The sequence below is a fragment of the Pseudomonas karstica genome (assembly GCF_009707515.1).
GTDB classification, from domain to species: Bacteria; Pseudomonadota; Gammaproteobacteria; order Pseudomonadales; family Pseudomonadaceae; genus Aquipseudomonas; species Aquipseudomonas karstica.
The window spans coordinates 57,672-157,887 of the sequence record NZ_WLYI01000007.1; the positions used below are offsets into that span (position 1 = coordinate 57,672).

94 protein-coding genes and 1 pseudogene (1 of these 95 running past the window's edge) are annotated in these 100,216 nt (G+C 58.9%); 64 read left to right on the plus strand and 31 right to left on the minus strand.

Annotated elements, in window-relative coordinates; genetic code table 11:
* Nucleotides 1–532: the 3' end of an NAD(P)/FAD-dependent oxidoreductase gene (locus GIR22_RS07140; protein ID WP_154742647.1), read on the plus strand. The gene continues 764 nt to the left of window position 1, outside the view; only the last 532 of its 1,296 coding nucleotides appear in the window; its start codon lies off the left edge, out of view; it ends in the stop codon at nucleotides 530–532.
* 84 nt (nucleotides 533–616) lie between these two features.
* Here the strand turns inward: GIR22_RS07140 and GIR22_RS07145 are convergent, their stop codons facing one another.
* The 7 genes from GIR22_RS07145 to GIR22_RS07175 are packed head-to-tail and all read right to left on the minus strand — an operon-like array spanning nucleotide 617 to nucleotide 7,077.
* On the minus strand, nucleotides 617–1,648 hold the full coding sequence (locus tag GIR22_RS07145) for an ABC transporter substrate-binding protein (protein ID WP_154742648.1): 1,032 nt from the start codon (nucleotides 1,646–1,648) through the stop codon (nucleotides 617–619).
* Nucleotides 1,649–1,656: 8 nt separating this feature from the next.
* Nucleotides 1,657–2,781, minus strand: a complete 1,125-nt coding sequence (locus GIR22_RS07150; RefSeq protein ID WP_154742649.1) for an NAD(P)/FAD-dependent oxidoreductase — start codon at nucleotides 2,779–2,781, stop codon at nucleotides 1,657–1,659.
* Nucleotides 2,778–4,121, minus strand: coding sequence for an FAD/NAD(P)-dependent oxidoreductase (locus tag GIR22_RS07155; RefSeq protein ID WP_154742650.1), 1,344 nt, complete (start codon nucleotides 4,119–4,121; stop codon nucleotides 2,778–2,780). The genes GIR22_RS07150 and GIR22_RS07155 overlap by 4 nt, the downstream gene beginning before the upstream one ends.
* The gene (locus GIR22_RS07160; protein WP_154742651.1) at nucleotides 4,118–4,408 is read right to left on the minus strand and encodes a (2Fe-2S)-binding protein; all 291 of its coding nucleotides are present in this window, start codon (nucleotides 4,406–4,408) and stop codon (nucleotides 4,118–4,120) included. The genes GIR22_RS07155 and GIR22_RS07160 overlap by 4 nt, the downstream gene beginning before the upstream one ends.
* Nucleotides 4,408–5,202 carry an ABC transporter permease gene (locus GIR22_RS07165; protein ID WP_154742652.1) on the minus strand — a complete coding sequence of 265 codons (795 nt, stop codon included), beginning with the start codon at nucleotides 5,200–5,202 and terminating at the stop codon, nucleotides 4,408–4,410. Before GIR22_RS07165 ends, GIR22_RS07160 begins: the two co-directional genes overlap by 1 nt.
* 4 nt (nucleotides 5,203–5,206) lie before the next feature.
* Nucleotides 5,207–6,052 (minus strand): ABC transporter permease, encoded by an 846-nt coding sequence (locus GIR22_RS07170; RefSeq protein ID WP_154742653.1) that lies wholly within the window; start codon nucleotides 6,050–6,052, stop codon nucleotides 5,207–5,209.
* Complete coding sequence (locus GIR22_RS07175; RefSeq protein WP_154742654.1) at nucleotides 6,049–7,077, minus strand: ABC transporter ATP-binding protein; 1,029 nt, start codon at nucleotides 7,075–7,077, stop codon at nucleotides 6,049–6,051. Before GIR22_RS07175 ends, GIR22_RS07170 begins: the two co-directional genes overlap by 4 nt.
* A 240-nt stretch (nucleotides 7,078–7,317) precedes the next feature.
* Here GIR22_RS07175 and GIR22_RS07180 point away from each other — a divergent pair, with 240 nt between their 5' ends.
* From GIR22_RS07180 to GIR22_RS07215, 8 genes are all read left to right on the plus strand, one after another.
* Nucleotides 7,318–8,154: an IclR family transcriptional regulator gene (locus tag GIR22_RS07180; protein WP_154742655.1), complete on the plus strand. Its 837-nt coding sequence runs from the start codon at nucleotides 7,318–7,320 to the stop codon at nucleotides 8,152–8,154.
* A 108-nt stretch (nucleotides 8,155–8,262) separates the two neighbouring features.
* Nucleotides 8,263–9,618: an MATE family efflux transporter gene (locus GIR22_RS07185; protein ID WP_154742656.1), complete on the plus strand. Its 1,356-nt coding sequence runs from the start codon at nucleotides 8,263–8,265 to the stop codon at nucleotides 9,616–9,618.
* A 110-nt stretch (nucleotides 9,619–9,728) separates the two neighbouring features.
* Nucleotides 9,729–10,229, plus strand: a complete 501-nt coding sequence (locus GIR22_RS07190; protein ID WP_154742657.1) for a sigma-70 family RNA polymerase sigma factor — start codon at nucleotides 9,729–9,731, stop codon at nucleotides 10,227–10,229.
* A gap of 29 nt (nucleotides 10,230–10,258) precedes the next feature.
* A complete protein-coding gene (locus tag GIR22_RS07195) occupies nucleotides 10,259–11,236 on the plus strand; it encodes a FecR family protein (RefSeq protein ID WP_154742658.1) in 978 nt (325 codons plus the stop codon).
* A 96-nt stretch (nucleotides 11,237–11,332) separates the two neighbouring features.
* Nucleotides 11,333–13,747: a TonB-dependent siderophore receptor gene (locus GIR22_RS07200; RefSeq protein ID WP_178122141.1), complete on the plus strand. Its 2,415-nt coding sequence runs from the start codon at nucleotides 11,333–11,335 to the stop codon at nucleotides 13,745–13,747.
* 151 nt (nucleotides 13,748–13,898) lie between these two features.
* The gene (locus GIR22_RS26305; protein ID WP_246208054.1) at nucleotides 13,899–15,089 is read left to right on the plus strand and encodes a type III secretion effector protein; all 1,191 of its coding nucleotides are present in this window, start codon (nucleotides 13,899–13,901) and stop codon (nucleotides 15,087–15,089) included.
* Between the two features lie 181 nt (nucleotides 15,090–15,270).
* Nucleotides 15,271–15,657 carry a hypothetical protein gene (locus GIR22_RS07210; protein ID WP_154742660.1) on the plus strand — a complete coding sequence of 129 codons (387 nt, stop codon included), beginning with the start codon at nucleotides 15,271–15,273 and terminating at the stop codon, nucleotides 15,655–15,657.
* Between the two features lie 201 nt (nucleotides 15,658–15,858).
* On the plus strand, nucleotides 15,859–16,566 hold the full coding sequence (locus GIR22_RS07215) for a hypothetical protein (RefSeq protein ID WP_154742661.1): 708 nt from the start codon (nucleotides 15,859–15,861) through the stop codon (nucleotides 16,564–16,566).
* 36 nt (nucleotides 16,567–16,602) lie between these two features.
* Here GIR22_RS07215 and GIR22_RS07220 read toward each other — a convergent pair whose 3' ends face one another.
* Nucleotides 16,603–17,754, minus strand: coding sequence for an MFS transporter (locus GIR22_RS07220; protein WP_154742662.1), 1,152 nt, complete (start codon nucleotides 17,752–17,754; stop codon nucleotides 16,603–16,605).
* A gap of 386 nt (nucleotides 17,755–18,140) precedes the next feature.
* Between GIR22_RS07220 and GIR22_RS07225 the strand changes: the two genes are divergently transcribed.
* From GIR22_RS07225 to GIR22_RS07245, 5 genes are all read left to right on the plus strand, one after another.
* On the plus strand, nucleotides 18,141–19,130 hold the full coding sequence (locus GIR22_RS07225) for a diaminopimelate epimerase (RefSeq protein ID WP_154742663.1): 990 nt from the start codon (nucleotides 18,141–18,143) through the stop codon (nucleotides 19,128–19,130).
* A gap of 308 nt (nucleotides 19,131–19,438) precedes the next feature.
* A complete protein-coding gene (gene tssI, locus GIR22_RS07230; protein WP_154742664.1) occupies nucleotides 19,439–21,481 on the plus strand; it encodes a type VI secretion system tip protein TssI/VgrG in 2,043 nt (680 codons plus the stop codon).
* Entirely contained in the window at nucleotides 21,481–22,323 is an 843-nt protein-coding gene (locus GIR22_RS07235) for a DUF4123 domain-containing protein (RefSeq protein ID WP_154742665.1), read from the plus strand. Before tssI ends, GIR22_RS07235 begins: the two co-directional genes overlap by 1 nt.
* Nucleotides 22,316–23,107: a hypothetical protein gene (locus GIR22_RS07240; protein ID WP_154742666.1), complete on the plus strand. Its 792-nt coding sequence runs from the start codon at nucleotides 22,316–22,318 to the stop codon at nucleotides 23,105–23,107. The genes GIR22_RS07235 and GIR22_RS07240 overlap by 8 nt, the downstream gene beginning before the upstream one ends.
* Nucleotides 23,108–23,118: 11 nt before the next feature.
* On the plus strand, nucleotides 23,119–25,275 hold the full coding sequence (locus GIR22_RS07245; protein WP_154742667.1) for a lipase family protein: 2,157 nt from the start codon (nucleotides 23,119–23,121) through the stop codon (nucleotides 25,273–25,275).
* A gap of 2 nt (nucleotides 25,276–25,277) precedes the next feature.
* On the opposite strand, the gene codA is transcribed toward GIR22_RS07245, so the two are convergent.
* The 5 genes from codA to GIR22_RS07270 form a co-directional block, all read right to left on the minus strand.
* Nucleotides 25,278–26,513, minus strand: a complete 1,236-nt coding sequence (gene codA, locus GIR22_RS07250) for a cytosine deaminase (RefSeq protein WP_154742668.1) — start codon at nucleotides 26,511–26,513, stop codon at nucleotides 25,278–25,280.
* Between the two features lie 40 nt (nucleotides 26,514–26,553).
* Nucleotides 26,554–27,822, minus strand: coding sequence for a cytosine permease (codB, locus tag GIR22_RS07255; RefSeq protein ID WP_154742669.1), 1,269 nt, complete (start codon nucleotides 27,820–27,822; stop codon nucleotides 26,554–26,556).
* Nucleotides 27,823–27,889: 67 nt separating this feature from the next.
* Complete coding sequence (locus GIR22_RS07260; protein WP_154742670.1) at nucleotides 27,890–28,513, minus strand: NUDIX hydrolase; 624 nt, start codon at nucleotides 28,511–28,513, stop codon at nucleotides 27,890–27,892.
* Nucleotides 28,514–28,589: 76 nt separating this feature from the next.
* A complete protein-coding gene (gene queD / locus GIR22_RS07265) occupies nucleotides 28,590–28,946 on the minus strand; it encodes a 6-carboxytetrahydropterin synthase QueD (protein ID WP_003190259.1) in 357 nt (118 codons plus the stop codon).
* Between the two features lie 44 nt (nucleotides 28,947–28,990).
* Nucleotides 28,991–29,221 (minus strand): AlpA family phage regulatory protein, encoded by a 231-nt coding sequence (locus tag GIR22_RS07270; protein WP_154742738.1) that lies wholly within the window; start codon nucleotides 29,219–29,221, stop codon nucleotides 28,991–28,993.
* A gap of 190 nt (nucleotides 29,222–29,411) precedes the next feature.
* Here GIR22_RS07270 and GIR22_RS07275 point away from each other — a divergent pair, with 190 nt between their 5' ends.
* Nucleotides 29,412–29,594, plus strand: coding sequence for a hypothetical protein (locus GIR22_RS07275; protein WP_154742672.1), 183 nt, complete (start codon nucleotides 29,412–29,414; stop codon nucleotides 29,592–29,594).
* Nucleotides 29,595–29,644: 50 nt separating this feature from the next.
* On the opposite strand, the gene GIR22_RS07280 is transcribed toward GIR22_RS07275, so the two are convergent.
* The gene (locus GIR22_RS07280; protein WP_154742673.1) at nucleotides 29,645–30,724 is read right to left on the minus strand and encodes a patatin-like phospholipase family protein; all 1,080 of its coding nucleotides are present in this window, start codon (nucleotides 30,722–30,724) and stop codon (nucleotides 29,645–29,647) included.
* 159 nt (nucleotides 30,725–30,883) lie between these two features.
* Here GIR22_RS07280 and GIR22_RS07285 point away from each other — a divergent pair, with 159 nt between their 5' ends.
* The 8 genes and pseudogenes from GIR22_RS07285 to GIR22_RS07315 all read left to right on the plus strand — a co-directional run bounded on the left by GIR22_RS07285 (nucleotide 30,884) and on the right by GIR22_RS07315 (nucleotide 38,107).
* Nucleotides 30,884–31,192 (plus strand): PepSY domain-containing protein, encoded by a 309-nt coding sequence (locus tag GIR22_RS07285; protein WP_154742674.1) that lies wholly within the window; start codon nucleotides 30,884–30,886, stop codon nucleotides 31,190–31,192.
* Nucleotides 31,192–31,506: a PepSY domain-containing protein gene (locus GIR22_RS07290; protein WP_154742675.1), complete on the plus strand. Its 315-nt coding sequence runs from the start codon at nucleotides 31,192–31,194 to the stop codon at nucleotides 31,504–31,506. Before GIR22_RS07285 ends, GIR22_RS07290 begins: the two co-directional genes overlap by 1 nt.
* Nucleotides 31,506–32,174, plus strand: coding sequence for a response regulator transcription factor (locus GIR22_RS07295; protein WP_154742676.1), 669 nt, complete (start codon nucleotides 31,506–31,508; stop codon nucleotides 32,172–32,174). The genes GIR22_RS07290 and GIR22_RS07295 overlap by 1 nt, the downstream gene beginning before the upstream one ends.
* Nucleotides 32,171–33,490 (plus strand): ATP-binding protein, encoded by a 1,320-nt coding sequence (locus GIR22_RS07300; protein WP_178122142.1) that lies wholly within the window; start codon nucleotides 32,171–32,173, stop codon nucleotides 33,488–33,490. Before GIR22_RS07295 ends, GIR22_RS07300 begins: the two co-directional genes overlap by 4 nt.
* A 277-nt stretch (nucleotides 33,491–33,767) precedes the next feature.
* Entirely contained in the window at nucleotides 33,768–35,087 is a 1,320-nt protein-coding gene (locus tag GIR22_RS07305) for a Na+/H+ antiporter NhaC family protein (protein WP_178122149.1), read from the plus strand.
* A 155-nt stretch (nucleotides 35,088–35,242) separates the two neighbouring features.
* Nucleotides 35,243–35,983, plus strand: a pseudogene (locus GIR22_RS26720) (cache domain-containing protein); the annotation flags it as partial.
* 102 nt (nucleotides 35,984–36,085) lie between these two features.
* Entirely contained in the window at nucleotides 36,086–36,841 is a 756-nt protein-coding gene (locus tag GIR22_RS26725) for a methyl-accepting chemotaxis protein (RefSeq protein ID WP_377665372.1), read from the plus strand.
* A 204-nt stretch (nucleotides 36,842–37,045) separates the two neighbouring features.
* Nucleotides 37,046–38,107 carry an AI-2E family transporter gene (locus tag GIR22_RS07315; protein WP_154742679.1) on the plus strand — a complete coding sequence of 354 codons (1,062 nt, stop codon included), beginning with the start codon at nucleotides 37,046–37,048 and terminating at the stop codon, nucleotides 38,105–38,107.
* A 15-nt stretch (nucleotides 38,108–38,122) separates the two neighbouring features.
* Here GIR22_RS07315 and GIR22_RS25930 read toward each other — a convergent pair whose 3' ends face one another.
* The 3 genes from GIR22_RS25930 to GIR22_RS07325 all read right to left on the minus strand — a co-directional run bounded on the left by GIR22_RS25930 (nucleotide 38,123) and on the right by GIR22_RS07325 (nucleotide 39,181).
* Complete coding sequence (locus GIR22_RS25930; protein ID WP_178122143.1) at nucleotides 38,123–38,290, minus strand: hypothetical protein; 168 nt, start codon at nucleotides 38,288–38,290, stop codon at nucleotides 38,123–38,125.
* A gap of 113 nt (nucleotides 38,291–38,403) precedes the next feature.
* Nucleotides 38,404–38,598, minus strand: a complete 195-nt coding sequence (locus GIR22_RS07320; protein ID WP_154742680.1) for a hypothetical protein — start codon at nucleotides 38,596–38,598, stop codon at nucleotides 38,404–38,406.
* 229 nt (nucleotides 38,599–38,827) lie between these two features.
* Entirely contained in the window at nucleotides 38,828–39,181 is a 354-nt protein-coding gene (locus GIR22_RS07325; RefSeq protein WP_154742681.1) for a hypothetical protein, read from the minus strand.
* A gap of 223 nt (nucleotides 39,182–39,404) precedes the next feature.
* On the opposite strand from GIR22_RS07325, the gene GIR22_RS07330 reads away from it, so the two are divergent.
* Entirely contained in the window at nucleotides 39,405–40,226 is an 822-nt protein-coding gene (locus tag GIR22_RS07330; protein ID WP_154742682.1) for a shikimate 5-dehydrogenase, read from the plus strand.
* Nucleotides 40,227–40,242: 16 nt separating this feature from the next.
* On the opposite strand, the gene GIR22_RS07335 is transcribed toward GIR22_RS07330, so the two are convergent.
* Nucleotides 40,243–40,890 (minus strand): YceH family protein, encoded by a 648-nt coding sequence (locus GIR22_RS07335; RefSeq protein WP_154742683.1) that lies wholly within the window; start codon nucleotides 40,888–40,890, stop codon nucleotides 40,243–40,245.
* A gap of 124 nt (nucleotides 40,891–41,014) precedes the next feature.
* Here GIR22_RS07335 and GIR22_RS07340 point away from each other — a divergent pair, with 124 nt between their 5' ends.
* Nucleotides 41,015–41,524, plus strand: a complete 510-nt coding sequence (locus GIR22_RS07340; RefSeq protein ID WP_154742684.1) for a DUF1993 domain-containing protein — start codon at nucleotides 41,015–41,017, stop codon at nucleotides 41,522–41,524.
* A gap of 152 nt (nucleotides 41,525–41,676) precedes the next feature.
* On the opposite strand, the gene GIR22_RS07345 is transcribed toward GIR22_RS07340, so the two are convergent.
* Entirely contained in the window at nucleotides 41,677–42,519 is an 843-nt protein-coding gene (locus tag GIR22_RS07345) for an alpha/beta fold hydrolase (RefSeq protein WP_154742685.1), read from the minus strand.
* Between the two features lie 103 nt (nucleotides 42,520–42,622).
* Between GIR22_RS07345 and GIR22_RS07350 the strand changes: the two genes are divergently transcribed.
* Nucleotides 42,623–43,486, plus strand: a complete 864-nt coding sequence (locus GIR22_RS07350; protein WP_154742686.1) for a LysR family transcriptional regulator — start codon at nucleotides 42,623–42,625, stop codon at nucleotides 43,484–43,486.
* On the opposite strand, the gene GIR22_RS07355 is transcribed toward GIR22_RS07350, so the two are convergent.
* Nucleotides 43,487–44,566 (minus strand): FUSC family protein, encoded by a 1,080-nt coding sequence (locus tag GIR22_RS07355; RefSeq protein ID WP_154742687.1) that lies wholly within the window; start codon nucleotides 44,564–44,566, stop codon nucleotides 43,487–43,489.
* 69 nt (nucleotides 44,567–44,635) lie between these two features.
* Nucleotides 44,636–46,261, minus strand: coding sequence for an NADP-dependent glyceraldehyde-3-phosphate dehydrogenase (locus GIR22_RS07360; protein WP_154742688.1), 1,626 nt, complete (start codon nucleotides 46,259–46,261; stop codon nucleotides 44,636–44,638).
* 139 nt (nucleotides 46,262–46,400) lie between these two features.
* Between GIR22_RS07360 and GIR22_RS07365 the strand changes: the two genes are divergently transcribed.
* The 3 genes from GIR22_RS07365 to GIR22_RS07375 all read left to right on the plus strand — a co-directional run bounded on the left by GIR22_RS07365 (nucleotide 46,401) and on the right by GIR22_RS07375 (nucleotide 48,993).
* The gene (locus tag GIR22_RS07365) at nucleotides 46,401–47,264 is read left to right on the plus strand and encodes a Dyp-type peroxidase (RefSeq protein WP_154742689.1); all 864 of its coding nucleotides are present in this window, start codon (nucleotides 46,401–46,403) and stop codon (nucleotides 47,262–47,264) included.
* Nucleotides 47,265–47,379: 115 nt separating this feature from the next.
* A complete protein-coding gene (locus GIR22_RS07370) occupies nucleotides 47,380–48,510 on the plus strand; it encodes an MFS transporter (RefSeq protein WP_154742690.1) in 1,131 nt (376 codons plus the stop codon).
* Nucleotides 48,511–48,552: 42 nt separating this feature from the next.
* On the plus strand, nucleotides 48,553–48,993 hold the full coding sequence (locus GIR22_RS07375) for an MEKHLA domain-containing protein (RefSeq protein ID WP_154742740.1): 441 nt from the start codon (nucleotides 48,553–48,555) through the stop codon (nucleotides 48,991–48,993).
* Here GIR22_RS07375 and GIR22_RS07380 read toward each other — a convergent pair.
* Complete coding sequence (locus GIR22_RS07380) at nucleotides 48,990–49,511, minus strand: DUF3087 domain-containing protein (protein ID WP_154742691.1); 522 nt, start codon at nucleotides 49,509–49,511, stop codon at nucleotides 48,990–48,992. The genes GIR22_RS07375 and GIR22_RS07380 overlap by 4 nt on opposite strands.
* A 153-nt stretch (nucleotides 49,512–49,664) precedes the next feature.
* Here GIR22_RS07380 and GIR22_RS25935 point away from each other — a divergent pair, with 153 nt between their 5' ends.
* Nucleotides 49,665–49,835 (plus strand): hypothetical protein, encoded by a 171-nt coding sequence (locus GIR22_RS25935; RefSeq protein ID WP_178122144.1) that lies wholly within the window; start codon nucleotides 49,665–49,667, stop codon nucleotides 49,833–49,835.
* Nucleotides 49,836–49,858: 23 nt separating this feature from the next.
* Nucleotides 49,859–50,053 carry a DUF6021 family protein gene (locus GIR22_RS07385; RefSeq protein ID WP_154742692.1) on the plus strand — a complete coding sequence of 65 codons (195 nt, stop codon included), beginning with the start codon at nucleotides 49,859–49,861 and terminating at the stop codon, nucleotides 50,051–50,053.
* Between the two features lie 73 nt (nucleotides 50,054–50,126).
* Here the strand turns inward: GIR22_RS07385 and GIR22_RS07390 are convergent, their stop codons facing one another.
* Nucleotides 50,127–50,375 (minus strand): DUF6555 family protein, encoded by a 249-nt coding sequence (locus GIR22_RS07390; RefSeq protein WP_154742693.1) that lies wholly within the window; start codon nucleotides 50,373–50,375, stop codon nucleotides 50,127–50,129.
* A 171-nt stretch (nucleotides 50,376–50,546) separates the two neighbouring features.
* On the opposite strand from GIR22_RS07390, the gene GIR22_RS07395 reads away from it, so the two are divergent.
* Both GIR22_RS07395 and GIR22_RS07400 read left to right on the plus strand, forming a co-directional pair.
* Nucleotides 50,547–51,365 carry an arylamine N-acetyltransferase family protein gene (locus tag GIR22_RS07395; protein ID WP_154742741.1) on the plus strand — a complete coding sequence of 273 codons (819 nt, stop codon included), beginning with the start codon at nucleotides 50,547–50,549 and terminating at the stop codon, nucleotides 51,363–51,365.
* A 144-nt stretch (nucleotides 51,366–51,509) separates the two neighbouring features.
* Entirely contained in the window at nucleotides 51,510–52,328 is an 819-nt protein-coding gene (locus GIR22_RS07400; protein ID WP_154742694.1) for an aldo/keto reductase, read from the plus strand.
* Between the two features lie 66 nt (nucleotides 52,329–52,394).
* Here the strand turns inward: GIR22_RS07400 and GIR22_RS07405 are convergent, their stop codons facing one another.
* Nucleotides 52,395–52,910, minus strand: coding sequence for an Hcp family type VI secretion system effector (locus GIR22_RS07405; protein WP_154742695.1), 516 nt, complete (start codon nucleotides 52,908–52,910; stop codon nucleotides 52,395–52,397).
* Between the two features lie 534 nt (nucleotides 52,911–53,444).
* Between GIR22_RS07405 and tssA the strand changes: the two genes are divergently transcribed.
* The 16 genes from tssA to GIR22_RS07480 all read left to right on the plus strand — a co-directional run bounded on the left by tssA (nucleotide 53,445) and on the right by GIR22_RS07480 (nucleotide 73,607).
* Nucleotides 53,445–54,995 (plus strand): type VI secretion system protein TssA, encoded by a 1,551-nt coding sequence (gene tssA / locus GIR22_RS07410; protein ID WP_154742696.1) that lies wholly within the window; start codon nucleotides 53,445–53,447, stop codon nucleotides 54,993–54,995.
* A gap of 31 nt (nucleotides 54,996–55,026) precedes the next feature.
* Entirely contained in the window at nucleotides 55,027–55,524 is a 498-nt protein-coding gene (tssB, locus tag GIR22_RS07415; protein ID WP_154742697.1) for a type VI secretion system contractile sheath small subunit, read from the plus strand.
* Nucleotides 55,525–55,551: 27 nt separating this feature from the next.
* Nucleotides 55,552–57,027: a type VI secretion system contractile sheath large subunit gene (gene tssC / locus GIR22_RS07420; RefSeq protein WP_154742698.1), complete on the plus strand. Its 1,476-nt coding sequence runs from the start codon at nucleotides 55,552–55,554 to the stop codon at nucleotides 57,025–57,027.
* Nucleotides 57,028–57,041: 14 nt separating this feature from the next.
* Nucleotides 57,042–57,458, plus strand: coding sequence for a type VI secretion system baseplate subunit TssE (gene tssE, locus GIR22_RS26310; protein WP_178122145.1), 417 nt, complete (start codon nucleotides 57,042–57,044; stop codon nucleotides 57,456–57,458).
* The gene (gene tssF / locus GIR22_RS07430) at nucleotides 57,448–59,235 is read left to right on the plus strand and encodes a type VI secretion system baseplate subunit TssF (protein WP_178122146.1); all 1,788 of its coding nucleotides are present in this window, start codon (nucleotides 57,448–57,450) and stop codon (nucleotides 59,233–59,235) included. The genes tssE and tssF overlap by 11 nt, the downstream gene beginning before the upstream one ends.
* Nucleotides 59,199–60,206 (plus strand): type VI secretion system baseplate subunit TssG, encoded by a 1,008-nt coding sequence (tssG, locus tag GIR22_RS07435; protein ID WP_154742701.1) that lies wholly within the window; start codon nucleotides 59,199–59,201, stop codon nucleotides 60,204–60,206. Before tssF ends, tssG begins: the two co-directional genes overlap by 37 nt.
* 12 nt (nucleotides 60,207–60,218) lie before the next feature.
* The gene (tssH, locus tag GIR22_RS07440) at nucleotides 60,219–62,801 is read left to right on the plus strand and encodes a type VI secretion system ATPase TssH (protein ID WP_154742702.1); all 2,583 of its coding nucleotides are present in this window, start codon (nucleotides 60,219–60,221) and stop codon (nucleotides 62,799–62,801) included.
* The gene (locus tag GIR22_RS07445) at nucleotides 62,801–64,333 is read left to right on the plus strand and encodes a sigma-54 interaction domain-containing protein (protein WP_154742703.1); all 1,533 of its coding nucleotides are present in this window, start codon (nucleotides 62,801–62,803) and stop codon (nucleotides 64,331–64,333) included. The genes tssH and GIR22_RS07445 overlap by 1 nt, the downstream gene beginning before the upstream one ends.
* A 77-nt stretch (nucleotides 64,334–64,410) precedes the next feature.
* Nucleotides 64,411–64,542, plus strand: coding sequence for a type VI secretion protein (locus GIR22_RS26315; protein WP_246208094.1), 132 nt, complete (start codon nucleotides 64,411–64,413; stop codon nucleotides 64,540–64,542).
* A 16-nt stretch (nucleotides 64,543–64,558) separates the two neighbouring features.
* Entirely contained in the window at nucleotides 64,559–65,755 is a 1,197-nt protein-coding gene (tagH, locus tag GIR22_RS07450; RefSeq protein ID WP_154742704.1) for a type VI secretion system-associated FHA domain protein TagH, read from the plus strand.
* A gap of 5 nt (nucleotides 65,756–65,760) precedes the next feature.
* Complete coding sequence (gene tssJ, locus GIR22_RS07455) at nucleotides 65,761–66,246, plus strand: type VI secretion system lipoprotein TssJ (RefSeq protein ID WP_154742705.1); 486 nt, start codon at nucleotides 65,761–65,763, stop codon at nucleotides 66,244–66,246.
* 1 nt (nucleotide 66,247) lies between these two features.
* Nucleotides 66,248–67,579 carry a type VI secretion system baseplate subunit TssK gene (tssK, locus tag GIR22_RS07460; protein ID WP_154742706.1) on the plus strand — a complete coding sequence of 444 codons (1,332 nt, stop codon included), beginning with the start codon at nucleotides 66,248–66,250 and terminating at the stop codon, nucleotides 67,577–67,579.
* Nucleotides 67,580–67,583: 4 nt separating this feature from the next.
* Nucleotides 67,584–68,450, plus strand: coding sequence for a type IVB secretion system protein IcmH/DotU (gene icmH / locus GIR22_RS07465; RefSeq protein WP_154742707.1), 867 nt, complete (start codon nucleotides 67,584–67,586; stop codon nucleotides 68,448–68,450).
* Between the two features lie 14 nt (nucleotides 68,451–68,464).
* Nucleotides 68,465–71,920, plus strand: coding sequence for a type VI secretion system membrane subunit TssM (gene tssM / locus GIR22_RS07470; protein WP_154742708.1), 3,456 nt, complete (start codon nucleotides 68,465–68,467; stop codon nucleotides 71,918–71,920).
* Complete coding sequence (locus tag GIR22_RS07475) at nucleotides 71,887–72,648, plus strand: PP2C family protein-serine/threonine phosphatase (RefSeq protein ID WP_154742709.1); 762 nt, start codon at nucleotides 71,887–71,889, stop codon at nucleotides 72,646–72,648. The genes tssM and GIR22_RS07475 overlap by 34 nt, the downstream gene beginning before the upstream one ends.
* Nucleotides 72,649–72,725: 77 nt before the next feature.
* Nucleotides 72,726–73,607, plus strand: coding sequence for a serine/threonine-protein kinase (locus GIR22_RS07480; RefSeq protein ID WP_154742710.1), 882 nt, complete (start codon nucleotides 72,726–72,728; stop codon nucleotides 73,605–73,607).
* On the opposite strand, the gene GIR22_RS07485 is transcribed toward GIR22_RS07480, so the two are convergent.
* The 5 genes from GIR22_RS07485 to GIR22_RS07505 all read right to left on the minus strand — a co-directional run bounded on the left by GIR22_RS07485 (nucleotide 73,583) and on the right by GIR22_RS07505 (nucleotide 77,983).
* Nucleotides 73,583–73,912: a DUF6388 family protein gene (locus GIR22_RS07485; RefSeq protein ID WP_154742711.1), complete on the minus strand. Its 330-nt coding sequence runs from the start codon at nucleotides 73,910–73,912 to the stop codon at nucleotides 73,583–73,585. The two genes, GIR22_RS07480 and GIR22_RS07485, sit on opposite strands and share 25 nt — an antisense overlap.
* 35 nt (nucleotides 73,913–73,947) lie before the next feature.
* Nucleotides 73,948–74,205, minus strand: coding sequence for a hypothetical protein (locus tag GIR22_RS07490; protein WP_154742712.1), 258 nt, complete (start codon nucleotides 74,203–74,205; stop codon nucleotides 73,948–73,950).
* A gap of 461 nt (nucleotides 74,206–74,666) precedes the next feature.
* The gene (locus GIR22_RS07495) at nucleotides 74,667–75,509 is read right to left on the minus strand and encodes a metal-dependent hydrolase (RefSeq protein WP_154742713.1); all 843 of its coding nucleotides are present in this window, start codon (nucleotides 75,507–75,509) and stop codon (nucleotides 74,667–74,669) included.
* Nucleotides 75,510–75,536: 27 nt separating this feature from the next.
* Nucleotides 75,537–76,430 carry an SDR family NAD(P)-dependent oxidoreductase gene (locus tag GIR22_RS07500; RefSeq protein WP_154742714.1) on the minus strand — a complete coding sequence of 298 codons (894 nt, stop codon included), beginning with the start codon at nucleotides 76,428–76,430 and terminating at the stop codon, nucleotides 75,537–75,539.
* Nucleotides 76,427–77,983, minus strand: coding sequence for a flavin-containing monooxygenase (locus tag GIR22_RS07505; protein ID WP_154742715.1), 1,557 nt, complete (start codon nucleotides 77,981–77,983; stop codon nucleotides 76,427–76,429). Before GIR22_RS07505 ends, GIR22_RS07500 begins: the two co-directional genes overlap by 4 nt.
* Nucleotides 77,984–78,305: 322 nt before the next feature.
* Here GIR22_RS07505 and GIR22_RS07510 point away from each other — a divergent pair, with 322 nt between their 5' ends.
* The 10 genes from GIR22_RS07510 (at nucleotide 78,306) to GIR22_RS07555 (ending at nucleotide 91,909) form a co-directional block, all read left to right on the plus strand.
* The gene (locus GIR22_RS07510; protein WP_154742716.1) at nucleotides 78,306–79,304 is read left to right on the plus strand and encodes an alpha/beta fold hydrolase; all 999 of its coding nucleotides are present in this window, start codon (nucleotides 78,306–78,308) and stop codon (nucleotides 79,302–79,304) included.
* Nucleotides 79,305–79,605: 301 nt separating this feature from the next.
* Nucleotides 79,606–80,883, plus strand: a complete 1,278-nt coding sequence (locus tag GIR22_RS07515) for an alkane 1-monooxygenase (RefSeq protein WP_154742717.1) — start codon at nucleotides 79,606–79,608, stop codon at nucleotides 80,881–80,883.
* 144 nt (nucleotides 80,884–81,027) lie between these two features.
* A complete protein-coding gene (praA, locus tag GIR22_RS07520; protein ID WP_154742718.1) occupies nucleotides 81,028–81,522 on the plus strand; it encodes an alkane oxidation protein activator PraA in 495 nt (164 codons plus the stop codon).
* A gap of 132 nt (nucleotides 81,523–81,654) precedes the next feature.
* Complete coding sequence (gene praB, locus GIR22_RS07525; RefSeq protein WP_154742719.1) at nucleotides 81,655–82,155, plus strand: alkane oxidation protein activator PraB; 501 nt, start codon at nucleotides 81,655–81,657, stop codon at nucleotides 82,153–82,155.
* 96 nt (nucleotides 82,156–82,251) lie between these two features.
* Nucleotides 82,252–83,703, plus strand: a complete 1,452-nt coding sequence (locus tag GIR22_RS07530; protein WP_154742720.1) for an outer membrane protein transport protein — start codon at nucleotides 82,252–82,254, stop codon at nucleotides 83,701–83,703.
* A gap of 258 nt (nucleotides 83,704–83,961) precedes the next feature.
* Nucleotides 83,962–86,499, plus strand: coding sequence for an acyl-CoA dehydrogenase (locus tag GIR22_RS07535; RefSeq protein WP_154742721.1), 2,538 nt, complete (start codon nucleotides 83,962–83,964; stop codon nucleotides 86,497–86,499).
* Between the two features lie 90 nt (nucleotides 86,500–86,589).
* The gene (locus GIR22_RS07540) at nucleotides 86,590–87,933 is read left to right on the plus strand and encodes a 3-oxoacyl-ACP reductase (RefSeq protein WP_154742722.1); all 1,344 of its coding nucleotides are present in this window, start codon (nucleotides 86,590–86,592) and stop codon (nucleotides 87,931–87,933) included.
* A gap of 2 nt (nucleotides 87,934–87,935) precedes the next feature.
* Nucleotides 87,936–88,820, plus strand: a complete 885-nt coding sequence (locus GIR22_RS07545; protein ID WP_154742723.1) for a MaoC/PaaZ C-terminal domain-containing protein — start codon at nucleotides 87,936–87,938, stop codon at nucleotides 88,818–88,820.
* A 55-nt stretch (nucleotides 88,821–88,875) separates the two neighbouring features.
* Complete coding sequence (locus GIR22_RS07550; protein ID WP_154742724.1) at nucleotides 88,876–90,174, plus strand: acetyl-CoA C-acetyltransferase; 1,299 nt, start codon at nucleotides 88,876–88,878, stop codon at nucleotides 90,172–90,174.
* A gap of 31 nt (nucleotides 90,175–90,205) precedes the next feature.
* Nucleotides 90,206–91,909: an AMP-binding protein gene (locus GIR22_RS07555; RefSeq protein WP_154742725.1), complete on the plus strand. Its 1,704-nt coding sequence runs from the start codon at nucleotides 90,206–90,208 to the stop codon at nucleotides 91,907–91,909.
* 208 nt (nucleotides 91,910–92,117) lie between these two features.
* On the opposite strand, the gene GIR22_RS07560 is transcribed toward GIR22_RS07555, so the two are convergent.
* The gene (locus GIR22_RS07560; protein ID WP_154742726.1) at nucleotides 92,118–93,224 is read right to left on the minus strand and encodes a Gfo/Idh/MocA family protein; all 1,107 of its coding nucleotides are present in this window, start codon (nucleotides 93,222–93,224) and stop codon (nucleotides 92,118–92,120) included.
* Between the two features lie 314 nt (nucleotides 93,225–93,538).
* On the opposite strand from GIR22_RS07560, the gene GIR22_RS07565 reads away from it, so the two are divergent.
* Nucleotides 93,539–94,576, plus strand: coding sequence for a WD40/YVTN/BNR-like repeat-containing protein (locus tag GIR22_RS07565; RefSeq protein ID WP_154742727.1), 1,038 nt, complete (start codon nucleotides 93,539–93,541; stop codon nucleotides 94,574–94,576).
* Nucleotides 94,577–94,591: 15 nt separating this feature from the next.
* A complete protein-coding gene (locus tag GIR22_RS07570) occupies nucleotides 94,592–96,967 on the plus strand; it encodes an efflux RND transporter permease subunit (protein WP_154742728.1) in 2,376 nt (791 codons plus the stop codon).
* Nucleotides 96,968–97,015: 48 nt separating this feature from the next.
* Here the strand turns inward: GIR22_RS07570 and GIR22_RS07575 are convergent, their stop codons facing one another.
* Nucleotides 97,016–97,726, minus strand: coding sequence for a hypothetical protein (locus GIR22_RS07575; RefSeq protein WP_154742729.1), 711 nt, complete (start codon nucleotides 97,724–97,726; stop codon nucleotides 97,016–97,018).
* 223 nt (nucleotides 97,727–97,949) lie between these two features.
* Between GIR22_RS07575 and GIR22_RS07580 the strand changes: the two genes are divergently transcribed.
* The 3 genes from GIR22_RS07580 to GIR22_RS07590 all read left to right on the plus strand — a co-directional run bounded on the left by GIR22_RS07580 (nucleotide 97,950) and on the right by GIR22_RS07590 (nucleotide 99,744).
* Nucleotides 97,950–98,246: a DUF5629 family protein gene (locus GIR22_RS07580; RefSeq protein ID WP_154742730.1), complete on the plus strand. Its 297-nt coding sequence runs from the start codon at nucleotides 97,950–97,952 to the stop codon at nucleotides 98,244–98,246.
* Complete coding sequence (locus GIR22_RS07585; RefSeq protein WP_154742731.1) at nucleotides 98,233–99,408, plus strand: lactonase family protein; 1,176 nt, start codon at nucleotides 98,233–98,235, stop codon at nucleotides 99,406–99,408. The genes GIR22_RS07580 and GIR22_RS07585 overlap by 14 nt, the downstream gene beginning before the upstream one ends.
* A gap of 156 nt (nucleotides 99,409–99,564) precedes the next feature.
* Nucleotides 99,565–99,744 carry a hypothetical protein gene (locus tag GIR22_RS07590; RefSeq protein ID WP_154742732.1) on the plus strand — a complete coding sequence of 60 codons (180 nt, stop codon included), beginning with the start codon at nucleotides 99,565–99,567 and terminating at the stop codon, nucleotides 99,742–99,744.
* Nucleotides 99,745–100,216: the final 472 nt, after the last annotated feature.

The following is a 100,216-nucleotide window of genomic DNA, read 5'->3' on the forward strand; positions in this document are numbered from 1 at the left end:
CGCCGGCAGTTACATCATTGCCACTGAACCGCTGTCGGTAGCGCTGGCCAACCAATTGATCCCACAGAACCTGGCGCTGTGTGACCAGAAAGTGGGGCTCGACTATTACCGGTTATCCAGGGATCGGCGCTTGCTGTTTGGCGGTGCCTGTCATTACTCGGGCCGTGATCCGCAGGATATTGCAGCGTACATGCGACCAAAGATGCTCAAGGTATTCCCGCAACTGGCCGACACCGCCATTGAGTTTCAATGGGGTGGCAAGATCGGCATTACCGCCAACCGCTTCCCACAGGTTGGACGGTTGAACCAGTACCCGAACGTGTTCTATGCCCAAGGCTATTGCGGCCATGGCCTTAACGTGACCCATTGGTGTGCCCGCCTGTTAGCCGAAGGTATTCACGCCGGGCATAGCCAGGGACTGGATACTTTCAGCCAGGTGCCGCACATGACCTTTCCCGGTGGCAAGGCGTTGCGCTCACCGCTGCTGGCGTTGGGAATGTTGTGGTATCGGCTGCGGGAGATGCTGGGCTAGCTCTGGTAGCCGTGCACGGGAAAACGCGGGAGCAGGCAAGCCAGTTGCTCCCGCGCTGATCTGCTTCGATGTATAGACGCAGACCTACCGTTCGATCGAGCGATTCCACCGTGCATTCCACTCCGGGCGTGCCTGGTTCACCTGGTCCCAATCAATGGAAATGGCGGTCTTCAGGTAGCTGTTCATCGCGTCCACCCGGGCACGGGTTTTGTCGGTGGTCGGGGTGGTGGGGTTCGACGGGATCTGATCGCCCAACTCCAACGCCGGCCCTTGTGCCTCGGCTGTCAACAAGTAAGCTGCCAGCTTTTGCGCCAGTTCCGGCTGGTCATTGCGGGCGATCACGCATTCGGCGACGTTCAGCACCACCGCGCCTTCCTTGGGTTGCGCATACTCCATCGGTACGCCCAACAGTTTCTGGGTCGCCACCTGGGTTGGCGTCAGGGGGAAGATCGCCGCTTCATCCGTCTGCACCATCTCGGAGATTTTCGCCGAGCTGGCAATGTATTCCAGTACATTGGGCCCGACGGTTTTTGGCCAGGCCTTGAAGCCGGGCTCGACGTTGGTTTCATCACCGCCCTGAATGCGGTTGAACATCAGGAAGCCATGCAAACCGAAGGTGGAGGAGGCCAGGGACTGGAACACCACCTTGTCCTTGAAGCGCGGGTCGGCCAGGTCCATCCACGAGGTGGGCGCGCTCCAGCCGTTTTCCTTGAACATCTTGGCGTTGTAGCCCAGGCCGGTGACGCCGAGGGTGACGGCGACCGCTTCATCCTTGATTTTGGCTTTGGCCGGGATCTGGTCGAGTGTCGGGCTGGGGTTAAGTTTTTCACACAGGCCCATGGCGATGGCGCGGTACATGATGCCGTCATCAAGGAACATTACGTGTATCTGTGGGTTGTCTTTATTGGCCTGGACCTTGGCGAGGATGTCCGACGAGGTGCCCGGGACGATCACCACCTTGACGTTGTTGGCCTTCTCGAATGGGGGCAGCACCTTGTCGGCGTAGACCCGTTCCATGGTGCCGCCGTTCATGCCCAGGTACAGCGTGGGGGCAGCATGAGCGACGCCAGTGACCAGGGTGAGGGACAGGCAAGACAGCGCAGTACATTTACTCATAGTTTGAATCAGGGGCATGGGTCTTCCTCCAAGGGTTGGAAACGACGGATGGAAAAGGCTTCGATGGGGTGTCGGCTGGCACCCGTGCAGACGATGTCTGCCAGGGTTTCGCCGACTGCGGGGCCGAGCTGGAACCCGGTGCCGGCAAAGCCGAAACCGTGCAGCAGGCCGGGTTGGGTGCCGCTGGCGCCGATCACCGGTTCGTGGTCGGGCAAGTAGCCTTCGGTGCCGCTCCAGGTGCGGATCGCTTGGGCACCTTTGAGGAACGGGTACAGCTCGGTGGCGTTGCGCAAGATTTCCAGCACCGCTGCCTGGCCCACACGGGCCTGCTGCGGGCCGAGGGCAAAGCCGCGACCGCCGCCAAGGATACAATTGCCGCGAGCGACTTGCCGTGCATAAATCCCGCCGCCCTCGACGCCGGTGCTGACGTCCATCACCACGGGCAACGGCTCGGTCACCAACATCGCCGGGTGTGCCGATTGCATCGGTACTGGCTCACCAAACTGCGCCGCAACGTTGCCGGCCCAGGCGCCTGCGCAGTTCAACAACCAAGGAGCTTGCAGTTGCAGGCCGTTGACGCAGCGCACCTGGAACAGGCGACCGTTGTGTTCGATATGGGTGACTTCAGCCTGTTCATGGACCTGGGCACCCAGGCGTTGTGCCGCGCGGGCGAAAGCGGGCGAGACCAGGCGTGGATTGGCGTGGCCATCATCGGGGCACAAGGATGCACCCACCGCCACATCGCCTACCCACGGAAAACGTGCCCGCAGTTGGGTATGGTCGAGCAATTGCAAGTCCAGGCCAAATTCACCGCTGGCCTCGGCATAGGCATGCAGGGCGGCCAGGTCGGCGTGGGTGCGTGCTAATTTCAGGTGCCCGGAACGCACGTACTCGCCATCGATGCCAATCAACCCCGGCAGATCGGCCCACAATTGATGCGAGCGTTGCGACAGCGGCAACTGATGCAGTGGCCGGCCCTGGCGTCGCACACCACCATAGTTGACACCGCTGGAGTGAGAGCCACAAAAATCCCGCTCCAGCAGCGCCACACGCTTGCCTCTTTGCGCGAGCATCAGGGCCGCCGATGCGCCGACGATACCGCCGCCGAGGATGATCACTTCACTGTCGATCATGGCTGCACCTGCACACCAAACGACAGCGGCTTGATCGGTGCCTGGCCGCGTAGCCGGCCGATGCTTTCCAGCGCTCGACCGCTGCGCTGGGCAACGATCTCTGCTGCCGCCAAGCCACACATCCGGCCTTGGCAGCGGCCCATGCCGACCCGGCAATGGGCCTTGACCCGATTCAGTTCCCAGTGGCCTTCGTCCACCACGGCGCGTACATCACCGACGCTGACTTCTTCACAGCGGCAGAGGATCAATTCATCCGGTGCATTCGCGGCCCAGGCCTGGGGAAAAGGAAAAGCGGTTTCCAGGCCATGACGAAAGCGCTGGATGCTTGCCAATTGCTGTTCCAGCACGGGCCCGCGGCGGTGATCCAGGGCCATGCCCAGGTCTTCCAGCAACGCCAGCGCCGCACGCTCTCCGGCCATGTGTGCGGCATCGGCGCCCATGATGCCGGCACCATCGCCGGCAAGGTAAACGCCTTCGACACTGCTGCGTCCCGCCGCGTCGTGTATTGGCAGCCAGGCACGGTTCAGTTCGCTCCAGGCAAACTCACAACCGAGCAAGTCCGCCAGTTGCGTCTCGCTGCGCAGGGCATGGGCGAAAGCCACCGCGTCACACGCCAATGCCCGCTGGTTCCAGCGAATGCCACTGACCCGTTGCTCACCGTCAATCTGTTCCAGGGTTGCGTCTTGATGTACCGGGATGCCATGGGCGGTCAGCCAGGCGCGGTAATACATGCCTTTGGCCAGGGTCATCGGCTGGCCGAGCAGGGCGGGCAAGGCCCGGCACTGGGCGCTGAAGGGTGCGCTGTCGAGCACTGCTACCACCTTGGCCCCGGCCTTGGCGTATTGGTACGCCACCAGGTAGAGCAATGGCCCGCTGCCGCAAAACACCACGCGCTCGCCGATGGCGCAGCCCTGGTATTTCAAGGCGATTTGCGCGGCCCCCAGGCTGTAGGCTCCGGGCAAGGTCCAGCCCGGTACGGGCAGGATCCGGTCGGTGGCGCCGGTGGCGACGATGACGTGCGTGTATTCGATGCTGTTAGCATGACCGTCAGTCAGCGTGTCCAGGCGACCGTTTTCGGCATTCCACACCAGGGTTTGCGGCCGGTAATCAATCAGCGGCGCCAGTTCATCCAGGGTGCGATGCACGGCCTGTGCCTTGCCGGCTTCGAAGCCATACAACTGTTTGGCCGAGCGCTGGAAGTTTGCCGGCTGGCGACGATAAACCTGCCCGCCACCGCGCAGGTTTTCGTCCACCAGGCAGGGTGTCACGCCATGATCGAGCAGGGTGCGCGCAGCGCTGATGCCGGCAGGACCGGCACCGATAATCACCACTGTCTTCATGCCTCGCGCCCCGGATCACGGCGAATCGCCTGGCCTTCTTCCAAGAGTGTCGAGCAGGCGCGTACCCGACGACCGTCTTCCAGGCGTACCCAGCAATCCTGGCAGGCGCCCATCAGGCAGAAACCGGCACGCCGTTCTGCGCTGAAGTCGCTGCCTCGCAGGTGCTCGGCGCAGGTCAGCACGGCCGTCAGCAAGGTGTCTCCCCGCAAGCCGCGGGCAGGTTGCCCGTCAAGGGTAAAGGTCAGGGCCTGCCGCTCGGTCTCGGCCAGTCGCTTGAACAATGCCATCAGTGTTTCCCCACCAATACCCGGTCCAGGCCGTAGACCCGGTCGAGCAGAATCATCGTGGCTGCGGTCAAGGCAATCACCAGTGCCGACACCGCCGCCATCATCGGGTCGATGGATTCAGTGGCATACACGTACATGCGCACCGGCAGGGTTTGGGTGGCCGGTGAGCTGACAAAAATCGACAGCGTGACCTCATCGAAACTGTTGATGAATGCCAACAACCAGCCGCCGGCCACGCCGGGCAAAATCATCGGCAGGGTGATCTGGCGAAACAGGGTAAAACGGCTGGCACCGAGGGATTCGGCAGCCTGCTCGGCGCTGCGGTCGATACCGATGGCTGCGGCCAGTACCAGGCGCAGCACATACGGCGTGATGATCACCACGTGGGCCAGCATCAACCAGGTGAAACTGCCGTTGACCCCCATCAGTGCAAACAAGCGCAGCATCGCCACCCCCAGCACCAGGTGCGGGATGATGATTGGCGACAGGAATAACGCACTGAAAAAGTTGCGGCCGATAAATTGATAACGGCTGATGGCCAAGGCGGCAGGCACGGCAATCAGCGTCGCCAGGGTGGCGGCGACAAACGCCAGGACCAGGCTGTTATAGAAGGCCTGGATAAAGTCGGCACGCTCGAACACTGCACGGAACCAGCGCAGGGAGAAGCCCGAGGTGGGCAGGCTCAAGGTGTTTTCCGGGGTGAAGGCCACCAGGCACACCACCACCAGCGGCGCCATCATGAACAGCACCACCAGGCTGTGAAAACCGAGGGCCAAAGGGCCGTTTCTGGACATTTCTTTATACTCCCAGGGACTTTTTGTAGCGGCCTTCAACCATGCGGTTCCAGCTCAGCATGATCAGCAGATTGATCAACAGCAGCACCACCGCGATGGTCGCGCCCATGGGCCAATTCAGTTCCGAGAGGTATTGGTCGTAGACCACCGTGGCGACCATCTTCAGCCGGCGTCCGCCCAGCAGGCCGGGGATGGCGAAGGAACTGGCCGCCAGGCCAAACACGATCAGCGTCCCGGACAGCACGCCGGGCATGACTTGTGGTAACACGATTTTGCGCATCACCGTGGCCTGGCTGGCACCCAGTGACAGGGCTGCCTGTTCCGCCGACGGATCGAGCTTTTGCAGCGAGGTCCACACCGGAATGATCATGAATGGCAACATCACGTGAACCAGGGCGATGATCACCGCGAATGAGGTGTACAGCAGCTTTACCGGGCGCCCGCCGAGGGCCTGGATCACCTGATTGATCAGGCCGTCGGCCCCCAGTAGCAGGCTCCAGCCGAAGGCCCGGACCACCACCGAAATCAGCAGCGGGGTGAGGATCAGGATCAGGAAGATCGACCGCCATGGTGTACCCATGCGGCTGAGAATATAGGCCTCGGGCACGCCGATCACTACGCACAACAGGGTCACCAGGGCGCTGATCCAGAAGGTGCGCCAGAAGATCTCGTAGAAGTACGAGTCACTGAACAGCGACAGGTAATGGGCGAAGGTCCACTCATCCGACTTCACGCCAACTTGATAATCAAAGACGTTGAACGACAGCACCAGCGTCAGGCCCAGAGGCAGGAGCAACAGCCCGACAAACAGCACCAGCGCCGGCAGTGACAGCAGGTACCCCCGGCTCATGCCCGTACCTCATCTGCCGCCAGCACCCGCAATAGGCTCGCCTGCCAATCCAGGCCCACCGCCATGTTGCAACCCAGGGGAGGACTGCCGTCGTTGCTGCGTACCACGGTCAGTTCGCCGAGGCTGGTGTGGATGCGATACAGCCATTGGCTGCCGAAGAAGTAGCGGTCCAGGACCTTGCCTTGCAGGCGGCCGGCACCGGCGTTCACCAGGTCGATTTTTTCCGGGCGCAGGCTTAGGGTCAGCGTGCCAGCGCCGGGCGCATGTCGTACTTGCGGGATGCCTTGCTCGTCGAAATCCCCAGTCAGCAGATTGGCCTTGCCGACGAAGTCGGAGATGAAACGGGTGCGCGGGTGTTCATAGAGCTTGTAGGGCTCGTCGATCTGGGTCACCCGACCGTCCTGCATCACCACCACCCGGTCGCTGATGGACAGCGCTTCGGCCTGGTCATGGGTGACCATCAAGGTGGTGATGCCGACTTCGCACTGAATGCGGCGAATCTCGAACTGCATCTCTTCGCGCAGGTTGGCGTCGAGATTGGACAGCGGTTCATCCAGCAGTAACACCGGCGGCTCGATTACCAGCGCGCGGGCCAGGGCCACCCGTTGGCGTTGGCCGCCGGATAGCTCCCGTGGGTAGCGCTCGGCATGCGGGGCCAGGCGCACCAGCTCCAGCACGGTCTTGACCCGGCTGGCAATCTCGGTGGTGGGCACTTTGCGCATCTTCAGGCCGAAGGCGACGTTGTCGCGCACGCTCATGTGGGGAAACAGCGCGTAGCTCTGGAACACCACGCCCAGGCCTCGGCTGGCGGGTTTGGCGTGGGTGATGTCGCGGCCATCGAGGAGAATCCGGCCGGCCGTGACGTCAACGAAGCCGGCGATCATTTGCAGGGTGGTGGTCTTGCCGCAACCGGATGGACCGAGCAGGGAAACGAATTCGCCTTTTTCCACCGAGAGGTCAGTGGCGACCACCGCATCGACGGTGCCGTAGCGTTTGCTCAGGGCGTTGAGTTGGAGAAATGCCATGTCTGCGTTCCACCTTTTTTAGTCGCGTCGAGACGCGCTTTTTTGTTTTGGGCAGATGCGAAAAGGGTGTTGCGGGTGCGTTGGCGCTCGATCTTGAGTCGGCTGCCATTAGTTGTTCATTTCGCCCCTGTGGACGCAGATTAGGACGAAGACTAGGATGGGCGGAAGATAGAATTTCACTGAAAGAACTATTTTTTCAATTTAATTCATTCATTGGAATTTAAAGTGAGATTGAGGTTTATGAATTCCACTGATCGGAATAGTGATGCCAAAGAAGTCGGAGCAGGCGGCGTCTCCCGACTGTTTGCGGTGCTGCGCGTCCTGGGTGCGGTACCGCAAGGCGGTGAGCGGGTGACACAGTTGGCGCAACAGGTTGGCCTGTCTCAACCCACCACTCACCGCCTGCTGCGCAGCCTGATGGACGAGGGCATGGTCGAGCAGGATGCTCGCAGCAAGCGCTACCGCTTGAGCCTGGAGTTTTTTGCCCTGGCGGCCAACGCGGGTAACACCGGCAACCTGCGCGACCTGGTGCGTCCGAGCATGCTGCGGCTCAGTGCCTCACTTGGAGATTCATTGTTCCTGTTGGCCCGCAGCGGCTTTGATGCGATTTGCCTGGACCGCAGCGAAGGTCCGTACCCGATTCGCACCTTTACCGGCGACATCGGTGGCCGCGTGGCCCTGGGCGTGGGGCAGGGCAGCTTGGCGATCCTGGCGTTTTTACCGGAGGAGGAGCGTGAAACGGTGATCCGCTATAACTTGCCCAGGCTCAAGGACTTCCACCTGTACGACGAAGTGTTCCTGCGCTCGGAAGTGCAGAACGTCCGTCGCCTGGGCTATGCCGCGCGCAACACCGGGGTGTTGGAGGGCATGGCGGGCCTTGCGGTACCGATCCTCAATCGCGAGGGGTATGCGGTGGCGGCGTTGAGTGTGGCGACCATCAGCGACCGCCTGGGGCCGAGCCGTTTGCCGACGGTAGTGGAGTTGCTCAAGCGGGAAGCGGCGGCCATCGGCCCGCGAATCAATCCGTTTGATCCGACATTACGTCGACCTTCGCAGATTTTTGAAGGCAAGGATTGAGTTATACGGTGAGTCTCGTTGGCTGCCAACTAATGAGACTGGCAGCAATAGTGGATCCATCTACGGTATAAACGCGGGTCGCTTTGTTTTCCTTCAGGTTCATTGTTCATGCCAACTCTTTCGCAACGACCGCTGTGGCAGGTCTACCTGATTTTTCTGGCGCCGATGGTGCTGTCGAACTTTCTCCAGAGCTTTTCCGGGACCCTCAATGGCATCTACGTCGGGCAGATGCTTGGCACCCAGGCGCTGGCGGCGGTGTCGGGGATGTTTCCCATCGTGTTCTTTTTCATTGCCCTGGTGATTGGCTTGGGAGCGGGCGCTTCGGTGCTGATCGGCCAGGCCTGGGGGGCGCAGGAGACAGGGATGGTCAAGGCCATCACCGGAGCGACACTGACCCTCGGCGCGTTGATCGGGGTGATCGCGGCGGTATTGGGCAGCCTGTTCGCCCGCCCGGCAATGCAGGCGTTGGGCACGCCGGTGGATGTGCTGGACGACGCCGTCGGCTATGCCCAGGCGATGATGCTGATCATGCCGCTGCTGCTGGTGTTTATCCTGTTTACCCAATTGCTGCGGGGAGTGAGTGATACCGTGTCGCCGTTGCTGGCGTTGATGGTGTCGACCGCGACAGGCCTGCTGTTGACCCCGGCGCTGATTCTCGGTTGGCTGGGCTTGCCACCCATGGGTATCCAGAGTGCTGTATGGGCCGGCTTGATGGGCAACACCCTGGCAATGTTGTTTTTGATTTTGCGCCTGCGTCATAAACGTCATGTGATGGCACCTGATCGGCAACTGTTGGCGGCGCTGCGGCTGGACCGCGCGATCCTCGGCAAGGTCTTGCGCATCGGCTTACCCACGGGCTTGCAGATGGTGGTGCTGTCGCTGTCGGAACTGGTGATCCTGGCCCTCGTCAACAGCCACGGTTCTCAAGCCACCGCGGCGTATGGCGCGGTGACGCAAATCGTCAACTACGTGCAATTCCCGGCATTATCGATTGCCATCACCGCCTCGATCCTGGGGGCACAGGCCATTGGTGCCGGACGCTTGGAGCGCATCGGGCCTATCCTGCGTACCGGGCTGTTGATCAATACCTGCCTGACCGGTGGCTTGATTGTGCTGGGATACGTGCTATCCCACTGGCTGTTGGGGTTGTTCATTACCGACACCCAGGCGCGGGTCAACGCCGAACACCTGCTGCATATCATGCTCTGGAGCATCCTGGTGTTTGGCTTCCAGGCCGTGGTAGGCGGGATCATGCGCGCCAGTGGCGTGGTGCTGGTGCCGGTGGCGATTTCGATCTTTTGTGTGCTGGCGGTGGAACTGCCGGTAGCGTATCTGCTCAATGCGCGGTTTGGGTTGGAAGGGGTGTGGATGGCGTTTCCGGTGACTTACCTGGCGATGCTGGGGTTGCAGGTGGCGTATTACCGGTTGGTTTGGCGGCATAAGCAGATCAAGCGCCTGGTGTGACGGCCGGGAGTGTAGGCGAGGGTGATAGTGAAGAGGCTGAAAGGGTCAAGCAATTGCTCCGTTTAATAGGAAGCATTACTATTCACGTCCCGCCTTCCCAGTGCTCCTTCATGATGCCTCAGCCGCCCACCAAACCAGGCTTTTTCGAGCACTACGAGGAGTTGATCGGGACCTGGACGCGCCGTCTGAGAAACCGTCAACAGGCCGAGGACTTGGCCCACGACACTTTTGTGCGGGTGCTTGAGTCCAGCTCCACTGAAGTCTCGCAACCTCGCGCCTACTTGCATCAAACCGCGCGCAATATCGCGGTGGATGCTTATCGTCGCGAGGACCGCCGGGGGGCGATGGCGTTGGAGACCTTTGATCAGCGTTCACCCCACAGTGGCGACCCTGAGCATTTCATGCACGCGATTCAACTGGCGGACTCCATCGAGCGGGCGTTGGCCGAATTACCCCTCAACTGCCGCAAGATTTTTATCTGGCAAAAGATCGAAGGCCTGACCCAGCAGGAAATCGCCGAGCACCTGGGGCTGTCAAAAAACATGGTGGAAAAGTATATGATCCGCACCCTGCGGCATCTGCGTGACCGCCTGGACGCGATGGCCCCATGACTAACGCCCGCTTTGAAACAGGACCCTCCATGATCGATAGCCGTGAGTGTGCCGGCGGTAGCGAGACAGCCCGTGACGAGGCTGCGCAATGGTTTGTGCGCCTGCAGGACAGCCCATTGAGTGGCGAGGAGCGCAGCCGTTTCGATGCCTGGCGCGAAGCGCATCCTGACCATCAGTATGAATTCGATGTGTTGCAAGGGGTGTGGAGTGCTACCGAGCTGGTACCCAAGGTTCGTTTGCAAGCATTGTGCGACGCGCCCGTGGTACGTACGCAGCGTCGGCCCTTGCTGCGTTATGCGGTAGCGGCCAGCGTCTTGGCCGTGGCGCTCGGGCTTGGATTGTTCAGCGGCCTGGACCACCCCGGGGTTTACACGGGCGAATTCAGCACCCTGCCGGGTGAGCGTCGTCAGGTGGCATTGCCTGATGGTTCGCTGATGGACCTGAACACTCGCAGCGTGGTCACGGTGCGCTATGAAAAAGGCCGGCGCGGCATCAAGCTTGAGCAGGGCGAGGCGATGTTCAGCGTGGAGCATGACGCCAGCCGACCCTTTGTGGTCGAAGCCGGGGCGGGACAAGTAACGGTGACCGGGACGCGCTTTGACGTGCGCCGCGATGACGACCAGACTCGCGTGGTGGTCGAGGCCGGGACGGTCAAGGTGCAGGGCCGGTCTCCAGAGGCGTCCGTCACACTTACGGCGGGGCGTGGTACGCAGGTCGATGGGCAGGGCCAGGTGGCGGCAGCTTATGCGGTTAATCCGCAGGAGCTGACTGCCTGGCGCACCGGCAAGTTGGTATTCAACAACACGTCCCTCGGTGAAGTGGCCCGGGAAGTGTCCCGCTACCGCGAGCATCCCTTGCGAGTCAGTACTGCAGCGGTCAGTAACCTGCGATTGACCAGCGTGTTCAAGTCCACCGACACCGACGCCTTGCTCAAGGCCTTGCCGCACATTCTGCCGGTGGCTTTGCGCACCTTGCCCGATGGCAGCCAGGAAATAATTTCACGCTAGATTCAGGTTTTTCCCTAGTTCTTCGTCTTCTTGTCCAAATGCAACTGGTTTGCATTAACAGACGCACTCTCTTGCGATCACAGGACTAGGTTCGACGTGAAAAAACTCGCCGTGAAAAACAATAAATCCTCTCGTTGGGCACCTCTTGCGCTGGCCTTGGCGGTGAGCGCCGCGATCCCGTCGGTCTATGCCGACCAGGCGTCACCTTCCATCCATATACAGGCGCAACCCTTGGGCTCGGCCTTGAGTCAGCTGGGCCAGCAAACCTCCCTGCAAGTGTTCTTCAATCCTGGCCTGGTGGTTGGCAAGCAAGCCCCGGCGGTAAACGGCAACCTGTCGCCGGAGCAAGCCCTGCGTCAACTGTTGCAAGGCAGCGGCCTGGACTACCAGATGGAGGCTGGTTCGGTGACCTTGCATGCGCTGTCCAGCGGCAGCGGTGAGGCTGGCTCGCCCTTGGAACTGGGGGCAACCGACATCCGGGTGGTCGGTGACTGGCTCGGCGATGCCAATGCCGAAGTGGTGCAGAACCATCCGGGCGCGCGGACCGTAGTACGCCGTGAAACCATGGTGGAGCAGGGTGCGATGAACGTGGGTGATGTGTTGCGGCGCATTCCTGGTGTACAGGTGCAGGACGCCAACGGTACTGGCGGCAGCGATATTTCCCTCAACGTCGGTGTTCGTGGCCTGACGTCACGCCTGTCACCGCGTTCCACGGTGCTGATCGACGGCGTACCGGCGGCCTTCGCGCCTTATGGTCAGCCACAACTGTCCATGGCGCCGATTTCCTCCGGCAACCTGGACAGCATCGACGTGGTACGCGGTGCCGGTTCCGTGCGTTATGGGCCGCAGAACGTGGGTGGCGTGATCAACTTCGTGACTCGGGCGATCCCCGAGAAATTCTCCGGCGAGGTCGGCACCACCCTGGAAACCTCCGCTCACGGCGGTTGGAAACACATCGAAAACGCTTTTATCGGCGGTACCGCCGACAATGGCATTGGCGTTGCATTGCTCTACTCCGGGGTCAATGGCAACGGCTACCGCAACAGTAACCACTCCAACGATATCGACGATGTGCTTCTCAAGACTCACTGGGCGCCGACGGATCAAGACGATTTCTCGCTGAATTTCCACTACTACGACGCCAGTGCCGACATGCCTGGCGGCCTGACCCAGAAACAGTTTGATGCCAACCCATATCAATCGATGCGTGACTGGGACAATTTCAGCGGCCGGCGCAAGGATGTGTCTTTCAAGTACATCCGGCAGATCGACGATCGCACCCAGGCTGAAGTGCTGACCTACTACTCCGACAGCTTCCGTGGCAGCACTATCGCCAACCGTAACCTGGGCGCCCTCAACGCCTACCCGCGTACGTACTACACCTTCGGAATTGAGCCACGGGTGTCCCATGTGTTCGACCTGGGGCCGACCACCCAGGAAGCCAGCATTGGCTACCGCTATCTGAAAGAAGGCATGCACGAGCAGGCCACCAGTTTGGCCCTGGTCAACAACCAACCGACGCCGGTCGGCGAGAATGACGGCCACGTTTATCAGGACCGCACCGGTGGCACCGAGGCCAACTCGTTTTATATCGATGACAAGATTGATGTCGGTAAATGGACCATTACGCCGGGCATTCGCTTCGAAAGCATTCGCACCGAATGGCATGACCGCCCAGTGGTGGGCCTGAACGGCAAGCCGGTCCAGGAGAAGCGCCGGGAGATCAGCAGCAACGAGCCGTTACCGGCCTTGAGCGTGATGTATCACATGTCGGATGCCTGGAAATTGTTCGCCAACTACGAAACCTCGTTCGGCAGCTTGCAATACTTCCAGCTCGGCCAAGGCGGCAACGGTGACCAGACGGCCAACGGCCTGAACCCGGAAAAGGCCAAGACCTACGAGATTGGTACCCGTTATAACGACAGCGTTTGGGGCGGCGAAGTGACGCTGTTCTACATCGACTTCTCCGATGAGCTGCAATATGTCAGTAACGATGTGGGCTGGACCAACCTCGGCGCCACCAAACATCAGGGCATTGAAGCGTCGGGCCATTATGACCTGTCGAACCTGGACCCGCGCCTGGACGGTCTGACCGCCAACGCCGGCTTCACCTACACCAAGGCCACCTCCGAAGGGGATGTCGCGTTCAAAGGCCGTGACTTGCCGCTGTATTCCCGTCAAGTGGCGACCCTGGGCCTGCGTTATGCCGTCAATCACTGGACCCACAACCTTGATGTCTACGCCCAGTCCGGCCAGCGCGCTCCGGGTACCGGCAGCACCTACATCACCCAGCCGACCGCAGACGGTCAGTACGGGGATATCCCTGGCTATGTCTCGGTCAACGTGCGCAGTGGCTATGACTTCGGTGCGTCGCTATCGAACCTTAAACTGGGGGTCGGGGTGAAAAACCTGTTCGACCAACAGCATTACACCCGTTCGAGCGACAACAACGCCGGGCTTTATCTGGGAGAGCCACGGACTTACTTCGTGCAGGCCAGCGTCGGGTTCTGATCCACGGTGTACGCGAAGGATCGCCGTATCAGGCTGCGATCCTTTGCTGCCCTTATCGAAGCTTTATCCTGACACTTGCCGACGCCTTGCTTCTACGCTATCCACGCAGAATCCCTACATAAACCACCTTTCTTGTCGAAGTGCCGCGACGGTGCTTTCTTACGGTTTTTTGCTGATATTTGATGTGTTGCAGGAACTGATCCTGACAGGTTTGCCACACATACATGGCCTGCCTGCCGTTGAAAACCGGACGAACAATCCTTCGTCGAAAGGTTTCGTACTGGCGGCTGAACTGTGTATTCAAGCCGGACTGGAGATTTACATGTCGGTATCTGTTCTCGATAAACCCATACCCCATTCATCCCTGAACGAACCGCCCGAGGCTGACGTCAAGGCGAAGACTTCTGCATTTGCAGGCAAGGGGCAAGCAAACGGTGGTATCCGCTTCGACCCGCGAGAAAACAATCCTGGCCGGGTCCTTGAACACAAGCAACCCGGTACTCACGCTCATGCTGAGGACACCAGGAAGTCATTGCTCTCACAGGAAGGAGCGAACAAATACTTCGCCGGCCAGAATGCGGCGCCACAGGGGGCCCTGAATCAGCTTAGACATTGGTTTGGCGGTCATCGCCCACCCAAACCTATTCCGTGCAGGCCGGATCCTTGCTATTCGAAGCCGCCGACGCCGTGCAAGCCAGACCCTTGTTCTTCCAAGCCGCCGGAGCCTTGCAAGCCGGACCCTTGTTATTCGAAGCCGCCGACGTCGGGCAAGCCTGATCCTTGGTATTCAAAACGCAGTAATGAACAGTTGGGCCAGCAGCTCCTGGGCAACTTCAATGCGTTCAAGGACCCGAATGCCCCGCAATACATCACTACAAAAAGCCTGAAGGCGATGGCCGGCAGGCCGCTGACCGGCAATGCCGCAAGTGATCAGAACATACGCCTGGCCCGAGAGCTGGCGCGCCGTCCAGAGCTCGTCAAGGCCATGGACCGAAACAGCATAACCGGTGGTTTGGATGGCCTGATTGACCGGCAGAAAATTGGCATGATTATCCAGTCTGACAACCCATACAAGTATCTGGACGACCAACAATTGGCTGGGGAAATGTTGAAAAAGTTTGATGGATTGCAGGACGCTCACGCTCCCGGCCATATCAAAATCGAGAGACTCAAGACACTGGCCGGATGGCCTCTGACCGGCAACCCGGCCTGGGATGGACTCATCCATGTCGCGAGGGAAGTCAGCAAGCGGTCTGACCTGCTAAGGAAAATGGACAACCTGGCCAGTCAGGACAGTGACGGTTGGATCCGTAAACAGGCGCTAAGGCTGTTGTCCCACTAATCGCAGGTATCGGTGGCCTGATCAAGACGCAGGAGAAGCGCCGCGAATCTTCGTGGTGCTGCCACGCTTGTCGTTGATCCTTGAGTGAGACAGGAACTACTTTTACCGGTTCGCCACACAAGGTGTATCAGATGGCTTCGACCAAGCCAGTGAACTTTCCATTCTCCGCCAGGGCTTAGATATGACTTCAACTTCGTTTGGATCTCGTAATCCCGGACCCCAGCAAACCATCCGTACACCGCCTGGCCAAGCCAGTTCTAAGCAGATCAGTGATGGGGTGCTCCTGCAGGGCGCTCAACAAGATGCTGCCTTTACGGCGGCGTCCCACAGCACTCAATTGTCTCGCCTGCAGAGTGAGCTCGCCGGCAAAGGTTTCGAGGCCCAACGCGTAAAAGATTTTACCGACCAACGCAAGTTTCAGGTGCCTGCCGCAGATGACTTCGCCAAGGGCCTGCTGCCCCATGGATACACGGTTGATACTGTCCCTGACCCGCCGAGACTGATAGACGGGGCACTGGCCCGAATGGCCGGCACGATGAAAAACTTATTGAGGCTAGACAAATCTTGAACACCTGTTTTGCCAGAACTTCGCAAGCCTGATGGATGTGAGATTTTTACATGTTGTCTTCGGATTTCATTTGCTGATTCGGAACCAGTACGGCGATGACGCCACATACCCTTTGCTTATTTTACTGGCGTCATTGGGTGATCCCGGACGTTACGGTGGTGGCGACTAAACAAGCACGGATTAAAAAGTCAGGGGTTGAGTATGGTAATTGATAGTAGTGCAACTCGTGGTCGGCACGGCGCTATGGGCGAGGTTGATACCCAGCCGGTCCAAGGGCCACCTGTAACGAGTACGGGCAACAGTGATGCCAGCAAGGTTCCCCCGCAGGATTATGGGAGAGCTCGGGCTGTAATGTCCGGGCGGTCACTGCTATTGGCCAGGGCCGATGAAACCGTCCTGCATCACCGTGAGCTTCAGAACCTCCCGGCGGGTTCGTCCAGTAACGTGCGCCACAGCGCAAACGTGCCGGACAGTCCATCGACGACAGCAGCGAAGGGCCGCTTCTCAGTTGATCCTTTTCACGCAAAAAGCGATGCCGAGATTGTTCAGGTATTGGTCGAGACAATGGAGGATTTTGGAAGCGCTCTCCAAGGCCGGTCATTTTTTTTCGATAAAAAGAGCAGCGTCAAAATTGAGCAATTGGAGGAGATGAGCAAGGATCCGGACGAAATCGGCGGCTATGGCGAAACGATTCGTGATCCGGTCACGGGGCTGCCCCGCAAGCGGTACACCGAACACCAGGTGTATTTGGCGAAGAATATCGTGGAGCGTCCAAAGTTGTTGGACACGTTGGACAGCGCTATAAACCGTGGCAGCGGTATTTTCGGCAACTCTGATCAGAAAGGTTGGTTAAGCCAAAAAAGCCTTGAGCGATGGCTTGAGAATGACAGGGTCCAGAAAACCGGATAACGCCTCAAGGTACGAACTGTTACCCGATTTGCCCCGTTACACCTTCAGTATTTTCCCGCTGATCGCTACGCCCGCCAGCAGCAGGGCAATCAGCACAAAAGCCATGCTCAGGCTGCTGCCATGGGCGATAAAGCCGATCATCGCCGGGCCGGCCAGGATGCCGGCATACCCCAAGGTGGTGATGGCAGGCACGGCAATATGCTCCGGCATGACTTTTTGCTTGCCGACGGCGGTGTACAGCACCGGCACGATATTTGAGCAGCCGGCACCTACCAGGGCGTACCCCAGCAGGGCCGTTTCCCACCCAGAGAGCAAGGTGGTCAGCAGTATGCCTGCCGCCGCCAATGTACCGCCGATCACGATGACCCGGGTGGCGCCCAAGCGGCGAACGATGGCATCGCCGGTCAGGCGCCCGACTGTCATGGTCAAGGCAAATGCGGCATAGCCAAGGCCCGCGTAGGCTTCATCCAGGCCGCGCTCGGCACTGAGGAACACCGCACTCCAATCCAGCACGGCGCCTTCGGCAAGAAACACGACAAAGCACAGGCAGCCAATAAACAGCACGACGCCATGGGGAATGGCAAAGGCCGGTCCCGAGCTTTCACTGCCGTAGGGCAACAGGTGTGGCGCGGCCTTGAGCAGCGCCAGGACCACGATGACAACCGCCACCAGAGTGGCCGCAAGCGGTGACAGGCCCAATCCCAGCAATGCACTGACACCCGCCGCACCGACGATGCCTCCCAGGCTGAACAGCCCGTGGAAGCCCGACATCATGGTCTTGCCGCTGGCCCGTTCGACGATCACCGCTTGCAGGTTGATCGTGGAGTCCACTGCGCCCAGGCCGGCGCCAAACAGAAACAGGGCGACCATCAACAACGGGATTGAGCTGACGGTGGCCAGCAGCGGCAGGGCCAGGCAGATCAGAACGGTGCCTGCGGTCGCTACGCGGCGGATACCGTAGCGCGAAGCCAGGGCTCCCGCTGCCGGCATAGCGATGATCGAGCCTGCACCAAGGCACAGCAGCAATAGGCCAAGGGTGCCCTCGTCAAGCAGGGCGCGCGCCTTGGCATACGGCACCAGTGGCGCCCAGGCAGCAATGCCAAAACCTGCGATGAAAAACGCGATACGGGTCGACATTTGTTCCAGTCGGCCAGGAACCACGGGTGCTTGGGGACTGATGGCAGTCATGAAAAATCCTTGGTTTTGCATTCAACGATGGTGCACAGCGCAACATCCTTGCACATCGGGCCGTGTCGAGCGAGCAGGGTTTCCTTGGGGAGCCCTCGGAGCGGCCTTGCGCGTTGCCAACCGGAGCAACCGATATGTATTTTTACAATCATGGAACGCTATTCACCTTCTTCGCCACATAACCAGTGCTGACCTGCAGGGTGTTGGCCGGCTTCCTGTACGAGGTGATCTGGAAGGTGTGTAATCCGCTGCGAGAACTGGTGAACCCCGGGACTTTTGCAGCGGATTACCACCTTCCAGGCTCATCCTTTCATGCATGCCGATATGCCTCATCGCGAAACCGAGGGTTTGCTATGCTCACTCCACTTTTTTATGCGGACTGCGCAATGACCCGTTTCTATGACGCGCGGGGCAATATCTACGGTGTTGTCAGCCCAGGCGTATTGCGCGGCCAGGGCATTGACGTGCCGAACAGCGCCGTTCTGGCCGCGAGAACCCGGGATGCCTGGACGCTGGCGGCGGTGGCGTCCGAGTGTAGCTGGGGGGCGTTGCCGCATCCGCCAGAGAGCAAGGCTCACCGCTGTGACGGATTGTTGGTCGGACCGTTCCAGAGCGAGCCGCCATTCGACCTGCTGATCGTCAACACCGATGGTAGCCTGGCCGAGCGCAGCGGCAATGGCCTGACGATCTTTGCCCAGGCATTGACCGATCAAGGGTTGATGGCAGCAACGTGTGAGCTGCGGGTTCATCACGACAAAACAGATGCGCTGTCGCCGGTGGCGACTCGGGTAGAACCTGCGGTGCATGAACAGGTCCCGGGGTTCTGGCTGGCGTTAGGGCGCCCTGAATTCGGGCCGACAGCAGTAGGGGCAGCGAGTGTTGCTCGGGTATCGTTCAACGGTCGTGAGCTGAGCCATGTTTTGGGTTTGTCTTCGATCAATGCCCGATGGGGTCACAGTCAGTTTGTGCGTGTAGGCAACCCTCATTGCGTGACGCTGGTGCCTTATGCTTCGTGGCTGCCAAGCAACCGGCAAATGCAGCAGTTGGAACTGTTTGAGGCCTTGAAGGCGATCGCTTTTGCCCCCCCTGTCGGTGTTGGCCAGCCTTGCGTTGCCGGGGTCAACCTGCAATGGGTGGCTCGGGAATCCGATAATTGCCTCGTTGCGCGGGTGTTCGAGCGTGGAGAGGGCCCTACGGCGTCCTCTGGAACCAGCGCCAGTGCGGTGGCCTGCGCGGCCTGGTATGTGGGATGGGTTGGCGCGGGTGAAGTCGCGGTGGTGATGCCAGGGGGAACGGCACCCGTACGGCTGGAAGAACAAGATGGAGTGTTGAGCAGTGTCAGTCTGTTCGGCGCGGCGCGACGGCAAGAGACTTGAACAAGACAGTGGCTGGCCTATTAATCGAATCAGCATGTTCTCTATAAGTAAGTTATTGGTATGGGAATAACGTAGGGTTTTTCCTGTTGTTAGATACTGGCTCTTTGGTTGTAAGTCTCAACTTCATAAAAGACTATTCTTTCACAGTTGTACGAAACTTCTTTTTTATTTTCAAATGGCCGAATTCCGCCTGGAGTCGCTAACCTTAGGGCTGCTCAGGGATTCTTGTCGGCTCCGACTCAAACAACTACAGCCTCGGTGCGCAGGGAAGTCATTTCAGTACGGCAATTAATGGCGGACAACAACGGATGTTTAATGCACATGTTTCTTCCGGTTTTAAATTGATCATTCCGGGAGTTGTCCACGACTTCCAGGTACTTTGTTTTAAAGGCAATGAAACTATCAGCCAACCTTTTTTCATTCATGTGCAGTTGGTCAGTGAGAATCCCTCCCTGGATCTGGAGGTGTTTCTCCATCAGCCCGCCTATCTGGATTTCGGCGAGCCGGGTCAAGGGCTTCACGGGCAGATCTACGCCGTCGGCAGGGATGATCCGGGCCGCCGGCTGACCCATTATCACCTGACCCTGGCGCCGCGCCTGGCCTACCTTGCCTATCGTCGTGACCAGCGGATTTTCCAGCAGCGCAGCGTGCCGCAAATCATCGTGGCGGTGCTGGAGCACCACGGCATTCTTGCGGATGCCTATGCCTTCGAACTCGGTCCCGTTGTTTACCCGCCACGAACAATCTGCGTGCAGTACGCGGAAACCGACCTGCATTTTATCCAGCGATTGTGCGAGGAAGAGGGTATTCATTATCACCTGCGCCACAGCCCGGACGGTCATCTCCTGGTATTTGGCGATGATCAGACGGTATTCCGGCGGCTGCCGGCGCAGCGCTATTGTGCTATCCCGTCAGCCACGGATCAGTGTGTGATCCAGCGTTTTGATGTACGGCTGTCGACCCGTAGCGGGCGCGTGGTACGGGGTGATTATGACTTCGAACATCCCTCGCTGCACTTGCAGGATCAGGCTGGGATTTCCTCTGCCGAAGTCCTTGAAGACTACCAATACCCTGCAGGCTTCACCGGCCATCGGCGTGGCGCACAATTGGCTCGGCGTGGCCTGGAGCGTCATCAGCGCCATCGTTATCGGGCGTTGGGCAAAAGTGATCAGCCGGCTCTTCGCAGTGGGCATTTCCTGGCGCTGCGGGATCATCCGGACCACTCATGCAATGATTTGTGGCTGATCACACGCGTACGACACGAAGGTTATCAACCCCAGGTGCTGGAGGAGGCGACCTCGCAGATTGAGGCTTTCCATGGTTATCGCAACCGGTTCACCGCGACGCCTTGGCGCGCGCATTACCGCCCACCGCTCAAACACCCTAAGCCGCGAATCAGCGCAAGCCAGACCGCTACCGTCACCGGGCCTGTGGGTGAAGAGGTGCATTGTGATCAATATGGTCGGGTCAAGGTCCGGTTTCACTGGGATCGATTAGGCCCCAAGGATGACAAGAGCAGTTGCTGGGTGCGAGTCGCCTCCGGTTGGGCTGGCGATGGTTTTGGTGCTGTGTTGATCCCGCGAGTGGGCATGGAGGTGTTGGTGATCTTCCTGGAAGGTGATCCTGACCAGCCACTGATCAATGGCTGCCTGCCCAACACCCTGCAGATGCCGCCCTATCCCTTGCCGCAACACAAGACCCGCAGTGTCTTGCGCAGCCGCAGCTCTGCGGGTGGTACGGGAGCCAATGAACTGCACCTGGAAGACCGCCGTGGTGAGGAACTCATCTATTTGCGGGCCCAGCGCGACCTGGAACAACACGTGGGCCATGACAGTCGGCTGGAAATTGCAGGCGAGCGCCAGGAAACCATCCGTGGCTTGAGCACCGCCAACCTGGAAGATGAGGAGCACCGGCGTATCGCCGGTGATCGCAAGGTCAGGCTTGAAGCGGATGATCACCTCCGGGTGGCGGGCAGCAGCCAGATGCATGTGGGCCAGGCGTTGGTGATCGAGGCAGGCCAACAGATTCATCTCAAGGCCGGTGCCAGTTTGGTAATCGAGGCCGGAGCGCAGTTGAGCTTCAAGGCAGGTGGCGAGCATCTGCTGATACAGGCGGGCGGAATTTTCAGCAGTCGGACGATTACCTTGGGAGGCGTACCTGCTGCAATTCGTCCAGCGCACCCCGTGGGTCCGGGTGAGAGCGTGCTGCCATCATCTGTTACGACTGGTCTCAAGGTGTCTACCGTACAGGGCATGGTCATGGACCTGGCGAGGCAACTGGGTGCGGACTTTTGTCCGGTGTGTGAGCGCTGTCGCGAAGGCACGTGCGATGTCATGGGGAGGGCGGCCTGATGACGATCACTCCCGGCCACTGGCTGGCGCAACAGCAGCAGGCGGGGCGCTGGTTGTGCCTGATGCTTGATCGTGACAACGAAGCCTGCCAGTCACTGCAGGCAGCACGTGCAGTGTCGCAGTATTACAGCCTCTACAGTGCAACTGCCGTGGCGGAGTTGGCGGCGAATGGTCCGTTGGTCCTGTTGCTGGATCACCTCGACGAGCCCGCGCTTGCCAAGCTGTTGCAGCAGCCTGAGTTGAACTGGGGCTGGTTGGGTAGTCTGCCCGATGACGACCTGTCAGGGATCACTCGGCATTGGCGCGAGCGGCTGCTGGTGGGGCCAGAGGGAAACCGGGCGCTGTACCGTTTCCACGACAACCGTACCTTGGCACGCACCTTGGCCCATCTGCCGGCTCAGGAGTGGCCCGCCTTCCTGGGGCCGCTGATCAGCGTGTGCTACTGGCAAGGCGAGCACTGGAGTTGTGGCAACAACCCGGCGCCCGGTGAGTATCCGGTTCCCGATCCTGTTCCATGGCTTGAAGTCCCCAACCCTCAAGCCGAGGCGATTCTACAAGCCAATATCCTGCGATACCTGCTGGCTGAGCATAGTGAAGACCTTTGCCGATTGGTCGAACACCAGGATCCGAGGCTATGGCTGGCACAGGTGCTGGAGCAAGCTCGCGCCTGGCAATGGGAGGGGCCGGAGCAGTTGGAGTTTTTAGTGGTTCAGCGGTTGGTAGAGGCGAGCGGGGCGGCGGTTATTCATTGGCAGCCGATGCCTGGGGAGGATGCGATGGAGCATTTTCAGAGGGTGGTTGAGCAGCGGAAGCGGTTGGAGGGGGATGGCAGTCATGGCTAAGTGGAAGGTGTTGATGGGTAGTGCGTTGTTCGTGGGTGGCACGTTGGCCAGTAGTGGGTGCGCGGTGAAGGCGGTTGACAGTTTCACACTGGAGGTGGATTTGCCGGCGAATTTTCGCTTTAGGGGCGATGCGATTTACGAACCTGCAAGGGGGGAGGTTTGTACGTTACCCGAGCGACGAGGCAAACGGCCGGATTTTAAGGTTCTCGATACTCCGGGGAAACCCGAGGCCAACCGAGTCAGTTTCACAGTGCCATTGACGGAGCGGGTGAATAACTGCCCGCTGGTATTGCGCAGTATCACGTTTGATATGTATGCGAAATGGGGGGAGCGCTGGTCAGATGTTGGAGGAGATTATGCCTTTATTGGGATGCGCGATCGGTTGGAGTCGGGGATGTCGGGTATGCCTGAGTCTGGTGTTCAGGTGTTGCCGGGAGGGTGTCAGTGGTTTTTTCGCACCATGGGGCCGCTGCATGCAATTAGGAAACTTTTGAAATGCAATTCATTGGATGCTGAAGGGCAGCCGCGTACAGCGCGTGCAGGAGGCGTAGTGCAGAGGGGGGCTTTACAAGGGAAAACGTTGAGAATGGTATTGGGTTTGACCGATGAGGAACTGCCTGCTTTTGATGATCGTTGGGTAGCAGTTTCAGGTGGGTGGAAGCGTTGCATGGGTGACAGCCTGGATGATGTGTACGCGTTTTGCCGTGGAAATACGACTGATTTCAAGCCTTTCAAAATGCCAGATGGACGCATCTGCAATATCTACCCCACATGTAAGGAATAGGGTACGAACTCATGAAACAGAATGCATGGAAGCAACCGTTTTTCAGCGGCAAGATGCCTGCCTGCCATTTACGAGGGCATTGGGCGAGTTTCTGTTTAGTTGATGAGTTGGGGGATGGGAAGGCATACGGTGGTCTGCCTTATACACTTCATGACAGCGCAGGGCACCAGTATTACGGCCGGCTGAATGGTGAGGGTTTTGCCAAACTCGATGATTTTTACTGTGGCCCGCTGGTCCTCATGCTGGACGAGCGCTATTGCGGGATAGAAAAGCCCTATACCGATCTGATGACGCGTATGACTTACACGCTGCCCATCACCGAGCTCCAGGTTCGCGCCGAAAAAACTCGATTTTCCCGGGATGACGGCCGGCCGGTCGAGCGCAATCCGGCGCAGCAACAGGCGGACAAGTTTTATCAGGTTGAAGTGCGGGACTTGGTCCGGCATGTCGCTCACTTGCCGCCTGAGGTGCCAGGGGCTCATCGCCCCAAGCGACATGCGCTGAAAATGATGGCTGACCTTGGGTTTGGACCACCTCAGCTTACCTTGGCAGGGCTGGTTTTATTTCCCAACCAGCACACCGTGCTGGAGGTCCGGCCATTGCGGGCGCTACGGCCAATATTGTCCACCGAAGACCAGTTCTGCGCCTTGAACCTCTATCAATTGGCATTGATAGCTACCTTGAGTTACTGCAAGTTTGGTCAGGAACCGCCGATAAAACCTGTTGATAAAGTCAGCTTTCCGCTGGATCCAAGCGTAGGTAATCTGTTTGCCGAAAAGCTCTCGGGTTATCAGGAAGCGTGGAAAGTCGATCCGGGCCAAATAGAACGCTTTTATCCAATATATGAAGATGTACCTTACTCTCAACGGTTTGAGATTCTGCCCTTCGATCCTGAGTTGTATCAGCAGAACCGCCCGGAGTTGGGTCCGGAGCAGGAACATCCCGCCCGACTGCATTTTTTTGACGATAAGGAGCGAGGCACGGACACCCAGGCATTTATCAGTCATCACGATGAGGTAATTCTGATCGCTGTGCGTGGCACAGCCAGCCTCTGCGATGGACTGCGAGATGCAAACGCCCACCAGGTCGCTTTTGTCGGAGGTGTTGGCAAGGTTCATGAGGGCTTTTATCAGGCTTACCAAGCCATGCGCGATTTTGTACTGCGTTACTTCGACCGATTTTATACAGGGCAACGCATAGTGATTTGCGGTCACAGCCTGGGCGGTGCGATCGCCCTGTTGCTAGCCGAAGGGTTGCGTCGAACCGAAGAAGTCCGCTTCAACATCCTCCTCTACACCTACGGCGCTCCGCGGGCCGCCGACTCCGAGTTCACTGAAGGCGCCTCTGCCCTGGTACACCACCGCATCGTCAACCACAACGACCCGGTTCCCAGCCTTCCGGCACCCTGGATGAACACCACCGCCAAAATCTGGATCCCGGGGGCCGTGGTGCTGTTCAGCAATCCGGCACCCGGTGGCCTGCTATTCGTCCTGGGCTTGGTGCGCCTGAGCGGCAACCCTTATCAGCATCACGGCGCACAACAGCATTTCATGCCTATCGTCTTGCCCGACGGCACCCAGTCCTCGGTGTTGTGGGCTCCCGGCTGTGAATCGATTGAGGAGGTGGGGGGTAATCGTGCCTTGCAAATTAACGGCGACATGCCTGAGCGGGCCAACCTGATCAAACAACTGGCCCAGTTCAAACAGCACATGATGGTTGTCAGCTACATACCGGCTGCGTGGGCCACTTTGCGGCGTTGGCAACAAACCCTGGACACGAATAGCACTCTGGTGACTGCGCGGGAGTTTGAGCTGATCGATCACGCCTTGACCACCATGCAGGAACAATTGCGGCACAAGAAGTGTGAGTTGAATTGCCAGCGTCCCGCCAACCAGCGAGGCTACGAAGGCAATGATGGCTTGAGCGCTGAAGTCGACCGCCTGGACACCAGTCGCCAGCGCTTGGCGAGCCTGCGCTGGCGTCGATTGCAAGCCTGGGAGGTCTACGGCAGCCACGCCCAATCCCCAACCTTGCAACCGTGCCTGAACCGCTGGTTTTCCCATCAGGAAAACCGCGAGCTATCCCAAGTGGCAAGTATTCCCCCGCAACGGGACGACGACTGGGGGGCGGGAAGGGCGCAAACCCTGGATATCGATTCGATCGTGTAAACCTACAAGAACTCCACCTGGGCTGGCTGCCGCTTCATCAGCACCTGGCCCCCGCGAATCGAATACAACGCCAGGCCTTGGCTGCGAATCACTTCATAGTCGCTGTCGGCGGAAAGGATCAGCATGTTCGCCGGGCGTCCAGGCTCCAGGCCATAACGATCACCCAGGGCCATGGCTTTGGCGCTGTTGTCGGTGACCAGGTCCAGGGCATTTTGCAGGTTGCGGTAGCCGAGCATATGACAGATATGCAAACCGGCCTCCAACACCCGCAGGATGTTGCCGTTACCCAGGGGGTACCACGGATCGACGATGGAGTCCTGGCCAAAACAGACGTTCATACCGGCCTCCAGCAGTTCGTTGACCCGTGTCACGCCACGGCGTTTCGGGAAGCTGTCGAAGCGGCCCTGCAGGTGGATGCTTTCGGTGGGGCAGGAGACGAAACTGATACCCGAGTGCCCCAACAGGCGGAACAGCTTGGCGCAGTAGGCATTGTCGTAAGAGCCCATGGCCGTGGTGTGGCTGGCGGTGACCCGCGCGCCCATGTCACGGCTGCGGGCTTCTTCGGCCAGTACTTCCAGAAAGCGCGAGTGAGGGTCGTCGGTTTCATCACAATGCACGTCCACCAGGCAACCGGTGCGCTCGGCCAGGTCCATCAGGTACTTCACCGAACTGACGCCCTGGTCACGGGTGTATTCAAAATGCGGGATGCCGCCAATCACATCTGCCCCCAGGCGAATGGCTTCTTCCATCAGTTCGCGGCCATTGCGGTAGGACTCGATGCCTTCCTGGGGAAACGCGACGATTTGCAGGTCGATCAGATGGGTACTTTCCTCGCGTACTTCCAGCATCGCCTTGAGGGCAGTGAGGTTTGGGTCGGTGACGTCGACGTGGGTGCGTACGTGCTGGATGCCGTGGGCGGCCAGGGCCTGGATGGTTTTCTTGGCGCGGCTCTTGGTGTCTTCAAGGGTAATGGTGGTCTTGCGTTCGCCCCAGCACTCTATGCCCTCGAACAGCGTCCCGCTCATGTTCCAGCGAGGCTCGCCGGCGGTGAGGGTGGCGTCGAGGTGGATGTGTGGCTCGACGAAGGGCGGGACGACCAGATTACCGGCGGCGTCCAGGTCACCCGGACCCGCTGCCGGCGTAGCGCCTTGTGGGGTGATGCTGGCGATCCGGCCGTGTTCCAGGTGCAGATCATGCAGGCCTTCACGGTTGCGCAGGCGTGCGTTGATGATATGCATGGGCAAGTTCCTCTTGGGCAAAAAGCAATCAGGTGTTTCATTATGCCTGGACATCAGCCAGTGGCGTCCGCACCCGTAGTACAGCGGTGAGTACGATGTAGGTCAACGACGCGGCGACAATTCCCACCAACGGTGCCACCCACGGCGAGTTGAACGCCAGGACCGTGCCGACGGCATAGGCCAGCAACCCAGGCCAGTTGAATGCCGGCAAGCGTGTATCGGCCAATCGTGGATAGTGGCCTCGATACCGATAGAAGAAGTCCGCCATGATGACCCCGCCAATCGGCGGAATCACCGTGCCCAGCAGGATCAGGTAGGGCACCAGCATGTCGTACATGCCCAGCAGCGCCAACAGCGTACCGATCACTGCGCCGACGAGCGTCACGGTTTTACGGCGACGGGTGCGCAGCAGGTTGCAGCCGGCGACAGCGAAGTTGTAGATGGTGTTGTCCTGGGTGCTCCAGATGTTGAGCAGCAGCATGGCCATCGCTGCCATGGCAAAGCCTTGCAGCAGCAATACTTCCACCACATCCGGCTGTTGATAGACGATGGCGCCATAGGCACCGATCAGTACCATCAAGCCATTGCCGATGAAGAAGCCAATCAGGCTGGCCAGCACGGCCACCCGGGCCGAACGGGAAAACCGCGTCCAGTTGGTGGCCTGGGTGGCGCCGCTGACAAAGGTGCCGAACACGAGGGTAATGGCAGTCGATATATCCAGTTCGCCGCTCGGTACCACCGCCAGCAAGCCATCCAGCCCACCGACTTTCACAGTGGCAACCCATATCGACAGCAATAGCAGAAGACCCATGGCTGGCACGGCGATATAAGACAGAATCTCCAGCCCGCGATAGCCCACGTAGGCCGTGGCGCAGAACAGCAAGCCGAACAGCACCATCAGTGCCAGCACGCTACCCTGGCTCAATTCGAAATATTTGCCCAGAACCACGGCGGCGGTGGCGGTGCCCCAGGCGTACCAACCAATCTGGGTAAAACCAAGGATCAGGTCGCTCAGTTTGCTGCCGACTTCGCCGAAGCAGAAGCGCCCCATCAGCACCGAGTTCAAACCACTTTTGAAGGCGATGTAACCCAGGCCTGCGGCATAGATACCCAACAACAGGTTACCCAGGGCCACGACACCGAGCATTTGAGTAAAACTGAAGGCCACCCCCAGCTTGCCGCCGGCAAACATGGTGGCGGTAAAAAAGGTGAAACCCAGCAGCACCATGGCCGTGGACGCAAGGCCTTTGCGCGCATGCATGGGGACCTCGCTGAGGGGGTAATCGTTGCCCGCTTCGTGCTGCGTCATGTGTCTTCTCCCTGAGTGACTGGCGCAGCTGCGTTGCACCGCTCGTGCCAACTTCAGGGGGAAGGGGTCAATCAAACAAGGTGTGGGTTGTCTCACCGCGATGAAAAGCAAACGCTGCCTCAAGATCACTCTCGATGGTCCGGCCTCGGGACAGCGGTGGCAGGTCGTCCAGACTGAAGAAACCGACATCCGTGGTCTCGAAGCCCGCCACGGGTTGGGCTTGATCAATACGCTCACACAGGAAGTACAGCTTGTAGAAGTCCCGGGTATCCGGTTTGTACAAACCCTTGGCTTTGTGGGTGACACTGTACAGCGCCCGCGCCGTCACGGTTAATCCGGCCTCTTCGCGGATTTCCTTGACGATGTTTTCAGCTGCTGACAAGCCGATATCGGCATAACCGCCAGGCAGCGCCCAGCAGCCGTCGGTCAATTCCCGCACCAACAGGATGCGGTCGCCCTCAATCACTGCACCACGCACATCGAGCATGGGTGTCGAATAACGCTTGGCGAAATCCGAAACCAGCCCGGTGATGCGTTCCACAGGCACGTTGCCCAGCTGTGCCAGCATGCTATTGGCAATGTGCGCGATCTCTTCGAGGCGTTCGCGGTCGAAATCGTCCTTGCAGAAATGCAGACCGGTGGAGGCGATGGCCTGCAAGCGTTTGGCGTGGGCCAGCCAGGTGTTTTCCATGATGGGTTCCTTGAGTGCCTGAAGGCGATGGCGAGCGCTTCAAGCTGAACCTTGCGCCCCGTTCCACAGCGCCGACTTACTCGCCGCGATAAATGCAGCCACTGGTGCACGTCTCATGGATGCGAATCGCGCTGAGCTCGGGCAGCAGTGGTTTCAATTCATTCCAGATCCACTTGGCCAGTACTTCGCTGGTAGGGTTTTCCAGGCCAGGAATGTCATTGAGGTAGTTGTGGTCGAGGCGCTCGTAGAGCGGCTTGAAAATCGCCTTGATCTCCGAGAAGTCACGGATCCAGCCGGTGTGCGGGTCGAGGTCGCCGCTCAGGTGGATGGCCACCTTGAACGAGTGGCCGTGCAGGCGCCCGCATTTGTGACCTTCGGGCACGTGGGGCAGGCGGTGGGCGGACTCGAAGGTAAACTCTTTGAAAATTTCCACGGTGTGACCTGTATGGCTTGAGTTGCTTGGGTTGTAGGCGATTGTCAGTGTTTGGTGTACTGATCAATGTACTGATTGGTCGTTGCCAGGGGTGCAGTGGCTATCCATTGTGAGATTGCCGACTGGCGCCAGGCGACCGAATTGGGACCTATTCTAACCTGTTTCGGGAATCTTCCTTCCCTGATCCTGCGATAAACAGTGATCTTCCCAAGGCCGTTGGTATGAAGCCCCTCATAGAGGTGCAGGAAACGATTCGCCCGCTGTAGGCCCCGCAGTCTTGATGATGTGAAGGGAGAGCGCTGTCATTCAGCGCTTTGGATCCGGATTTTTTGCCTGCTGTATTTCGCAAATGAATTATTGAGCCAATTCATACTCTTACCTTTGTATGAGCTCTGACCCTACTTTAAGGATGACAAATGAAGCGCGCAGTAATGATTTTCTTAGCTGTATCAGGTTCTATCCTGCTTGTCGGCTGCGGGCATCACCGTGACGGTGGAGAAAGGCACGATCGGGACCACCAGGGTCGTGGATACGACCGAGGGCATGATGATCGCGGGAATGACCATGGATACGATCGTGGTGACAATGATCGGCGGCATGATCGCGGTCGTGATCGTAGAGACGACTGAGCCCCTGAAGGCTCACTGAAGGATTACCGAACGGTGCCGGCACTCGACAGCTTGCGCCTTGTGCCGGGGTCAGAGAGCCAGCAGTCGTTCGCCCAGGCCGCCGTTATCCGCCAAGCGCAGAAACTCATCCCCCAGCCGCCGGCTTTCGCTCATTGCCGTTTGCCAATAGGTGTGGCGGCTCGGGTCATCCCCCATGAAACGCTTGAAGTCACTGCGATCCGGTAGTTTGCCGTAGGGTAGGCGGGCCAGGTATTCCCGAGAAGGGGCCACTAGCAGCACGTCCTGCAAACCTTGCTGATTGGCGCGCCGCCAGGGCAGGCCTTTGTCGAACCAGCCGGGGATCACGCGGTCGGTGAAGTGCGGGTAGAGCACGATGTCATCGCCGTGGTAGGGCAAGTCGAGGTGATAGTCCAGCAAACCGCCGTCGCGGTAGGTGCCTGTGCCTGCGCCCGGCAGGTCGCGCACCCCTTGCATCACCATCGGAATCGAACCGGACGCCAGCAACGCCTGGCGCAGATTGGTCAATTCCAGGTGAAGCAAGCGTGACGGGAAATCCTTGAGCGGATGCAGCGGTGGGGCCTGGCGTGGATCGTGGATGATCAGCCGTTCGAAATGTCGGGCCAACCGCGCGCGGCCTCGCAAGTTGTCGAGGATCACCGATGACAATCCAAGACCCAGGCGGCCCCGATGGTCGTCGGCGAGCAGGCCGTGGCTTTTGACCACGACGATATTCAGTCGATAGTCGGGGTTATCCAGTAGCGTGGCGTCGCGCCCGGCCAGCAAGTCGTCGAGCATGCGCTTGCAGCTCTGGCTGACCTCGGCCATGGTCACGCCCTTGGCAAAGCTTTGCTCGTTATATAAGCGACCCAGATCAAGCAGGCCTTGTACCGGGTTGGGCAGGCAGGCGCTGGCAAAGCGCCAAGAGCCGATGGACGCGCCGATCAGCGAGCGCTGACGAGGTGCCCGAGGCAGCCAGTCGCCAAACAGTGCGAGGTCCATGCCTTGGATTCCCAAGGCTTTTGGCCCTCCGGCAGCGCCAGGCAGAATACCGACGTCCGCCGGCTTCAAGCCATGTTCGCGAATACGCGAAAAGGCGCGTTTGCCGGCTTTGAGCGTCAGGGCTGGGTACTTGATGTGAATAGCCGTCATACCGGTCTCTGTGGGAGCGAGCAGGGCAGTATAGAAAGACTTGGCCAGTGGAAGGCAAGGGGGTTTTCGGGAATTGCCATGGTGGCAATTCAGTTTCAGTTAAGTTGCGATGGTTACCGTGCTCTGCGTAGGAACAACATCCTGAAACGGAGACTTATCATGAAATTCCTCACAGCACTGGCCGCCGCCAGTATCATTGCTTCGGCCGCCGGTCTGGCACAGGCCCGGGATGTGGGGCCCGACGAAGCGCTGAAACTGCCCGGCGCTGTTACTATTGTTGCGTTCGATCAGCTTGAGGCCACGGCGTTGGCCCTGCATCCCGGCTCCATGTTGCAGGAAACCGATCTGGACGAGGAGTACGGCAGGTACCTTTATCAGGTCGAATTGCGCGACGCCAATGGTGTCGAGTGGGACGTGGAGTTAGATGTGCTCACCGGGCAAGTTCTCAAGAACCATCAGGATACGTAATGAAGGTAAATCTACGCGCCGGCAGTCGGGCGGCGTTGGTGCTCCTGGTTTTTTGCTCAAGCCTGGCAGCCAGGGACCTCAATCAGGACGAAGCCTTGGCGCTGCGCCAGCAAGGTGTGATTCTGCCGCTGGAGCAACTGCTGCAGCAGGCCATGGCACGTCATCCCGGGTCCAGGCTATTGGAGGCCGAGCTTGAGAAAAAACACGGGCAGTACGCCTATGAAGTGGAGCTTGTCACCACCGAGGGCGTGGTTCGGGAAATCAAGTTGGACGCGACCTCTGGCGCCCTGCTCAAAGATAAGGAAGATGATTGATGCGCCTGCTTCTGGTGGAAGACAACGTACCCTTGGCCGATGAAGTGTTGGCCGGTCTCCAGCGCCAGGGGTATGCCGTCGACTGGCTGGCGGATGGGCGCGATGCGGCTTATCAGGGGCGCAGCGAGCCTTATGACTTGATCATTCTCGACCTTGGCCTGCCCGGGTTACCTGGGTTGGAAGTCCTGGCCCAATGGCGCGCAGCCGGGTTGGCCACGCCGGTCTTGATCCTGACCGCGCGCGACTCCTGGGCCGAACGCATCGAAGGGCTCAAGGCCGGTGCCGACGATTACCTGAGCAAACCCTTTCATCCCGAAGAGCTGCACCTGCGTATCCAGGCCTTGCTGCGTCGCTCCCACGGCCAAGCTAACCAGCCGACCCTGCAGGCCGCCGGCTTGCATCTCGACGAGGGGCGCCAGTGCGTCATTCGCGAGGGTACGGAAATCCAGCTGACCGCCGCCGAGTTTCGCTTGTTGCGTTATTTCATGCTGCACCCCGAGCAGATTCTGTCTAAAAGCCACTTGGCCGAACATTTATACGACGGTGAAACCGAACGCGACTCCAACGTGCTGGAGGTCCACGTCAACCACCTGCGACGCAAGCTGGGCCGTAGCGTGATCGAAACCCGCCGCGGCCAGGGCTACCTGTTTGGCGCCAGTAAGGCGTGAAGTCCATTCAGCGGCGGTTGAGCCTGGGGTTGGTCAGCGTCATGGTGATCATTGGCCTGGTGCTGGCACAAACCAGCCTGTGGCTGTTTGAAATGGGCTTGCAGCGCTACCTGGAAGCGGGTTTGCGCAACGACAGCGAAAACCTGCTGGTCGCGCTGGTGCGGGGGCCTACGGGTGTGCAACTGGATGAGCAGCGACTGTCACCGGCTTATCAGCGCCCGTTTTCCGGGCACTATTTCCGGATTGACTTTCCCGACGCCCATTGGCGATCTCGCTCGTTGTGGGACCAGGAACTGCCGCAATTGCCTCAGGCCGGGCTCAAGGGCAACCTGCAACTAGGACCGGAAGGCCAGCAACTGCTGGTGTTGCGCTCGGATTACAAGCGCTTCGGACGAGCGATTTCCATCAGCGTGGCCCAGGATTACACGCCGGTCAGGGAGAGCTTTCGCCTGATGCGTCAGATTGGCCTGGTCCTCGGGTTGGCGGCGCTGTTGCTGATCCTGATCCTGCAACGTGTCACTGTGCGCCGGGCTCTGCGCCCCCTGGAAACCGCCCGCGAACAGATTGCCCAACTACAGCAAGGACAGCGTTCGCAACTGGGCACCCAGGTGCCTTTGGAGCTTGAGCCCCTGGTGGCTCAGATCAACCATTTGCTGGCCCATACCGAAGACAGTCTGAAGCGTTCGCGCAATGCCCTGGGCAATCTCGGTCATGCCTTGAAAACCCCATTGGCGGTGTTGCTGAGCGTGGCATCCAGTGAGCAGCTCAAGGATCATCCACACGTGAGCAAACTCTTGCGCGAGCAGCTTGAGCAAATCAAACAACGACTCAACCGTGAACTCAATCGCGCACGCCTGGCTGGCGAGACCTTGCCCGGCGCCTTGTTTGACTGCGATGGGGAATTGCCGGGTTTGCTGGCGACCTTGAACATGATCCACGGCGAGCATCTGGAGTTGAGTTATCGCGCACGGCCTGGCCTGTGCTTACCCTGGGACCGCGAAGACTTGCTGGAACTGCTGGGCAATTTGTTGGATAACGCCTGCAAATGGGCGGATGCCGAGGTGGTACTTCGCATCGATGAAGTTGAGGATGGTTTTCGCCTGAGTGTCGAGGACGATGGTCCGGGCATTCCCGAGTCCCAGCGCGACCAGGTGTTCAGTCGTGGCACACGCCTGGATGAACAGACCGCTGGCCATGGCCTGGGGCTGGGTATCGTGCGGGATATCGTCGAGGTGTGGGGCGGGCGGTTGCACTTGCAGGAAAGCGAGTGGGGTGGATTGAAGGTGGTGATTGAGTTGCCGAGGCGCCAGGGCTGAGTTTCCCTGGTTGTATTGTGGGTCCCGGCTCCCCTATAGGGTTTTCGCCATAAAGACGTTTTATGTCGGCCAATCAAACCTTGAACTGATCCATCAACCCCAACTGCTGGTTGGACAGGTCTTCGTCTTTGACATGACGCCCCGCCTGCTGCAAAGTGCGCGCCCTCTAATAAAACGCTTTTTAAGCCTGCATTCCGGCAGTCGCTCGCGACGCTGCCCTGGCGCAGGCATGCCCGTGTTTTGCTGTTTCATAGCTTTCTGTCTTGAGGTAACCATGATTAATGCAGTAATCGCCGCGGTCGGCACCATGCTGGTGCTCAGCCTGTCCCGCGTGCATGTGGTCATCGCTATTATTGTCGGTGCCCTCGTGGGTGGCCTGACCGGTGGCCTGGGCATCGATGCGACGCTCAAGGCGTTCAACAGTGGCCTTGGAGGCGGCGCTACCGTGGCGTTGTCCTACGCGTTGCTCGGTGCTTTCGCGGTTGCGATTGCCAAGTCAGGCCTGGCCCATGCCCTGGCGGACAAGGCCTTGCTGCTGGTGGGCCGCCAGGAGACCAACGGTGGTAGCCACGTAAAGTGGCTGTTGATCGGCCTGCTCGGGGTAGTTGCCATTGCCTCGCAGAACATTCTGCCGATCCACATCGCCTTTATCCCACTGTTGGTGCCACCGCTGTTATATGTGCTGACCAAGCTGCAGCTGGACCGCCGCTTGATCGCCTGCGTCATGACCTTCGGCTTGATCACTCCCTACATGTTCCTGCCCGTGGGCTTCGGTAATATCTTTCTCAATCAGATCCTACTGGCTAACGTCGCCAAGAGCGGCGTGGATATCAGTCAGGTCAACGTCACCCATGCCATGGGCCTCCCGGCGCTGGGCATGGTGTTCGGCCTGCTGGTGGCAGTCTTTATCAGCTACCGCAAGAAACGCGTGTACGACCTGGAAAAAATCGAACGGGTCGAACAGGTCGTGGTGCAATACAACCCCTTGACCCTTCTGGTGGCTGGCCTGGCGATTGCCTCGGCGTTCATTATTCAGTTGTGGCTGGACTCGATGATCATCGGCGCCCTGGCCGGGTTCCTGATTTTCTCGGTGTCGGGCATTGTGCGTTGGCGCGAAACCGATGACCTGTTTACCGAAGGCATGAAGATGATGGCGATGATCGGTTTTATCATGATCGCCGCCTCGGGTTTTGCCGAAGTACTCAAGGCCACCGGTGAGGTACAGGCCCTGGTAGAAGCGTCCGCCGCGCTTATCGGTCATAGCCGCCCAATGGGCGCCTTGTTGATGTTGCTGGTGGGGTTGTTGGTGACCATGGGCATTGGCTCGTCGTTCTCCACCGTACCGATTCTGGCGGCGATCTTCGTGCCGTTGTGTGTGCAACTGGGGTTCAGCCCGCTGGCCATCGTGTGTATCGTCGGGACTGCCGGGGCCTTGGGTGATGCAGGCTCGCCGGCATCCGATTCCACACTGGGGCCGACCTCGGGTTTGAACGTCGATGGTCAGCATCACCATATCTGGGACACCGTGGTGCCAACGTTCCTGCACTACAACCTGCCATTGCTGGCCTTTGGCTGGTTTGCCGCATTGACCCTGTGATGCTCCTTCGGTCCTACAGTTTTTGTGCGCCTGGCCGTTAACCTCTCAAGTTGCCCCTATAAGAGAGAAAAGCCATGCGCCTTAGCCTGAAGGCCAAAGTGTTGTCCCTTGCGGTATTGCCTGTCTTGCTGTTCGCCGTGGTCATCAGCTTGACCATGGTATGGATTCTCCAGGAGCAAGCCCATAAAGAGGTCGAAGAGACCCGTCAAGACTTGCTCAATGACGCCAAGGCCACCTTGCAAAGTTATGTGCAGGTAGCCCTGACCACCATCAAGCCAATCTATGATGCCGCGGCGCCGGGTGATACGGCGGCGCGGACGCAGGTGGTCAAGTTGCTGTCCAACACCGGTTACGGAAAGGATGGCTATTTCTTCGGCTACGACTCCGAAACCATTCGCTTGTTCAAGGGCAATAGCCCCGACGGCGTGGGCAAGAGCTTCAAGGGTAACCAGGATCCCAACGGTGTTTATGTCAACCGGGACTTGGTGAAAGTGGGCAAGGACGGCACCCATTATTTGCAATACAGCTCGACCCTGCCGGGTCAAACCGAGCTGGTACCCAAGCTGGGTTATACCGAGTACCTGCCCAAGTGGGACATGGTCATTGGTTCCTCGGTGAACCTGGACGGTATTGACGCCCAGGTCGCCGAAGTCGAGGCCAAGGTGAACGATCGCCTGGACGGTGTGCTACTGAGCATTATCGGGATCGCCGTGGTGGTGGTGCTGGTGATTGCCTCCGTGGGCATGCTGGTGGCCAATACCATCTTGCGGCCGCTGCACCTGATGAAGGTCAACCTCGATGACATTGCCGCGGGTGAGGGCGACTTGACCCGGCGCCTGGCAATTACCAGTCAGGATGAGCTGGGAGAGCTGGCGGGCTCGTTCAACCGGTTTGTCGACAAGATCCACGGCCTGGTGCGCCAGATTACCGAGATGACCTCGCAGCTCACGGGCCTGGTCAGCCAGGTGGCCGACCAGGCCCATCGCTCGGAACAGGCAATGGAACGCCAGCGCCAGGAGACTGATCAAGTGGCTACCGCCATCAATGAGATGTCTTCGGCCGCCCATGAAGTGGCCCGCAGTGCCCAGGGCGCGGCCGTTGCGGCGCAGCAGACCGACGCCGAAGGCCAGGCCGCCAAGCGTGTGGTGGATGGCAGCATTGCGCAGATTCATGCGCTGGTCAGCGACATTCGCAGCAGCGGCGTATCCCTGGACAGTTTGCAGCAGGATGTATCCTCGATTGTCAGCGTCCTCGGAGTGATCCGTTCGATTGCCGAGCAGACCAACCTGCTGGCCCTCAACGCAGCGATTGAAGCGGCGCGGGCAGGCGAGGCCGGGCGTGGTTTTGCGGTAGTAGCCGATGAAGTGCGGGCCCTTGCCAGTCGGACCCAGCAAAGCACCCAGGAAATCCAGGGCATGATCGACCGCCTGCAAAAAGGCACCGAGGCCGCCGTGGAATCCATGCGCCGCTCCAGCGACGCCGGCGATGGCACCTCGGCCCAGGCCAATGAAGCCGGGGCGTCCCTGGACACCATGGCTCAGTTGATTGGCACCATCAACTCGATGAACGCACAGATTGCCAGCGCTGCCGAAGAGCAGACTGCCGTAGCTGAAGAGATCAACCGCAGCGTGCATCAGATTGCCGTGGCGGTAGACAGCGTGGCCGATGAAACCCAGTTGGGCGCACAGACCTCTCGCAGCCTGGCGGACCTGGGCCAGCGGCTGGGCAAGTTGGTGGGGCAGTTCAGGATCTGACCCCTCGGTTCTCGGTCTTTGAGAAAACTCATCGGTCTGGCGTTGTGAGGCGCGACATTGACCACCCCGTAGAAACGCTTGTCCTGGGCGCAGGGCAGGCGTTATTGATCTGGGTATCTAAAGAAAAGGGCACTCGCGGGATTTGCAGTGGACTAAATACCAAGGGGCGCTGGGCTTCCTGTGTTTTTCTGCCACGGATCGAACATGAACCAAACCAACCTGCAATTCAAAACCCTGGTGCTACTACTGGTCCTGGTGACTATCGCTTTCTTCTGGATTCTGCTGCCGTTCTATGGCGCGGTGTTCTGGGCAATCATTCTGGGGATTATCTTCGCGCCGATGCAGCGGCGCTTGCAGGTGCGGTTCGGCTGGAACCGCAATCTGACGTCGCTGTGCACCTTGAGTGCTTGCCTGGTGGTCGCCATTTTACCGGTGATCATCACCAGCACCTTGCTGGTGCAGGAAGGGGCGATACTTTACAAGAACATCGAGAGCGGCAAGCTGGACATCGCTGGCTACCTTGAGCAATTCAAGAACGTGTTGCCGTCATACTTCCAGCACCTGCTGGACCGCTTTGGCATGGGAAACCTGGAGGGGTTGCGGGAAAAGATCGTCAAGGGAGCCATGCAAGGCAGCCAATTTTTCGCTACCCAGGCGTTCAGCTTCGGGCAGGGGACTTTTGACTTCCTGGTGAGCTTTTTTGTCATGTTGTATTTGCTGTTCTTCCTGCTGCGCGATGGCCCCCAACTGGTGCGTAAGGTGCGCACGGCGGTGCCGTTGGCCGAGCCGCAAAAGCGACGGTTGCAGCTCAAGTTCAACCGGGTGGTGCGTGCCACGGTCAAGGGCAACGTTTTAGTGGCCGTCACTCAAGGGGTCTTGGGCGGCTTGATCTTCTGGTTCCTGGACATTCCCAGCGCGTTGCTCTGGGCGGTGCTAATGGCGTTTCTATCACTATTGCCGGCGGTGGGTGCCGGTATTGTCTGGGTACCGGTGGCAGTCTACTTTTTGCTCAGTGGTTCGATCTGGCAAGGCGTAGTGCTGGTGCTGTTCGGGGTGTTTGTCATCGGCCTGGTGGACAACCTGCTAAGACCGATCCTGGTGGGTAAGGACACCAAAATGCCTGACTACCTGATCCTGATCTCGACCCTGGGCGGGCTCGCGATCTTTGGCCTCAACGGATTTGTCATCGGGCCGCTGATTGCCGCACTGTTCATATCCAGTTGGGCGCTGTTTGTCGAAGCCAAGCCGAGGGTGATATTGCCTTGAGCTTCAAGCTTTGAGCTAGTGGCTTGTAGCTTGCAGCTGCTTCTGGGCATCTGGCAGTGAGGTGAGCGGGCCGCTGATGGGCTCGCCATTGCGTACCAGGTACCAGCAGGCGAGCAGGCCCTGTTCTCTGAGGGGCGCGGGAACCGCGCTGCCGATGACGGACATGATTTGGACAGTGGGCATATTGGCCTCCATTACTCTATGGAGGTCACCTTACGGTTCACCGGCCTTAAGGAAAAATCACCCTGCTCGATAGTCGACATCACCGTTACCGGGGCATTGGTGCGTGGTTGCGATCACTCGACCACTTGATCGAGCATGTGCACCACTTCCTGTTCGTTGAGCAGCCCCTTGTGCACCAGGTTTTGCGCCAGCAACGACAGGAACTTGGCACAGCGGTGGCCTTCCAGGTGCTTGAGTTCGGTCAAGGCACTGTAGACCTTGCTGGATGTGCAGAGGCCGGCAGTACGGTGCGGGTTTTGTGTAGGCATGGGCGGCCGTCCTTGTTGTTATTGGGTGGACACTTTTGATAGTGGGAGCCTGTCATGACACAAACATGACAGCGCCTGCCTGGATAGGGCAAGTGGATATTACGCTCTATGATGTTGGATTCAGTCACAACCGCTGTCCTGATAACGACCTTGGCAAGATTTATTCAGACCAGGCGGCCAAAAAAGCCCCGCATGTGCTGCGAGGCTTGTTCAGGTGTTTCAGCTTTTGTTACCAGCCACGACGGTAGTAGCCTTGGTGAGGGCCATAGTAACCACGCGGTGGGCCGTAATAGACCGGCGCCGGGCGGTAATAAACCTGCTGCTGCACATACACCGGTGGCGGAGGAGCGTAGTAGACCGGTGGTGGCGCGGCATATACCGGCTGCGGTTGGACATACACCGGTTGCTGCACGTAAACCGGTCGCGACTGGCTGGCAATTACCGTACCCACGACAGCGGCACCGACAACCGCACCAATGACGGCCGGGCCACCCCAACCACCACCGTGGGCGCTGGCTTGACCTGCTACAGCGAGTGCACCGATAAGCAAGGCGATCCTGGGGATTTTACGAATCATGGTCATTCCTCGGTTAGTCCCCTGCGCTTGTGGTCTGCAATCAATAGATTCAAGGATTGTCGCGGGGATACTTTTAAGACAGTGTCTTTCTGAAAAACAGCACGGCCTTTAGGTAAATGTTGTGTAAGGTCTGTACTGATTGGCTTACATGGTCTGTGCGACACCATGCCAATGTGCGCGTGTTCCCGTCTATCCAAAACGTCCTGAAAATGGCTTCAAGGAGTTACACATGCTGATGAACCCCAACAAGGACACCCAACTGTGCATGTCACTGTCGGCGCGCCCCGGGAATTTTGGCCTGCGTTTTCACAATCACCTGTATGAACAATTAGGTCTGAACTTCTATTACAAGGCGTTTAGCAGTCAGGACCTGCCCGGTGCGGTGGGTGGCATTCGTGCCCTGGGTATTCGCGGTTGTGGCGTTTCCATGCCATTCAAGGAGGCATGCATTGCCCTGGTGGATGAATTGGATGATTCGGCCCGGGCCATCGCCTCGATCAATACCATCGTCAACACTGCCGGGCACCTCAAGGCCTACAACACCGACTACATTGCCATCGAGCAATTGCTCAACACCCATGCCGTGCCCAAGGAATCGTCTTTTGCCCTGCGCGGCAGCGGCGGGATGGCCAAGGCGGTGGCCAGCGCCTTGCGCGACGGCGGATATGCCAAGGGGGTGATCGTTGCGCGCAATGAGGGCGCGGGCAGGGCATTGGCGCAAAACCTGGGCTATGAATGGCAAGCGGAACTGGGCGACCTGCGTCCGCAAATGCTGATCAACGTGACACCCATCGGCATGACCGGTGGCCCGCAAGCTGATCACCTGGCCTTCGACGCCGAGGCCATTGATGCTGCCGAGACGGTGTTCGATGTGGTGGCGATTCCCGCCGAAACGCCACTGATTGTACGCGGTCGGGCCCAAGGCAAGCAGGTGATCACCGGGTTGGAAGTGATCGCGATCCAGGCCTTGGAGCAGTTTGTGCTGTACACCGGTGTAAGGCCCACGAATGAACAGTTTCAGGCGGCGGTAGCGTTCGCGCGGGATAAGTGATGGGCTGCATTCGGCGTTACTCCAGCCGCGCCAGTCGCTCTTCCAGCGCCGCGATCCGTGCTTCCAGTTCTTCGATGCGCTCCAGCGAGACGCCGCTGCTGGCGCCGCGCTCAACCGGATTGCCGCGCGCCGCGAGGATCGCCTCGATATCCGCCGGATCGCCCAGGGCATGCATATAGCGATCTTCCCGCTGGCCCGACTGGCGCGGCAACAACAACGCCAGCCCGCGGGCGATCAGGCGCTCCAGTTGATGCACTACCTGCTCGGCATCTTCAAAGTCATGCATGCGGCCGCTACGGGTCAGCAACTCATTGACGGTTTGCGGGCCGCGCAGGCATAACAAGCCGATGAGGATCACTTGGGCCGGCACCAACTCCAGCGCCTTGTCCACCCGATGTTCCCAGCGGTCAGCACGACTGCCCATCACCAGTCGGGTAAAGCCGCGCCCCTCGAGGGCTCGCAGGCTTTGGCCGACCTGGCCTTGGCTGAGGTTCATCACCGGTTCCCGGCTGGTTTTCTGGTTGCAGGCGATCACCAGCGCATTGAGGGTCAGCGGGTAGGTTTCCGGGCTGGTGGCCTGCTTTTCGATCAGGCTGCCCAGGATGCGGATTTCCGCGCTGTTCAGGCGTGGCTCGTCGGACGTGGTGTCGTGCTCGGTGGTCATCGCGCTTTCCCTATGCAGTGAACCCACTAGCCTAATCCTGAAAAAATAAAAGACAAGCGGTGCCGGCGGCGAGCGGGTCTATAATCGCCGCTGTTCAAACCCTGTAACCACTGTCGAGACTGTCATGACTATTTCCCTGTACGCCGCTTCCCTCCCGGTCTTCAAGCAAATGCTCAACGCCCTGAGCGATGTGCTGAACAAGGCCGAGGCCCATGCCACCGCCAAAAACATTGACCCGAACGCCTTCCTGCAAGCGCGCCTGTCCCCGGACATGTTCCCGTTGGTGCGCCAGGTGCAGATCGCCGTCGACTTTGCCAAGGGCGTTTCTGCCCGCCTGGCTGAAATCGAAGTACCGAAATATGATGATGCCGAAGTCACCTTCGCCGACCTGCAAGCGCTGATCGCCAAGGTCCTGGCATTCATTGACAGCATCACCCCGGCGCAGATCGACGGCAAGGAAGGCATCGAGATCGTCACCCGTCCAGGCACCCCGAAAGAGAAGCGCTTCAGCGGCCAGTCCTACCTGTTGACCTACGGCCTGCCGCAGTTCTTCTTCCATGTCACCACTGCGTATGCCTTGTTGCGTCACAACGGTGTGGAAGTGGGCAAGCGTGACTACATGGGCGCGTTCTAACGGGCATAAAAAAAGCCCGCTGGGGCGGCGGGCTTGATGTGCAACGTTTGTAACGGATGAGGCTTCACACTACGGTGATGGATGTGAATAAAGCGTGAAAAATATGTCAGAGAAAGTGTGAGGTTTTTGGCTTGCGCCATTCTGGTGACAGTTCAGGTTGGGCGCGCCTGCCGAATAAAGCCCAGCAGGTAATCGCTCACTTGTTCTGGCGCGTCCTCCATGAGGAAATGCCCGGCTTTTTCTACCACATGCAGCACCGCTCCCGGTATGTCTCGATGCAGACGGTGTGCGTAGTCCAGCGGCTGCCATTCATCTTCGGCGCCCCAGAGGATTTGCACCGGTAGGTTGAGGGTCACCAGGCGTTGTTCAAAATCACGGGTATAGCGCGAATCGTAATGTGCCACCTGATGCTGATAGAACGCCGGCTGGCCGATCACACCGCTGATCGGTGCCAGGTAAGCCTCCAGCAACGCACCTTGCATCAGGTTTTTATCGAATACAGCCATCGCCATCTGTCGGGCCATCAATGCTCGATGCTCGTCAGCGGCCATGCGCGCATGGTCTGCAAACTGTTCGTGGATACCGCGCCAGGCAGGAGACGGCCAGGAGTCATAGCTGGGGGCGTCGGCAATGGTCAACGAGTGCAGCCGTTGTGGGTGCTCCAGGGCAAACAGCAATGCACTGACGCCGCCAATGTCATGCCCCACCAGGTGAATCTGCGGCAGGCCCCAATGGTCCAGCAACTCAGCGATCAACTGGCTTTGCGCCACCACTGAAGTATCGGCCTCACGGGGAAATTCCGAAGCACCGAAACCCAGCAGGTCGAACACGTGGACATGCAGCCCGGCGGCTGTCAGGCGCGGCACCACGTTGCGCCAGATGATGGAATGAGCAGGGGTGCCATGCAGCAACAACACGGGCACCCCTTCGCCGTGCCGGCCCGTGGCGATACGGCGGCCGTTAATCAGAGCAACTTCGTTGAGCAGAGTGGTCATTGACCTATCCTCGATGAATGAGGCTTTAGCCTATGATGAGGCTAGTCATGACACCAGTGACAACTTACTCTCCTGTAATCCTATTTTTGTCATGGGTTTGATCATGAACCAGCGTTTGCCCATTGATGTATTACGCGCCCTGCAAAGCGTGGTCGAGACCGGCAGCGTCACCCGGGCGTCCGAGCGCTTACACCTTAGCCAGTCAGCGGTGAGCTGGAAAATCAAACGCCTGGAGAAACAGTTGGGTCGCTCGTTGATTCAGCGTGATGGCCAGCGGCTGGTGGCCAGTGATGACGGAGTGCAACTACTGATTCATGCCCGGCGCATCCTGGAGGCTCACGATGCGGCACTGGCCCATTTCAACCCCGTGCAACTGCAAGGTTGTATTCGCCTCGGCGTCACGGAACAGGTGCCCATGGCCAAGCTATCGAGCCTGTTGGCGCAATTTTCCCGACAACACCGCCAGCTCGATGTACGGATAGTGGTTGAGCAGAGCCATGTGCTGCGTCAGGCGTTGTCGGACGGTGAACTGGACATGGCACTGCACCAGGATTTCACCCACCGTATCGAGGCCCGGGACCAGTTGCTATGGACCGAGCATGTGCACTGGTGCGCCCGTCCGGGCTGGCAGCATGAGCCTGGTGATTGCCTGCGGCTGATTACCTTTGGTCCTGAATGTTTCTATCGACAACGGGCCCAGGAATGCCTGAGTGCGCAGGGCATTCGTTGGCAGGTGGCCGTGGACTGCGCTTCGGTGGACGGCGTGGTGTCGGCGATTACCGTCGGGCTGGGGATCGGTGTGCTCAGCAGCGCTCACCTGGACAAAAGAGTGGAAGTCTATCGACCTTTCGAACAGCGTTTGCCGCTGCCCGAGGTGGCGAATGTACTGCGCTTTGGCAGCGATAACCCCGAGCCCAGGCTGCTGGCCTTGCACGACCTGCTGGTGCAGGCACTGCAAAAGGCTTGATCAAATCTTCCAGTGGCTGGCGCTCTTGGCCAGACACTGGCGCATGGCATCAATATTTGCCGCCAATTGCAGGGTCAACAGGCGATAACCGTCCAAGGCGTTGTGGACCGGAGCGTCCAGTGACGCTTCCTGGGTAGGCATGCCACCAGGTCGTTCCAGTCGCTCCGTGGCTCCCGACTTCAGGGCGCGCGCCATACCCATCAACTGCACCCGAATCTGCCGATGTTCGGTCTTGAGCACTACCTGCATGCGCGCCATAGCTTGCCCATCCCGAGGGTCGGGGCGGGAATTGCCGAGAATCTCCAGGGTGCTGATGGCCATGCGCAAATGCCGCTGGATCGCGTCCAGTTCGGTCATCGATATCCGCACTTCCTTGGACACCGACGGCATCAGCGAACGCAATTGCACCATCGCCGTATTCAAGCGGTTGAGCAGCTTGAGGTGTTCGTCGTCGGTGACCGACTGGCCGTTGATGATCCGGCTGTAAATCGCCGCGCAATCGCGCAGGGCACTGGCCAGGTTATAGCGCCAGGAGTACACGGCATATAGCGGCAGGGCGAAGGAAAACGCCAGGGCCAGGGCAATACCAATCAGGATATCGACGGTGCGCCATAGGCCATCAGAGAAATGGTTTTCGCCATGCCCGGCGACGATAAACACCGTGATGCCTGACAACAGCGCCGTATATCCACCCTTGCCGATGGCGTGGTAGGAAAAGAAACCGCAGACCACCGACATCAGCAGGTACGTCAGCAACTGCTGGCCCAGGTACGCCTGCTGCGCCACCAATAGCAACCCGACGCTGGCGCCTATCAGGGTGCCGTAGGCACGTTCCACGGCTTTTTTGCCGATGTTGCCGTGGTGCTGTAAACCGCCGATTACCACCAGCATGGTCACCGAGGCCCATTCACCGTGGGGCAGGTTGAGGCCGGTGGTCAGCAGGATCGTCGCCAGCAGGCCGATGGACACGCGTATGGCGTGGATCAGCTTGGCGTGGCGGTAACGACGATAAGGATCCAGCAGGGGGCGCAGCAGGCGGCGGGCGAAGGAGGGCAGGCGGACGGAGGAAAAAAGCTTCATTGGTTTTATAGGCACCTCGAATTCACGAGTAGGAGCGAGCAAGCCCGCTCCTACCGTGGGGGTATGGTTTTAGAAAATATAGTCCGTGGTCAAAAAGCTCGACGCCCGATCATGAATGATGTCGCTGATCAGCGCCTTGTTGCTGTCCTGGAACTTGGTGGCCACCAACGTGCGGATAGAAAACACCCGCAACGCATCATGCACCGACAGCGTACCCTCGGCCGAGTTCTTGCGGCCATTGAACGGGAAGGTGTCCGGCCCACGCTGGCACTGGGCATTGATATTGATCCGGCCGACCTGATTGGCGAAGGTGTCCACCAGGCGTCCCACTTGCACCGGGTCGGTGCCGAAAATACTCAGTTGTTGGCCGAAGTCCGATTCCAGGACATAGTCGATCACCGTACCCAGGTCGCGGTAAGGCACGATGGGTACTACCGGGCCGAACTGTTCTTCGTGATAGACCCGCATTGCCGTGTTCACCGGGTACAGCACCGCCGGGTAGAAAAACGAACCACGGCTGGCACCGCCATGGGCATTGACCACCTTGGCCCCTTTCTCTTCAGCGTCGGCCACCAGCCCATGCAGGTAGTCGACCTTGCCCGGCTCTGGCAACGGCGTCAGGGACACGCCATCTTCCCACGGCATGCCGGGTTTGAGGGTCAGCAGTTTCTGGTTGAATTTTTCGATGAAACTGTCCACCACGTCTTCATGCACAAACAGGATTTTCAACGCGGTGCAGCGTTGCCCGTTGAAGGACAGGGAGCCGGTCACTGCTTCATTAACCGCATTGTCCAGGTCCACCTGGGGCAACACAATGCCGGGGTTTTTCGCATCCAAGCCCAGTGCCGCGCGCAGTCGATGAGGGCGCGGGTGCAGTTTCTTCAAGTCGCTGGCGGCCTTGTTGGTGCCGATAAACGCAAAGATATCGATCTTGCCGCTGGCCATCAGCGCACTGACGGTCTCCCGACCACTGCCGTAGATCACGTTGATCACCCCGGCCGGAAAGCTGTCGCGGAACGCTTCCAACAACGGACGGATCAGCAATACCCCGAGCTTAGCGGGCTTGAACACCACAGTGTTGCCCATGATCAACGCCGGGATCAGGGTGGTGAAGGTTTCGTTCAACGGGTAGTTGTAAGGTCCCATGCACAGCGCCACACCCATGGGGACACGGCGGATTTGCCCCAGGGTGTCCTGCTCCAGCTCGAAGCGACTGGAGCGGCGGTCGAGTTCCTTGAGGGCGTTGATGGTGTCGGTGATGTAGTCGCAGGTGCGGTCGAATTCTTTTTGTGAGTCCTTGAGGTTCTTGCCGATCTCCCACATCAACAGCTTGACCACGGCGTCCCGCTGTTCGCGCATGCGCTGTAAAAAGGCCTCGACATGCTGGATGCGCTCGACTACCCGCATCGTTGGCCAACTGCCCTGGCCCCGGTCATAGGCGCGCACGGCGGCATCAAGTGCGGTCAAGGCGGTCTCGGCATCCAGCAGTGGAGTACTGCCAATGATCACTGGGGTGTCGCCATCGGCCCCGTGAAGTTGCACCGGGCTGCGCACTTGAGCTAAGGGGCCGGCCCATTCCCGCAACTGGCCATCCACCAGGTAGTCGCGCTGTTCAATGGGCGCCGCCAGCCGGTATTGCTCGGGAATGTCGGCGGCAGAGGGAAATAGATTGGCCAGCAGGTGATCGGTGGTCATGTTGCTACCCCAAGGCTGATTGCAAAATATGAATAGAGATTCCCCCATCCGAGGGCTCTGTTGCAAGGCCCGAGCGCTTTCCACTACGCATTGGCTTGTCGCGCCGGGTAAACTGCACGGCTTTACTGAAGGAGTTCACATGAGTCAGTACCAGCCGGGCATTCTTGCCGCACCGGTGCCGCTACAGGCACGTCATTTGTTTTTTGCCCTGGATTCGGTCCATGCCGTGCCGGCTGCTTTCGATGCGCTGATGAAATTGACGGACGCCCAGGCAGTGGTGGGCATGGGTGAGCCACTGGTCAGTGCCCTTGGTGCCCGGATCGAGGGGTTGCGGCCATTCCCTCACATCCGCGGGCCGGGAGCCGATAATCCATCCACCCAGCAGGCTCTTTGGGTGTGGCTGCACGGTGTGGATCGCGGCGAGTTGTTGATGCGCAGTCGGGCTTTTGAAAAAGCCCTGGCTCCGGCGTTTCGTCTGGTACAGATGACCGAAGGTTTTCGCTACAAGACAGGTTTTGACCTGACCGACTATGAAGACGGCACCGAAAACCCCCATGACGACGCTGCGGTCGAGGCGGCCGTGGCCACTGGCGGCGCCAGCTTCGCCGCGATCCAACAATGGCAGCACGACTTGGACGGTTTCGCCGCGTTGCCCGCTCAAGAGCGGGATCACATCATTGGTCGTCGCCATGGCGACAACGAAGAACTGGACGACGCACCGGCGTCGGCTCATACCAAGCGCACCGCCCAGGAAAGCTTTACTCCTGAAGCATTTGTAGTGCGCCGCTCCATGCCGTGGGCCGAGAACGGCCAGGCCGGGCTGATGTTCCTCGCCTTCGGTCACTCCTTCGATGCCTTTGAAGCCCAATTGCGCCGTATGAGTGGGCTGGAAGACGGGATTGTCGATGGTTTATACCGCATCAGCCGGCCGTTGACCGGTGGGTATTACTGGTGTCCGCCACTAAAGGATGGGCATCTGGACGTGAGTGCCGTATTCCCTTAGCGGCTTTAAACCCCCGCGAGGTCTTTTATCAGGCTGTGTACCCAATGGGGCCTTGTAAAACCCAGGACGAGAACGCTAACGTTGCGGTCCTGTTATTTCTGAATGTTTCAGTCTTATGCCCGATCCGGCTCAACGCATTGCTGATTCCACCTCGCGCCGCGCCGCGCTGACCCTGGGTTTGTGCCTGCCCAGTGACGTGTTGCTCTATCTGTTGTTGCCCATGGAATCCCAGGCATTCGGTATTACCCTGGCCCAGGCCGGGGTATTGCTGGCGGCTAATCGGCTGGTGCGGATTTTCGGTTACCGACATGTGCTGAATTTCTATGCCCGCCGGGGTGATCGCCTGACCTGCATGCTGGCCGCTGGTGCGGCGGCGGTCTGTGCCCTGGGCAATTCGTTCTTTTCCGGGTTTGCCGCGCTGCTGGTGCTGCGGCTGATCTGGGGCCTGTGTTTTGCCGCGTTGAACCTCTCGACCCAAGTACTGGCCACTTCCGAACCTGTGGGTGCTGCGCGTCGAGCAGGACGTTCCCGGGCGCTGATTGCCCTCGGCCCGATGCTGGCCTTGCCCCTGGGCGGCTTGCTGACACTATGGGCCGGGCCCCGGCCCATCTTTTTGATTCTGGCAGGGTGTTGCCTGGCGGGCCTTTGGGTGGCGCGGGGATTACCTACGGGCGGGCATGATTTGCACGGTACGCCAGGCCGTCGCTTTCGCTTGCCGGACAGTGTGGCGGTGTGGTCGTTTATCGAAGGCGTAGCCCTGGATGGACTGTTTATTTTCGGTCTGTCGATCCAGGCGCAAAAAATCCTCGGCGGCGATGCTGTGCTGATCGCCGGCGGGCTGATGGCCTTGCGCTACGTCTCGGAACTGCTCCTGAGCCCCCTGGGCGGGAGGATGTCCCAGCGTTTTGGCGCGACTTCCATGCTGCTACTGTTTTCCTTCCTCAGTGCCCTGGCTTTAACGGCGTTCGGCAGTGACTGGGTGATCATCGGCGCCGCGGCGGTGCTGATACTGCGGGCGTTGCAATTACCCTTGGTGACGACCCTGGTGGCCGAGCGCAATCCGGGGTCCATGCGGGTGTCAGCCCTGGCCTCCAATGCGGTTTGGCGCGATATCGGCGCGGGTCTTGGCCCATTGCTGGCAGGTTTACTGCTGCCGGTGGCATCGGCACCTTGGGTGTTTGGCGTATCGGGTGCGGCGATTGTGGTCAGTGCGGTATTTTGTTGGCGGACAAAAATTTCAACCTGAGATTTGAGGCGTTTCGTGTTCCTTGAAAAAAACTTCATACGTTTGCTCGACGAGTCATACCGGCATTGGACCGGTCATGGACTGCTGGCGCCCTCTAACCTGGACGAACCGCAGCGTCTCACCTGGCTGCATGAGCAGGCGCCCTACAGCCTGCTGGCCCATGACGGTGCGGCGGACCCACGTTTCACTTACGCCAATGCATGCGCGCTGGCCTGCTTCAAGTACCCACGGGAGGCCTTTATCGGCATGCCGTCCCGATTCAGCGCCTCGGAATTGGACCGCGTCGCCCGCCAGGTCTTGCTGGAGCAAGTCACGGCCCAGGGGATCGCCCAAGGCTATAGCGGCTGGCGCGTCGACGCCGAGCAGCAGCCGTTCATGATTTATGCCGGGGTGGTCTGGACCTTGCTCGACGAGGCCCACAAGTCCTGCGGCCAGGCGGCGTTGTTCTGGCCGGACGAGCAGCGGATCGGCGTGCTGGCTTAAGGTTTTTTCAACACGTCCAACCACGCGGGGTCGAGACGCGTTTGTTCGATCTCCATCCCCAGTGCCTGCATCTTCGCCTTGTGTTCCTCGATCTCATGCACGAGTTGCGCCTGGGCGCTGGAGTTGGCATCCAGCTCATGCATCTGAGTCAACCCCAAGTGGTAGAAACGCAGCAGTTTGAGCGCCGCCGGGTTGTTGGCCTGTACCTGCTCGGTGACGGTGTGCATCACATTGGTCACGCGCATCAGGCTGCGCTTGAGCTGCCAACCATAGATGGCCGGGGCCAGCCAGGGTTGTGACCAGAGCGGGCCACGTACCAGGGCCACGGTCAGCAACACTGCGGCCAATACCCCGCCGACATTGAAACGAAAGTTGTCCCCGCCAGGTTCGCCAAACAGCATCACGGCCAGGCTGGACAGCAGCATCGCCAGGGCCACGAACACCAGGGCAACGATCAGCGTGCTACGCCGGGTCTGTTGACGATAGGTGTGTGGGTCGCAGGGTTTGATCTCGAACATCCGGGGGGCAGTCTCCATGGGGCGAGTAGGGGCATAAGGCCATTTGGCATCTTCTCATGCTTCGTGGTGCCGGGGGTTGTAATCAGGTTGAACGATGGTTGTCCACGGTTTCTCTAACGGAGGTAGGCCATGAACTTCCAAGGGAGGTGAACCATGATTCAGTACCAGCAACCCGGCACGACTCATCCCGATGAGCGCACGCCTGGAGAGGAAGAGCGCGACAATGACGCCTTGCGCCCCAATGACCCGGCTGAGCGTGAAGACGATGTGACGCGGGTCGAAGAAGACCTGGAAAACCTGCATGACAAGGCGCGCCCGTTATGACTCGGCGAGCGCAGGAGGTAGTGATGAGTAACCGTAAAGACGGTCCGCATTCATCGGAGCATTCCAGCGGCAAGGACGAATTGGGTTTTGACCCGGATTCGCCGGACCTGGCCGATCCGCAGGTCGACCCTGTCGGTCCTGCTATTGCACCATTGGATGAGAAGGAAAAACCGGGCAAGAAACCGGCTTACGATCCCTTGGCAGACCTGAAGCCATGAGCAGGGCCCCGCATTGAGCGGGGCCTTTTGCCCGTGATGATCTCCTCAACGCCTCAGAACTCACTCCTCGTGTTCATTCGCCAAACCTCTTCGGTGCAGTCCAGGTAACGTCGGTAATCCCATATTTTTCTGCCCAGGGCCGAGTAGTCTTTTTTACCTGCTCATGTCCCGGGCGGCCGATGCGGGCAACGTGAGCGACACCTGCATCGCAGGCGGCCCAATGCCAGGCCTCGGCGTTATTCATGGTCTCGGCCCGCACGACAAAAGCCTTCGGCTGACCATGTAGAAAATAGTGGATGGTATAGATCGTAGCGGTACTCATATAGCCTCCCTGTCTTGTACTGAAATGGATGCAAAACAGTTCAGAAAGGTTCAGAAATATTGTGCCCGCCGGTACGGGCTTTGAGGTAAATCACGATTGGCAAGCTGAGTCCTTCAGGGTATTAGTAGTGTCTTCATCTCAATGCTCAAGGACTGCGTCATGTCTGAGGAATTGCCCCGCCTGGCCCACAGCCGCTTGTACCTGCAGCGCCTTGGGTATGACACGCCACCTGCGCCGACCCTGCAAACCCTCAGGAGCTTGCAACTGCGCCATGTCAGCACCTTTGCCTTTGAAACCCTGTCGTCGCTGTTGCACGCGCCGGTGCCGATCGACGTGTCCAGCGTGGAGCAAAAAGTCTTGTTCGACGGGCGGGGCGGTTATTGCTATGAACTGAACCAACTGTTCCTGGCCTTGCTGCAAGAGCTGGGCTTCGATGCGCGGGGTATTACAGGCCGGGTGGTGATGGGCGGGCCGCCCGATGCGCTGACGTCGCGTACTCATCGCCTGAGCCTGGTGACCGTCGACGGCGTGCGTTATATCAGCGACGTAGGCTTTGGTGGCATGGTGCCCAGCAGCCCGTTGCAACTGGACACCGAAGCACCCCAGGCCACTGCCCATGAACCCTATCGCCTGAGCTTGAAAGAGGACAAATACACGTTATGGGCCCAGGTCGCCGGGGAGTGGCGCGGGTTGTATGTATTCGATTTGCAGCCGCAGTCACGCATCGATTATGAAGTCGGCAATTGGTACGTCTCCACTCATCCAGAGTCGCTGTTTCTTGGCCAGCTGAAAGTGGCACTGCTCGCTCCGGGCCTGCGCCAGACCTTGAACAATGGCTACTACGCCGTCCACTACCTGGACCGCGACAGCGAAAAACGTGCGATCCAGGACGTGGACGAATTGATGGCTCTGCTACAAGATAATTTCGGCATTCGCCTGCCCGAACACCCGCAACTTCGAGCCAGCCTTGAGCGTCTGCTGGTGTTCTAAGGTTGACTATCAGGTCTGGAAGGGATGGCGGATGTTGCTCCGCGTTAGCGCAATTTAAGCAGGCGCTCTATCCTTTGTAGCTCAGCACTCCCGGTCGGTCGATCTGTGCACAGTATTAAACCGTGAACTCATCTGGAGGTGTCTATGCGAACCATTGAACTGGCTGGCGTTTCTGTCCCTGTGATTGGCCAAGGAACCTGGCGCATGGGAGAAGATCCCCTGCAGCGGCGAGCCGAGGTCGGTGCTTTGCAGTTAGGTATCGATGAAGGCATGACACTGATTGATACGGCTGAAATGTACGCAGAGGGTGGTGCGGAGGAAGTCGTAGGCGAGGCGATTCGTGGCAGGCGCGACCAGGTTATCGTTGTCAGTAAAGTCTACCCTCACAACGCCAGTCGCAAGGGTATTCCCCGGGCCTGTGATGCCAGTCTCACCCGCCTGGGTACAGACTACATTGACCTGTATCTGTTGCATTGGCGCGGGCAGTACCCGCTTGAGGAAACCGTTGAAGCCTTTGAGCGGCTGCGCGAAGCGGGCAAGATTGGTCGCTGGGGCGTTTCCAATTTCGACGTCGCGGACCTTCAGGAACTGGCATCCCCGGAATGCGCTACCAATCAGGTGCTCTACAACATCGAAGAGCGCGGTATCGAATTTGACCTGCTGCCTTGGCAGCAGCGGCATTTGCCGTTGATGGCTTATTGTCCGATCGCCCAGGGCGGTGGTTTGTTGTCCAGCCCCACCCTCGAACAAATTGCCCATCGTCACGAGGTGACACCGGCCCAGGTTTCGTTGGCCTGGGTGCTGCGCCAGGAGGGCGTGATTGCCATTCCCAAGGCTGTACAGCCCGAGCATGTTCGGCTCAACGCCGCAGCAGCCAACGTCGTCCTTGAGGAGCATGACCTGGACGCAATTGACCGTGTGTTCGGCGCGCCGAAACGCAAGCATCCGTTGGCGATGGTCTGATACGCCGCTGTCGGTGGATCGGCATCGCCATTGGTGATGCCGACCTACTTTCAACTAGGGTTAGCCTTAGCCAGCTACCGGGCTGCGCCAGTCATCGGAGCCGGAAGTGCCGGCAACTTCGTGGGTCCAGACGATTTTACGGTAGGTGAAATACACATCTTCCAGATGGGTGAAGTGGGCATTGTTCGGGTCTTGGCAATTGGGCATTCGTGACTGGATGTCGACGATGATCGCGTCTTCCAACTCAATGGTGAAGTAATGCTCCTGGGTACCTGCGATGGAGGTGCGGTACCACTCCAGGCGACACTTGACCATTTCTCCCGAGGTGAGCGCACTGAACAGCAGTGGCGAAGACTTATCGAATACCTTGCTGATCATCAAGGGTTTATGAACGCGCTGGCCTGTCGGCTGGCCGGATTGCGGATCACGAGGAATGATGACCTGATGCGCAAAAGCCTCGACCAGAATTTGGTCTTCGTGGCCTTCCTGGTAAATGTTGCCTACCGAGTCTTGAGTGAACGTTCCTGCGGTAATCAAACCTTGTTTGGTACCGGTAATGGATAAGTACGCAGGTGTTGGCATGATCGGTTTCCTTGCCTGATAAATAAGAGTCGCCTCAACTGGCGATATGCCCGACGGGCAGTACTTGATAACAAGAAGCGTGCCAAGGTCTACAGAGGCTAGGTAACTAGTGGTCTTCGGGGTGAGTGACGGTTTAAGTTGGGTGTGTTTGTTGGCGAGATTATTTGATTAAGTTGATTTTGTTTGCGCAGTGGTGCGCAGTTAGTTGCTCATGTTTTGGCGTTGTGGGCATGGAAGAGGGATTCGGAAGAACCTGTTTGGTCGGGCGTGTTTGCGCACGTTATTGCGCAGGCTTCAATGTTTAAGGCGTTCATGGTTGTTCGGTCGACACCCGTGGGTTTCGAATTTTTTGAAGTTTCTTTGTTCTTGTAGGATGTTTCTTAAGAGTGTTTTTGCCACTTGATCAATATCCTGGTCGTGGATAAGGTGCGGGCTATTCGTTGTGTGGGAAACGGAAGTTAAGTTGTTTTGATACGGGTGTAAGTCCTGGTCGAAACTATTAGATCACCTTGGATAGTGACGCACGACCATAATATGATTTATTCAGAAAAACTTTATTCTTATTATCTGGAACTTGCCCGGTCACCGAGCTCGGATACGAGTTTCTCAGGTGAGGATGTACGTTTTTCCGGCGAGTATGAGGCTCTGGAAAGCGAACTTGGCAAGGCGCACTCGATGCACAACCACAGTCAGCCTGACTGGCACAAGGTCGTGGAAAAAAGCGATGCCTTGTTGCGGCATGAGTCAAAGGATCTACGAGTCGCCGTCTGGTTGACCTGGGCGCTGTATCAGCGTGAATCCTTCTCGGGCCTGCTTGCCGGGTTGGGGTTGTTGCGCCACCTCTGTGAACATCATTGGGCAGTGGTTTATCCGCGAAAACCGCGAACCCGAAGTGCAGCGTTTGCCTGGCTGGTTCCACGTATCGAACAGGTCTTTGCCCAAAGCCTGTCGCTCAAGGGGCAACGACCTTTGTTCGAGTGCATGCTCGAGCATCTGTCTCGTCTTGATGAGTTGTGGACTGAATCCCTGGGTGATGAGGCTCCCTTGTTGCTGCCGGTTCGCAGGCAGCTATCGGACAGGCTGAGGCAATCGGTGCAGAGCGATCCTTCTCCGGAAGGGGTGAAAGGGGTGATTACCCAGGTCAAACAGTCCACGATCCGGTTGCTGGCACCCGATCACGTCGTAGATAACGAAAAAGACGCCCATAAGCTTTTGCGCACCTTGCAGGACAGTGCTCGCCCCTTGTGCGCCTGGTGGTTGCGTCAGAATGCTACTGATCTACGCGCCCTACGCCTGAGCCGAACGTTGACCTGGCTGGCGATCAGCAGCCTCCCGAATTGCGACAACGAACAAATCACGCCCTTGCGGGGACCCATACCGGACAAGCTCAAGCGGTATCAGGAGCGTTTTCAGCAGGGGCATTACGCCGACCTCTTGCTGGAGCTTGAGGCCAGCCTGAGCCATGCGCCTTTCTGGTTTGATGGCGTACGGATGGTCTGGGAGTGCCTGCAGGCATTGCAGGCCGACATGGCCATGACCGAGACGGAAGTGCACCTCGCCCTGTTATTGCAACGACTGCCGGGATTGACCCCGTTGCGCTTTCACGATGGCACACCGTTTGCCGACCCAGTCACTCGCAATTGGATCAATACCCAGGTCACCCGGCACCTCTACACATCGGTCCCCAAGGCCGCGCCTGATGCTTCGATTGCACCCTGGGAGAAGGCCTTGCAGGACGTCACGCCGGTGCTTCGCAAGGATGGGCTCAAGGCTGCCATCCGGATGTTCAAGCCAGGTCTGCAAGCTGCTCGGGGAGAGCGCGCTCGTTTCCATTGGCGCCTGGGCCTGGCGAGGTTGTGTGGCCTGGCGGGCAAGTATGACCTCGCCAAAATCCAGCTTGAGCAACTTGATCAGGAGTTACAGCAGGCAGGTTTGCAGCGTTGGGAACCGGATTTGAGCCTTGAAGTGCTGCAACTGTTGTACGGCTGTTGTGATGTGTTGCCACAAAGCCATGCCGTACGCGAGCACAAGGAAAATATCCATCGCAGATTGTGCCACTTCGATCTTGAAGCGGTACTTGAATAGGCTTTCGAGCCACCATCAAAGGAGATGCATCATGGCTAAAGAAGGTTCGGTAGCCCCGAAGGAACGTATCAATATCACCTTCAAGCCTGCCGTCGGCGGTGCGCAGGAAGAGCTCGAATTGCCGTTGAAGCTACTGGTGCTAGGCGACTTTACCCAGCGTGAAGATACACGCAAGGTCGAAGACCGCAAGCCCGTCGGTATCGACAGCAATACCCTCGACGATGTGTTGGCCAAGCAAGGGCTGAGATTGCTCTTGAGTGTTCCCAATCGCCTTCAGGAGTCCACCTCGGGCGAAGAACTGGCCATTCAGGTCAGCGTCAATTCGATGAAGGACTTCAACCCGGCCAGCCTGGTCGAGCAGGTTCCCGAACTGAAAAAACTGATGGAGCTGCGAGATGCATTGGTGGCGCTCAAGGGGCCGCTTGGCAATACGCCGAGCTTTCGAAAAGCGATTGAACACGTCTTGGCCGACCAACAGTCTCGCGCCCGGGTGTTGGCTGAATTGGGGCTGAGCAGCCCTGCCGTATGACCTCCTCAGTAAAAGGACACTGATGCCATGACTACCTGTCACAGCCCGCAACACATTGCCCCCTCTGACGAGTACAGCATTCTCGACAGCATCATCGCCCAGACCCACCTGAACGCTGACGATGAGGCTTACAACATTGCCAAGCGCGGTGTCTCGGCCTTTATCGAGGAGTTACTCAAGCCCCAGAACAGTGGGGAGCCCGTCAAGAAGCACATGGTTGACCGGATGATTGCCGAAATTGATGCAAAACTCAGCCAGCAAATGGATGAAATCCTACATCACCCTGATTTCCAGGCTCTCGAGTCCTCCTGGCGGGGCTTGCAACTGTTGGTTGAGCGCACCAACTTTCGAGAAAACATCAAGATCGAACTGCTGAACGTTTCCCGCCAGGACCTGCTGGATGATTTCGAAGACTCCGCGGAAGTCACTCAGGCCGGGCTCTACAAACATATCTATAGTGCCGAGTATGGTCAGTTCGGTGGTCAACCGGTGGGCGCGGTCATCGCCAACTACTTCCTGTCGCCCAGCGCGCCGGACGTCAAGTTGATGCAGTACGTTTCCAGTGTGGCCTGTATGGCCCATGCGCCGTTCATTGCCGCTGCCGGGCCTGGTTTCTTCGGTCTGGAGAGCTTTACCGGCCTACCTGACTTGAAGGACCTGAAAGATCATTTCGAGGGCCCACAGTTTTCCAAATGGCAGTCTTTCCGACAGAGCGAGGATGCCCGCTATATCGGCTTGACCGTGCCGCGGTTTTTGCTGCGAGCGCCTTATGACCCACAGGATTGCCCGGTTAAATCCTTTTCCTACACGGAAAACGTAGTCAACAGCCATGAACACTACCTGTGGGGCAACACCGCGTATGCCTTCGCCACACGGTTGACGGACAGTTTTGCCAAGTTCCGTTGGTGCCCGAATATCATCGGGCCGCAAAGTGGTGGCGCGGTGGAAGACTTGCCCCTGCACCATTTCCAGAGCATGGGTGAAATCGAGACCAAGATACCCACCGAAGTACTGGTTTCCGATCGTCGTGAATACGAGTTGGCGCAAGAAGGGTTCATAGCCTTGACCATGCGCAAGGGCAGCGATAACGCGGCGTTTTTCTCCGCCAGTTCGGTGCAGAAGCCCAAGTTTTTCGGGATCAGCGATGAGGGCAAGACTGCCGAGTTGAACTACCGGATCGGCACTCAACTGCCCTACATGATGATCGTCAACCGTCTGGCCCACTACCTGAAGGTTCTGCAGCGTGAACAGCTGGGTTCATGGAAGGAACGCACTGACCTGGAACAGGAACTCAACAAATGGATTCGCCAGTACGTTGCCGACCAGGACAACCCCAGCGCCGAGGTACGGGGGCGTCGGCCATTACGGGCGGCGCGGATTGTGGTCAGTGATGTCGAGGGCGAGCCCGGCTGGTATCGCGTCAATCTGAGTGTGCGCCCGCATTTCAAGTACATGGGCGCGGACTTCACTCTTTCGCTGGTCGGCAAGCTCGATAAAGAATGAGCAGGGACCTGGAAATGAGTCGATATGCCAGCCTTTTCGAACGCCTGGAGGCAGAAGCGCCCGTCGTTGACGATAGTCCTGTGATGGGCACCCAGGCATCGGTGGCCGCTCACTTGGGGAAAATGCTCAATACCCGAGCGGGTAGCGTACAGACGCTTGCCGACTATGGCCTGCCCGATCTCAACGACATGCGCTTGAGCTTGCATGAGTCGTTGAGTCAGGCGCGGTATTTGATCGAGCGTTTTATCGAGGCCTACGAACCGCGTCTGAGCAATGTTCGGGTCACGGCGTTGCCACGGGACCGTGACCCCCTTGCCCTGGCGTTTACCATTGAGGGCGTACTGCACATCAACAGTGTCATGCATCCGGTTGCTTTTGCCGGGAGCCTTTGTGGCAACGGCCGAGTCGAGGTCGCGCCAGGTGTCCTTTAACCGTTACTACCAGAGCGAGCTCAGCGCATTGCGACAGGTGGGGCGACGCTTCTCCGAGCGCAATCCGGCACTGGCGCCATTTCTCGCAGATGCTGGCCAGGATCCAGATGTGGAGCGATTGCTCGAAGGCTTTGCGTTCCTGACCGGTCGTTTGCGACAGAAGCTTGATGACGAACTGCCTGAGCTTAGCCATTCACTGATGCATTTGCTATGGCCCAACTACATGCGGCCATCACCTGCCTTCAGCATGTTGCAATTTGATGCCCTCAAGCGTGTAGGCCCTGCTATTCGGGTGGAACGAGATACGCCGGTAGAAAGCGCTGCGATCAATGGCGAGTACTGTCGCTTTCGTACGTGTTATGCGACCGATATTTTGCCGTTGCAATTATCGGCGTTGACCTATTCGACGCGAGGCGAGGGTGCTTTGTTGAGCCTGCGCCTGGAGGTGAGCGCAGAAGGCAATTTCAGCGAGTTCGAACTTCATCAGCTACGGCTGCATCTGGCAGGGGAGCGCCATATCAGCCAGATGCTCTACCTGAACCTGTTACGCGATTTGGAGGGGATCGAAGTCATGCCCCTGGATGCTGATGGCCTGCCGGTCGCCGGGGCTGAGGGCCAGGCACGGTCATGGCGATTGCCCGGCAGTCATGTGCAGCCGGTGGGGTTTGCGCAGGATCAGGCGTTGATTCCCTATCCACCGAATACCTTTCGGGGCTATCGCCACCTGCAGGAGTATTTTGCGTTTCCTGACAAATACCTGTTTGTGGATGTCGATGGTCTTGACCTCCACGCACATCTGTCAGGCGCAGAGCTCAAGCAGGTCCATGGGCTTGAACTGCGCTTTGCTGTTCGTAAAAACAGCCTGGAGCGGCAGCCCCCGATCTTGGATAACGTGAAGCTGTACTGCACGCCGATCGTCAATTTATTCACCCACGATAGCGTACCGATTCGCCTGGATGGCAAGCAGGACGAATACTTGTTGCTGCCCGCCGAATACCAGCAGGGCAACTGTGGCGTGTTCTCCGTAGACAAGGTCACGGGCTGGCGCCCAGGAGGGCTGGGGTATCAGGACTATGCCGCATTCGAGTCCTTTGAACATGACTTCGCCTGCGAGGAATCTGCACGGCCACCCAGCTACAGCATTCGCCAACGACCATCGTTGCAGCATGCCGGGCTTGATGTGTACCTCAGCTTTGGTCTTCACCAGGCCAAAGACCCGGAAACCTTGTCGATTGAGCTGACCTGCACCAACCACAACCTGCCTCGGCAATTGCAAGTCGGCGATATCAACCGGGCGTGTGAGCAGACACCTGAATTTCTGTCTTTTCGTAACATTACGGCAGCGACTCCCAGTTTTTCGCCACCACTGGACAACGATTTTCTCTGGAAATTGATCAGCAATATGTCGCTCAACTATTTGTCGTTGACCCATGTCGATGCTTTGAAAGTAATTCTCGAAACCTATGATTTTCCGCGTTATCACGACCGCCAGGCAGAGAGGGTCAGCCGCAGAAGGCTCGGCGCGCTGCATTCGATCAGTCATCAACCGGTGGACAGGTTGCATCGGGGGATGCCGCTTCGTGGCCTGCGTGTCGATCTGACCCTCGATCACCAAGGGTTCACGGGAGCAGGCGATGTGTTTGTGTTCGCCTCGGTGCTCAACGAGTTTTTTGCACTTTACACCAGCCTCAACTCGTATCACGAGCTGCGAGTCACCAGCACACAAGGAGACGTGTACCTATGGTCACCTCGCATGGGCCAGCAGCCCTTGCTTTAACCGAACTGTCCCGGTCAGTTCGTGAGTACTCGCTGTTTCAAGCGATATTGCAGGTGGTCGAGCGTTTGCGTGTGGCTCACCCCTCTCTGGACGAGGACGCACTTTACGATCAGTTGGAGTTCCAGGCCAATCCTGGCCTGGGGTTTCCTGGCAACGATATCGAGAGCGTTGAATTTTTTCAGGATCAAGGACAGTGGCGGGCGCGGCTTCAACTCAATGTGCTTGGGTTGGTAGGGGCGGGGTCGCCGTTGCCGGCATTTTATGGTGAGCAGGCACTGGCACAGACGACAAGGGGGAACCCGACTCGTGATTTTCTTGATGTGTTCCACCATCGCTTGCAGCGACTGATGCTGCCGATCTGGCGCAAATACCGTTACCAGGCGTGCTTTCGACCGGGTGCCCGAGACCCTTTTTCCGAGCAGATGTTTGCGTTGGTCGGCCTGGGAGGGAGCGTCATTCGCGACGCTATACCGTTGAACTGCAAGCGGCTGTTGCCCTACCTGGGACTATTGAGTCTGCGTACTCATTCTGCCGCGCTGGTCGAGACCGTGTTGCGCTACTACTTCAAGCACCGCCAACTGTACGTTGAACAGTGGGTTGAACGCGTCGTGCTGATTGCTCACGAGCAGCGTAACTGCCTTGGCGGCCTCAACAGCCTGTTGGGTAATGACCTGGTGCTGGGGTGTCGGGTTGCAGACCGCAGCGGCAAATTCAGGGTGCACGTCCAAGCACTGGACTGGCAACACTTTCACGAATTTCTACCCACCGGTACAGGCTATCAGCCGCTATGCGCGCTGATCAGATTCTCCGTTCGGGACCCACTGGAGTACGACATTCGATTGGTGTTGGCGAAGGGTGAGGCCAGGCCGCTGCACATTGGCGAACACAACATTTGTGGTTTGGGATGGACCAGTTGGCTTGGTCATGACCGAGCTGATGGCGCTGTGACCTTGGCCAGCAAAATTCATTAAGGATTGATGATTATGATGAATGTGGACCTGCAACAACTGATTCAGGCATTGGCGGCGCCTAGTCGTCGCACCCTCGAGCGGGCGGCCGAGCGTTGTGTCATGCGCGGCGGCGCGGAGGTGCTGGTGGAGGACTTGCTGCTGGCACTATTGGAGCACCCGGACGGTGTGCTGGTACGAGCGCTACAGGACGCCGGCGTTGCTCCGGCTGAACTGGAGTCTGCGTTGCAGCCCAGGAGCGAGCAAGTCTCCTCGAGTAATCCGGTCTTTGCTGAGCCGTTGGTGCAGTGGTTGCAGCACGCATTACGCACAGCCCATCTGGAGTTGGAACAGGACGAGGTCGACGACGGTGCCTTGCTGCTCGCGTTATTGCGCAACCCAATACCGCAAGCGGGAAGTCGTTACCCCTTTATCCTGGGCCAGATCGATGCCGAACGCCTGCGATCATTTCTCTTGAGCGAAAGGCCCGAACACTCCGATTGCATGACGCCTGTACCAGGGCCGTCACTGCTGCAACGCTTTACCCATGACCTGACTCGCCAGGCCCGCGACGGCCTGCTCGATCCGGTGTTGTGCAGAGATGGCGAGATTCGACAGCTGATCGATATCCTGGCTCGAAGGCGCAAGAACAACCCTATCGTCATAGGGGAGGCGGGGGTTGGAAAAACGGCCATCGTCGAGGGGCTGGCACTGCGAATCGTCGCCGCGCAGGTACCCGCAGTACTCCAGAACGTCCGTCTCCTGACCCTGGACATGGGCCTGCTGCAAGCCGGGGCAAGTATCAAAGGTGAGTTTGAACGACGCCTCAAGGGTGTGATTGATGAGGTCGATACTTCCCCGGAAACAGTCATCCTATTTATTGACGAAGCCCACACCTTGGTCGGCGCGGGCGGCCAGCCAGGGGGGTTGGACGCTGCCAACCTGCTCAAACCGGCGTTGGCCCGTGGCGAGCTACGTACCATCGCTGCCACCACCTGGTCGGAATACAAGAAATACTTCGAGAAAGATCCTGCGTTGTCCCGGCGCTTCCAACCGGTCCATGTCCACGAACCGACGGTTGGCGATGCGGTAACGATTCTGCGTGGTCTGGTACCCGTATATGAAGCCAGCCATGGCATCTATGTGCGTGATGACGCCGTTGTCGCTGCTGCGCAATTGTCAGCCCGTTATCTGAGCGGGCGCCAGTTGCCCGACAAGGCTGTGGATGTGTTGGACACCGCGTGTGCCCGGGTGCGTATCAGCCTGGTAACGGCACCGGCCGAGTTGCAGCGCCTGCGCGATGAACTGGCCGAGGGATCACGCCAGTGTATGGCGCTACGTCGGGATGTGCAGGCAGGGTTGTCGGTCGATGAGCCGGCTTTGCAGGCCTTGGCCCTGCGGCTGGAAGAGGTCGCGCGTGAGCATGAGGTGCTGGAGCAGCGCTGGGGGCTTCAGCGTGGACTGGCCGAACAAATGCTTGTGCTTCGTCAGCAACTGGCCGAGGCCCATCGAGATCAGGCTGACGCACAGGTCATTGATAGGCTAGGCCAGGTATTGGCCGAAAGCCATCGCACGTTGCTGATGGCACAGCGTGAGCAGCGGTTGGTCAGTTTTGAAGTGTGTCCTCGGTTGATCGCGCAGGTGATCAGCGCCTGGACGGGTATCCCGGTGACGCAACTGGCCCGTGAGCACAGCTCGAACGTGCTTGGGTTTTCCGGTGACTTGCGCACCCGAATCCTGGGCCAGGATTATGCGGTGCGGGTGCTGGATCGTTGCATGCGCGCTGTCGCCGCAGGACTGAACAGCGACAACGCACCGGTTGGGGTGTTTCTGCTGGTGGGCCCCAGTGGGGTCGGCAAGACCGAAACGGCGCGTACCTTGGCCGACCTGTTGTATGGCGGCGAGCGCTTTATGACCACGATCAACATGTCGGAATATCAGGAGAAGCACTCCCTGTCTCGATTGATTGGGTCTCCGCCGGGATATGTCGGTTATGGGGAGGGCGGAGTGCTGACCGAGGCGGTACGGCAAAAGCCCTATTCGGTGGTGCTGCTCGATGAAGTTGAGAAGGCTGACCCGGATGTCATGAACCTGTTCTACCAGGTCTTTGACAAAGGCGTGGCAAATGATGGCGAAGGCCGTGAAATAGACTTTCGCAACACCTTGATCCTGATGACTTCCAATCTGGGCAGCGAACAGATCGTCACATTATGTTCAGACACCCAGCACCCAAACATCGACGTGTTGCAGAAGGCGATTCAGCCCATTCTCAGTGCCCATTTCAAACCGGCGTTGTTGGCCCGAATCCGCGTCGTCCCGTACTACCCGGTCAACGATGGAGTGTTACAGGAACTGATTGAAAGCAAGCTGCAATACCTGGGGCAAAGGCTGCTCAGGCGCAATCTGAAGTTCAGTCACTCGCCAGAGTTGCTTGTTCATATGAAAGATCGCTGCCTGCAGAGTGACAGCGGTGCACGGTTTATCGATCACTGGCTGGAGGCCAATCTGCTTCCTTTGGTAGTGGATCGCCTATTGGAAGCAATGGCGGGTGACGAGCCCCTGCAGTCTGCTCACGCCGGGCTGGATCGTCACGGCCACCTGACCTGTGAGTTCAACTGATGACGGATAACCTGTTTACCCAGTTGCCGCACCCTCTGGTTTACGCCGACGCTTTGTTGGCATGGTTCGTCCGATTAGGTATCGACAGCGACGAGTCGACCTTGCCCGATGACTGTGTCACGGCGGCAGCGCAATTGAGTCAGTGCGAACTCAGCCAGTTGTACCTGTTCGACGAGCTGACGGGGCGGTTGGAGATGGCTGCCCAATGCCTGTCAGGTATCTTGCCACCCGTAGACCTTGCGAACCCAGGAGTGGATTTCAACAACGAGCAGTTATTGCAGTTTGTCATGCAACAGAACCAGGTTTTGTGCATCACTGACTTGGACAGCGATGTGTATGACACGGGTATTCTGCCCGTAGTTGCTATGCCTTGGCGTTCATTGCTGTGTGTGCCATTGACTAGCCGACGCAAGAAAATTTCAGGTTTGTTGTTGTGTGCCAGTCAACGCGGGGCTGACTTGCAGGGGTACGCGGCATCCTTGGGGCAATTGGGCAGCTTTGCCTTGCACCAGCTGACTGTTCTGCGGCGCACGCGTCCAGCGCCAGCAGTCTTGCAAGCGACCCGAAGTACAGCCCATGCCAATGGCTATGGGTTGATCGGCAATAGTGCCGCGATGGATGAGACCTGTCGTTTGATTGGCAAAGTCCTGCACAGCCGTTACACGGTGCTCTTGCGAGGAGAGACCGGGACCGGGAAGGAGGTGGTTGCCCGGGCTATCCATGAAGCGGGACCTCGTCGCACCAAGGCGTTTGTGGTGCAAAACTGCGCCGCCTTTCCTGAGGGCTTGCTGGAAAGCGAGTTGTTTGGCTACCGCAAGGGCGCTTTCACCGGTGCAGAGCGCGACTATGCCGGCCTGTTCGATGCGGCACATGGCGGCACACTGTTGCTGGATGAGATTGGTGATATGCCGCTGTCGTTGCAGGCCAAATTGCTGCGGGTCTTGCAGGAAGGGGAAGTTCGTCCGTTGGGCGCCAGCGTTGCCCATAAGGTTGATGTGCGGATCATCGCCGCGACCCATCGCGACCTCGAGGGCATGGTTGCCCAAGGCAGTTTTCGCGAAGACCTTTTTTACCGGTTGGCACAATTTCCTATCGAGCTGCCCGCGCTGCGCCATCGAGACGGCGACGTGCTGGTGCTGGCCCGTCATTTTGCTGACAAAGCGTGCTCCTCTCACGAGCGTGAGCCGATAGCCTGGTCGAGTGCGGCCCTTGATCAACTGTCCAGCCATGCCTTTCCCGGCAATGTACGGGAACTCAAATGCCTGGTGGAACGTGCGGTATTGCTGTGTGACGAGGGGGTGATTCTGCCTGTGCACCTGTCACTGGCACCGGGTCCCATGGCTGTTTGTATCGATGTGACGTTGCGCCAGCGCCTGGAGCGTGTCGAACGTGTGTTTCTGATCGATTGCCTGCGCAAAAATCGTGGCAATCGGACCCGGACGGCTCGAGAGCTGGGCCTGGCCCGTCGCACGCTGCTGTACCGCCTGGCACGGCTGAAAATCCCCTATGGCGATGTCAAGGAGGAGCGCTGATGTCGTGCTGCTCTAGCCATTACTTGTCGGCACTGGTTATCCAGGCCTGCCGGATTTACCTCAAAGAGAGATGCCTGATGCCTGTTCGTCGGTGGCAAGCCGTTGTGCTTGTGTTGTTTGTTCTTGGTGGCTGTCACGCAAATTACGTCTTCGACGACGGCGACTACCGCCCACTGGGTGACCCAAAGTCAAGCAGGCGCGGTGAGTAAGTCAGGGAGCCCAAATATGCAATTAGTGCTTGAAGTTTGTGATCCCGGGCGCAGGGGAGCAGGACAGTCCCTGAGCAAAATTTTTGATGGTATTGGTGGGGTAATCGGTCGTGGTGCCGGTTGTGACTGGATCATCCCCGATCCAAGTCGCCTTCTTTCCAACCATCATGCGCTGATCACCTATCGCAATGGTCGATATTTCCTGACCGATATCAGCAGCAACGGTGTTTTTCTGGGAGGTAGTAGTAAGCGCTTGCCCAAGGGAAAGGCCAGGTCTGTTGTGGATGGCATGGTCGTTCGATTGGGAGGGTTCGAGATTCGTGCCTGCCTGATTGGGCAGGCAAAGGGGGCTGAGTTGGGCGATGGGACAATCGCCACGGCCAACGCGATTCCTGACGACGCCTTTCTTGAGCAGGACCCTATGCAGGCACTTGAGCGCGAGCTACTGAGTCGGAACACCTCGGATGAACTGGATTCCCTGAAAACGATAGCCGGAAAATCTGTGTCGTGGGTCGATGAGTGCTCGGTGGAGACGGAGCATCTGACGATGCCCGAGTGGGTGGCGCCCGTGCCAGAGGCGACACCGAGGCTCGTGGAAATTGTTCCTGCCACGGTCAATGAGGCGTTTTGGACAGCTTTTGCCGACGCGCTCGGTATGTGTCTGGAACGACTCGATGAACCCGGGCGAGAGGCGCTGGCGATCAAGGCGGCAAGTTTACTCAGGCATAGCATTGATGGGTTGCAACAGAGCTTGCACACCCGCAATGAACTCAAGAGTGAACTTAACCTGCCTATGACGGACGTCCGGCCAAAGGGCCAGGCTCCCCTGAACGACAGTGTCGATTGCAGTGAGGCATTGAAGATACTCCTGGGCACCGGACAGCTCGGCCTGTTGCCGGCCGAATGGGCGATCGCCCAGGCCTATCGGGATATTCAGGCCCATCAAGTAGCACTACTGGCAGCCTGCCGTGCTGTTGTGCGCGGTGCATTGATGACCTTTGCGCCAGCGCACTTGATTCGCTGCTTCAAACACCAGGAAAAATCCGCGAGGCTCATCACATCTGGCGCCCACTGGCGTGCCTATCAGCGTCATTACCAACGACTGATCGAGGATGACAACTGGAGTGCAGGCCTATTGGGCGGTGACTTTGCAAAAGCTTATGAGGAACAGGTTCGCCTGATCTCCACCCTTGACCGTGCCTATCCAGGATGATGCCCATGTCTCGTGCTGCCATTGCTTTGTTGTTCGTTGTGCTGGGCCTGTTGGTCGGTTGTAGCAATCTCTCACCCTTTTCGAAACTGACCAAGCTGGATCTGACGCTGACGGCCAGTGAACAGGTCAATCCGGACCTCCATGGCCGGCCGTCGCCCATCGTATTGCGCCTGATAGAGCTTCGACATCCCGTAGCCTTTGAGAACGCTGACTTCTTCAGTCTCTATGGGCGTGCCGAACACACCCTGCCCAAAGACCTGGTAACCATCGAGGAGCTGGAGCTGCGTCCCGGTGAGCAGGTGGTACTCAAACTCAGCGTCGAGCGTGGTAGCCGTTATGTTGGCGTACTGGCGGCGTATCGGGACCTGCCCAATACGCAGTGGCGCCATGTCCTGCCCATTATCGGTCAAAAGGTGAACCGCGCTGAACTGGTACTTGACCAGGCAGGGGTTCGACCTGCCCTTGCGCTCCAAGATAAGGCGGACGACTGATATGAAAACCCATAAAGTCATCTGGCAGGAGGGCATGCTGCTGCGGCCCCAACATTTGCAACACAATGATCGTTATTACGAGCAGCAACTCAAGGATCGAACCCGATTGCTGGGCGATCATGCATGGGGATTTCTGACCCTGGAAATCGACCAGCAGTATCTCAATATGGGCAAGATCGTCGTCAGCCAGGCCAGCGGCATATTTCCTGACGGCAGCCTGTTCGACTTGAGCTGCACGCCGGAGCCTCTGGCCCTGGATGTTCCGGAAAACGTGCCAGGGCAACCGATTTACCTGGCATTGCCGCTGGTTACCGGTAACCACATTGAAGCGCGTCAGGTGCAACAGTCCGAGGTATTGGCACGCTACGTCATGTGCCAGACCGACGTGGTTGATTCAAACGCGGGGGAAGACGCTCGTTGCCAGATCAACTGCGGGCGTCCAGATTTTCGCCTGCTATCGGGCGAGCAGCAGAGTGACCAGCGGTACGTGAAGCTCAAGGTAGCCCAGGTGCTGGGATGCGCCTCGGACGGTGTGGTCAGCCTGGACCCTGACTTTGTCCCGACCTTTATCCACCTGCAAGGCTCCAGGTATCTGTTGTCCTGCCTCAAGGAGGTGATCAGCCTGCTGGCCAGCCGTGGCGATGCCATTGCCGAGCGCCTGCGCTCCAATGGCAAGGCCGTGGGGGCGCAAGTTGGCGATTTCCTGATGTTGCAACTGATCAACCGTACCGAGTTGGTCTTGCGCCACTACCTGGACCTTTCCCAGGTCAGTCCCGAGACATTGTATCGAGCTCTATTATCGATTCTGGGCGAACTGTCGACGTTCGCCAGTGATACCAAGCGCCCGCGCCTTGAAGGGCGCTACCGGCACAGCGACCAGGGTGCCAGTTTTCGTGGGTTGATGGAGGCGATACGCAGTGTGTTGTCGATGGTGCTTGAACAACATGCCATCGAGTTGGCGCTGCAACAACGCCAGTATGGCGTACTGGTGTGTCCGGTAAGTGATCTCAAACTGCTGGGCTCGGCAACCTTCGTGCTGTCGGCCAGTGCCCACTGCGATAGCGAGGAGCTTCGTCATCGCCTGCCCACACATCTGAAAATTGGGCCCGTGGAGCGGATTCGTGAGCTGGTGAACCTGCATCTGATGGGGATCAAGGTCAAGCCATTGCCGGTAGCTCCCAGGCAGATTCCGTTTCATGCCGGCAATACCTATTTCATGCTCGAACTCAGTGCCCGCGACGTCACGCAACTGGAGCATTCCGGAGGGTTCGCCTTCCATGTCGCCGGTGAATTTGCCGAACTTGAACTGAAATTCTGGGCCATCAGGAACTGAACCTATGTTGATGGAAAGAGAACCTTTGCCGGATGAAAAAACGGTACTGCTCGACCGCCTGGGTCGTGCCCCCGAACAGGGCCCAATTACCGACTTCGCATCGCCTCCGCGCTTCGAGCAACTGGAAGACCGAATGGTCTACGCGGCCCGTTTGCAGGGCGCGCAAAGCTTCAATGTCGGGCTCAACATCCTGGTGGCGACGGCCTGGGAGTTATTGTCCGAGGTGGTCCGACTCAAGGGTAGCGTTGCTCAGGAAAGTCTTCATGCGCTCAATGATCGGCTGTCGTGCGGCATCACGCTTTTCGAAACGCGGGCCCTGCATGAGGGCGCCGAGACCAGTGAGGTGGTGGCGGCGCGTTATGTGCTGTGCAGTGTGATTGACGAGGCTGTCGTGACCACTGCCTGGGGCAGTCAGAGCGATTGGTCGCAAATAAGCCTGCTGAGCCGTTTTCATAATGAAACTTTCGGTGGCGAGAAGTTTTTCCTGCTGCTGGAGCGAATGTCGAGGAACCCCGTCAAGCATGTGGCAATGCTGGAGCTGATGTACTTGTGCTTGTCCCTGGGGTTCGAGGGCAAGTACCGGGTCATGGAACGTGGTGTTCTGCAACTAGAGGGCATTCGGGACGCCCTGTATCGACAGATCAGGCACGTGCGCGGCGATCCCCCTCGGGACCCCGCGACGATGCCGCAGCAAGGGCAGCAACACCGCAGGCTGATACGCATTGTTTCCGTGTCCTGGGTGACGATCTTTGTCACGGCCTGCCTGTTGATGATGTATTCGGGGTTTGCCTGGGTACTTGGCGAGCAGCGCGAGAGGGTACTGCAGCCTTATCAAGAGCGAGCGCCACTCATCACTTCAATGCACAGGTAATGCAGGTAGCAAGCATGAAAGCATTCTTCAAGAGAGCGGCTGACTTCCTGGGCATGACCTGGCTGTGGAGTCTGTTATTGGTGCTCTCGACAACCTTGGCCGTATGGTTTTTCGGGCCCTTGTTGGCGGTCGACGATTACCGGTTCTGGCAAGGTTCGGTAGCGCGCCTGCTGACCATCAGTACTCTGTTTCTGCTGTGGGGCCTGGCAATGGTCTTTGTCAACCGCCGCGGCCCGACACTGCAGAGAGATTACGAACTCCGGCCGCACCAGCACCTCATCATTCGGGAGCAAAGAACATTGCGCGCCCGATTCAAGGTAGCGCTGCACGCCCTGAGAGTCTCAACGCGTTATGGCGAACGCAGTGGGCGTTGGCGCAACGACTTGCCCTGGTTCCTGCTGATCGGAAACACAGGCAGTGGCAAGACCTGTTTGCTAGAGGCCGGCGGGTTGCAATTGGCACTCGACAGGATTGATCCCTCGTCGACCCGTAGCGGGAGCGGTACCCGCGACTGCGAATGGTATTTTGCCGACGATGGGGTGTTGGTCGATACCGCAGGGCGATACCTGAGCCTCGCAGATGGTGCAGTGGATGCCGCCGGTTGGTCGACGTTGCTTGGCCTGCTTAAAGGACGCCGTCGTTTCCGTCCGCTTGATGGTGTGCTGGTGGCGCTTTCGGTGGACACATTGCTTAACGGCAGCGAGCAGGAACTGGAGATTCTGGCACGCCAGGTCCATAGCCGCCTGCAGGGTATTCAGCAGTCCTTGCATGTTCAAATACCGGTCTACCTGATCTTGACTCAGGCGGATCGCTTACCGGGATTTGTGGAGTTCTTTGACCGGCTGGAGGCCGAAGGCCATGATGCGGTGCTCGGTGAGCGACTTGTCGTTGGCAGGGGCAGTGCTGATATTGCCGAGGTGCGCCGGGCATTCGAGGCATTGCTCCAGCGTCTGAGCAGCGAGTTGATCCAGCGCCTGCATCAAGAACGAAATACCGAACGTCGTGGGCGAATGCTCGATTTTCCCCATCAGGTGGCCCAGCTTGGTGAGCGCCTGTGCCTGTTTGTCGAGTTGGCGTTTTCCGCCCACAGTTACCAGAGCGTCAATGCCTTGCGCGGTTTTTACTTGACCAGTGCCGGCGGCAATACTCTGTCGGATGGAGGGGCTCTATTGTCGGGAGGGCAGGGTCAAGGTTCCGGTGCAGGAGATACGCGCCCACGCTTTATTCAGGGATTGTTGAGCCGGGTAGTCTTTTCCGGCGCTGACCTGGCGGGGCTCGATAGTCTTGAGCAGCACAGGCTTCGGCCTCGCCAGCGTATGCTGGCCCTGGCCGCGTTGCTGGTCGTTGGGGCGGCAGGCCTGCTGTGGATGCGCAGTTATTCTGTCAATCATCAGCATCTTGAGCAGGTGCGCGAGCTGGCCCGGCATTTTTTACCGCCGTCTTCGGTGGAGAATGCCCTGGCAATCCTGCCCTCATTGGACACACATCTGGCGGCTACCCGGGTTTTTCCTCCTAGAGGTCAGGCAAGCGTGTCCGAACAAGTTGGGTTGTACCAAGGCGACAGTAGCCGGCCCGTCCTGGACCAGGCCTACGAGCAGGCGCTGCAACGCCTGTTGTTGTCCCACGTCAACGTGATGCTTGAGCGGCAAGTGCGCGCCAGCCTGGAGGATCGCGAGTTGTTATCGGACAGCCTGCGGGCGTACCTGATGCTCAACCTGCGGGAGCGGCGTGATCCGGATTGGCTCAAGGAGCGAGTCGCGGGCCAATGGTCGTTGCTGCATGCCGGTGACACCAGGGTACAACGTCGGCTGAACGAGCACTTTGAGCGGTTGCTTGAACAACCTTTCGCATACCCAATCAATAACGAGTTAGTGGCCCAGGCGCGACAGGTATTGCGAGGAGAATCTCTGGCCAGCGTGGTGTACCGCGTGCTGCGTGAGCAGGCCCGCAATCTTGAACCTTATCGCTTCAGCCAGCACCTGGATCCCCGAGGACGTGTGTTCGCTGGGATCGATCAACCCATCCCGGGGTTTTACACTCAGCGTTATGTGCATTATTTCGCGGCCCAGGGATCTCGATTGGTGAATACCATCGTGCAAGACAACTGGGTGCTGGGTGAAGGCGCAGACCTGAGTCCGATGGACTTGCGTCGATTGATGGTGGAACTGGAGCAACGTTATTTCAGCGAGTACGCCGAGACCTGGAGCGAGGCCCTTGGCCAGGTTCGTTTGCAAGACACCGACACCGCCAGGCAAGGTGCCGAGCAGTTGGCCAGCCTGACATCGGCGCACTCACCCTTGTTGCAGCTGCTGCAACAGGTCAGGGAAAACACACGTTTTTCGTCTGCGCCAGAGCAGGTTGGTGGCCTTGCAGGCAGTATGCCAGGGCCGCTCACTCCTTTGCCCCAGGCAGCGTTGGGCAATGCTTTGGGCGTGATTGCCGGTGAGTCTTCGGACACCGCCCGGAGGGCGCTGCAACGTCGCTTCGAGTCTCTGCATCAACTGTTGGATGACCAGCAGAATCCCGGAACAGAACTGACCCAGGCACTGCAGGCGCTCAACCAATTGCATCTGCAGTTGGCGGCGCTGAGTCGGGTGGGGCAGCCAGAGCAAGCGGCATTCGATATGGTCAAGCAGCGAATGCATGGCCAGCAGGATGCCCTGAGCGATTTGCGTAATGTCGCCATGCGCTTGCCGTTGCCGCTTGCCTCCTGGGTTGATGGTTTGGCCGATAGCCATTGGCGCCGAGTACTCGATGATGCCTACCGCCATTTGAACCAGCGCTACCAGAGTGAGGTGTACGGTTTTTACGCCAAGGCGATCAAGCAACGCTATCCGTTCAATGCCCACGCCAGCAGCGATGTTGCCTTGACCGATTTCCACGAGTTCTTCAAGCCCCAGGGGGTAATGGCACGGTTTTTCGATAGCTATTTGCGTCCTTTCGTCAGCGGCGACGCCGGCCGCTACCGGTTGCGCAGTCTGGACGGTCGCACTTTGCCCATGTCTCGTGCACTGCTTGATCAGTTGGGTAAGGCGAAAGTGATTCGTCGCGGCTTTTTTGCAGATGACCAGGGCCTGGCTCAGGTTCGCTTTACACTGGCGCCTTATAGCCTTGACTCGACGGTGAGTCGTGCGATCTTTCGGTTCGGCAGCCAGCAAATGGAGTATCGCCATGGGCCGATTGTGCCTATGGCGTTCCAATGGCCAACCGAGGCAGAGGATGGCCGCAGCAGTCTGGTGCTGGAGCGAGACGCCGAGCGTGCGCAGGGTATCGAGAAAAACACCGGCCCCTGGTCCCTGTTCCGGTTGTTCGACCTTATGCAAAGCGAGTCCTTGAGCGGGCGTGATGTGCTGGTGCTCAAGGCCGATCTCGGTGGTTCGCGGGTCAATTACTTACTGACCAGCCAGAGCACGCCCAGTCCGTTTGACTTGGGCACATGGCGCACTTTCCGCATCCCGGAGCAGTTGTGATCAGGCTACCAGGCCGCTGGCGCAGCGCAGGGCGAACCGCCCGTGGCAAGGTTCGGGGGCGCAATGAGGATGCGTTTCTTGATTGTCCGCAGCAGGGCTGCTGGGTGGTGGCGGACGGGATGGGTGGCCACCAGGCGGGCGATGTCGCCAGCCAACTGGTGGTCAAGAGCCTGGCCGCATTGCCGGGACAAGGTAGTCTTGATGAGCGCTTGCTGGGCGTTCGGCGCTGCCTGCAGTGGCTTGACCGGCAGATGGGCCAGGTGTTGCCGGTGGCTGCTCGCGGGGCTGATTACATCATGGGTAGCACGGTGGTGGCCTTGCTGCTTGAGGGGGATCGCGCGGCTTGCATCTGGGCCGGCGACAGTCGTTGTTACCTGTGGCGAGGGCGGGCTCTGTACCAGTTGTCCCGGGATCATTCCCTGCTGGAGCAACTGATCGACGAACAGCGGCTGAGCCCGGAGCAGGCCAGGGCGCATCCGGATGCCAGGGCCTTGACCCGGGCCGTGGGCGCGCGCGCAACGCTGGCCCCGGAAGTACTGGAGCTCAAGACGTCCCCTGGGGATGTGTTTTTGTTGTGCAGTGATGGCTTGTATCAGGGGCTCAGTCCTGGAGAGCTGGAAGGTGCCCTGAGCCTCGGCGCGCCACAAAGGGTCCTGGATCGATTGTTCGAGGAGGTCTTACGCGGTGCCGCCAGGGACAATCTGACCGCTGTGGTCATTCAGCGATGAGTGATATGCCCAGCACGCCAACAACCAGGGAAGGGCCAGCCTGCTCCGTTTCAAGTCTGCCCCCGACGCCCCCAGCAATGCCTTCCTTGCTGGCTGGACGTTACCGCATAGAAAGAATGCTGGGCGCAGGTGGCATGGGGGTGGTGTATCGCGCCCGGGATTTGCTGCATGAGCAATTTGGCGAGCCGGATTCCAAGGTTGCGTTGAAGGTGCTGTCGCAAACGCTTTCCCGGGCGACGGACGCTCACGTGCTGCTGTACAGCGAGTTTGCACTGACGCGGTGCTTGCGGCACGAGCGGGTGATTCGGGTGTACTCGTTCGAAGTGGACACGACCTGGCAAATGGCGTTCTACACCATGGAGCTGCTGCCCGGCATGACCCTGGATAGTTTATTGCGCGAGTGCCCAGGCGGATTGCCGTGGAGTGAGTTGCAGCCTATCGCCGTAGGCTTGCTCGACGCACTGGGGTATACCCATCAACAAGGCGTGCTGCACGGCGATGTAAAACCAGCCAATGTGATGGTTGGAGAACAAGGATTGCGTCTGTTTGATTTCGGCCTGGGCCAGGCGACCACACCCGCTTTGGCAGGGCTGCCGGCCTTGAGTCGCGGCCGTTTCAATGCATGGACACCGTCCTACGTCGCACCGGAATTATTGGATGGTGCACCGTTGTCTGCCAGTGCCGACCTCTATGCGGCAGCTTGTGTACTTTACGCGCTGGCACAGGGACGGCGGCCCTTTGACGGTTCATTGCAGCATCGATCTGCGGCACAGTGCGGTCCGCCGGGACAATTGCCTCGCCAGTGTTGGTCGGCGTTATGTATGGCCATGGCTGGTGATCCACGCCGTCGAATGGTGACGGTTGATGAGTTACGAGCGGTAATAGGCGGAGTCCGTACGGGCGTTCGCCGTTGGTTCAAGCCCCATGGATGCACTCAGTCGGCCAAACCATGCAACTGACAGTACTCAGCCCAGCCAAGGCCCGCCATCTGGGCGACTTCCTTATGGACTTCAAGACGTTGGGCCTCGAACTCTTGGGGTGAGTGTGCCGTCAGTTGCAGGGTCAGCTCCCAGGCGAACAGTCCCAGGCGTTCAGCTTCGGCTTCGAAGGCCTCATGCAAGCGTTCGGCACGGTATTGCGCCAGCGTTTCTCCCTTGGCCTGGGCTGCCAGGGGATTTAATGTGTCCAGTTCGGCGCGCAGGTCAGGGTACTTATTCAGGAATCTGTCCAGGGCGAGCTGGTGATTTTCACCGGGTTGGGACAAGGCATAACTCCAGGGTAAGCAGGTGGTTGAACGTATCATGAGGCCTGTTGGAGGTGACTGTTGCGTCTGGCGCGCTTGCGTAAGCGGTTGGTCACCCAGGTTTGCAGCGGCTCAAGCAGGAAGAATAGCAAGTAGGCCGTCAGCACCAGGGCCAGGTCGCTCCAGGTTTGCGCTATCGGCCCTTCAAACAACTCGATGCCTGCCTTGATCAGAAACAACAATGCTACACCACAGAGCCATAACACCATGGTGAGAAGCAGAGGGCGAGCGCGATTTGAAAACCTGCCTTGCATGTGGGTACATCTCCTTGAGGATGCCGGGGCTGTTTACCCAGTGAATCGAATTGTTTTGAACCGAGGCCGGCTGATTTATGAGCGATCTGGTTACAGATAAGTTTCATAACCGGATTGGACGGTGTTTGGTTCAAGCGCAAACAGGCTTCCTCAAATTCCTGGAGCCAACGCTGTAGCGTTGCGAAGCAAACCTGTTTTCGGAAACTGCGCGGTCGATCAATGGCAGTGACGACTTAATCCTGAGGCCAGTAAACAGCGGCAGGATTGGTAGGCGGGTGATGGATCGAGGGGCGATGTACATCGAGCGTTTGATATCCATGTCAGTCCTGCTATCCGAATTGGCATTTAACGGCCGAAAACTGATCGTTCGACCAAGAAAGACTTGGATAGTAGCAACTGTCGAGGGATTTATGGGCAAGTATGTGTCAGAAAAATGACTGGCGGGCGCTCAAGGCACGGGTCTAGGCCGCGCCATATTCCCCTTGGGTTCGCTCTATTTCTTCAACCAGTTGATCAATCCCCGCCAACCGTGCCCGATTGTCATGATCCCAAGGATGAAACCCTGGCTTGAAATAATGCAACCAGGGCAACGCCATCCGTGGAAACACGCCCTTGGGTCCATAGAGAAACTTGAGCATCCGCCAGAACCCCTTCAGATGCCCCCCCGCACGACGGTCGGCAATCAGCAGGCGCAGGTGAAAATCAAATACCACCAGCCAGAAGAATACCGTGGTGAACAGCATCGTTGCGGTGCGCAACAGGTAGCGCTTGGGCCCGGGTTTGATCACTGTGTTCCAGACATCAAACGCCACCGCTTTGTGCTCGGTCTCCTCCAACGCATGCCAGTACCACATCTGTTGGTAGCCCTTGACCGACTCACCAAAGCGCGACGGATCACTGAGGAGGATTTCGGCGAGCATCGCGGTGTAATGTTCCAGGGCGATGGTCACCGCCAGGTTGAAAGAGACTGGCAGGTGTTTCTTCTGCAAGTCCAGGATGACCTTCAGTCGATGGTCCAGGGTATGCGCCGGCAGGCCGGCCGCTTGCAGCAGGTCGTTGTAGGCTACATGTTCCCGGCTGTGCATGGCTTCCTGGCCGATGAAACCCTGGATTTCCTTCTTCAGGTCCGGGTCTTCGATGCGTTTGCGGTAGTGGCGTACGCTGTCCATGAAGAACAACTCGCCTTGAGGAAACAGCAACGACAGGGCATTGAAGAAATGCGTGATGAAAGGGCCTTGTTCGTGCCAGTTCTTGATGCGCTTGGCAGGTAGGGCAAAACGCAGGTCGCGACGGATGGGTAGCATGTGGGGACTCCATGGCGTAATGAAGAATCAGAGACGGTGTTCGTCCTGGGTTTCAAAGATCGGCGGCTTGGAATTTTTTGGCGCCATGCGCTTGCTGGCAAACACCACCAGCGCCTGATAAGCGGCCGGCAAGCAGCGGGCCAGCAGGTCCAGGGCATAGGCGTCGCGGCCGATCAGCACACGGCGCTTGTTTTTGCGCACGCCGTGCAGAATGACCTTGGCAGCCTGAGCGGCGTCGGTGATGAACAGTTTTTCAAAGTCGGCCCGGGCCTGTTGTTCGCCGTGGATCAAAAAGCCGGTCATGTTGGGATCGATCCGGCTGCTGCGGCAGATGTCGGTGCGAATCCCGCCCGGGTGTACGCAGGTGGCCGAGACGCCGCTGTGTTGCATGTCCAGTTCCTGACGCAGGGATTCGGTAAAGCCGCGTACGGCGAACTTGGTGGCGTTGTAGCCGCTCATGCCGGGTTGGGCGAACAGGCCGAACACGCTGGAGGTGTTGATCACATGCCCGTCGCCGGACGCCTTGAGGTAGGGCAAAAACGCTTTGGTACCGTGGACCACGCCCCAGAAGTTGATGCCAACGATCCATTCCAGGTCGGCGTAGTCCACACCTTCCACGGTACTCGACAGGGCAACCCCGGCATTGTTGAAAATCAGGTTGACCTGGCCGTGCTCTGCAAAACAGCGGGCGGCCCAATCGAACATGGCCTGGCGATCGGAAACATCCAGTACCTCAGAGGTGACGGTGACGGGCGACAGGATCGAGGTCTTCACCAGCTCTACTGTCTGGGCCAGGCCTTGGCTGTTTTTATCGGCCAGGGCCAGGTGGCAGCCTTCTCTGGCCAATGCCAGCGCCAATGCGCGGCCCATGCCTGATGCCGCGCCCGTGATAGCGGCTACGCGGTTGGTGAATGATTTCATGACAGGCTGCCCTCCGTCGTGGTGTGGGGTTGCGCAACGGGGTGCGAATCGGCAGTAACGGGGACCGGGCTGACAACATAATCCTTGAGGGAAAAATGCCGGGTGACCTGTTTGAAGCGCCAGGTCGAGCCAGGCCACAAGGTGGTGTTCTTACCGGTGCGCGGATCCAGGTACCAGCTCTGGCAACCACCGGTGGACCAGATGGTGCGCTTGAGTTTCTTTTGCAAGTTGAGGTTGTAGGCATTTTCCACGGTGGGTTTTACATCCACGGTGTCGATGTGCAGGCGCTGCATCTGTTGCAGGGCATCGAGGATGTAGGTGACCTGGGCCTCAATCATCAGAATCATTGAGTTATGCCCCAGCCCGGTGTTAGGACCAACGATCAGGAACAGATTGGGATAACCCGGCACCGTGGTGCCCAGGTAGGCATGAGCGCCGTCGCGCCAGGCGTCCATGATATCGAGCCCGTCGCGACCGATGATGCAACCACGGGGCAGGGGATCGGTGGCCTGGAAGCCGGTGCCGAAGATCAGGCAATCGGCCGGGTGCTTGATACCGTCGGCAGTCACCATGCCATCGGCTTCGATGCGCAATACGCTGTCGGTGACCACCTGCACATTGCTGCGTGAGAGTGCCGGGTAGTAGTCGTTGGATATCAGCACGCGCTTGCAGCCGATGGTGTAGTCGGGGGTCAGGACCTTGCGCAGGGAAGGGCGGGGCACTTGTTTATGCAGGTGGCGCAGGGCGATTTTCTGCACCATCTTCATCAGTTTCGGGTGCAGGGCAAAACCCACCACGCGACCTTCCAGGGCCCAGTAAAACGCGCCGCGCACCAGGCGCTGGGTAAAAGGCATGTGCTTGAAGGCCCAGCGTTCAAACCGTGAAATCGGCCGGTCGGGCTTGGGCATGATCCATGGCGCTGTGCGTTGGAAAAGATCCAGGTGCGCCACGTGCGGCGCGATCTGCGGCACGAATTGAATGGCACTGGCACCGGTTCCGATCACCGCCACGCGCTTGCCTTTGAGTGAATAGCTGTGGTCCCACTGCTGGGAGTGGAAGTGTTTGCCCTTGAAGCTGTCCAGGCCAGGAATGTCTGCAAGCGCCGGGCGCGACAGGCCACCCATTCCCGACACCAGCACCCGGGCGCTGACTTGGCGGCCATGGGTGAAGCTCAGGTGCCAGCGTTGTTGCTCATCGTCGAACACGGCCCGCTCCAGACCCATGCCGAAGCGTAGATAAGGCGCCAACTCATACCGTTGGGCGCAGTGTTCCAGATAGGCACGGATCTCGGCCTGGGGCGCGAATTGCCGTGTCCAGTCCGGGTTGGGCGCGAAGGAAAACGAATAGACATGCGATTGCACGTCGCAGGCGCAACCGGGGTAGTGATTGTCGCGCCAGGTACCGCCGAGGGCATCCGCCTGCTCGGCAATGAAGAAGTCCCGCAGGCCCGCTTCCTTGAGCTTGATGGCCATGCACAGGCCGGCGAAGCCTGAACCGATGATGGCGATGTCGACGTGGTCCCTCGTGTCGTCCTGTTGGGTGTAGGCATTCATAGAGTGTCCCTCGATGGGGCGACACGCCTTACGGGTTGAGACATCGGATTGACTCCTGGTTTTGTTATAGCTGCTTGGCTAACGGATTCGCCTCAAATAGATAGAACACCATTGCAAAGAAAAATTGAATTAATTATTTTAAAAAACATTTTAAATAATGTGCCTGAAAAATATCGCCTACGCTACAAACCTGTTCCTCTGGTGCGAACTGTCCGACGGATGAGTGCTTCACGCATGTAGGGTCCAGGGTGTGGACGATAGCTCTGGGACGGTTGATCAATTCCGGTCGGCTCCCAGGCTCAGGGAAGCAGAGGACCGAGCTATGGCTGTTGAATGGGTTATTGCCGCGGGTGTGTTCGTGGGGGTCAGTGCGGTGTTATGGGGTATCAGTGCCTTGATGACTCGGCGTATCGAGGCAGCTATTCCGATCAATGGACGCTGCGTGGAGGTCGATGGCGAGCGCTTTCATTATTTTGACGAGGGCAAGGGCCCGCCGCTGGTGATGATCCATGGATTGATGGGCAGCAGCCGTAACCTGACGTATGCCTTGTCGGCCCGGTTGCGTGAGGACTTCCGGGTCATCACTCTCGACCGGCCGGGCTCGGGGTATTCCACGCGCCATAAAGGCACGGCTGCCGACCTCCCGGCTCAGGCCCGACAAGTTGCCACCTTCATTAAAGCCCTGGGTCTGGGGCAACCCCTGGTACTGGGGCATTCCTTTGGCGGGGCGGTTTCCCTGGCCCTGGCCCTCGATCATCCCCACGCCGTTTCAGGTGTAGTTTTGGTAGCGCCGTTGACCCACCCCCAACCCATGTTGCCACTGGTGTTCTGGTCATTGGCCGTACGGCCGGCGTGGCTGCGGCGTTGGGTGTCGAAAACCCTGGCTGCGCCCCTAGGGATGTTGACCAAGGGCTCGGTGGTCAAGGGGGTATTCGCGCCCGAGGTCGCCCCGGATGACTTCGCTACCCGTGGCGGTGGCTTGCTGGGCATGCGTCCCGATAATTTTTATGCCGCTTCAAGCGAGATCGTCCTGGTCAATGATCATCTACCGCAGATGGTCAAGCGCTACCCACAACTGAGCCTGCCCATTGGCCTGATCTATGGCTCGCGGGACAAGGTGCTGGACTTTCGCAAGCACGGCCAGGCGCTGGCGGACAAGGTGCCAGGGCTAAAGCTGCAACTGCTCGAAGGCAAGGGGCATATGTTGCCGATCACCGCACCGGAGCGCATTGCAGCCTTGGTCGAGCAGGTGGCCAAGCGTGCCAGCCCAGCGCAAAGCGCCACGGCCCTGCACCGGCCATTTGCAGTGACGAGCAAATAATTGCGGCTTTTACGACGTAGCCGATAGCCCTCAATGCTTGCCCTGGACACCTGCCCGGATAGACGAAAAGCGACTGTATGGTCACGTTCGAAAGGGCTCAAGAAAGTAGTTGACGACCTATCGATTACGCGTTATTTATTTAAAAAAATATTTCAATATTTATTTTGAAATGATTTTTGAAGTGCTTAAGAGCGAATAAAATAATGAAAAAAACGCCTTTTATCGCATGGTTGGTTTACGGGAGTGATCAGCCCTCTTTGACGCTGTTTACTGCCCTGTTCTGCCTCGTTCGGAGGCTGCCATGAATCAGGCCCTGGCAGCCCCACACGTCTGGACCGATGGCAAGCGCCACTTGTGGTGGCTCGGCATCATGCCCTTGGCAACCCCGTTGCTTTCCGGCTCCCTCGCCATAACTACCGGTGTACAACAATTGTGGTGGGTCGGCGTACTGGTGATTTTCGGCCTGATCCCGCTGATCGATGGCCTGTTGGGCGAGGACGTCAGTAACCCACCGGAGTCCGCCGTCAGTGGTCTCGAATCCCAACGCTACTATCGCTGGATCGTCTACACCGGCGTTCTGCTGGTTATCTGTTCGGTGGTCATCACCGGTTGGCTCGCGGTCAGCGGAATCGACTGGATCATCGGCGGTGGCCTGCTGCACGCTACGGCATCTCTGGATCCGTCGAACTGGATGGCACAAACCGCCAGCTACCTCACCTCTCGCACGCAATTGCATGGTGAAGTCAGTGTGTTCACTTACCTGGGCATGGCTATGTCCACCGGCGCAGCCACCGGGATTGCCATCAATACTGCCCATGAACTGGGCCACAAGCCCCGTCTGCTGGAGATCATCCTGGCGAAGATCACCCTGGCGCCCACCTTCTATGGCCATTTCTACACCGAACATAACCGCGGCCATCACGTACGGGTGGCGACGCCGGAAGACCCGGCCAGTTCGCGGCTGGGGGAAAGCTTCTGGGTTTTCCTGCCACGTTCGGTGTGGTTCAGCGCCCGCTCGGCCTGGAATCTGGAGCGTGAGCGTCTGCGCAAACTGGGGCTGCCGGCCTGGCACTGGAAGAACGGTGTGCTCAGTGCCTGGATGTACAGCGTGGTGCTGTGGGGCGCGATGATTGGATGGCTGGGGATTGGGGTGATTCCTTTTCTGTTGATCCAGGGTATCTACGGCTTTTCGCTGCTGGAAGTGGTGAACTATGTCGAGCACTACGGGTTGATGCGCCAGAAGTTGCCCAGCGGTCGTTATGAACGCTGCTCGCCTCGGCACTCCTGGAACAGTAACCGGATTGTTACCAATATCTTTCTGTTTCAACTGCAACGTCATTCCGATCACCACGCCAACCCGACCCGCAGTTATCAATCGTTGCGCCACTTTGATGAATCACCGCAACTGCCATATGGCTACGCGAGCATGATTGTTTGGGCCTATGTACCGTACTTATGGCGTAGAAGGATGGATCACCGGGTTCTCAACCATTATTCGGGGGACGTGACGTTGGCCAATATCCACCCACCAAAACGCTTGAAGATGCTGGAAAAGTACGCCAGCGCCCGTAGTTTCTAATGTGAATTAACACGTTGTTGACGTACTCGGGATCTGTCTCTCGCAGCCTCTTTTCGCCTCCGGTTTGCCGGTTTCGAGTACTGCCTAGTTGCAAGAAAGTTGTTTGACCCGAACAAAAACAACATCAAGGGAAGGGCATCAACCATGCAAACCACCGTCAAGTTCACCACCCATATTGTGTTGGCTGTGCTGGGTCTTATTGCTTATCACCAGGCCCAGGCTGCGCGCATCGAACCTGCTGGCAGTGCATTTACTGCCCAAGGCCCGATCAGCTTTTCCAAGGGGGCCCTTATCAGCGCCGATTGCACCATCAAGGTCGCCGGCAAGGTCGCTGCCGATGGTTCGTCTGCCAGTGTCGACAAGGTCGAGTTCGACGGCGGCCTCAAGTGCAGCCGAGTCGAGGCCACAAACTTGCCTTGGATATTGGTTGCCAAAGATACCAAGAGCGGCGCGATGTCAAAAATCAGCGTCGATGTACATGCCTTCGGTCTGGGTGGCAAGTGCGGCCCCTCCACGGCCGACGGAACCTGGGATAACGCCACCGGAAAGTTGGAGGCCACTGATGTTTCTATTGGTGAAGACTGCAAGATCAAAACGGTGTCGATCAAAATGCCGCCGAACTTCAAGGTCGTCGAATAAACGCATTCGAATAGTGCAGCGGTAATTGAATTGAAATTTGGCTGGAAAGGGAAGTTCTGCAGTTTCACCGTGACCTCTCGTTCATGGCCATTACCCCGGCGAAATGATTCGCCATACATGTGAGGAAAAACAATGAAAAGCTTGAAAACCCTCGTTTGTGCAACGTCTTTTGCAATGTGCTTTGGTGTGGCTTCCATGGCGAGTGCCGCGACTATTGGTCCGGTAGGTCAAACGTTCAGCACCCCTGGAGGGACCATTACAGTGAAGTCTCCGTCATCGTTTCAAGCGCCGGTGACGTGCAGCATTAACTTCACGGGCGTTGTAAACGCCAACGGTACCGCCACCATCAAAGGGGCAACAGTGGGTGGCTCCAACGCGCTGTGCAGCCTGCCGAAAATGAAAAACTTCCCAACCCCGGGCTGGGTGCTGACTGCCAGCAGCACGACTGCAGGCACGGTCACTAATGTGGGCTACACCATCAGCTCTCTGGTTAATACCGACTGCGGGCCGAGCACCATTCAGGTTGCCTGGAATGGCACAACCCTCAGCGCCAGCAACCAAGCTCTCAGCGGTAACTGCACCGTTTCAAGCTTGTCGGTGAAACCGTCGCCTGCGCTGACTATCACCCCCTGATAACTGGCCTGTCAGAACGGTGTTGATCACCCGCTAACAACAGGCGCCTCGAGCAGGGCGCCTGTTGCGGGAGCTGATAATAATAAGGAGTGCCACATGAATAATAAGAAACCACACGCGCGTACATTACTGGGATTGGCACTGCTGGGAGGGATGATGGGCAGCGGGCAGGTTCAGGCCGGGGGGTTCTCCACGCCGACATATGGTGCTCCAGGTTGGGGTCGGGCCTTTGGTGGGGGCTCGTTGTTCAAGAATGACCCCAGCGCTGCTTATAACAACCCGGCAGCCATGGCGTTTATTGATCAGACCATTGCTCAACAGACCGTCGACTATGCTCGCATCAAGATCAAGTACAGCGGCCAGGCCTACGATTACGCGGGCAATCCCATGACCCACACGCCAGTAGCCCCGGATGGCAGTTTTGATCCTGGGAGTGGCACGCTCAATACCAACGATGGTGGGCAGGGTGGGTTCACCGCATGGCTGCCAACCGGTTTCCTGGTCATTCCCATTGGTGACCGCTTCGCCTTCGGCCTCAGTCAGGTGGTTCCGCAGGGTATGCGTACCACCTGGGATGAAAATTCGAAACTTCGTGATTTTGCAGTCGATACCAAGATTGAAACGGTCGGCCTGACGGGCTCCCTGTCGTTCAAGGTCAACGATCAGTTTTCAGTCGGGGCCGGCGCGATTGTTCAGCGCAGCCAAGGCTTTGTCAGCCAAAACGTCGATCTACTGGCCGCAGCGGCTCAGTCTCCCGAGTTGGGCAACACGCCGTTTCCGCCTGGCGTAGGCAGTGCCTTGATTCGGGTCAAGGTCGATAACATCTCGGTAGGATGGTTTGGTGGTGTGGTCTGGAAGCCCACGCTCCAGGACTCGATTGGCCTGAATTATCACGCCAAGATCAAAAACAAGCTGACGGGCAAATACAACTTTCACTCGGATTCGTTCTCTTACGCCACGATGACACAGCCGGGCCCGTTTGGTGACGGGAAAACCCTGGTAGAGTCGGCCTATCCGGGCCTCAAGCTATTCCCGGACGGTGCCCACGCCAGTACACAACTGGACATTCCAGCCACCGCTGCCATCGACTGGGTACACCAGTTCAATGATCGCTGGACCTTGGGCGTGAGTGCGATGTGGACCCAATGGTCGTCGTTCAAGAGCCTGACACTCAAGTCTGAGGGGTCGACCATCGTCGCCATTCCCTACAACTACAAGAATGCCTGGATGACCTCGATTGGTGGCGACTATAAAGCGACTGACGAACTCACCTTGCGTGCCGGCGTAGCGTACGACCAGACACCCACTCGCAACTCCACCCGTGATCCACGGATTCCGGATGGTGATCGCTACTTCCTGGCATTTGGTGCCGGTTATGACATCAAAGCTGTGCCTGGTTTGACACTGGACGCCGCGTACTCGCACCAGTTCGTACAGAAGGTCAACCTCAAGACCAAGAACGTCGACCGTTTAGGCGCTGGGCAGTTGGACGGCAAGGCCGAGTCTTCGGGCGATGTGGTCAGCCTGTCGGCCACCTATAAGTTTTGAGGTCGTTCAGGGCAGTCGTGGAGAAGGCATAAGCGCACCTGATGCTTGCTTCACGCTGTCCCAGTTACTGCTGCAACTTCCTTCCTGTTGAGCAATGAAGGCTGTTTCGTTCAGCCGATTTTTTTCGCCAAAACATTAAATATAAATTTGAAAATAATATTTGAAATTGTTTTTACAGGTTTGTACTGTGGCTTACATCTCAGGTCTTTTCGATTTGCCTGCGTGTTGGCTATGCCCTGAATCAAGTGAGGTATTTGCATGGTTATCTGGTTATTGGCGGGACTCGCTGCGGCGCTTGCCCTGGCGTATCGACAAGTTGCTGCAACCCTGTGGCTAGGCGTTGGCGTGGTGTGGTTGGCGGCGGGTTATCTATCCAACGTGGTGGCGAGCATTGGCGTTAGCGTGGCCGTGCTGCTGGTGCTGTTGCCAGCACTGTTGCTCTCGATCAAACCCTTGCGTCGCAGCCTGCTGACAAGCAAGGCCCTGGGCTTATTTCGCACGATCATGCCAGCCATGTCCGACACCGAACGTGCCGCCATCGAATCAGGCACCGTGTGGTGGGACGCTGAGCTGTTCAGCGGTAAACCCCGCTGGGAACGCCTGCTGCAGGCCGCGCCTGCGAGCCTGACAGCGGAGGAACAAGCCTTTCTCGACAACGAGGTGGAAACCCTCTGCGACATCGCCAACGACTGGGAGACCACCCAGATCTGGCAAGACATGTCCCCCGAAGGCTGGCAGTACACCAAGGACGCCGGCTTTTTGGGGATGATCATTCCCAAGCAATACGGCGGCAAGGGGTTCTCCCACTATGCCCATTCCCAAGTGGTGATGAAGCTGTCGACCCGCTGCTCGGCGGCAGCGATTTCGGTGATGGTGCCCAACTCCCTTGGCCCGGCCGAACTGCTGCTGCACTACGGCACCGACGCCCAGCGCAATTACTACCTGCCGCGCCTGGCCCGAGGTGAGGACATTCCGTGCTTCGCCCTGACCAGCCCGTATGCCGGCTCCGACGCGGGGGCGATCCCCGACCTCGGGATTGTTTGCAAGGGCCTGCACGAAGGCCAGGAAGTGCTGGGTTTTCGCGTCACCTGGGACAAACGCTACATCACCCTTGGCCCGATCGCTACGGTGCTCGGCCTGGCGTTCCGCGCCGAAGACCCGGACGGTTTGCTGGGCCAGCCCGGCTCCCTGGGCATCACCTGTGCGCTGATCCCGACGTCTCACCCGGGCGTGCACAGCGGGCGTCGTCATTGGCCGCTCAACGCCGTGTTCCAGAACGGGCCGACCCAAGGCAAAGACGTCTTCATCCCCCTGGAATGGGTCATTGGCGGTCGCGAGCAAGTGGGCAACGGTTGGCGCATGCTGATGGAGTGCCTGGCGGCCGGTCGAGCGATCTCCTTACCGTCGGCGAACGTTGGCCTGGGTAAGGTGGCGGTGCGGGGCACCACCGCCTACGCGGCCATGCGCAAGCAGTTCGGCCTGCCCATCGGCAAGTTCGAAGGCGTACAGGCACCGCTGGCGCGCATGGCTGGGCATTTGTATGCCTGTGACGCGGTGCGCAAAGTGTCGGTGGCGTCCCTGGATGCCGGGGAAAAACCGTCGGTAATCTCTGCCATAGCCAAATACCACGTTACCGAGCGCGCGCGGATGATCGTCAACGACGGCATGGACATCGTCGCCGGCAAAGGCATCTGCATGGGACCGAACAACTTCCTGGCCCGTGCGTACCAGCAAAGCCCCATTGCCATCACCGTGGAAGGCGCGAACATCATGACCCGCTGCCTGATCATCTACGGTCAGGGCCTGATTCGCTGCCATCCCTATGTGTTTCGCGAGATGGAAGCGGCGCGCAACACTGACCCGCGCAAGGCCCTGGTGGATTTCGACAGCGCAATGTTTGGCCATTTGAATTTTGTGTTGGCCAACACCGTACGGGCAGCGGTGCATTCGCTGACGGGTGCCAGGCTGATTTCGGTGCCGGGCAAAACCGACCCGGCCCTGGCGACCTACTACCGTCAAGCCAATCGGTTGTCGGTGGTGTTGGCGTTGATCTCCGACATCTCCATGGGCGTGCTGGGCGGGGCGCTCAAGCGCAAGGAAAGTATCACCGGGCGTTTGGGCGACATTCTGTCCCAGCTTTACATCCTGTCCTGCGTGCTCAAGCGTTTCGAGGACGATGGCCGGCCCCAGGCAGACTTGCCGTTGGTGCACTGGGCGGCCCAGGACGCGCTGTTGCGCGCCCATGAAGCCCTGGCAGAGGTGCTCGATAACTACCCGTCGAAACCGGCGGCAGCGGTGATGCGTGGCTTGAGCTTTCCGTTCGGTATCCCGCAACGCAAGCCGTCGGATTGCCTGCTGGCCCAAGTGGCGGAACGGGTGCAGATCCCTGGAGAAACCCGCGACCGCTTGCTGGCCGATTCCTACGTGCCGCGGCCGGAAATCGACAAGTTGGCCTATGGTGAACTGGCCTTGCGCCTGCTGCCGCAGGTAGAAATCATCGAGGCGCGCCTCAAGGCAGCGATCAAGCAAGGCCTGATCGAAGCACTGCCGATTTCCAGCACCGCGTTTACCGCCTGGCGTGTCAAGGCGCGGGCGCTGGACCTGATCAGCGATGACGAAGACACCTTGCTGGGCCGCTATGTGGAATACGCCGACCATGGCATCCAGGTGGACGATTTCCCGCAGGATTTCGGCTTGCTCGAGGCCTTGCAGCAACGTCAGCAGGCGCTGGAACAGGTGGCCAAGCCGGCCGCCAAACATCGGGCCAGCCAGGGCGAGAACGCGCAGGTCAATTAAGGCGGGGCACGATCAGTGTGGGATTCGACACGCCAGCGCCCACACTGGTCGGGTTTCCATGGCAAGACAGTGTTGCGAGTGGATCTATATATGAGTGACAGCTACCTTTCTTTCGTCAGTTCCCCTTGGGGGCGCTGGTTCGCCCAGACCGTCGGGCTACCACAACCGCTGCTCTTGCAGCGTCATCGCAGCGGCCAGCAAGGCTTGGTCAACCCGGTGATTGTGGCGGGAGCGGGGCGCCTGGGGAGCGAGGTGCAACGGATCTTCAGCGCCACCGATACCGTGACCGCCCAACCCGCAACGATCATGGCGCCCTCCACGGTCAAGGCCCAGGGCGCGGTGTTTGATGCCAGCGAGATCGCCGACCTCAAGCAGTTGGATGAACTCTACGTGTTCTTCCACGCCAACGCCCGGCGCCTGGGGCAACACGCTCGGGTAGTGGTGCTGGGCACCACTCCCGAATTATGCAAGGACTTGCCTCAAGCCATCGCCCAGCGCGCGTTGGAAGGCTTGGTGCGTTCGCTGGCCAAGGAACTGCGCCGGGCGATTACCGTGCAACTGATCTACGTGGCACCGGGCGCTGAACGTACTCTGGAAAGCAGCCTGCGGTTCTTTCTGTCCCGGCGTTCGGCCTATGTGTCGGGGCAAGTGGTACGCCTGGAAAAAGCCGTTGATCAACCCGTTGATATCGACTGGGAAAAACCCTTCAACGGCCGCCGCGTCCTGGTCACCGGTGCCTCCCGGGGCATTGGCCTGGCCATTGCCCAGGTGCTGGCCCGTGACGGTGCACAGGTGGTGTGTGTGGATGTGCCCCAAGCGCAGGCGTTGCTGCAACAGGCGGCCGATAGCGTAGGTGGCATGGCCCTGGCGCTGGACATCACCGCCGCCGATGCCGCACAGAAGTTGCAGGCCCATATCCGCGAACACGGCGCCTTTGATGTGGTGGTGCACAACGCCGGAATCACCCGGGACAAGACCATCGCCAAGATGACTGAAGTCGCGTGGCGCAGTGTGCTGGCGGTCAACCTGGAAGCACCGTTGCAGCTCAGCACGGCGTTACTGGAAGGGCAAGGATTGAGACCGGGCGGGCGGATTGTTTGCGTCTCGTCGATTTCCGGCATCGCCGGCAATCTGGGGCAAAGCAACTACGCCACTTCCAAGGCAGGGGTGATTGGCCTGGCCCAGGGCCTGGCACCGCGGGCGGCAACGCAGCAGGTGACGGTCAATGCCGTGGCCCCCGGGTTTATCGAAACCCAGATGACCGCCAAGATCCCGCTGATGATTCGCGAGGCGGGGCGGCGGATGAATTCTCTGTCCCAGGGTGGCCAGCCCATCGACGTGGCCGAAACCATCGCCTGGCTCGCCCATCCAGCGTCCGGCGGCGTTAACGGCCAGGTGGTGCGGGTCTGCGGCCAAAGCCTGTTGGGAGCCTGAGCATGGATAATGTGACTCAGATCGTCGACCCGCCACCATCCCGTACGCGACTGCTGTTGGACGGTGTGCGTGCCTTGCGCAAACCCACGTTCGATGGCGCTCCGGTATTGCCCGGCGAACGTCTGGTGCGCCCGGCGGTGGAGCTGCGCGCCGCCGACATCACGGCTTATGGCCGGGCCTGCGGTTTTCGTCGTGAGCAAGGGGTGCCGTTGTCCTATCCGCATGTGCTGGCGTTCCCGCTGCATTTGATGTTGCTGACCCGGCCGAGCTTTCCGTACCCGGCCAGCGGCATGGTGCACCTGGCCAATCGTATTCGTCAGCATCAACGATTGACGGAAGGCCAGGCCCTGCGCCTGGAAGTGTATTGCGCGCGCTGGGTGGCCCATCCCAAGGGCCAGGCCCTGAGTATTGCCACCCGCGCCTATGGCGCAGGGGCGTTGGTGTGGGAAAGCGACAGCCTGTATTTGCGCCGTGATGTCGCTTCACCGGTGGGAGAGCCCTGGGGTGATGCCTTGCCTCTGGAGGCGCAAGGCTTGGCCCGCACGCAACGCTGGATGTTGCCTGCTGATCTAGGCCGACGCTTTGCCAAGGTCTGCGGTGACTACAACCCGATTCACACCTCGGTGATCGGCGCCCGATTATTTGGCTTTCATCGGGCCATTGCCCATGGCATGTGGACCTTTGGACGCGCCCTGGCGTCCCAGCAACCACCGGGTGGGCTGGACAGCGCCGAGGCCCATTGCGATTTCAAGTTGCCGATCTTCCTGCCTGGCCAGGTCGCCCTCTGGAACGCCCCGGTGACCGGCCCGCGCCGCGAGTTTGAGGTGCGCAACCTGGCGGGTGACAAACCTCATATGCGCGGCCTGTTTATCTGGACTGCCAGATGACCGCATCGCAGCCTCGTACCTCTGCAGCGGGTTAATTTTAAGTTGAGAATTGTCCATGAGTGACTACAGCTTCAACCCCGCGCCGGCCCGTCGCGTTGCGATTATCGGCGGCAACCGCATTCCGTTTGCCCGTTCCAACACCGTCTACGCCCAAGACAGCAACCAGGACCTGCTGGTCGCTGCCCTGCAAGGCCTGGTAGACCGCTACAACCTCCATGGCCAGCGTCTCGGGGAGTTCGCCGCTGGCGCGGTGATCAAACATTCGCGGGATTTCAACCTGGCCCGAGAAAGCCTGTTGTCCACCACGCTGTCCCCCGAAACCCCGGCTTATGACCTGCAGCAAGCCTGCGGTACCGGCCTGGAAGCGGCCTTGCTGGTGGCCAATAAAATCGCCCTCGGCCAGATCGAAGTGGGCATTGCCGGAGGCGCCGATACCACGTCCGACGCGCCCATCGGCATCAATGAGTCCCTGCGACGCACCTTGCTTTCAGCCAACCGTGCCAAGGGCTCCGTCGCTAAATTGCGCAGCTTGTTGAGCGTTCGGCCTTGGATGTTTTTCAAGCCGCTGTTGCCGCGCAATGGCGAACCGCGTACCGGCCTGTCCATGGGCGAGCACTGCGAAGAAATGGCCAAGCGCTGGCAGATCAAGCGGTTGGCCCAGGACGAATTGACCCTCACCAGCCACCATCGCCTGGACGCTGCCTATAAACGCGGCTTCTTCGACGACCTGATCAGCCCTTATCGCGGCTTGGCCCGGGACAACAACCTGCGGGCCGATACCAGCCTTGCGAAACTCGCCGGCTTGTCCCCGGCCTACGATCGTCAAAATGGCACCCTCACGGCGGGCAACTCCACACCGCTGACCGACGGTGCCTCGGTGGTGTTGTTGGCCAGCGAGGCGTGGGCCGCCGAACGCGGCTTGCCGGTACTGGCCTATCTGCGTACCGGCGAAACAGCGGCGGTCAACTTTGTCGACGGCAGCGAAGGGTTGCTGATGGCCCCGGCCTACGCCGTGCCAAGAATGCTTGAACGCGAAGGGCTGAGCTTCGCCGACTTTGATTTCTTCGAGATTCACGAGGCCTTCGCCGCCCAGGTGCTGTGCACGCTCAAGGCCTGGGAAGACGCCGACTACTGCCGCGAGCGCCTGGGCCTGGCGGCGCCGTTGGGCGTCATCGATCGCGACAAGATGAACGTCAACGGTGGCTCCCTGGGTTGTGGGCACCCATTCGCCGCCACCGGTGGCCGGCAATTGGCGGCCCTGGCCAAGGCCATCCATCAGCGAGGCGGCGGTCGTGGCTTGATTTCGATCTGCGCGGCCGGTGGGTTGGGCATTACGGCGATCGTTGAAAAGTAGTGCTACCCAAAACAACAACAAGGGGACTGCCATGAACGCTGTAAGCCTGGAACAAACAGAACGCATCTGGTTGGACGCTTATCTGCCTGGCGTGCCAGCGGATATCGAGGACGGGATCGAGGACTATGAGTCCTTGCGCGAGGTATTCCTGGAGCACTTGCACAAGTTTCGCGACCGCGTGGCCTACGTCAGCATCGGTACCGAGATGACCTATGCCGATTGGGAAACCCAAGGCATTGCGTTTGCCGCATGGCTGCAAGGGCAGGGCGTGCAGAAAGGCGACCGGGTAGCACTGATGATGCCCAATTGCTTGCAGTACCCGATCTGTCTGTTGGGCACGGTCCTGGCCGGCGCCGTGGTGGTTAACGTCAACCCGCTGTACACCGCCCGTGAACTCCAGCACTTGCTCAAGGACAGTGGGGCCGAGACCCTGGTGATCTTCGAGAACTTCGCCCACACCCTGGAAAAGGTTGTGGCCGCCAGTACGCTCAAGCGCGTTGTGGTGGCCGCCATTGGCGACTTGCTCGGCACCTTCAAGGGGGCGGCGATGAATTTCATCCTGCGCAGCGTGCACAAGCAGGTACCTCGTTTCAACCTTCCGGGAGCCGTGCGTTTCAACACGGTGCTCAAGCAAGGCCGGGGCCTGGATTATCTTGCGGTAACGCTGGACCGCGAGGACCTGGCCTTCCTGCAATACACTGGCGGCACCACGGGCGACGCCAAGGGCGTGATGCTCAGCCACCGCAATATCATCGCCAACCTGTTGCAGGCCAAGGCCTGGGTGGGTGATCAACTGGACCAGGATAAACAGGAAACCAACGTCACTCTATTGCCGCTCTACCACATCTTTTCCCTGACGGTGAATTGCTTGATGTTCATGTGCCTGGGCGGGCGCAACATCTTGATCGCCAACCCCCGGGACGTGAAGCGGGTGCAGATGATCCTGCGCAAGGAACGCTTCAACGGCATTGCCGGGGTCAACACGCTGTTCAACGGCTTGTTGGAAAACAAGGCGTTCTGCGCACGGGACTTCTCTGACTTGCGGATGGTGATTGCCGGTGGCATGGCCACTCACACGGCCGTGGCCAAACGCTGGAAGGAAGTTACCGGGCTGCCAATCATCGAAGGCTATGGCCTCACGGAATGCTCGCCAGTAGTCAGCATCAGCCCCATCGATATCTCACGGATGCGCGACATGGAGTTCACCGGCAGCATCGGTGTGCCGTTGCCGTCGACCTGGGTGCGGTTTATCCGCGAGGACGGCGAATTGGCCCACGTCGGCGAACAGGGCGAATTGCAAGTGCGTGGCCCGCAGGTGATGCAGGGCTATTGGCAACGGCCGAAAGAGACCGCCGAGGTGCTGGATGCCGAAGGTTGGTTGTCCACCGGTGATATCGGGGTGATGAATGAGCAGGGCTATATCCGGCTGGTGGACCGCAAGAAAGACATGATCTTGGTCTCGGGTTTCAACGTGTACCCCAATGAAATCGAAGACGTGGTAGCGCTGCATCCGGGGGTGGGGGAAGTGGCGGCGATCGGGGTGGAAGATGGCATCACGGGTGAGCGCGTGAAAATCATCGTCGTGCGCAAAGACCCGAACCTCACCCAGGAGCAGATCCTCGCCCATTGCCGGGAATACCTGACCGGGTACAAGGTGCCGCGGTATGTGGAATTTCGCAGCACAGAGTTGCCCAAGACCACGGTGGGCAAGGTGTTGCGCAGGGCGTTGCGCTAAGGTCCGCAGGACCTTCAGCAATCTCAAGGCCCAGGCGACTGCTACGCAGCCGATCGCAGGCTGCGCCAGCGGCTACAAGTGATCGGTGATCGGCCTTTGTAGCCGCTGTCGAGGCACGAGGCTGCGATAAGGGCCGCAGGACCTTCAGCCATTTCAAAACCCAAACGACTGCTACGCAGCCGATCGCAGGCTGCGCCAGCGGCTACAGTCATAACGTTACCCAGCGCTGCTCCAATGCCGCCAGGCGAATCGCCGTGGCCAGCCGCTCAACCTCCCACGCTGCTTCAAAGTCGGTACCGCCAGCGCCTTGACCTGCCACTGCCATGATCAACTCATGTACCTCCAGCGTCTTGAGCTCGTTGTACCCCAACTGATGCCCCGCCGCTGGGCTGAACGCCGCATAGCCGGGCAGGGCGGGGCCGGCCAGCACGCGTTGGAAACCATCCTGGCCCGCACGAAACAGGCGTAATTCATTCAAGCGCTCCTGATCGAACGCCAACGTGCCCTGGGTCCCGCTGATCTCGAAACTCAGGTGATTCTTGTAGCCATGCTTGAGCCAACTGCTGCTGACCGTACCGCGGGCACCATTGGCAAAGCGCAACAGCGCATGCACCTGATCGTCCACGGCAATCTCCCGCTGTTCTTTGCTGCCCGTGGTGGCGGGGCGGCGCGTGTGCACGGTGTGGGTATCGGCGCAGACGCTCTGCACCGGCCCCAGCAGAAAGCGCGCCATGGCCAGTAAATGGCTGCCCAGGTCCGCCAGGGCACCACCGGCATGCCCCACTTCACAGCGCCATGACCAAGGCGATGTCGGGTCGGCCATGAAGTCTTCGCTGAACTCGCCCTGGAAGCTGATGATCTGCCCCAACTCGCCTCGCTCGATTATCTGCCGTGCGAGGCCGATCATCGGGTTGTGCTGATAGTTATACCCAACCCGCGTCACCACGCCGGCGGCGCTGGCGGCACGGCGCATGGCGTCGGCCTGCTCGAGGCTGACCGCCAGGGGCTTTTCGCAGTACACCGCTTTGCCCGCCGCCAGGGCCGCCATGGCCATGGGGTAGTGCAAGTGATTGGGGGTAGTAATGGCAACGAGGTCGACCTTGGGGTCATCAATCAACTGCTGCCAGTCGCCATGGGCCTGGGCAAATCCCCACGCCGTGGCACAGCGTCGGGCGCGTTCGGTGTCGGCATCGGCCAGCGCTGAGAGCTTGAGGGTCACTGGCAGTTCAAACACCGCCCGGGCATTGTTGAACGCCAGGGCGTGGGCACGGCCCATAAAACCTGTGCCGATCAGGCCGATTCCGAGTTCGCGCATAGACGTGGTCCTTTGGATTATTGTTGTCAGGAAGGTTATTTATGGAATAAAAATTCCTTAAATTCAATATATAGAATAAATATTCATTAATTATGGCGGCGATTTACCTGTCGGAGCGATCACTCCGGCGAATGCAGCTACATTCAAGCCGCCCCTCAAGCGCCTTTAGTTAACAAAACATAACGTAGCGCCGATTGTCAGACGATTCGAAAGCCCGATAGGATGGCTGCTGCTTCTTCAGGATGCTCTAGATTGCAGGTTTCAGGGCTCCGCAAGGCAAGGCCGTCTAACAATAATAAAGGGGAGAAAGGTCTATGAGTGAGCCTGTCATGGGTGGGAAGGCTGCGCGCAAGGTCGTATTGCTCGCCACGCTCTCGTTGCTCGTTGGTATCGCGTTGTCGACGCCTGCCCTGGCGGTGAGCGATACCGGTGCAGCCGCACTGCCAGCTATTGCATCACCCAAGGCCGCCAATAGCCTGATGATCGACGTGTCTCACGCCGGCAAGCGCCTGGTGGCGGTCGGTGATCGCGGGCACATCCTCTATTCCGATGACCAGGGCGCTTCCTGGACCCAGGCCAAAGTGCCTACCCGGCAACTGCTCACCGCAGTATTTTTTGTCGATGACAAACAAGGCTGGGCGGTGGGCCATGACGCACAGATTCTCGCCACCACCGATGCTGGCGCCACCTGGACCGAACAATTTCAAGACCGCGCGCGCGAGGCGCCGCTGCTGGACGTCTGGTTCAAGGACGCCAGCAACGGCTTTGCCGTGGGTGCCTACGGTGCGCTGATGGAGACGACCGACGGCGGTAAGCAATGGGACGACGTCAGCGACCGCCTGGACAACGAAGACCAATACCACCTCAACGCCATCGCCTACGTGAAGGACGCCGGCCTGTTTATCGTCGGCGAGCAAGGCAGCCTGTTCCGCTCCGGAGATGACGGGCAAACCTGGGAAAAACTCGAAGGCCCCTACGAGGGCTCGTTGTTCGGGGTGATTGGGACGGCGCAGCCCAGGACTCTGCTGGTCTACGGTTTGCGGGGCAACCTGTTCCGCTCCACGGACTTTGGCAACACGTGGGCGCCGGTAGCGTTGAATGCCGTCCGTGGCGCCCTGGAGTTCGGCCTGTCAGGGGCCACCTTGCTGGACGATGGCTCGTTGGTGGTGGTGGGGCACGGCGGCAGCGTGGTGGTGAGCCACGACGACGGCCAGACCTTCAGTGTATTCAATCGCCCGGACCGCATTTCGCTGTCGGCGGTCACGGCAGCGGGCAATGGCAACTTGATTCTGGTGGGACAGGGCGGCGTTCGCGTTGCCACGCCAACCGGCGCCAAGCCGGTAAAACAATAAGAAGGCGGGAACACAATGAGCAGTCATCACAACGACAAGGCGACGTTTCTCGAGCGCCTGATTTTCAACAACCGCCCGGCAGTGATCTTTATCTGCCTGCTGGTGAGTGTGTTCCTGTTCTGGCAGGCGACCTTGATTCGCCCATCCACCAGCTTTGAAAAAATGATCCCCCTCAAACATCCCTTCATCGAGAAGATGATGGAGCACCGTAATGACCTGGCGAACCTGGGCAACACGGTACGGATCTCGGTGGAGGCCAAGGACGGCGACATTTTCAGCAAGGACTATATGGAGACCCTGCGTCAGATCAACGACGAGGTGTTCTACATCTCCGGGGTCGATCGCTCGGGCCTTAAATCCTTGTGGAGCCCCAGCGTTCGCTGGACGGAGGTGACCGAAGAGGGATTTGCCGGTGGCGAAGTCATTCCGCAAAGCTACGACGGCTCCCCGCAAAGCCTCGACCAATTGCGTAACAACGTGCTCAAGTCAGGCCAGGTTGGGCGACTGGTAGCCAATGACTTCAAGTCGAGCATCGTCGATATCCCGTTGCTGGAGTCTTACCCGGACCCGCAAGACCAGGGCAAGTTGCTGGCCCTGGACTACCAGAAGTTTTCCCACGAACTTGAAGACAAAATCCGCAACAAGTTTCAGGAACAGAACCCCAACGTCCAAATCCACATTGTTGGTTTTGCCAAGAAAGTCGGCGACCTGATCGATGGCCTGAGCATGGTGGTGCTGTTCTTCGGCATCGCTTTCGTCATTACGCTGATACTGCTGTACTGGTTTACCTGGTGCATCCGCAGCACCATCGCGGTGTTGATCACCACCCTGGTGGCAGTAGTCTGGCAACTGGGCCTGATGCATGCCGCCGGTTTTGGCCTGGACCCGTATTCGATGCTGGTGCCGTTCCTGATTTTCGCCATCGGTATTTCCCACGGCGTGCAGAAGATCAACGGTATCGCCCTGCAATCCAGCGAGGCTGATAACGCCCTGACCGCCGCGCGCCGTACGTTCCGTCAATTGTTCCTGCCGGGGATGATCGCGATTCTCGCCGATGCAGTGGGTTTTATTACCTTACTGATCATCGACATCGGGGTGATCCGTGAGCTGGCCATCGGCGCGTCCATCGGTGTCGCGGTGATTGTATTCACCAACTTGATCCTGCTGCCGGTTGCGATTTCCTACGTCGGCATCAGCAAGCGCGCCGTTGAGCGCAGCAAAAAGGACGCGAACCGCGAGCATGCCTTCTGGCGCCTGCTGTCGAAGTTTGCCAGTCCCAAAGTGGCGCCGGTGTCGGTGCTCCTTGCGCTGATCGCTTTCGGTGGTGGCCTCTGGTACAGCCAGAACCTGAAAATCGGCGACCTCGACCAGGGCGCGCCGGAGCTGCGCCCGGACTCGCGCTACAACAAGGACAACAACTTCATCATCAGCAACTATTCCACCAGCTCCGACGTGTTGGTGGTGATGGTCAAGACCCGGGCTGAAGGTTGCTCGCGTTATGAGGCCATGGCGCCCATCGACCAGTTGATGTGGAAAATGCAGAACACCGAGGGCGTGCAGTCGGCGATTTCCTTGGTGACCGTGTCCAAGCAGATGATCAAGGGCATGAACGAGGGCAACCTGAAATGGGAAACCTTGTCGCGCAACCCGGACGTGCTGAACAACTCCATTGCCCGCGCTGATGGCCTGTACAACAACAATTGTTCCGTGGCGCCGGTGCTGGTGTTCCTCAACGACCACAAGGCCGAAACCCTCGACCGCGCCGTGCATGCGGTGCAGGAGTTCGCCAGGGAGAATAACAAGGACGGCCTGGAGTTCATCCTGGCCTCCGGTAACGCCGGGATCGAGGCCGCCACCAACGAGGTGATCAAGGAGTCGGAGTTGATCATCCTGCTTTTGGTCTACCTGTGCGTGGCCACCATGTGCATGATCACCTTCCGCTCGTGGGCGGCCACCCTGTGCATTGTCCTGCCGCTGGTGCTGACCTCTGTGCTGGGTAACGCGCTGATGGCGTTCATGGGCATTGGGGTCAAGGTCGCGACCTTGCCGGTGGTGGCGTTGGGGGTAGGGATTGGCGTCGACTACGGCATCTACATCTACAGCCGCCTGGAAAGTTTCCTGCGGGCCGGGCTGCCGTTGCAGGAGGCCTATTACCAGACGCTGAAATCCACCGGCAAGGCCGTGCTGTTCACCGGTTTGTGCCTGGCCATCGGCGTATGCACCTGGATCTTCTCGGCCATCAAGTTCCAGGCCGACATGGGCTTGATGCTGACGTTCATGCTGCTGTGGAACATGTTCGGTGCCCTGTGGCTGCTGCCGGCGCTGGCGCGCTTCCTGATCAAGCCTGAGAAGCTGGCGGGGCAGAAGGGCAACTCGTTGTTTGCCCACTGAGCCTTGGGTTGACGATATACACGCCCGACTTTTAGCCGTCGGGCGTTTTCATGCAGGCTTGGTGTGGGTTAGTCGGCGATGTCGGTCATGGCGCCAAAGACAGGAACTTAAGTTCGGCCAGGTTTTTACCGAGAACGCCACGGTGCACATCGATAATCGCCTGGCGACTTGCACCAGTGCCTGATCAAACAAAAATTGCAGATTGCCGTCGGTGGGGGGCAAATGCAGGCTGAGGGCGATACGCAGTTCATGGCCTTTATCTTTGAGCTGCATAACGCCTTGGCGCAAGACGTTCGCCATCACGGGGTCGACGTGCGCAGCGTCGGTAAAATAATAGGCGCGATTGCACAGTTCAGCGTACAGCGCTTGTAACGTCGTGAGGCCCAGGGTTGTGGGCAGGCGCAGTGCTTCGAGGTTTTTCAGTTGTTGATTGAGGATCAGCGCGGCCTGATTGTCGAACAGTTGGCCCTGTATCTCGTAGCGCTGGCAGGTCAGTGTATCGACCGCGTACTGGCCGGTGAAACGCGTGCTCCAGTGCTGGTTGAACGCCTCGATGGGGGCAAGCGAGGTGATCGGGCCGCCAGGTTCGCACAACAAAATCACAGTGTGCGAATTGACGTTGTGCACCAGCAATACCTCGGGGCTGAGCAAGGCACTGTCCTGCCCGGCACTGCGCAAGCCGGTTTCCAGGCTGTAGGCGTAAGCCCGATCCTGGCCGTGTTGGCTCTGGCGTTGTTCATAGTCTGGCGAATTTCGCATTGACGGTCTGTGCACGGTCGCCAGGAGCGGGGTGGAGGTAGGCATCTGAGGTCCTGATATAAGTTGAGGAGGCATCGAGGTGATGCGCTACTTATCGCGGATACGACGCGCAATCAGGGGGTAGCCTGATACCGCAGGCCGGGTAGACGCTTTAGCGGGTCCGGGTGGGCCAGGGCAGTAAACTGGCCTATCATGAGGGCTTTCCTCTAGATGACTGATAGTTATGACTGCTGCGACTGCAACCTTGCCCACCGTCCTTGAAACCAGCGACATGCTTGAGATCGATGGTCTGCATGCCTTCGATTTCACGTTTGACGATCAGCAGCTGTTGATCACCTGCATGGACGGGCGCGCTGAGAAACGCTGGACGTTCAGCCTGGCGCAAGTGCAGGCCGCGACCTTTGATGAGGCCTTGCAAAGCTGGACTCTCAATGGTGATTCGGGTGAGCACCGCCTGGTCTGCATGAGTGCATTCACCGGCAACAATAACGAGGAGGATGAACAGCATGATGATGCGTAGATTCTGGCCTTTGCTGATGGCGGGCAGCGTCGGTGCCATGTCGGTACAGGCCGCGCCAGTGGACACTTATGAACTGTTGGTGGGCACCTACACCGCAGGCACTAGCGAGGGTATCTACCGGCTGCAATTCGATAGCCGCAGCGGCCAGTTCAGCGGCAAACCGGTGCTGGCCGCCAAGACCGAAAACCCGTCCTGGCTGACCCTGTCCAAGGACCAGAAGCGCCTGTATGTGGTCAATGAAAACGGCCCAGGCCAGAAGGATCCGGTGGGGCGCGTCAGCAGCTACAGCATTGATCCGATGACTCACCAGTTGACCTTGATCAACCAGGTCCAGAGCCTGGGCAACGAACCAACCCACTCCAGCCAGGCGGTCGATGGGCGCCACCTGTTCGTCGCCAACTATTCGGTACTGGACGACCCGGGCGGCAGCCTGGCGATACTGCCGGTGGACTCTGAGGGCAAGTTATCGCCGCCGGTGCAACTGAGCGGGCACCCGGCCAGCCGGGTCAACCCCGAGCGCCAGGCGTCCAACCATGTGCATTCGGTGGTGTCGTCGCCGGATGGCAAGTACGTGTTTGCCAACGACCTGGGGGCGGACAGGATCTTTGTTTATCACTACGACCCCAAGGCCAACCACGAACGGCCACTGACCCCGGCCGATCCGTCCTTCGTGCAATTACCGCCTGGCAGCGGCCCGCGTCACCTGTTGTTCAGCGCTGACGGCAAACACGCCTGGCTCACCACGGAGATGAGTGCGCAGATTACCGTGTTCGATTACCAGGACGGCAAGCTGACCCAGCGTCAGTTGGTGGACTTCGCGGCCGGGCAACCTGCCTCGGACAAGGCTGGCGCCGGGTTGCATGCATCCAGCGATGGCAAGTTCCTCTATGTCAGCAACCGTGGCACCGCCAACCAGATCCTGGTATTTGCCATCGACCCGGCCAGCGGGCAACTGCAGGAAGTCCAGCGTCGCTCGGTGGAAGGCGACCACCCTCGCGAGTTCAGCCTGGACCCGAGCGGCAAGTTCCTGCTGATTGCCAACCAGAAGAGCAACCAGATTGTGGTGGTCGAACGCGACGTCAAGACCGGCCTGTTGGGCAAAACCGTGCAGACGTTGGCGATCGATGCTCCCAGCGATCTCAAGTTTGTGCTGCGACCATAAGCCACAGGCCCCGCTGTGCGGGGCCTGCCTACTTCTATTAATGGCAGTGATAACAGCTACTGTTTCAAAGAATTTCTAACGGTAAGTCCCGCGGGCGTAAGTTTGCTTCAAGGCCTCCACAGGCCACCAAGCCAACTGAACACAAGGGTTACCGACATGAACTTCAATCTCTTCTCAATCATCGCCGCATCCGCTGTTTCTGCCACCGTGGCTCTGCCTGCCAGTGCCAGCGTGGAAATCAGTAGCAAAAAATCCAGCACTAGCGCCTACACCCAAAAATACCTGCAACAGAGCGCCAACTTCTATGCGGCACTGGATCACAAGATTCAGCACTGAACAGTGATCGGCTTTTGTAGCCGCTGCCGAGGCACGAGGCTGCGATAGGGGCCGCAGGACCTTCAGCAATTTCAAGGCCCCAAACGACTGCTGCGCAGCCGATCGCAGGCTGCGCCAGCGGCTACAGGTGGTCGGTGATCGGCTCTTGTAGCCGCTGCCGAGGCACGAGGCTGCGATAAGAGCCGCAGGACCTTCAGCAATTTCAAGGCCCCAGACGACTGCTGCGCAGCCGATCGCAGGCTGCGCCAGCGGCTACAGGTGGTCGGCGCGGTCTATGTAGCTGCTGTCGAGGCACGAGGCTGCGATAAGGGCCGCAGGACCTTCAGCAATTTCAAAACCCAGGCGACTGCTGCGCAGCCGATCGCAGGCTGCGCCAGCGGCTACAGGTGGTCGGTGATCGGCTCTTGTAGCCGCTGTCGAGGCACGAGGCTGCGATAAGGGCCGCAGGACCTTCAGCAATTTCAAAACCCAG

Bases quoted from the DNA above. Each gene is read 5' to 3' on its own strand.
- GIR22_RS07145 (WP_154742648.1), bottom strand. From the start codon at position 1,648: ATGAGTAAATGTACTGCGCTGTCTTGCCTGTCCCTCACCCTGGTCACT.
- GIR22_RS07150 (WP_154742649.1), bottom strand. From the start codon at position 2,781: ATGATCGACAGTGAAGTGATCATCCTCGGCGGCGGTATCGTCGGCGCA.
- GIR22_RS07155 (WP_154742650.1), bottom strand. From the start codon at position 4,121: ATGAAGACAGTGGTGATTATCGGTGCCGGTCCTGCCGGCATCAGCGCT.
- GIR22_RS07160 (WP_154742651.1), bottom strand. From the start codon at position 4,408: ATGGCATTGTTCAAGCGACTGGCCGAGACCGAGCGGCAGGCCCTGACC.
- GIR22_RS07165 (WP_154742652.1), bottom strand. From the start codon at position 5,202: ATGTCCAGAAACGGCCCTTTGGCCCTCGGTTTTCACAGCCTGGTGGTG.
- GIR22_RS07170 (WP_154742653.1), bottom strand. From the start codon at position 6,052: ATGAGCCGGGGGTACCTGCTGTCACTGCCGGCGCTGGTGCTGTTTGTC.
- GIR22_RS07175 (WP_154742654.1), bottom strand. From the start codon at position 7,077: ATGGCATTTCTCCAACTCAACGCCCTGAGCAAACGCTACGGCACCGTC.
- GIR22_RS07180 (WP_154742655.1), top strand. From the start codon at position 7,318: ATGAATTCCACTGATCGGAATAGTGATGCCAAAGAAGTCGGAGCAGGC.
- GIR22_RS07185 (WP_154742656.1), top strand. From the start codon at position 8,263: ATGCCAACTCTTTCGCAACGACCGCTGTGGCAGGTCTACCTGATTTTT.
- GIR22_RS07190 (WP_154742657.1), top strand. From the start codon at position 9,729: ATGATGCCTCAGCCGCCCACCAAACCAGGCTTTTTCGAGCACTACGAG.
- GIR22_RS07195 (WP_154742658.1), top strand. From the start codon at position 10,259: ATGATCGATAGCCGTGAGTGTGCCGGCGGTAGCGAGACAGCCCGTGAC.
- GIR22_RS07210 (WP_154742660.1), top strand. From the start codon at position 15,271: ATGACTTCAACTTCGTTTGGATCTCGTAATCCCGGACCCCAGCAAACC.
- GIR22_RS07215 (WP_154742661.1), top strand. From the start codon at position 15,859: ATGGTAATTGATAGTAGTGCAACTCGTGGTCGGCACGGCGCTATGGGC.
- GIR22_RS07220 (WP_154742662.1), bottom strand. From the start codon at position 17,754: ATGACTGCCATCAGTCCCCAAGCACCCGTGGTTCCTGGCCGACTGGAA.
- GIR22_RS07225 (WP_154742663.1), top strand. From the start codon at position 18,141: ATGACCCGTTTCTATGACGCGCGGGGCAATATCTACGGTGTTGTCAGC.
- tssI (WP_154742664.1), top strand. From the start codon at position 19,439: ATGTTTAATGCACATGTTTCTTCCGGTTTTAAATTGATCATTCCGGGA.
- GIR22_RS07235 (WP_154742665.1), top strand. From the start codon at position 21,481: ATGACGATCACTCCCGGCCACTGGCTGGCGCAACAGCAGCAGGCGGGG.
- GIR22_RS07240 (WP_154742666.1), top strand. From the start codon at position 22,316: ATGGCTAAGTGGAAGGTGTTGATGGGTAGTGCGTTGTTCGTGGGTGGC.
- GIR22_RS07245 (WP_154742667.1), top strand. From the start codon at position 23,119: ATGAAACAGAATGCATGGAAGCAACCGTTTTTCAGCGGCAAGATGCCT.
- codA (WP_154742668.1), bottom strand. From the start codon at position 26,513: ATGCATATCATCAACGCACGCCTGCGCAACCGTGAAGGCCTGCATGAT.
- codB (WP_154742669.1), bottom strand. From the start codon at position 27,822: ATGACGCAGCACGAAGCGGGCAACGATTACCCCCTCAGCGAGGTCCCC.
- GIR22_RS07260 (WP_154742670.1), bottom strand. From the start codon at position 28,513: ATGGAAAACACCTGGCTGGCCCACGCCAAACGCTTGCAGGCCATCGCC.
- GIR22_RS07280 (WP_154742673.1), bottom strand. From the start codon at position 30,724: ATGACGGCTATTCACATCAAGTACCCAGCCCTGACGCTCAAAGCCGGC.
- GIR22_RS07285 (WP_154742674.1), top strand. From the start codon at position 30,884: ATGAAATTCCTCACAGCACTGGCCGCCGCCAGTATCATTGCTTCGGCC.
- GIR22_RS07290 (WP_154742675.1), top strand. From the start codon at position 31,192: ATGAAGGTAAATCTACGCGCCGGCAGTCGGGCGGCGTTGGTGCTCCTG.
- GIR22_RS07295 (WP_154742676.1), top strand. From the start codon at position 31,506: ATGCGCCTGCTTCTGGTGGAAGACAACGTACCCTTGGCCGATGAAGTG.
- GIR22_RS26725 (WP_377665372.1), top strand. From the start codon at position 36,086: ATGGAACGCCAGCGCCAGGAGACTGATCAAGTGGCTACCGCCATCAAT.
- GIR22_RS07315 (WP_154742679.1), top strand. From the start codon at position 37,046: ATGAACCAAACCAACCTGCAATTCAAAACCCTGGTGCTACTACTGGTC.
- GIR22_RS25930 (WP_178122143.1), bottom strand. From the start codon at position 38,290: ATGCCCACTGTCCAAATCATGTCCGTCATCGGCAGCGCGGTTCCCGCG.
- GIR22_RS07320 (WP_154742680.1), bottom strand. From the start codon at position 38,598: ATGCCTACACAAAACCCGCACCGTACTGCCGGCCTCTGCACATCCAGC.
- GIR22_RS07325 (WP_154742681.1), bottom strand. From the start codon at position 39,181: ATGACCATGATTCGTAAAATCCCCAGGATCGCCTTGCTTATCGGTGCA.
- GIR22_RS07330 (WP_154742682.1), top strand. From the start codon at position 39,405: ATGCTGATGAACCCCAACAAGGACACCCAACTGTGCATGTCACTGTCG.
- GIR22_RS07335 (WP_154742683.1), bottom strand. From the start codon at position 40,890: ATGACCACCGAGCACGACACCACGTCCGACGAGCCACGCCTGAACAGC.
- GIR22_RS07340 (WP_154742684.1), top strand. From the start codon at position 41,015: ATGACTATTTCCCTGTACGCCGCTTCCCTCCCGGTCTTCAAGCAAATG.
- GIR22_RS07345 (WP_154742685.1), bottom strand. From the start codon at position 42,519: ATGACCACTCTGCTCAACGAAGTTGCTCTGATTAACGGCCGCCGTATC.
- GIR22_RS07350 (WP_154742686.1), top strand. From the start codon at position 42,623: ATGAACCAGCGTTTGCCCATTGATGTATTACGCGCCCTGCAAAGCGTG.
- GIR22_RS07355 (WP_154742687.1), bottom strand. From the start codon at position 44,566: ATGAAGCTTTTTTCCTCCGTCCGCCTGCCCTCCTTCGCCCGCCGCCTG.
- GIR22_RS07360 (WP_154742688.1), bottom strand. From the start codon at position 46,261: ATGACCACCGATCACCTGCTGGCCAATCTATTTCCCTCTGCCGCCGAC.
- GIR22_RS07365 (WP_154742689.1), top strand. From the start codon at position 46,401: ATGAGTCAGTACCAGCCGGGCATTCTTGCCGCACCGGTGCCGCTACAG.
- GIR22_RS07370 (WP_154742690.1), top strand. From the start codon at position 47,380: ATGCCCGATCCGGCTCAACGCATTGCTGATTCCACCTCGCGCCGCGCC.
- GIR22_RS07380 (WP_154742691.1), bottom strand. From the start codon at position 49,511: ATGTTCGAGATCAAACCCTGCGACCCACACACCTATCGTCAACAGACC.
- GIR22_RS25935 (WP_178122144.1), top strand. From the start codon at position 49,665: ATGATTCAGTACCAGCAACCCGGCACGACTCATCCCGATGAGCGCACG.
- GIR22_RS07385 (WP_154742692.1), top strand. From the start codon at position 49,859: ATGAGTAACCGTAAAGACGGTCCGCATTCATCGGAGCATTCCAGCGGC.
- GIR22_RS07390 (WP_154742693.1), bottom strand. From the start codon at position 50,375: ATGAGTACCGCTACGATCTATACCATCCACTATTTTCTACATGGTCAG.
- GIR22_RS07400 (WP_154742694.1), top strand. From the start codon at position 51,510: ATGCGAACCATTGAACTGGCTGGCGTTTCTGTCCCTGTGATTGGCCAA.
- GIR22_RS07405 (WP_154742695.1), bottom strand. From the start codon at position 52,910: ATGCCAACACCTGCGTACTTATCCATTACCGGTACCAAACAAGGTTTG.
- tssA (WP_154742696.1), top strand. From the start codon at position 53,445: ATGATTTATTCAGAAAAACTTTATTCTTATTATCTGGAACTTGCCCGG.
- tssB (WP_154742697.1), top strand. From the start codon at position 55,027: ATGGCTAAAGAAGGTTCGGTAGCCCCGAAGGAACGTATCAATATCACC.
- tssC (WP_154742698.1), top strand. From the start codon at position 55,552: ATGACTACCTGTCACAGCCCGCAACACATTGCCCCCTCTGACGAGTAC.
- tssE (WP_178122145.1), top strand. From the start codon at position 57,042: ATGAGTCGATATGCCAGCCTTTTCGAACGCCTGGAGGCAGAAGCGCCC.
- tssG (WP_154742701.1), top strand. From the start codon at position 59,199: ATGGTCACCTCGCATGGGCCAGCAGCCCTTGCTTTAACCGAACTGTCC.
- tssH (WP_154742702.1), top strand. From the start codon at position 60,219: ATGATGAATGTGGACCTGCAACAACTGATTCAGGCATTGGCGGCGCCT.
- GIR22_RS07445 (WP_154742703.1), top strand. From the start codon at position 62,801: ATGACGGATAACCTGTTTACCCAGTTGCCGCACCCTCTGGTTTACGCC.
- GIR22_RS26315 (WP_246208094.1), top strand. From the start codon at position 64,411: ATGCCTGTTCGTCGGTGGCAAGCCGTTGTGCTTGTGTTGTTTGTTCTT.
- tagH (WP_154742704.1), top strand. From the start codon at position 64,559: ATGCAATTAGTGCTTGAAGTTTGTGATCCCGGGCGCAGGGGAGCAGGA.
- tssJ (WP_154742705.1), top strand. From the start codon at position 65,761: ATGTCTCGTGCTGCCATTGCTTTGTTGTTCGTTGTGCTGGGCCTGTTG.
- tssK (WP_154742706.1), top strand. From the start codon at position 66,248: ATGAAAACCCATAAAGTCATCTGGCAGGAGGGCATGCTGCTGCGGCCC.
- icmH (WP_154742707.1), top strand. From the start codon at position 67,584: ATGTTGATGGAAAGAGAACCTTTGCCGGATGAAAAAACGGTACTGCTC.
- tssM (WP_154742708.1), top strand. From the start codon at position 68,465: ATGAAAGCATTCTTCAAGAGAGCGGCTGACTTCCTGGGCATGACCTGG.
- GIR22_RS07475 (WP_154742709.1), top strand. From the start codon at position 71,887: ATGGCGCACTTTCCGCATCCCGGAGCAGTTGTGATCAGGCTACCAGGC.
- GIR22_RS07480 (WP_154742710.1), top strand. From the start codon at position 72,726: ATGCCTTCCTTGCTGGCTGGACGTTACCGCATAGAAAGAATGCTGGGC.
- GIR22_RS07490 (WP_154742712.1), bottom strand. From the start codon at position 74,205: ATGCAAGGCAGGTTTTCAAATCGCGCTCGCCCTCTGCTTCTCACCATG.
- GIR22_RS07495 (WP_154742713.1), bottom strand. From the start codon at position 75,509: ATGCTACCCATCCGTCGCGACCTGCGTTTTGCCCTACCTGCCAAGCGC.
- GIR22_RS07500 (WP_154742714.1), bottom strand. From the start codon at position 76,430: ATGAAATCATTCACCAACCGCGTAGCCGCTATCACGGGCGCGGCATCA.
- GIR22_RS07505 (WP_154742715.1), bottom strand. From the start codon at position 77,983: ATGAATGCCTACACCCAACAGGACGACACGAGGGACCACGTCGACATC.
- GIR22_RS07510 (WP_154742716.1), top strand. From the start codon at position 78,306: ATGGCTGTTGAATGGGTTATTGCCGCGGGTGTGTTCGTGGGGGTCAGT.
- GIR22_RS07515 (WP_154742717.1), top strand. From the start codon at position 79,606: ATGAATCAGGCCCTGGCAGCCCCACACGTCTGGACCGATGGCAAGCGC.
- praA (WP_154742718.1), top strand. From the start codon at position 81,028: ATGCAAACCACCGTCAAGTTCACCACCCATATTGTGTTGGCTGTGCTG.
- praB (WP_154742719.1), top strand. From the start codon at position 81,655: ATGAAAAGCTTGAAAACCCTCGTTTGTGCAACGTCTTTTGCAATGTGC.
- GIR22_RS07530 (WP_154742720.1), top strand. From the start codon at position 82,252: ATGAATAATAAGAAACCACACGCGCGTACATTACTGGGATTGGCACTG.
- GIR22_RS07535 (WP_154742721.1), top strand. From the start codon at position 83,962: ATGGTTATCTGGTTATTGGCGGGACTCGCTGCGGCGCTTGCCCTGGCG.
- GIR22_RS07540 (WP_154742722.1), top strand. From the start codon at position 86,590: ATGAGTGACAGCTACCTTTCTTTCGTCAGTTCCCCTTGGGGGCGCTGG.
- GIR22_RS07545 (WP_154742723.1), top strand. From the start codon at position 87,936: ATGGATAATGTGACTCAGATCGTCGACCCGCCACCATCCCGTACGCGA.
- GIR22_RS07550 (WP_154742724.1), top strand. From the start codon at position 88,876: ATGAGTGACTACAGCTTCAACCCCGCGCCGGCCCGTCGCGTTGCGATT.
- GIR22_RS07555 (WP_154742725.1), top strand. From the start codon at position 90,206: ATGAACGCTGTAAGCCTGGAACAAACAGAACGCATCTGGTTGGACGCT.
- GIR22_RS07560 (WP_154742726.1), bottom strand. From the start codon at position 93,224: ATGCGCGAACTCGGAATCGGCCTGATCGGCACAGGTTTTATGGGCCGT.
- GIR22_RS07565 (WP_154742727.1), top strand. From the start codon at position 93,539: ATGAGTGAGCCTGTCATGGGTGGGAAGGCTGCGCGCAAGGTCGTATTG.
- GIR22_RS07570 (WP_154742728.1), top strand. From the start codon at position 94,592: ATGAGCAGTCATCACAACGACAAGGCGACGTTTCTCGAGCGCCTGATT.
- GIR22_RS07575 (WP_154742729.1), bottom strand. From the start codon at position 97,726: ATGCGAAATTCGCCAGACTATGAACAACGCCAGAGCCAACACGGCCAG.
- GIR22_RS07580 (WP_154742730.1), top strand. From the start codon at position 97,950: ATGACTGCTGCGACTGCAACCTTGCCCACCGTCCTTGAAACCAGCGAC.
- GIR22_RS07585 (WP_154742731.1), top strand. From the start codon at position 98,233: ATGATGATGCGTAGATTCTGGCCTTTGCTGATGGCGGGCAGCGTCGGT.
- GIR22_RS07590 (WP_154742732.1), top strand. From the start codon at position 99,565: ATGAACTTCAATCTCTTCTCAATCATCGCCGCATCCGCTGTTTCTGCC.